Source organism: Kitasatospora sp. MAP12-44 (assembly GCF_029892095.1).
Lineage (GTDB): Bacteria > Actinomycetota > Actinomycetes > Streptomycetales > Streptomycetaceae > Kitasatospora.
The window spans coordinates 8,050,149-8,164,636 of the sequence record NZ_JARZAE010000004.1 but is presented as its reverse complement, the minus strand read 5'-3'; the positions used below and the strand labels follow the sequence as shown (position 1 = coordinate 8,164,636).

Annotated in this window: 103 protein-coding genes and 4 pseudogenes (2 of these 107 cut by a window edge); 51 read left to right on the top strand and 56 right to left on the bottom strand. The window is 72.1% G+C overall.

Going from position 1 to position 114,488, the window contains the following annotated elements:
• From P3T34_RS36730 to P3T34_RS36695, 8 genes are all read right to left on the bottom strand, one after another.
• Positions 1-1,179, bottom strand: partial view of a GAF domain-containing SpoIIE family protein phosphatase gene (locus tag P3T34_RS36730; protein ID WP_280670717.1) — the 5' portion only. The gene continues 1,023 nt to the left of window position 1, outside the view; only the first 1,179 of its 2,202 coding nucleotides appear in the window; its start codon is at positions 1,177-1,179; its stop codon lies off the left edge, out of view.
• 152 nt (positions 1,180-1,331) lie between these two features.
• Positions 1,332-2,201, bottom strand: coding sequence for a PIG-L family deacetylase (locus P3T34_RS36725; RefSeq protein ID WP_280670716.1), 870 nt, complete (start codon positions 2,199-2,201; stop codon positions 1,332-1,334).
• Between the two features lie 97 nt (positions 2,202-2,298).
• Positions 2,299-4,725, bottom strand: a complete 2,427-nt coding sequence (locus tag P3T34_RS36720) for an FtsX-like permease family protein (protein ID WP_280670715.1) — start codon at positions 4,723-4,725, stop codon at positions 2,299-2,301.
• The gene (locus P3T34_RS36715; RefSeq protein WP_280670714.1) at positions 4,722-5,462 is read right to left on the bottom strand and encodes an ABC transporter ATP-binding protein; all 741 of its coding nucleotides are present in this window, start codon (positions 5,460-5,462) and stop codon (positions 4,722-4,724) included. Before P3T34_RS36715 ends, P3T34_RS36720 begins: the two co-directional genes overlap by 4 nt.
• Positions 5,462-5,986, bottom strand: coding sequence for a PadR family transcriptional regulator (locus P3T34_RS36710; RefSeq protein WP_280670712.1), 525 nt, complete (start codon positions 5,984-5,986; stop codon positions 5,462-5,464). Before P3T34_RS36710 ends, P3T34_RS36715 begins: the two co-directional genes overlap by 1 nt.
• 102 nt (positions 5,987-6,088) lie before the next feature.
• Positions 6,089-6,592: a DinB family protein gene (locus P3T34_RS36705; protein WP_280670710.1), complete on the bottom strand. Its 504-nt coding sequence runs from the start codon at positions 6,590-6,592 to the stop codon at positions 6,089-6,091.
• A gap of 67 nt (positions 6,593-6,659) precedes the next feature.
• Positions 6,660-7,322: a response regulator transcription factor gene (locus tag P3T34_RS36700; protein WP_280670708.1), complete on the bottom strand. Its 663-nt coding sequence runs from the start codon at positions 7,320-7,322 to the stop codon at positions 6,660-6,662.
• Positions 7,319-8,440, bottom strand: coding sequence for a sensor histidine kinase (locus P3T34_RS36695; protein WP_280670706.1), 1,122 nt, complete (start codon positions 8,438-8,440; stop codon positions 7,319-7,321). Before P3T34_RS36695 ends, P3T34_RS36700 begins: the two co-directional genes overlap by 4 nt.
• 270 nt (positions 8,441-8,710) lie before the next feature.
• On the opposite strand from P3T34_RS36695, the gene P3T34_RS36690 reads away from it, so the two are divergent.
• Positions 8,711-9,631, top strand: a complete 921-nt coding sequence (locus tag P3T34_RS36690; RefSeq protein WP_280670704.1) for an ATP-binding cassette domain-containing protein — start codon at positions 8,711-8,713, stop codon at positions 9,629-9,631.
• Entirely contained in the window at positions 9,628-10,449 is an 822-nt protein-coding gene (locus P3T34_RS36685) for an ABC transporter permease (RefSeq protein ID WP_280670702.1), read from the top strand. Before P3T34_RS36690 ends, P3T34_RS36685 begins: the two co-directional genes overlap by 4 nt.
• 88 nt (positions 10,450-10,537) lie before the next feature.
• Here P3T34_RS36685 and P3T34_RS36680 read toward each other — a convergent pair whose 3' ends face one another.
• Positions 10,538-10,942 (bottom strand): transglycosylase family protein, encoded by a 405-nt coding sequence (locus P3T34_RS36680; protein WP_280670700.1) that lies wholly within the window; start codon positions 10,940-10,942, stop codon positions 10,538-10,540.
• Positions 10,943-11,467: 525 nt separating this feature from the next.
• Between P3T34_RS36680 and P3T34_RS36675 the strand changes: the two genes are divergently transcribed.
• Positions 11,468-11,998 (top strand): ferritin-like domain-containing protein, encoded by a 531-nt coding sequence (locus tag P3T34_RS36675; RefSeq protein ID WP_280670698.1) that lies wholly within the window; start codon positions 11,468-11,470, stop codon positions 11,996-11,998.
• A 42-nt stretch (positions 11,999-12,040) separates the two neighbouring features.
• Positions 12,041-12,691, top strand: coding sequence for a DUF1707 domain-containing protein (locus P3T34_RS36670; RefSeq protein ID WP_280670696.1), 651 nt, complete (start codon positions 12,041-12,043; stop codon positions 12,689-12,691).
• Between the two features lie 23 nt (positions 12,692-12,714).
• On the opposite strand, the gene P3T34_RS36665 is transcribed toward P3T34_RS36670, so the two are convergent.
• Positions 12,715-14,073 (bottom strand): chitinase, encoded by a 1,359-nt coding sequence (locus tag P3T34_RS36665; protein WP_280670694.1) that lies wholly within the window; start codon positions 14,071-14,073, stop codon positions 12,715-12,717.
• A 216-nt stretch (positions 14,074-14,289) separates the two neighbouring features.
• Positions 14,290-14,694: a transglycosylase family protein gene (locus tag P3T34_RS36660; RefSeq protein WP_280670692.1), complete on the bottom strand. Its 405-nt coding sequence runs from the start codon at positions 14,692-14,694 to the stop codon at positions 14,290-14,292.
• Positions 14,695-15,109: 415 nt separating this feature from the next.
• Between P3T34_RS36660 and P3T34_RS36655 the strand changes: the two genes are divergently transcribed.
• Positions 15,110-15,679 (top strand): hypothetical protein, encoded by a 570-nt coding sequence (locus tag P3T34_RS36655; protein ID WP_280670690.1) that lies wholly within the window; start codon positions 15,110-15,112, stop codon positions 15,677-15,679.
• Between the two features lie 69 nt (positions 15,680-15,748).
• Here the strand turns inward: P3T34_RS36655 and P3T34_RS36650 are convergent, their stop codons facing one another.
• Entirely contained in the window at positions 15,749-16,255 is a 507-nt protein-coding gene (locus P3T34_RS36650; RefSeq protein WP_280670688.1) for a universal stress protein, read from the bottom strand.
• Between the two features lie 285 nt (positions 16,256-16,540).
• Here P3T34_RS36650 and P3T34_RS36645 point away from each other — a divergent pair, with 285 nt between their 5' ends.
• Positions 16,541-17,260, top strand: a complete 720-nt coding sequence (locus P3T34_RS36645) for a hypothetical protein (RefSeq protein ID WP_280670686.1) — start codon at positions 16,541-16,543, stop codon at positions 17,258-17,260.
• A gap of 149 nt (positions 17,261-17,409) precedes the next feature.
• Entirely contained in the window at positions 17,410-18,498 is a 1,089-nt protein-coding gene (locus P3T34_RS36640) for an NAD(P)-dependent oxidoreductase (protein WP_280670684.1), read from the top strand.
• 300 nt (positions 18,499-18,798) lie between these two features.
• Here the strand turns inward: P3T34_RS36640 and P3T34_RS36635 are convergent, their stop codons facing one another.
• Together P3T34_RS36635 and P3T34_RS36630 are read right to left on the bottom strand one after the other, a co-directional pair.
• The gene (locus tag P3T34_RS36635; protein WP_280670683.1) at positions 18,799-19,617 is read right to left on the bottom strand and encodes a DUF5984 family protein; all 819 of its coding nucleotides are present in this window, start codon (positions 19,615-19,617) and stop codon (positions 18,799-18,801) included.
• Positions 19,618-19,680: 63 nt separating this feature from the next.
• The gene (locus P3T34_RS36630; protein ID WP_280670680.1) at positions 19,681-21,381 is read right to left on the bottom strand and encodes a Dyp-type peroxidase; all 1,701 of its coding nucleotides are present in this window, start codon (positions 21,379-21,381) and stop codon (positions 19,681-19,683) included.
• 925 nt (positions 21,382-22,306) lie between these two features.
• Between P3T34_RS36630 and P3T34_RS36625 the strand changes: the two genes are divergently transcribed.
• From P3T34_RS36625 to P3T34_RS36615, 3 genes are all read left to right on the top strand, one after another.
• Positions 22,307-24,313, top strand: a complete 2,007-nt coding sequence (locus P3T34_RS36625; protein ID WP_280670678.1) for a putative Ig domain-containing protein — start codon at positions 22,307-22,309, stop codon at positions 24,311-24,313.
• 162 nt (positions 24,314-24,475) lie between these two features.
• On the top strand, positions 24,476-24,733 hold the full coding sequence (locus tag P3T34_RS36620) for a DUF6400 family protein (protein ID WP_280670677.1): 258 nt from the start codon (positions 24,476-24,478) through the stop codon (positions 24,731-24,733).
• Positions 24,720-24,959 (top strand): hypothetical protein, encoded by a 240-nt coding sequence (locus tag P3T34_RS36615; RefSeq protein WP_280670675.1) that lies wholly within the window; start codon positions 24,720-24,722, stop codon positions 24,957-24,959. Before P3T34_RS36620 ends, P3T34_RS36615 begins: the two co-directional genes overlap by 14 nt.
• A gap of 3 nt (positions 24,960-24,962) precedes the next feature.
• Here P3T34_RS36615 and P3T34_RS36610 read toward each other — a convergent pair whose 3' ends face one another.
• Entirely contained in the window at positions 24,963-26,249 is a 1,287-nt protein-coding gene (locus P3T34_RS36610; protein ID WP_280672625.1) for a cytochrome P450, read from the bottom strand.
• Positions 26,250-26,606: 357 nt separating this feature from the next.
• On the opposite strand from P3T34_RS36610, the gene P3T34_RS36605 reads away from it, so the two are divergent.
• The gene (locus P3T34_RS36605; protein WP_280670673.1) at positions 26,607-27,566 is read left to right on the top strand and encodes an EamA family transporter; all 960 of its coding nucleotides are present in this window, start codon (positions 26,607-26,609) and stop codon (positions 27,564-27,566) included.
• A gap of 51 nt (positions 27,567-27,617) precedes the next feature.
• Here the strand turns inward: P3T34_RS36605 and P3T34_RS36600 are convergent, their stop codons facing one another.
• The 7 genes from P3T34_RS36600 to P3T34_RS36570 form a co-directional block, all read right to left on the bottom strand.
• A complete protein-coding gene (locus P3T34_RS36600) occupies positions 27,618-32,279 on the bottom strand; it encodes a caspase family protein (RefSeq protein ID WP_280670671.1) in 4,662 nt (1,553 codons plus the stop codon).
• Positions 32,276-33,181, bottom strand: a complete 906-nt coding sequence (locus tag P3T34_RS36595) for a hypothetical protein (protein ID WP_280670669.1) — start codon at positions 33,179-33,181, stop codon at positions 32,276-32,278. Before P3T34_RS36595 ends, P3T34_RS36600 begins: the two co-directional genes overlap by 4 nt.
• A gap of 105 nt (positions 33,182-33,286) precedes the next feature.
• On the bottom strand, positions 33,287-34,210 hold the full coding sequence (locus P3T34_RS36590) for a hypothetical protein (protein WP_280670667.1): 924 nt from the start codon (positions 34,208-34,210) through the stop codon (positions 33,287-33,289).
• A 104-nt stretch (positions 34,211-34,314) separates the two neighbouring features.
• A complete protein-coding gene (locus tag P3T34_RS36585; RefSeq protein WP_280670665.1) occupies positions 34,315-35,127 on the bottom strand; it encodes an ABC transporter permease in 813 nt (270 codons plus the stop codon).
• Between the two features lie 15 nt (positions 35,128-35,142).
• Entirely contained in the window at positions 35,143-35,988 is an 846-nt protein-coding gene (locus P3T34_RS36580) for an ABC transporter permease (RefSeq protein WP_280672623.1), read from the bottom strand.
• A gap of 89 nt (positions 35,989-36,077) precedes the next feature.
• Positions 36,078-37,274 (bottom strand): ABC transporter substrate-binding protein, encoded by a 1,197-nt coding sequence (locus tag P3T34_RS36575; protein WP_280670663.1) that lies wholly within the window; start codon positions 37,272-37,274, stop codon positions 36,078-36,080.
• A gap of 44 nt (positions 37,275-37,318) precedes the next feature.
• On the bottom strand, positions 37,319-38,362 hold the full coding sequence (locus P3T34_RS36570) for an ABC transporter ATP-binding protein (protein ID WP_280670662.1): 1,044 nt from the start codon (positions 38,360-38,362) through the stop codon (positions 37,319-37,321).
• Between the two features lie 180 nt (positions 38,363-38,542).
• Between P3T34_RS36570 and P3T34_RS36565 the strand changes: the two genes are divergently transcribed.
• Complete coding sequence (locus tag P3T34_RS36565; protein WP_280670660.1) at positions 38,543-40,348, top strand: PucR family transcriptional regulator; 1,806 nt, start codon at positions 38,543-38,545, stop codon at positions 40,346-40,348.
• Between the two features lie 22 nt (positions 40,349-40,370).
• Here P3T34_RS36565 and P3T34_RS36560 read toward each other — a convergent pair whose 3' ends face one another.
• From P3T34_RS36560 to P3T34_RS36550, 3 genes are all read right to left on the bottom strand, one after another.
• On the bottom strand, positions 40,371-41,081 hold the full coding sequence (locus P3T34_RS36560; protein ID WP_280670658.1) for an alpha/beta hydrolase: 711 nt from the start codon (positions 41,079-41,081) through the stop codon (positions 40,371-40,373).
• Between the two features lie 309 nt (positions 41,082-41,390).
• On the bottom strand, positions 41,391-41,765 hold the full coding sequence (locus P3T34_RS36555) for a transglycosylase SLT domain-containing protein (protein WP_280670656.1): 375 nt from the start codon (positions 41,763-41,765) through the stop codon (positions 41,391-41,393).
• A gap of 523 nt (positions 41,766-42,288) precedes the next feature.
• On the bottom strand, positions 42,289-43,260 hold the full coding sequence (locus P3T34_RS36550; RefSeq protein ID WP_280670654.1) for a class I SAM-dependent methyltransferase: 972 nt from the start codon (positions 43,258-43,260) through the stop codon (positions 42,289-42,291).
• 77 nt (positions 43,261-43,337) lie between these two features.
• On the opposite strand from P3T34_RS36550, the gene P3T34_RS36545 reads away from it, so the two are divergent.
• Positions 43,338-43,931: an XRE family transcriptional regulator gene (locus P3T34_RS36545; protein ID WP_280670652.1), complete on the top strand. Its 594-nt coding sequence runs from the start codon at positions 43,338-43,340 to the stop codon at positions 43,929-43,931.
• Positions 43,932-44,092: 161 nt separating this feature from the next.
• Here P3T34_RS36545 and P3T34_RS36540 read toward each other — a convergent pair whose 3' ends face one another.
• Complete coding sequence (locus P3T34_RS36540; RefSeq protein WP_280672621.1) at positions 44,093-45,109, bottom strand: transcriptional regulator; 1,017 nt, start codon at positions 45,107-45,109, stop codon at positions 44,093-44,095.
• An 88-nt stretch (positions 45,110-45,197) separates the two neighbouring features.
• Positions 45,198-46,838, bottom strand: a complete 1,641-nt coding sequence (locus P3T34_RS36535) for a transposase (protein WP_280670650.1) — start codon at positions 46,836-46,838, stop codon at positions 45,198-45,200.
• 257 nt (positions 46,839-47,095) lie between these two features.
• Between P3T34_RS36535 and P3T34_RS36530 the strand changes: the two genes are divergently transcribed.
• Positions 47,096-48,019, top strand: coding sequence for an aminoglycoside phosphotransferase family protein (locus P3T34_RS36530; protein WP_280670648.1), 924 nt, complete (start codon positions 47,096-47,098; stop codon positions 48,017-48,019).
• An 85-nt stretch (positions 48,020-48,104) separates the two neighbouring features.
• Here P3T34_RS36530 and P3T34_RS36525 read toward each other — a convergent pair whose 3' ends face one another.
• Positions 48,105-50,681 carry a hypothetical protein gene (locus tag P3T34_RS36525; RefSeq protein WP_280670646.1) on the bottom strand — a complete coding sequence of 859 codons (2,577 nt, stop codon included), beginning with the start codon at positions 50,679-50,681 and terminating at the stop codon, positions 48,105-48,107.
• Positions 50,682-50,920: 239 nt separating this feature from the next.
• Here P3T34_RS36525 and P3T34_RS36520 point away from each other — a divergent pair, with 239 nt between their 5' ends.
• Both P3T34_RS36520 and P3T34_RS36515 read left to right on the top strand, forming a co-directional pair.
• On the top strand, positions 50,921-52,036 hold the full coding sequence (locus P3T34_RS36520; RefSeq protein WP_280672619.1) for a glutamate--cysteine ligase: 1,116 nt from the start codon (positions 50,921-50,923) through the stop codon (positions 52,034-52,036).
• 92 nt (positions 52,037-52,128) lie between these two features.
• Entirely contained in the window at positions 52,129-53,274 is a 1,146-nt protein-coding gene (locus tag P3T34_RS36515) for a PP2C family protein-serine/threonine phosphatase (protein ID WP_280670644.1), read from the top strand.
• Here the strand turns inward: P3T34_RS36515 and P3T34_RS36510 are convergent.
• Both P3T34_RS36510 and P3T34_RS36505 read right to left on the bottom strand, forming a co-directional pair.
• Positions 53,252-53,992, bottom strand: a complete 741-nt coding sequence (locus P3T34_RS36510; protein ID WP_280670642.1) for a class I SAM-dependent methyltransferase — start codon at positions 53,990-53,992, stop codon at positions 53,252-53,254. The genes P3T34_RS36515 and P3T34_RS36510 overlap by 23 nt on opposite strands.
• Positions 53,993-54,052: 60 nt before the next feature.
• On the bottom strand, positions 54,053-54,862 hold the full coding sequence (locus tag P3T34_RS36505) for an SAM-dependent methyltransferase (RefSeq protein ID WP_280670640.1): 810 nt from the start codon (positions 54,860-54,862) through the stop codon (positions 54,053-54,055).
• A 298-nt stretch (positions 54,863-55,160) separates the two neighbouring features.
• On the opposite strand from P3T34_RS36505, the gene P3T34_RS36500 reads away from it, so the two are divergent.
• Together P3T34_RS36500 and P3T34_RS36495 are read left to right on the top strand one after the other, a co-directional pair.
• Positions 55,161-55,766, top strand: a complete 606-nt coding sequence (locus tag P3T34_RS36500; RefSeq protein WP_280670638.1) for a sigma-70 family RNA polymerase sigma factor — start codon at positions 55,161-55,163, stop codon at positions 55,764-55,766.
• 2 nt (positions 55,767-55,768) lie between these two features.
• Positions 55,769-56,533, top strand: a complete 765-nt coding sequence (locus tag P3T34_RS36495; protein WP_280670636.1) for a hypothetical protein — start codon at positions 55,769-55,771, stop codon at positions 56,531-56,533.
• Between the two features lie 35 nt (positions 56,534-56,568).
• On the opposite strand, the gene P3T34_RS36490 is transcribed toward P3T34_RS36495, so the two are convergent.
• Complete coding sequence (locus P3T34_RS36490; protein ID WP_280670634.1) at positions 56,569-56,796, bottom strand: hypothetical protein; 228 nt, start codon at positions 56,794-56,796, stop codon at positions 56,569-56,571.
• Between the two features lie 251 nt (positions 56,797-57,047).
• On the opposite strand from P3T34_RS36490, the gene P3T34_RS36485 reads away from it, so the two are divergent.
• Positions 57,048-57,449 carry a nitroreductase family deazaflavin-dependent oxidoreductase gene (locus P3T34_RS36485; RefSeq protein ID WP_280670632.1) on the top strand — a complete coding sequence of 134 codons (402 nt, stop codon included), beginning with the start codon at positions 57,048-57,050 and terminating at the stop codon, positions 57,447-57,449.
• Positions 57,450-57,511: 62 nt separating this feature from the next.
• Here P3T34_RS36485 and P3T34_RS36480 read toward each other — a convergent pair whose 3' ends face one another.
• From P3T34_RS36480 to P3T34_RS36460, 5 genes and pseudogenes are all read right to left on the bottom strand, one after another.
• Positions 57,512-58,192, bottom strand: coding sequence for an ABC transporter (locus P3T34_RS36480; RefSeq protein ID WP_280670630.1), 681 nt, complete (start codon positions 58,190-58,192; stop codon positions 57,512-57,514).
• Positions 58,189-59,019, bottom strand: a complete 831-nt coding sequence (locus tag P3T34_RS36475) for an ATP-binding cassette domain-containing protein (RefSeq protein WP_280670628.1) — start codon at positions 59,017-59,019, stop codon at positions 58,189-58,191. The genes P3T34_RS36480 and P3T34_RS36475 overlap by 4 nt, the downstream gene beginning before the upstream one ends.
• A 463-nt stretch (positions 59,020-59,482) precedes the next feature.
• Positions 59,483-59,602: pseudogene (locus tag P3T34_RS36470) on the bottom strand (hypothetical protein); the annotation flags it as partial.
• A 56-nt stretch (positions 59,603-59,658) separates the two neighbouring features.
• Positions 59,659-59,982, bottom strand: a complete 324-nt coding sequence (locus P3T34_RS36465) for a YciI family protein (RefSeq protein WP_280670626.1) — start codon at positions 59,980-59,982, stop codon at positions 59,659-59,661.
• A gap of 109 nt (positions 59,983-60,091) precedes the next feature.
• Positions 60,092-60,553 (bottom strand): subtilase-type protease inhibitor, encoded by a 462-nt coding sequence (locus tag P3T34_RS36460; protein WP_280670623.1) that lies wholly within the window; start codon positions 60,551-60,553, stop codon positions 60,092-60,094.
• Between the two features lie 854 nt (positions 60,554-61,407).
• Between P3T34_RS36460 and P3T34_RS36455 the strand changes: the two genes are divergently transcribed.
• From P3T34_RS36455 to P3T34_RS36425, 7 genes are all read left to right on the top strand, one after another.
• On the top strand, positions 61,408-63,270 hold the full coding sequence (locus P3T34_RS36455; RefSeq protein ID WP_280670621.1) for an ABC transporter substrate-binding protein: 1,863 nt from the start codon (positions 61,408-61,410) through the stop codon (positions 63,268-63,270).
• Between the two features lie 46 nt (positions 63,271-63,316).
• Positions 63,317-64,261: an ABC transporter permease gene (locus tag P3T34_RS36450; RefSeq protein ID WP_280670619.1), complete on the top strand. Its 945-nt coding sequence runs from the start codon at positions 63,317-63,319 to the stop codon at positions 64,259-64,261.
• Positions 64,261-65,178: an ABC transporter permease gene (locus P3T34_RS36445; protein WP_280670617.1), complete on the top strand. Its 918-nt coding sequence runs from the start codon at positions 64,261-64,263 to the stop codon at positions 65,176-65,178. The genes P3T34_RS36450 and P3T34_RS36445 overlap by 1 nt, the downstream gene beginning before the upstream one ends.
• Positions 65,179-65,224: 46 nt before the next feature.
• Entirely contained in the window at positions 65,225-67,288 is a 2,064-nt protein-coding gene (locus P3T34_RS36440) for an ABC transporter ATP-binding protein (RefSeq protein WP_280670615.1), read from the top strand.
• Between the two features lie 78 nt (positions 67,289-67,366).
• A complete protein-coding gene (locus P3T34_RS36435) occupies positions 67,367-68,263 on the top strand; it encodes a DMT family transporter (protein ID WP_280670613.1) in 897 nt (298 codons plus the stop codon).
• A gap of 55 nt (positions 68,264-68,318) precedes the next feature.
• Complete coding sequence (gene zwf / locus P3T34_RS36430) at positions 68,319-69,794, top strand: glucose-6-phosphate dehydrogenase (RefSeq protein WP_280670611.1); 1,476 nt, start codon at positions 68,319-68,321, stop codon at positions 69,792-69,794.
• A 46-nt stretch (positions 69,795-69,840) separates the two neighbouring features.
• Positions 69,841-70,491 carry a TMEM175 family protein gene (locus tag P3T34_RS36425; RefSeq protein ID WP_280670609.1) on the top strand — a complete coding sequence of 217 codons (651 nt, stop codon included), beginning with the start codon at positions 69,841-69,843 and terminating at the stop codon, positions 70,489-70,491.
• Between the two features lie 39 nt (positions 70,492-70,530).
• On the opposite strand, the gene P3T34_RS36420 is transcribed toward P3T34_RS36425, so the two are convergent.
• The gene (locus P3T34_RS36420) at positions 70,531-71,670 is read right to left on the bottom strand and encodes a beta-propeller fold lactonase family protein (RefSeq protein WP_280670607.1); all 1,140 of its coding nucleotides are present in this window, start codon (positions 71,668-71,670) and stop codon (positions 70,531-70,533) included.
• A 412-nt stretch (positions 71,671-72,082) separates the two neighbouring features.
• Positions 72,083-72,373, bottom strand: coding sequence for a hypothetical protein (locus tag P3T34_RS36415; RefSeq protein ID WP_280670605.1), 291 nt, complete (start codon positions 72,371-72,373; stop codon positions 72,083-72,085).
• On the opposite strand from P3T34_RS36415, the gene P3T34_RS36410 reads away from it, so the two are divergent.
• The gene (locus P3T34_RS36410) at positions 72,368-74,374 is read left to right on the top strand and encodes a DUF4157 domain-containing protein (RefSeq protein ID WP_280670603.1); all 2,007 of its coding nucleotides are present in this window, start codon (positions 72,368-72,370) and stop codon (positions 74,372-74,374) included. The two genes, P3T34_RS36415 and P3T34_RS36410, sit on opposite strands and share 6 nt — an antisense overlap.
• 50 nt (positions 74,375-74,424) lie before the next feature.
• On the opposite strand, the gene P3T34_RS36405 is transcribed toward P3T34_RS36410, so the two are convergent.
• Together P3T34_RS36405 and P3T34_RS36400 are read right to left on the bottom strand one after the other, a co-directional pair.
• The gene (locus tag P3T34_RS36405; protein WP_280670601.1) at positions 74,425-75,351 is read right to left on the bottom strand and encodes a diacylglycerol kinase; all 927 of its coding nucleotides are present in this window, start codon (positions 75,349-75,351) and stop codon (positions 74,425-74,427) included.
• Positions 75,348-76,928: an FAD-binding oxidoreductase gene (locus P3T34_RS36400; protein WP_280672617.1), complete on the bottom strand. Its 1,581-nt coding sequence runs from the start codon at positions 76,926-76,928 to the stop codon at positions 75,348-75,350. The genes P3T34_RS36405 and P3T34_RS36400 overlap by 4 nt, the downstream gene beginning before the upstream one ends.
• 80 nt (positions 76,929-77,008) lie before the next feature.
• Here P3T34_RS36400 and P3T34_RS36395 point away from each other — a divergent pair, with 80 nt between their 5' ends.
• Together P3T34_RS36395 and P3T34_RS36390 are read left to right on the top strand one after the other, a co-directional pair.
• On the top strand, positions 77,009-77,605 hold the full coding sequence (locus P3T34_RS36395; RefSeq protein WP_280670599.1) for a helix-turn-helix domain-containing protein: 597 nt from the start codon (positions 77,009-77,011) through the stop codon (positions 77,603-77,605).
• Positions 77,602-79,155, top strand: coding sequence for a glycerol-3-phosphate dehydrogenase/oxidase (locus P3T34_RS36390; RefSeq protein ID WP_280670597.1), 1,554 nt, complete (start codon positions 77,602-77,604; stop codon positions 79,153-79,155). The genes P3T34_RS36395 and P3T34_RS36390 overlap by 4 nt, the downstream gene beginning before the upstream one ends.
• An 11-nt stretch (positions 79,156-79,166) precedes the next feature.
• Here the strand turns inward: P3T34_RS36390 and P3T34_RS36385 are convergent, their stop codons facing one another.
• A complete protein-coding gene (locus P3T34_RS36385) occupies positions 79,167-80,327 on the bottom strand; it encodes a glycosyltransferase (RefSeq protein WP_280670595.1) in 1,161 nt (386 codons plus the stop codon).
• A 143-nt stretch (positions 80,328-80,470) separates the two neighbouring features.
• Here P3T34_RS36385 and P3T34_RS36380 point away from each other — a divergent pair, with 143 nt between their 5' ends.
• Entirely contained in the window at positions 80,471-81,577 is a 1,107-nt protein-coding gene (locus P3T34_RS36380) for a multicopper oxidase domain-containing protein (protein ID WP_280670593.1), read from the top strand.
• A 19-nt stretch (positions 81,578-81,596) separates the two neighbouring features.
• On the opposite strand, the gene P3T34_RS36375 is transcribed toward P3T34_RS36380, so the two are convergent.
• Positions 81,597-83,225, bottom strand: coding sequence for an FAD-dependent monooxygenase (locus tag P3T34_RS36375; protein WP_280670591.1), 1,629 nt, complete (start codon positions 83,223-83,225; stop codon positions 81,597-81,599).
• A 239-nt stretch (positions 83,226-83,464) separates the two neighbouring features.
• Here P3T34_RS36375 and P3T34_RS36370 point away from each other — a divergent pair, with 239 nt between their 5' ends.
• The 7 genes and pseudogenes from P3T34_RS36370 (at position 83,465) to P3T34_RS36340 (ending at position 88,760) form a co-directional block, all read left to right on the top strand.
• The gene (locus tag P3T34_RS36370; RefSeq protein ID WP_280670589.1) at positions 83,465-84,604 is read left to right on the top strand and encodes a SchA/CurD-like domain-containing protein; all 1,140 of its coding nucleotides are present in this window, start codon (positions 83,465-83,467) and stop codon (positions 84,602-84,604) included.
• A 49-nt stretch (positions 84,605-84,653) separates the two neighbouring features.
• Positions 84,654-85,070 (top strand): cupin domain-containing protein, encoded by a 417-nt coding sequence (locus P3T34_RS36365; protein ID WP_280670587.1) that lies wholly within the window; start codon positions 84,654-84,656, stop codon positions 85,068-85,070.
• Entirely contained in the window at positions 85,067-86,335 is a 1,269-nt protein-coding gene (locus P3T34_RS36360) for a beta-ketoacyl-[acyl-carrier-protein] synthase family protein (protein WP_280670585.1), read from the top strand. The genes P3T34_RS36365 and P3T34_RS36360 overlap by 4 nt, the downstream gene beginning before the upstream one ends.
• A pseudogene (locus P3T34_RS36355) lies at positions 86,332-87,586 on the top strand (beta-ketoacyl synthase N-terminal-like domain-containing protein). Before P3T34_RS36360 ends, P3T34_RS36355 begins: the two are co-directional and overlap by 4 nt.
• Positions 87,587-87,627: 41 nt before the next feature.
• Entirely contained in the window at positions 87,628-87,885 is a 258-nt protein-coding gene (locus tag P3T34_RS36350; protein WP_280670583.1) for an acyl carrier protein, read from the top strand.
• Position 87,886: 1 nt separating this feature from the next.
• Positions 87,887-88,360 (top strand): SRPBCC family protein, encoded by a 474-nt coding sequence (locus P3T34_RS36345; protein WP_280670581.1) that lies wholly within the window; start codon positions 87,887-87,889, stop codon positions 88,358-88,360.
• A 67-nt stretch (positions 88,361-88,427) separates the two neighbouring features.
• Entirely contained in the window at positions 88,428-88,760 is a 333-nt protein-coding gene (locus P3T34_RS36340; protein WP_280672615.1) for a TcmI family type II polyketide cyclase, read from the top strand.
• 75 nt (positions 88,761-88,835) lie between these two features.
• Here P3T34_RS36340 and P3T34_RS36335 read toward each other — a convergent pair whose 3' ends face one another.
• The 4 genes from P3T34_RS36335 to P3T34_RS36320 form a co-directional block, all read right to left on the bottom strand.
• Positions 88,836-89,918, bottom strand: a complete 1,083-nt coding sequence (locus P3T34_RS36335; RefSeq protein ID WP_280670579.1) for a methyltransferase — start codon at positions 89,916-89,918, stop codon at positions 88,836-88,838.
• 93 nt (positions 89,919-90,011) lie between these two features.
• Positions 90,012-91,088, bottom strand: a complete 1,077-nt coding sequence (locus P3T34_RS36330; protein ID WP_280670577.1) for a right-handed parallel beta-helix repeat-containing protein — start codon at positions 91,086-91,088, stop codon at positions 90,012-90,014.
• Positions 91,089-91,288: 200 nt separating this feature from the next.
• The gene (cynS, locus tag P3T34_RS36325) at positions 91,289-91,759 is read right to left on the bottom strand and encodes a cyanase (protein WP_280670575.1); all 471 of its coding nucleotides are present in this window, start codon (positions 91,757-91,759) and stop codon (positions 91,289-91,291) included.
• Positions 91,760-91,876: 117 nt separating this feature from the next.
• On the bottom strand, positions 91,877-92,470 hold the full coding sequence (locus tag P3T34_RS36320; protein WP_280670573.1) for a carbonic anhydrase: 594 nt from the start codon (positions 92,468-92,470) through the stop codon (positions 91,877-91,879).
• Positions 92,471-92,587: 117 nt separating this feature from the next.
• On the opposite strand from P3T34_RS36320, the gene cynR reads away from it, so the two are divergent.
• The gene (gene cynR / locus P3T34_RS36315; protein WP_280672614.1) at positions 92,588-93,484 is read left to right on the top strand and encodes a transcriptional regulator CynR; all 897 of its coding nucleotides are present in this window, start codon (positions 92,588-92,590) and stop codon (positions 93,482-93,484) included.
• Here the strand turns inward: cynR and P3T34_RS36310 are convergent.
• Positions 93,474-95,462 carry a heavy metal translocating P-type ATPase gene (locus P3T34_RS36310; protein ID WP_280670571.1) on the bottom strand — a complete coding sequence of 663 codons (1,989 nt, stop codon included), beginning with the start codon at positions 95,460-95,462 and terminating at the stop codon, positions 93,474-93,476. The genes cynR and P3T34_RS36310 overlap by 11 nt on opposite strands.
• A gap of 98 nt (positions 95,463-95,560) precedes the next feature.
• Here P3T34_RS36310 and P3T34_RS36305 point away from each other — a divergent pair, with 98 nt between their 5' ends.
• Positions 95,561-95,926: a metalloregulator ArsR/SmtB family transcription factor gene (locus P3T34_RS36305; RefSeq protein ID WP_280670569.1), complete on the top strand. Its 366-nt coding sequence runs from the start codon at positions 95,561-95,563 to the stop codon at positions 95,924-95,926.
• Positions 95,927-95,942: 16 nt separating this feature from the next.
• Here P3T34_RS36305 and P3T34_RS36300 read toward each other — a convergent pair whose 3' ends face one another.
• From P3T34_RS36300 to P3T34_RS36290, 3 genes are all read right to left on the bottom strand, one after another.
• Entirely contained in the window at positions 95,943-96,782 is an 840-nt protein-coding gene (locus P3T34_RS36300) for a maleylpyruvate isomerase N-terminal domain-containing protein (protein WP_280670567.1), read from the bottom strand.
• A gap of 145 nt (positions 96,783-96,927) precedes the next feature.
• Complete coding sequence (locus tag P3T34_RS36295) at positions 96,928-97,434, bottom strand: DUF664 domain-containing protein (protein WP_280670565.1); 507 nt, start codon at positions 97,432-97,434, stop codon at positions 96,928-96,930.
• Between the two features lie 171 nt (positions 97,435-97,605).
• On the bottom strand, positions 97,606-98,097 hold the full coding sequence (locus tag P3T34_RS36290) for a hypothetical protein (protein WP_280670563.1): 492 nt from the start codon (positions 98,095-98,097) through the stop codon (positions 97,606-97,608).
• 344 nt (positions 98,098-98,441) lie between these two features.
• On the opposite strand from P3T34_RS36290, the gene P3T34_RS36285 reads away from it, so the two are divergent.
• The 3 genes from P3T34_RS36285 to P3T34_RS36275 all read left to right on the top strand — a co-directional run bounded on the left by P3T34_RS36285 (position 98,442) and on the right by P3T34_RS36275 (position 100,430).
• Positions 98,442-98,810, top strand: a complete 369-nt coding sequence (locus P3T34_RS36285) for a hypothetical protein (RefSeq protein ID WP_280670561.1) — start codon at positions 98,442-98,444, stop codon at positions 98,808-98,810.
• A gap of 94 nt (positions 98,811-98,904) precedes the next feature.
• Positions 98,905-99,900 (top strand): pirin family protein, encoded by a 996-nt coding sequence (locus P3T34_RS36280; protein WP_280670559.1) that lies wholly within the window; start codon positions 98,905-98,907, stop codon positions 99,898-99,900.
• Between the two features lie 65 nt (positions 99,901-99,965).
• Positions 99,966-100,430 carry a DUF5990 family protein gene (locus P3T34_RS36275; RefSeq protein WP_280670557.1) on the top strand — a complete coding sequence of 155 codons (465 nt, stop codon included), beginning with the start codon at positions 99,966-99,968 and terminating at the stop codon, positions 100,428-100,430.
• A gap of 18 nt (positions 100,431-100,448) precedes the next feature.
• Here P3T34_RS36275 and P3T34_RS36270 read toward each other — a convergent pair whose 3' ends face one another.
• Entirely contained in the window at positions 100,449-101,264 is an 816-nt protein-coding gene (locus P3T34_RS36270; RefSeq protein ID WP_280670555.1) for an SDR family NAD(P)-dependent oxidoreductase, read from the bottom strand.
• A 422-nt stretch (positions 101,265-101,686) separates the two neighbouring features.
• Between P3T34_RS36270 and P3T34_RS36265 the strand changes: the two genes are divergently transcribed.
• Positions 101,687-102,331 (top strand): acetate uptake transporter, encoded by a 645-nt coding sequence (locus P3T34_RS36265; protein WP_280670553.1) that lies wholly within the window; start codon positions 101,687-101,689, stop codon positions 102,329-102,331.
• Between the two features lie 61 nt (positions 102,332-102,392).
• Entirely contained in the window at positions 102,393-104,351 is a 1,959-nt protein-coding gene (gene acs, locus P3T34_RS36260) for an acetate--CoA ligase (RefSeq protein ID WP_280670551.1), read from the top strand.
• 38 nt (positions 104,352-104,389) lie between these two features.
• On the opposite strand, the gene P3T34_RS36255 is transcribed toward acs, so the two are convergent.
• The 4 genes from P3T34_RS36255 to P3T34_RS36240 form a co-directional block, all read right to left on the bottom strand.
• Positions 104,390-104,623 carry a hypothetical protein gene (locus P3T34_RS36255; RefSeq protein WP_280670549.1) on the bottom strand — a complete coding sequence of 78 codons (234 nt, stop codon included), beginning with the start codon at positions 104,621-104,623 and terminating at the stop codon, positions 104,390-104,392.
• Between the two features lie 364 nt (positions 104,624-104,987).
• Complete coding sequence (locus P3T34_RS36250; protein ID WP_280670547.1) at positions 104,988-105,302, bottom strand: hypothetical protein; 315 nt, start codon at positions 105,300-105,302, stop codon at positions 104,988-104,990.
• 87 nt (positions 105,303-105,389) lie between these two features.
• The gene (locus P3T34_RS36245; RefSeq protein ID WP_280670545.1) at positions 105,390-106,304 is read right to left on the bottom strand and encodes a SigB/SigF/SigG family RNA polymerase sigma factor; all 915 of its coding nucleotides are present in this window, start codon (positions 106,302-106,304) and stop codon (positions 105,390-105,392) included.
• Positions 106,305-106,455: 151 nt separating this feature from the next.
• Positions 106,456-107,622, bottom strand: a complete 1,167-nt coding sequence (locus P3T34_RS36240; protein ID WP_280670543.1) for an IS630 family transposase — start codon at positions 107,620-107,622, stop codon at positions 106,456-106,458.
• A gap of 87 nt (positions 107,623-107,709) precedes the next feature.
• Between P3T34_RS36240 and P3T34_RS36235 the strand changes: the two genes are divergently transcribed.
• The 3 genes and pseudogenes from P3T34_RS36235 to P3T34_RS36225 form a co-directional block, all read left to right on the top strand.
• Positions 107,710-108,039 carry a hypothetical protein gene (locus P3T34_RS36235; protein WP_280670541.1) on the top strand — a complete coding sequence of 110 codons (330 nt, stop codon included), beginning with the start codon at positions 107,710-107,712 and terminating at the stop codon, positions 108,037-108,039.
• Between the two features lie 51 nt (positions 108,040-108,090).
• The gene (locus P3T34_RS36230; protein WP_280670539.1) at positions 108,091-108,567 is read left to right on the top strand and encodes a hypothetical protein; all 477 of its coding nucleotides are present in this window, start codon (positions 108,091-108,093) and stop codon (positions 108,565-108,567) included.
• Between the two features lie 208 nt (positions 108,568-108,775).
• Positions 108,776-109,057 (top strand): annotated as a pseudogene (locus P3T34_RS36225) (DUF6204 family protein); the annotation flags it as partial.
• A gap of 79 nt (positions 109,058-109,136) precedes the next feature.
• On the opposite strand, the gene P3T34_RS36220 reads toward P3T34_RS36225, so the two are convergent.
• Complete coding sequence (locus P3T34_RS36220) at positions 109,137-110,297, bottom strand: transposase (protein WP_280670537.1); 1,161 nt, start codon at positions 110,295-110,297, stop codon at positions 109,137-109,139.
• 23 nt (positions 110,298-110,320) lie between these two features.
• Here P3T34_RS36220 and tnpA point away from each other — a divergent pair, with 23 nt between their 5' ends.
• The 4 genes and pseudogenes from tnpA to P3T34_RS36200 form a co-directional block, all read left to right on the top strand.
• Positions 110,321-110,749, top strand: a complete 429-nt coding sequence (gene tnpA / locus P3T34_RS36215) for an IS200/IS605 family transposase (RefSeq protein WP_280670535.1) — start codon at positions 110,321-110,323, stop codon at positions 110,747-110,749.
• 139 nt (positions 110,750-110,888) lie between these two features.
• Positions 110,889-112,545 (top strand): annotated as a pseudogene (locus P3T34_RS36210) (IS1182 family transposase).
• Positions 112,546-112,845: 300 nt separating this feature from the next.
• Positions 112,846-113,241, top strand: coding sequence for a YciI family protein (locus P3T34_RS36205; RefSeq protein WP_280672612.1), 396 nt, complete (start codon positions 112,846-112,848; stop codon positions 113,239-113,241).
• Positions 113,242-113,244: 3 nt separating this feature from the next.
• On the top strand, positions 113,245-114,488 hold the 5' portion of the coding sequence (locus P3T34_RS36200) for a sigma-70 family RNA polymerase sigma factor (protein ID WP_280672610.1). It continues 10 nt past the right edge of the window; 1,244 of the gene's 1,254 nt are visible here — the first part of the coding sequence; its start codon is at positions 113,245-113,247; its stop codon lies off the right edge, out of view.

The window sequence follows — 114,488 nt, the reverse complement described above, 5'->3', positions numbered from 1 at the left end:
CACGTTGGGCGAGTAGCCGCGGTGCCCCACGATGCGCAGCCGGCCGCCCTCGACCATCAGCACCGCGACGGCCTGGCCGCCGAAGGCCGGCACGATCTGGTCGGAGACCATGTTCACCACGTCGTGCACACCGATCGCCTCGGTCAGCGCGCTGGCGAAATGCAGGATGTGGTAGAGCACCCCCGGGCGGGTGTGCGCGACCGGTTCGCCGGGTGACTCGGATGACTCGGGTGACTTGAGTGACTGGGGTGACTTGAGTGACTCGGCGGACCACTCGGCGGCGGCCCGGCTGTGCGGGGCGCTCCCGACGGCGGTGATGCTCACGGTGAGGCCGGTGGCGTCGGGGTGCAGCTGGAAGGAGAGCCAGTGGTCCGGCGGGCGCAGGGCGACGAACGAGGTCTCCTGCCCGCTGATCACCGCCGCCTGGTAGTGGTGCTCGTACACGGGATCCCGCAGCCACGGCAGCTCCACCCACGGCCGCTGGCCCAGCAGCCGCTGGACCGGCGCCCCCAGCAGGGCGGCGGCGGTCGGCGTGACCGCGGCCAGCCGTCCGTTCAGGTCGATACCGCACATGCCCTCCGGCAGCCGGGCCACCATCGCGGTGAACGGGTCCGCCGGCGCGCGGTCCTCCTCCGCCACCACCCGTCGCGGGCCGGCCCGGACCGGTCGGCCGGCGTCGGCCGCCGACGCCAGCACCTCGGCCAGCTGCTCGGCGAGCAGCACGAGGCGGTCACGCTCCCCCGACGACAGCTCGGCGGGGTGCGAGGCGGGCCAGAGCAGGAATACCACCCCGTACGTGCTCCCCCGCGCGACGAGCGGCGCGGCCGCCAGGCCGAACGTATACGGCATGGCGACGGCGACCCGCGGGTAGCGCCGCGCCAGCTCCTCCGCGCCGCCCACCCACACCACACGGCCCTCGCGCACCGCGTCGACCACCGGAATCGGTGCGGAGATCGCGATGTGCTGCCAGGGTCTGGAGAACTGCCGCGCGGCCCCCAGCGTCATCAGCAGATCGAGCACCTGCCCGTCCTGCGACAGCAGGTAGAGCCCGCCGAGGTGCGCGTCGAGCCGGTCGGGGACACCCCGCAGGACCTCTGCGATCGCTGCCAGCCCGTCCGGCCCCGCCGACTCGGCGCCAGCGCGTCCGGGCCGCGACGACGCAGGCCCAGACGTGCCCACCGCAACCACCTCATTCACGCCGCCGGGGTGCGCCCGCGCGGTCTTGTTCCATCCTCACCCTCCAGCCACCGCATGTCCCGGCGGCGGCTCAGCGCGGGCCAGACTCAGCGCGGGCCGGGCTCAGCACAGGCCGGGCTCAGCGCAGCCCGGGCTCAGCGCAGCCCGGCGAAGAGGTCGTTCTCGGGCAGGGCGGCTCCGGTGCTGTCCTGGACCCGGACAAAGGTCTCCACGCCCATCAGCTCGGTGAACCGTTCCTTGCCCATCCGCAGGAAGAAGATGTTCTCGCTCTGGCTGGCGTGCGCGGCCAGCGCGTCGAACTTCTGGCCGCCGAACTCGGTGGTGTCCACCCAGGTCGTGATCTCCTCGTCGGGCAGGCCGATTTCGAGTGCGGGCCCGTCCAGCGAGGCCTCGGACTGGTCGGGCTGGTCGGGCAGGTCGGACAGGTCCGGTGCCTCCCAGTCCGCGCCGAGTTCGCGCATGACCCTCCCGAACTCCTCCATCATCGAGCGCGGCGCCGTCGTCCAGTAGACCTTGGACGCCAGACCGGTCCGGGCCAGCGCCGCCGCGGTGATCCGGTTGGCCTGGATGTGGTCGGGGTGGCCGTAGAACCCGTTCTCGTCATAGGTGACGACCACGTCGGGCTGGTACTGCAGCATCAGCTCGGCCAGCTTGGCGGACGCCTCGTCCACCGGCGTGCCCCAGAAGGACCCGGGCGCGTCGTTGGCCGGCCAGCCCATCATCCCGGAGTCCGCGTAGTCGAGGAGTTCGAGGTGGGTGACCCCGAGGACCTTGCAGCTCGCCTCGAGTTCGGTGCGGCGCATCGCGGCGACGGCGGCCGGGTCGTGCCCGGGATCGCCGGGCTTGCTGCCGCCGGGACCGTCGCCGCAGCCGCCGTCGGTGCAGGTGACGAGCACCGTGCGGATGCCCTCCGCCGCGTAGCGCGCGAGGACGCCTCCGGTGCCCGTCGCCTCGTCGTCCGGGTGGGCGTGCACTGCCATCAGCGTCAAGGGGCGGTCGGCCATGAACTCATCCATCCTCAGGTCGGTCGGGTGATCGCCCCCAGTCTGCTGCACGCGGCCTGCGGCACGGCTGCGGGCTGGGGGCGCTCACCCACAGGTCTCACTCGTAACGCAGGCCGACCGCCCTGGTGTTCCGCCAGAGCATCGGCAGGCTGAGCGCCGTCACGGTCAGCACCGCGACCCCGCCGGCGGCGGCCATCCGCAGGATCTCCGCCCAGTCGAAGGCGATCGGCAGGTGGGCCAGCTTCAGCAGCAGTCCACCGAGCGCCAGGCCCGCCGCGACCGCCAGGACCAGCCCGACCAGCACGGGCAGCATGCTCTGCCAGAGCACCGCCCAGGCGAGCGTGCGGCGCCGCGTGCCGAAGGCCGTCAGCACCGCCAAGGTGCGCTTGCGGTCGCGCAGTTGCTCCAGCAGGCCGACCAGCATGCTGGCCCCGATCAGGGTCAGCATCGCCACCACCGCGGCGGTCAGGGCGCGCTCGATGCTGGAGAAGGTGGAATCCAGCTGCGCCGCGTACGGGTGGTAGGCCATCGCGTGGACGTCGATCCGGGCCGCCGTGTTGAGGATCTGCTCCTCGGCGTCCGGCTCCCGCGGCGCGGGAAGCAGGCGGACGGTCGGGTGCAGGCCGCCCAGCAGCGCGGCCGGGACGGCCGACGGCGTCACCAGCAGCGTGCCGACCAGGACCTGGGGGAGGATCGCGGGTTTCAGATGAACGGTGGCGCGGGCGGCGGGGATCCGCCACCGCGGTCCGCTGGTGGTCGGCGGAAACGTCCGCGGAATCACCGTCTCACCGACCTGCACGTCGGCCACCACACTGCCGCCGGCAGCCACCGCACTGGCGCCGCCGGCCATCGCGCTGCCGCCGGCGCCCGCCGGGGCGGTGGCGAAGGCGTCGCCGTCGGCGCAGTCCGCGACATCCGACAGCACCTGCAGCGTCCGGCAGTCGGCCACCTCGACCCGGGTCCCGGCGTCCGGGCGGGCGAGGGACTGGACGTCCAGTTCGGTGTAGCCCGCGACCGTGGCGACGGCGGCGGAGCCGCGGAAGGCATCGGCGTCGCGGGCCGCCTGGTCGGCGCCGGCGGTGAAGTCGACCTGCACCATCGCGGAGTCGCCCCGGTCGGACGCGCTGCCCCCGCCGAAGCTGTACTCGCCGGTCATGCCGCCGAGCAGCGCCTGCAGCGCGATCGCGCCGGCCACCGCGACGACGATCCCGGACGTCGGCCGGGCCGCCGTCTCGATGCTGAACTGGATGCGGCGGACCGCGAGTTGCCAGGAGGGCGGACCGTCGCCCAGGCCGCGGACGGCCAGCTCGAGCAGGCTGGGCAGCAGGGTCGTCGCGCCGATCAGCAGCAGCATCAGGCCGGCGATGACCACGGCGATCCCGGTCTGGTCGTCGAGGCCCTGGACGCTCGAACTGCGGCTGAGCAGCAGGGCCGTGCCGAGCAGCGACAGCGCGACCCGCCACCAGAGCCGGCGCTTGCGGGCGCGGCCCGCGCGCACCACCCCGAGCGGTTCGACGGAGATCCGCCGCATGGTCGCCAGCGTCACGACCACCGCCAGCACCAGCACCGCGAGCAGGGCGGGGACGGCGATCAGCGGGTCCGGCACCACGTCGACGGCGAAGACGCTGATCCCGGCGATGGTGATCAACTCGATCAGCCGGGCGCCGACCAGGAAGAAGACCGCTCCCAGGGCCAGGCCGACCAGCGCGCCGGCCAGCGACTCGCCGGCCGCGATCCGCGCGGTGGACGCCTGGTCGGCGCCGACCAGCCGCAGCGCCGCCAACCTGCGGTCGCGCGCCTCGCCGCCGAAGCGGACGCCCGCGGCGAGGAAGACAGCCACCGGGGTGAGCAGGATGACCACCCCGGCCACGCTCAGGAACACCAGCAGCGGAGGTATCGGGGTCTTCGGCAGGTCCCCGCCGAAGTGGTCCAGACGCAGCGCGGTGGGGTCGCCGGCGAGTTGGTCGCTGCCGAGGTAGAAGGCGTAGTCGCCCGGGCCCACCAGGCCCGCGTTCCCGATCCGCCCGGCGATCGGCCGGCCGATCCGCTCCTGGAGCAGTCTGCCGTCGGGCGAGCGCAGCAGGTCGGCCAGCGCGGGCGAGACGAGCAGCTGGCCCGGCGCCGGGTACGCGTTCAGACCCGGCGGAAGCGGGGCGGCGGGCCCCTCGGGCTGAACGGCCCGACCGCGGACCGCCCGGCCGTGGTAGGTCGTGCTGAGGTCCGTGATCAGCAGGCTGTGGTCCGAGCGCGGCGCGCCGTCGGCGAACAGCATGTCGGCGATGGCGTGGATCCGGTCGTCCCGGTGATGCTTCATAACGGGGAACGAGGAGGCCAGCAGCAGCATCGCCACGCCGAGGCCGACGCTGACGGCGGTCAGCAGCGTGCGGACCACGCCGTCCCACCCGCCGGTGACCGCGAGCCGCAGGCCGAGCAGCAGATCGCCGGCCCAGCGCGTCGGCGACGGTCGGCCGACGGGTGGCCGGCTGCCCGGGCGGCTGCCCGGCCGGTCGGGGTGCCCGGTCATCGGACGGCTCCCGGCTCGCAGGTCAGGCCGTCGCGGACCACGACCTCGCGGTCCGCGTACGCCGCCACCCGCACGTCATGGGTGACCAGCACGACTGCCGCGCCGCTGAGGCCCACGGCCGAGGTGAGCAGCGCCATCGCCCGCTCGCTCTGCAACGAGTCCAGGGCGCCGGTGGGTTCGTCGGCGAAGACCACCGCCGGATCGGTGACCAGGGCGCGGGCCAGGGCGACCCGCTGCCCCTGGCCGCCGGAGATCTCGCCGGGCCGCTTGGCAGCGAGGTCGAGCACCTCAAGACGCTCCAGCCACTGCGACGCGCGCTCCTGCGCGGCCCGCCTGCGCAGCCCGTTGAGCCGCAGCGGCAGCGCGACGTTCTCCAAACAGGACAGTTCGGGGACGAGTTGGCCGAACTGGAAGAGGAAGCCGAACTCACCGCGCCGCAGCGCGCTGCGCCGGGCATCCGACATCGCGGTCAGGTCCTCACCCCGGTAGGTCACGACGCCCGCGTCGGGGCGGGTGATGCCGGCCAGGCAGTGCAGCAGGGTGGACTTGCCGGAGCCGGAGGTGCCGGTCACCGCGACCATCTCGCCTGGCATGACGGCGAATTCGGCGCCGTTCAGCGCCGGGGTGGGGCCGAAGGCCTTGCACAGGCCGACCGCCGACAGCAGGGCGCCGTCCGGTATGGCGCGGCGGTCGGAGCCGCCGTGGGCGACGACGGGGGCGGGGGTCGGGGCGGGCATCAGGACTGCACCTTCCGCGCGAGTTCGTCCAGCCGCGCGGCGGTCAGTTCGAGCCAGCGCAGGTCCGCCTCCAGGTGGAACAGCGCGTAGTCGCAGACGAGTTGGTCGGCCAGGTCGCCGGCCAGCTTGCGACGGGTCAGCTCGCGCATGTGCCGCAGGTGCTCGGCCCGCTGGACGTCCAGCAGGTCGCGCGCCGAGCGGCCGGTGAGCAGCGCGAGGACGACCTTGGTGTACAGGGTGTTCTGCAGGTACGGCTCGGGGCTCTCCGGCCTGGCGAGCCACTGGCCGACGTCCGTGACGCCGGCATCGGTGATGACGTAGCGCTTGCGTTCGGGGCCCCCGTCCGACTCGACGCCGTCGACCTCGACCAGGCCGTTCTTCAGCAGCCGTGACAGCGTCGCGTAGACCTGTCCGTAGTGCAGCGAGCGGCTGTGGCCGAAGCGTTCGTCATAGGCACGCTTGATGTCGTAGCCGTGCCGGGGCTGGGACTCGAGGAGTCCGAGAATGGTGTGACCCAGTGACATGCCGTCAACTATACACATCGTGTATGCACATCATGCATAGTGGCCGAGAAGCAGGCCCGGGGAGCGCGCGCCGACGCCCCCCGGGCCCGAACTGCCGCTCGCTCAGCCCCGCTTGTGGTCGCCCGTCGCGCCGTCGGTCAGCTCGCGCAGCACGTCCAGATGACCCGCGTGCCGAGCGGTCTCGGCAATCATGTGGATCAGCACCCAGCGCAGCGACACCGCGTTGCCCGACCAGGACGTACCGAGGTCGTCGAGCGCCAGCTCGCCGATCGCCTGGTCGGCCGAGGCCCTGGCGCGACCGTAGAACGCCAGGATGTCCGCCGTGGACTCGCGCGGCTCCACCCGCATGTCGGAGCCCTCGTCGGCCTCGAAGTCAAAGGGCAGCGGCCCGGTCTCCCGGCCGAACGTCTCGCAGAACCAACCGAGTTCCGCTCCCCCCAGGTGCTTGACCAGCCCCAGCAGGTTCGTCCCCGACGGGGTCATCGGCCGCCGCAGCTGCTCGTCGTCCAGCCCCTCCAGCTTCCACAGCACCACATCGCGGTGCCGGTCCAGCGCGACATGCAGGCTTTCCTTCTCGCCACCCGTGAATGGCACACGTTTTCCCATGTGGGGACCCTAGCAAGCACCTCCGACAGCGCCTCAGACAGCGCCCCGACGGCGCCGCAGGTGACGCTCAGCCAGACGGCAGGACCAGCCGCAGCTCATAGGCGATGATCACCAGCTGCACCCGGTCCCGGGCGCCCAGTTTGCTGAACAGTCTCGCCACATGCGACTTGGCAGTGGCCACCGTGATGAAGAGGTCCTGCGCGATCTCGGCGTTCGACCGGCCGCGTCCGACCAGGGTCAGCACCTCCCGCTCCCGCTCGGTGATGCCCTCGACCGGCCGTGGCGAGGGCTCCGGGGCGGCCCCTGGGCGTCCGACGAAGTCCGCGATCAGACGGCGCGTCACACCCGGCGCGATCAGCGCGTCACCGGCGGCGACCACGCGGACCGCCGCGAGGATGTCGTCCACGTCCATGTCCTTGACCACGAATCCGCTCGCACCGGCCCGCAGCGCGCCGTAGACGTGCTCGTCCTCGTCGAAGGTGGTCAGCATGAGGACGCGGGTCGCCGTCGGACCGGCGGTGATCAGGCGGGTCGCCTCGATCCCGTCCATGCCGGGCATCCGGATGTCCATCACCACGACGTCGGGGCTGACCTCGCCGACCAGGCGGACCGCCTCGGCGCCGGTCGCGGCCTCCCCGACCACCTCCAGGTCGGGGTGGTCGGCCATGATCACGCGCAGCCCGGACCGCATCAGCGGCTGGTCGTCCGCGAGCACCACCCGGACGGTCATCGGGCCGCCGCCGCAACGCCTGCGGGTTCGGGCAGCGGCAGCCGGGCCACCACCCGGAAGCCGCCCTCGGGACTCGCCCCGACGCTGAGGTGGCCGTGCAGCAGACCGACCCGCTCCCGCATGCCGACGATGCCGAAGCCCTGGGCCGGGCCGGTCGCTGTGGGGCCGCGCCCGTCGTCGAGGACCTCCACGGACAGCTCCTCGTTCCCGAAGTCGATGGCCACCAGGCAGTGCCCGGTGCCCGCATGGCGGACCACGTTGGTCAGCGCCTCCTGCACGATACGGTAGGCGGACAGGTCGATGTCGGCCGGCAGCGGGCGCTGCTCCCCACTGCGCCGCACGTCGACGCGGACCCCCGCGTCCGCGGTCGCCGCCGCCAGCCGTTCGATGTCCGCCAGCCCCGGCGCGGGCCCGAGCGATGCCCGCCCCGAGGCCGCGTCCGGATCGGCCTGACGCAGTGCCACCAGCGTGCGCCGAAGGCCTGCCAGAGTCTCCCGGCTGGTGGTCTCGATGGCCCGCAGCGCCTCGCGGGCCTCTGCGGGCTGCGTCTGGATGACCCGGCGGCCCACCCCGGCCTGGATCGCGATGATGCCGATGCTGTGCGCGACCATGTCGTGCAACTCCCGGGCGATCCGCAGCCGTTCGGCGGTCACCGCCTCGGCCACCGCCTGGGAGCGCAGCGCCACCGCGTGCTCGCGACGCTCGCGGCTCAGCAGCCCGCCCGTCCAGGACGCGGCCAGCGCCAGGACGGCGATCACCGCGTTGGCCGTCAGGTTGTCCCCGTGCGCCCAGCCGCCGATCACCAGGAGCTGCACGGCGCAGCAGACGGCCACAGCCGCGATCGAAGCCCGCCGGGAGCAGGTGGCGACGATGAAGCCGAGGACAAGGTCCACCGCGAGGTACGACAGGAACTGGCCCTGATACGACAACGACAGGGTGGCACGGGCAGGGCTGCCGGGGACCATCACCACGACGGCGACGGACCCGAGGAGCGTCAGAGCCAGCGCCAGCAGCGGCAGCCGTCGCAGGACACCGACGAGCAGCACCAAGGCGAGCAGGGACCCGCCGGCATGCACGGTGCCGGAGGCACGCGGCGCACCGCACACCAGCAGAAGCACCACGACGGGGTACAGCAGACCCCCCACCCAGGCCGTGGCCGTCGTCCTCATCATCGGCAACGCGCGCTTCCCGGGCGGGGGTTGGGGTTGCGACGCGAAACGCGCGCAGGCAGCGGGGTGGTCGGTGTGGCATCCATGCCGCGACCCTAACCGGCCCCCGCCCCGCGAGGCATCCGCCCGGGGATGTACGCCCACGGGCCAACCCCGACCCCGCGATTGCCGCCCACGGCCCGATGCCCGCACGGGTGACCTCCCGGCAGGGTTGCTCCCGTGATCGAAGTCAATGAACTCACCAAGCGCTACGGCAGCACGACCGCCGTGGACCACCTCTCCTTCACCGTCCGCCCCGGGCAGGTCACCGGATTCCTCGGCCCCAACGGAGCCGGCAAGACCACCACCCTGCGGCTGCTCCTCGGCCTGGACGCGCCCAGCGGTGGCACCGCCACCGTCAGCGGCGTCCCCTTCCACACCCACCCGCGCGGCCTGCGGCACGTCGGCGCACTGCTCGACGCCACCCAGGTCCACGGCGGACGCAGCGCCGCCGCCCAGCTGTCCGCGCTGGCCCGCAGCAACGGCATCCCGCTGAGCCGAGTGGCCGAGGTGCTGCAGGAGGTGGGCCTGACCGAGGCGGCGAACCGCCGCATCAGCGGGTTCTCGCTCGGCATGAAGCAGCGGCTCGGCATCGCCACCGCGCTGCTCGGCGACCCTCCGGTGCTGATGTTCGACGAGCCGATCAACGGCATGGACCCGGACGGCGTGCTCTGGGCGCGCCACCTCTTCCGGCGGCTGGCCGCCGAGGGCCGCACGGTCTTCCTCTCCAGCCACCTGATGTCGGAGATGGAGAACACCGCCGACCAGCTCGTCGTCATCGGCCGCGGCCGACTCCTCGCCGCCGAGCCGGTACGGGACTTCGCGGCCCGCAGCACCCGCCGCACCGTCGTGGTGGGCACCGCGCAGGCCGCCGAGCTGGCGGCGGTCCTGACCGCCGCGGGCGCGTCGGTCGAGCCGGAGGGCTCGGCGGGCGCCGAGCGGCTCGTCGTGACCGGGCTGGCGGCCGAGCGGATCGGCGCACTCGCCTTCGAGCAGCGGATCGCACTGAGCGAACTGGCCACTCGCACCGCCTCCTTGGAGGAGGCCTTCATGGAACTCACCGCCGACAGCGTCGAATACCAGGCAGGACAGGCCCGATGACCACACCCACCACCGAACCGCGCGCCCGCTTCGCCGACTTGCTCGCCTCCGAGTGGATCAAGACGCGGTCACTGCGCTCCACCCCGTGGGCGCTGGCGTTCACCGCGCTCTTCATCATCGGGTCCGCGGCCGTGGCGGCACTGGCGGACTACGGCCACCAGTCGCATTCCGCCCCGCTCGGGCAGCGGCTGCACCTGTTCGCGCTGGGCGACGCATTCCCGCCGGCCGGATACCTGACCCTGATGCTCGTCGCCGGCAGCATCGGCGCGGTCACCATCGTCGGCGAGTACAGCAGCGGGCTGATCCGCACCACCACCGTAGCCGTCCCCGCCCGCGGCGCGGTGCTGCTGGCCAAGGCGATCGTGCTGGCCGCGGTCTGGACCGTGCTCGGTACGGTCATCTCCACCGTCTCCTTCGCGCTCTCCCAGAGCATCCTGGACGGCTGGCACGTCCGCTTCCCGATCACCCACCCCCACGCCTTGCAGGCCCTGGCGGCGTCCGCGCTGCTGGCCCCGGTCTGCGCGCTGGTCGGCCTGGGCCTGGGCGTGCTGATCCGGCACAGCGCCGCCACCATGGTCACCACCGCCTTCACCCTGCTGATGCTGCCGACGATCTTCTCCTCGAGCACGCACTGGTCCGCCGACGTGCGCCACGCGATGGTGCAGAGCGCGTGGGGCCGCCTGATCCAGGACTGGGACCCATCGCCGCACGACAGCTTCTACGTCCCCACCGTCGCCGGCTCCTGGGTCACCTACGCGGCCTGGCCACTGATCGCTGTCCTGCTCGCGCTGGTCGCCGTACGGCGCCGCGACGTCTGAACGTGCCGTAGACCGACCGGCACGGGCTCGCAGCGCGAAGGACCCCGACTGCGTGCAGTCGGGGTCCTTCGCGGGTGTAACTCGTCTATCAGGAGAGGCCGGCCTTGACCGAGCAGATCGGCCAGGCGCCGGGACCCTGGGCAGCCAGCACCTTCTCGCCCACGGAGATCTGCTGCGCCGCGGTCGCCTGGTTGGCCTGCGGCGCGAACTGCGTGCCACCGAAGGCCGCCCACGTCGAGGACGTGAACTGCAGGCCGCCATAGAAGCCGTTACCGCTGTTGATGCTCCAGTTCCCGGTGCTCTCGCACTGCGCGACCTTGTCCCACGTGCTCACCGGCGCGGCCGACGAAGCGGTGGCCGTGACGAGACCCGCAACCGGCAGCACAGCCAGCGCGCCACCCAGAACGGCGATCCGCACACGGTTGCGCTTGCGACCGGCGGCGGGGGTGGTGGCGGCAGAAGCGGCGGCGGCGTTCTCGTTACGGAAGGTCATGTGGATCCTCTCGGAAGTACCGGACGCGGGCAGACGGAACCAAGCCCGCAAAGCGGTGTCGTTCAGGGAAGTAACGGCGACTCGTGCTGCTCACCGCTGCAAACGAAGCTACGGAAACCCCCCACACGCCACAAGACTTCACCCCAGACACCCAGGTCAACGCCCGGTTACCGCCGGTACAGCAGGCTCCCCGCCCCGAAAACACCGGCCCGCCACCCACCCCCGACCCCCGAATGTGGCCGCGGTCACCGCCAACCACCCGTGAGGCCCACCACATTGTCGACCCAGCGTCAGCACCACCTGACATCACGCTCATATCCGGGCAACTCGGACACCCCTCGCGAGTGAAGCAGGCCACATCCTGGAGCCGCACTGCTCACCCGTCCGGATCCGCCGTCGCGCGGGGCCCGTTCGCGGATGGTCGGCTGGGTCGAGCGGGGACCCGACCCCCCTTCCCGCGCGCAGCCCACCCGCCGCCCCTGGCGCGCCCGGCGTGCCCCGGCGTTTCCGTCCCCGGAGGACCACATGGCCGACTTTCTGACCGATATCCATGCCCTGCGGACCAAGGCCCGCGAGCAGATCATGAAAGGGCCGGTCACCGAGGCCTACCGAGCGGACCTGCCGAAGGTGATCGAACTGCTCAACACCGCCCTGGCCACCGAGATCGTCTGCACGCTGCGCTACCGGCAGCACCACTTCATGGCGAAGGGGCTCAACTCGGAGCCGGTCGCCCAGGAGTTCCTGGTGCACTCGAACGAGGAGCAGGGGCACGCCGACCTGCTGGCGGCCCGGATCGCCCAGCTCGGCGGCACCCCGGAGCTGGATCCGGCCCGAGTGGTCGGGCGCGCCCACTCCGAGTACGTACCGGCGGTGGACCTGCGGCAGATGATCCACGAGAACCTGGTGGCGGAGCGGATCGCCATCGCCTCCTACACCGAGATGATCGGCTGGCTCGGCGATGGCGACCCGACCACCCGGCGGATCCTGGAGGAGATCCTGGCCCGCGAGGAGGAGCACGCCGACGACATGCTGACCTTCCTCGAATCAGACCTCTGACAAGGTCGCCACCGCTCGGGGCTTCCTCTAGGGTTTCGAGTCATGTCAGGGGAAATAGTGCCCAAGCCCGGCGACCTTCGAGCGTCGCACGAAGACCGAGACCAGGTCGTGGAGCAGTTGCGGGTTGCGGCGGGCGACGGCCGCCTCAGCTCCGAGGAGTTGGACGACCGACTGGAGGCCGCGCTCACGGCGCGGACGTACGCCGAGCTCGAACTGCTCCTGGTTGATCTGCCCGGCGCTCGCGGCGCGGCCGGCGCGGCCACAGCGGCCGCGCCGACCGTACCCGCGGCGGCGCCCGCCAAGGAGCTGGTCCGCATGACCAGCCGGGGCGGCAACATCAGCCGGACCGGGGCCTGGACCGTGCCGCGCCGGCTGGAGCTGGAGGCCACCGGCGGCAATATCGTCATCGACTTCACCCAGGCGGTGCTGAGCGCGCCCCTCCTGGACCTCGACGTCAAGGTCTACGGCGGGAACCTGCGGCTGATCGTGCCGCCGGAGGTCGCGGTGGACGTCGACGACATCGACATGCTCGGCGGCAACGTCCACCGCCGGGTGCGCGGCGGGACCGGGGCCCCGGTCCCGCCGCTCACGCTGCGGGTCTCCGTCACGGGCGCGGTCACGGGCGGCAACGTCGTCGTCCAGAGTCCCCGCAAGCCGGGCCGGTGGGCGAGGTTGTTCCGTCGTCGGCACTGACGTCATGTCAACTGGCCATCGCCTCAAGGGATGAAGACCGGCCAGGCTCGCGGCGCCCGGGCGGCCGCTCCCCCGGGCGGGTTCATCCTCAGCGGAACCGCCGGCCACGTCCCTGGACCCGCCATCGGCATCGGCATCGACATCGGACCTGGGCTCGGGCTCGGGCTTTGAGCCGGAGCCAGACTCGGGAGTGGGACCGGGAGTGGGAGCGGGAGCGGGTTCGCTTCGCGCTGCGGCTGATGCAGCGCGAAGGGGCCGAGGCGCGGCAGTCGCGGCACGCCGAAGGTCTCGGACGGGCTCACGGAAGCCGCCAGTGACGGTTCGGGCGGCGGCCCCTGACCCACCGGCGTCGCGCGTCGGGCGGGTGGGGCGGGGAGATTGAGGGCGCGGGTGAAATCGTAGGGCTGCTGGGCCGCCCCGCTGCAACCGTCGGAACGGTAGGAGGCCACGGCCGCACACGGCCGGTCCCGGCCGAGCGCCCAGAAGGCGAGCAGGCCCATGCCCTTCTCAGTGGCGAAGGCGGCCAGCCGCTTGGCGTCGTCGAGACCGAAGACCTCGTCACCGGTGTCGTCCACCCCGAGCATCGGGGTGCAACCCTCCATCGCCCAGAGCTGCTCGTCGCTCTTCTCCGGCCAGATCGAGGCGAGTTGGGCGTGCAGCCCCATTGCGGCCCTGATCGCTGCGTCGCCCATGTCGAGATCGTCGCGGTAGTAGTCCATCGCCATGATGTTGACCACGCTCACCCCGAGGCCGTGGTCGTGGGCGTTCTGCAACAGCTCGACGGCGTCGGGGGAAAGGCCCCACGGGTTGACCGGCAGCGTGTACTGGACGGCGAGCGGGCGGCCGGCCGCCGCGTACTCGCGTTGCAGCTCGGCGAGCGCCTGGTTGCGGCGGTCGTTCGCCGCGCCGTCGTCGATGGTGGAGCCCTCGATGTCGAAGTCGATCCTGGTCAGGCCGAGCGTGTCGATCACCCGCCGGTAGGCCGCCTTGAGCGAGTCCACCGATTCGCAGGCCAGGGCGAGTTCGCGTCCCCGCCCGCCGCCGAGGGAGGCCATCACGTCGCCCCCCGACCCCCGCAGGCTCTTGATCGCCGCCTGCCAGTCCTGGTCGTCGAGCGAGGTGGTGCCGTCCAGCGCCCCGGCGCAGCCGCCGTCGCTGAGCACGAACGCCAGCGTGAAGTAGCTCAGCCCCGTCGCCTCCCGAGCCCGGGCCAGCGCTTCGGGCTCGCCCCAGCTCTCGACGTATGGAGCGGTGAAGCGGGCCGGGAATCCCGGGCCTGCGTCGGCCACCGCGCTTGCCTGGCCGACCACCGATAACAGCGCCCCCGAGGCCAGCACGATCGCCGCGAGGGCGGCGACCCGACGATGCGAGGGTTCAGGCAAGGTCTTCTCCTGTCCGGGCCGGGCATGGGGTCGGTCTTCAGACATCTACCACCGCCCCCGGCGCGTTCCCCGGAGCACACGTCCAGCACGGCGGCATCTGGAGCAGCGTCGGACCCCCGACCACCCGTCCGGCGGGACGGCGCTCCCGCTGCTGCGGCAGCACGAAGGACCCCGACTGCGCGCAGTCGGGGTCCTTCGCGGGGTGTGGCTCGTCTATTAGGAGAGGCCGGCCTTGACCGAGCAGATCGGCCAGGCGCCGGGGCCCTGGGCGGCCAGCACCTTCTCGCCGACGGAGATCTGCTGGGCCGCGGTGGCCTGGTTGGCCTGCGGCGCGAACTGGGTGCCACCGAAGGCCGCCCAGGTGGAGGAGGTGAACTGCAGGCCGCCGTAGAAGCCGTTGCCGCTGTTGATGCTCCAGTTCCCGGTGCTCTCGCACTGCGCGACCTTGTCCCACGTGCTCACCGGCGCGGCCGACGAAGCGGTGGCCGTGACGAGACCCGCGACCGGCAGCACAGCCAGCGCGCCACCCAGAACGGCGATCCGCACACGGTTGCGCTTGCGACCGGCGGCGGGGGTGGCGGCGGCAGAAGCGGCGGCGGCGTTCTCGTTACGGAAGGTCATGTGGATCCTCTCGGAAGTACCGGACGCGGGCAGACGGAACCAAGCCCGCAAAGCGGTGTCGTTCAGGGAAGTAACGGCGACTCGTGCTGCTCACCGCTGCAAACGAAGCTACGGAAACCCCCCACACGCCACAAGACTTCGACCCAAACACCCAGGTCAACACCCGGTTACCGCCGGTACAGCAGGCTCCCCGCCCCCGAAAACACCGGCCCGCGACCCGCCCCCGGCCCCCGAATGTGGCCGCGGTCACCGCCAACCACGGGTGAGGCCCACCACATTGTCGACCCAGCGTCAGCACCACCTGACATCACGCTCATATCAGGACAACCCGGACACTCCCCGCGAGTGAAGCAGGCCACATCCTGGCGCCGCACTGCTCACCCGTCCGGCTCCGCCGGGTCGATAGGGTGCGGGGGTGGATACCGCCGAGCCGTTCGTGGATGACGACAGCGATCACGACGTGTGCTGGTTCTGCCCGTCGCTGCGGTTTCCGGCCGGTGGGTTCGATGTCTTCGAGCAGCCGAGCAGGGAGTGCCCGTTCGATCCGGCCGACGGGTTCCGCTACACCGCCGCGCGGGTGCCGGTGTGCGTGCACCCCTACAAGGTCGGCCTGCCGCCGGGACGGTACGGCAGCGACGGCGAGCCGGTGCCCGCACGTGCACTGCGGCCGACGCCGCCTGGCGTGACGGGCATGCCGCTGAGCGCGCCGGGGGACGCCGAGCCGGGCGCGGCGCGCACCTACCAGGCACCGCGCTCCGAGCCGCGCAGGCGGCGGCGTACCCCCGCGCCGTACGCGGGGGCGCTGCCGCCCGGGCTGCCGCAAGAGCTCGCGGACCTGGCGGCGTGGGTCGGCCGGCTGGCGAATCGCGCGGCGCCGACGGAGCTGGCCGAGGTGCTGGCCGCCGCCGAGGCTGCCGCGCTGACCCGGTTTCCCGAGGTCGAGGTGCTCGCCGTGATGCGCCGCGTCCTGTCCGGCAGCCCTTAGCAACCCGGGGACCGGGCGCCGGTCGGGGTCAGAGTCAGGCCAGGGCCAGGGTCGGGGTCGGGGTCGGGGTCAGGCCGCCACGAGGAACGAGCGGTCCGAGCGGCGCGGCGCGGCGTGGGCGGCGGACGGAAGGTCGGCCGGCGGCACCGCGACCACGTCGCAGGCGGCGTGCGCCAGGCAGTAGCGGCTCACCGAGCCGCGCAGGAGCCGCGGCAGGCGGCCACGCCGGCCCGCGCCGACCACGAGCAGGTCGCTCGGGCGGTCCGCGATCTCCACCAGCGCCGCGCCGGCGTCCCCGCGGATCACCATCGGCTCGACGCGGACGCCCTGCGGGTAGCCACCGAAGGCCTGCTCGAAGGCGGCCTCCAGCCGGTCGAGCGCCGCCTGCTCCCAGACCTTCGCCAGCGGCGGGCACGGGTGGGCGCGGTAGGCGGGCTCGCCGCCGACCGGCGTCCAGGCGATCACCGGGACGAGGACGGCGTCGCGGCGGGCCGCCTCCTCCGCCGCGCGACGCAGGACGGCCGGGCTGCTCTGCGCTCCGCTGACTCCGACGATGATCCGGGTGCCCTCGGCCATGATGCTTCGCTTCCTTCGGTCTATAACGGTGTTTCGGCTGGTATGCCTTTGATTCTATGGCTAGAGTCGACTAGATGTCCACCAAGTAGCTGGTCACCTCTTGTTTCTCCCTGGGATCAGTAGACAACAGTCGCAGCGAGAACACCGCATCCCTTGACGGATCCCTGACGCGCGCCAGGGGCCGTCGGCGACGGTCAGGCGGCGCTCAAAGGAGGTCGCGCATCCCCACTGTGAGCTGCAACACTCCTACGAGCCGACCGCTCCGCAGAACCGCAGGGGGACCAGATGCACGCGACCAACGGCGACACACCACCCCAGCCCCATGGGCTCCACTCCTGCCCGAGCTGCGACCTGCCGGACCAGGTCAAGGGCGTCCCAGCCGTCTACCTGGCCGGGCGGGACAGCATCACCATGCCCGGCGGCAAGGACGAGGACGGCCGGGAGACTACGGTCACGCGCACCGTGACCACAGCGCTCTCGGCAGCCCTCGCACCCGCGCCACCGAGCCCGGCCCCGACATTCACGGGACTCCGAGGGCTCGGCGTGCTCGCCCTGCTCGTCGCCGTCGGCACGTTCATCGGCGGTGCGGTCGGCGGGCATTGGTTCTCCGGCAGCACCGCCACCGCGCCACCATCGGACGCGTACGGGTCCACGCTGACGATCAACGGCATACCCACCTACATCACCGCCCCGACTGCCACGGCCCCCGCGCCCCACTCCGACCTCGCCTTCCTCGGGTGGGTCTCCGGGCTCGCCCTCCTCGCGGCGGTACTGCTGTTCATCATCGCCGCGCGGCGCGGCTCAGCGTTCCGCACCGCACTGGCCGGCCGCCCCGCCGCCGAGCAGGTCTGGTCCCGTGCCTGGTACTGCGCCCGCTGTGGCTCGGTCCATTTCCCACCCACCCCGGGCGAGCGCCCGCAGGCACTCAGCCTGCAGGAGTTCCGCGCCCTCGTCTGGCAGGCCGGCGGATACGGTCACCTGGTCGCGAAGCACCCGGTCGTGTAGCAGACCCAGAGCACCCGCGACGAAGCAGCGCACAGCTGACCACATGCTGTGCTGACCACCTGCCCCCTGACCATCTGCTGCTGACCAACTGCCGCTGCGGGGCGCCGATAGGGTCTCCCGCACAGCGAACGGGGAATGGTGGATCTCAGATGAAGCAATCGCGCATCCTGCTGCTCGACGCGGCTCCCGGCGAGTTGCTCGACCGGGAGCTGCGGCGACTGCTCGACCACGGGGTGGCGCTCACGCTGAACCTGCGGCGCGTGACCGACCCGGCCCGGGTGCGGGACTCCTGGGCCGGGTCGGTCGACTTCGCCGACTTCGATGCCTTCGACGAGGCGGCGCTGATCGGCGAGACCGTCCGGGACGGGGTCGGCTACCACGCCGTCAAGTCCCGCGCGGGCGTTCCGCTGCGGGCCGGATATCTCGCGGCGGCGACGGCAACCGGGCTGGCCAACCGGCTCCAGGTGGTCGGCCGGGCGGGAGTGGGCACCGACCACGTCGACCTGGCCGCCGCCGCCCGCCACGAGGTCGCCGTCACGCACACTCCCGGCTCCAACGCCAACGCGGTCGCGGAGTTCGCGCTGGCCCAGCTGCTCGCCCTGACCCGTCGGCTCACGGCATACAACGAGGCGGCGCAGCAAGGCCTTTGGAGTTCACCGAGCGCACCCAGCGCATCCGACGCTCCCGCCGCAGAGCTGGCTGAGCTGCGGTTGGGCATCGTCGGCCTTGGCCGGATCGGACTGGCACTCGCCCGCCGGGCCGACGCCCTGGGCATGTCCGTCCAGGCGCTCTCGCGCCACCCGCCGACCGCCGGCCCTACCTCCCCGGTGGCGCGGGCCGACTCCCTCACCGCTCTGCTGAGCACCAGCGACGTGGTCTCCCTGCACCTTCCGCTGACCCCGCAGACCCGGGGGCTGATCGGCCGCGCGGAACTGGCGCAGCTGCGCCCGGGAGCGATCCTGCTGAACACCGCCCGAGGCGGGATCGTGGACGAGCAAGCCCTGGCCGACGCCCTGGCCGACCCCGCACACCCGCTCGCCGCAGCCGCCGTCGACACCTTCGAGCACGAGCACGCCGCGTTCGCCTCACCGCTCTTCGGCCTGCCGAACGCCCTGCTCACCCCACACGTCGCCGGAGTGACGCGCAGCGCCATGGCCACAGCGGCCATTCAGTGCGCGGACCACATCGCCGCACTGCTCACCGGCCACCCGAACGGCGTGCCGGTGGTGACCGCCTGACACCTGGTCGACTCCGACTCAGGAGAATGGCGCTCCACTTGGAGAGCAGCGATCTCATTTGAGGACACCGCTCTCAGTTGCGAGCGCCGCTCTTATTAAGGATCGGCGCTCCTCAATGCCCTCCGCACTCCAAATGAAGAGCAGTGCTCTCGTTGGCGAGCACTGCTCTGAATAGATATCAGACGCTCGCAACAAAGATCGACGCTCCAGAAAGAGAGCGCCGCTCTGTCTACCCGGAGACTGGCTCCCCCAAGGCGGCCTGTGACGGAAATCCCGACCTGGGACCTCCGCGCACTGCTCTCATCGGTCACCGTGCGACTGCGCCGCCCCGCGCGCCTGGAGCGTCAGGGCTCCCGCTCGGACGGCGGCCCAGTCGGTGGTGGGCTCGCGGGCCCACGCGCGCTGCAGCCACGTTGCGCGGTCCTGCTGCTCGCGCCGCAGGTGTCGCAGGTCGATGTGGACGCCGGCCGGAATTCCACCGGCTTCCAGTTCCGCGACGCGCTGCTCCATTGCGGCAAGCAGCGCGCGGTCGAACTCGGTCACGGCAGCGACGAACTCGCTGGTCGGGACGGTCACACGGCCCGTTTCCGGAGCCGCGAACTCGATGTCGGCATCGGGGCGGTGCCGCCACGTCACGGTGATGACGTCCTCACCCTCACCCAGCGTCCGCCACCAGCAGAGCTCCGGCGGATTGCGCAAGTGCCCCATCGAGAACCAATGGTCACCGCGCCAGACCGCAGCGGCCTCAACCTCGCTCTCGGCGTCGACGTCCATCTCGGCTGCCGCCTCCAGCCCGTCTGAGGGGGGCCAGTCCGCGTGGTCCTCGGAGACGAAACCGACCAGGTCCGCCGGCACCGGTTCCATGACCGCTGCCAGCACATCGAGCACGTCTTCCCATAGCCGGACCACGAAGTAGTCGACGTACGGGCTCGGTTGGGCGCCACTCTGCCGCCCCCTCAACCGTTCGAGCGTGCGATCCGAGTAGCGCAGCAGCTCGTGGCCGGCCAGGTCGATGCAGTACCAACCGTCCGTCAGCCCGAACCAGCTCAGCTCGGGACGCTCGCCACCCCACGGATGGATGTCGTGCACGGGCAGCAGGCCGAACCGGAACTGGATCACCGGCCCAGTGTGCCAGGCTCGGCCCCGGACGGACGGACGCATCCGCACACCATCGCAGACCGCTCAACCCGCGTGTGTCAGCGGGCTGGTGTCGAGGCGCCCGTCGGCGAGCTCACGCAGGGCGGTGAGGGATGGGCTGAACGCGTAGACGGTGCCTTCGGTGCGTACGCAGCGGGTGAAGTCGAGCGGGGTGACCCGACTACTGGACGCGCCGGTCGGTGTCTCAAAGGCGACGTGTGTGTCGGGGCCGATGACCGTGTCGCCGCCGGGCTTGGGGGTGCGGTTCGGGGGGAAGTCCTGCTCATCGAACCAGAGCCGCTGGAGGAACTCGAACTGGTCGACCAGGTCGGCCTGGTGGCAGATGAAGATCAGACCGCGCGGAGTGGCCGAGCCGTCCGGAGCGGCCTCCGCGGCGGGGCCGAAGGCAGGGTCGAAGGCGGGGCCGAACGGCACGCCGCGGCGGATGATCCGGTGGACGTCGATGGCGCTCTGCGCCAGCGGTCGCGCGCCCGGCTGGACGACCAGGCCGTCGCGGGGATTGCCCTTGCGCACGTGGGAGAAGAGCGGGGTGGCCCAACCCTGCGGGTCGTCGGCGTAGTTGAGGTCGTTGTCGGCGGGCTTGCCGGGGTCGGGCAGGGGGTCGGCGAAGGGGCATGCGCCGACTGGCGCGCCGGACGGCCAGCGGCCGACCAGCCGGGCACCGAGCCATTCGGGCGGCGCGTCGGCCGGGGCCACTCCGGCGGCGACCAGGGTCGCGAGCCGGGTCTGCAGCTGGGTCCGCCAGGCGGGGACGTCCTGGGCGAGGCGGCGTACGACCTGAAAGGAGCCGTTCAGCATCCAAGCGGGCAGGTCGACCGCACCCGGGTGTCCGACCGCACGCGGCCGGCCGACGACGAACTCGCCGGCGGGGACGACCCGGGTGCCGGGACTGCCCTGGACCTGGTCGGGGCAGTCAGGGTCGAGCGGGTCGAAGCCGCGTACGCCGGGCTGGCTGATGCCGTCCCGGTAGCCAAAGTGCTCATGGCCGGCCAGGCTGCCGGGCAGCGCGGCACCCTCCTGCTGGAAGGTGATGGCGATGTCGGCCTGCGCAGCGGCAAGGCGCTGGGCTTCCAGGGCGGCGGCGAGCTCGCCTGGGTGGTCGGCGGCCAGGGTGAGGACGGCGTGCACGGGCGCTGCGCCGGGCGCGCCGAAGAGCCAGTTGTCCGGCGCGCTGTCGCCCGTATCGCCGAGCAGCGCCGCGCGCGCGGCCGGACCCTGGCGGAACGCCTCGGCCGTGCCGCCCGTCGCGGCGCCGGGCAGCGGTTCCCGACCGGCGAGCACGGCCAACCCCGCGTGGGTGAGGCTCAGACCGGTCCACTGGGCACTCATCGCGGCCGGGTCGGCGCCGCCCCGGGTACGGCGCTGTTGGCTGAACGCCTGGTTGAAGGAAGCGACTTGGCGCGTGGTGGCGAGCTGCGGCAGCAACGTGCGCAGCCAGTCGCGGGCGGCCTGGGGGGCCGTGAAGGTGAGCAGGAGCAGCTGGACGTGGTCTTTGCGGAACCCGGCGAGGATGTCGCCCTGGATCTCCTCGCTCTCACGCAGCGGCAGTTCGCCAGCAGCGAAGGTAACGGCAGTGACCGGGGACGGCGAGGGCGAGGGCGCTGAGGCCGCGTCGGCGTCGGTCGCCGCCAGCGCGGGGGCCAGAACGGCGCCGCCGGCGACCGCGCCGGCGGCCAGCAGAGTGCGGCGGGGCAGCACGGCGGCGGCGGTGGATTCGAGGGACAAACTCAGCTCCTGGGTTACTTGTTGACGATCCCGTCGAAGGTGGCGGTGTTGTCGAGTGGGACCCACTGACCGAGGCTGAGCTGGGCGAGGGCTGGGCCGGGCAACGCCGGGCACCCCGCTCGCAGGTGGCAAAGGCGGCAGCGGACACTTCGGTCGGCGCCGCCGGGACAGGGTGAGGGCACCTGGAACGTCAGTCTTCGCATGGGCGGCGAAGTTGTCGCGCCGGAGCGGGCGCACGAGTGACCATCGGCGACAGGCCGGCGGCCGGGTGGCAACGGATCGAACGGACGCCGAGGTAGCGGCAGAGGCCAGGGCCGGGGCCGGGGCCGGGGCCGGGGCCGACGCCAAGGACGCGTGTCGTCGGCGTCGGCTTCCACACGGCATAAGGCACACCGCATAAGGCACACGGCACCCGAGGTGGCGCCGGCGCCCGGCGGCCGGTGTCAGGCGCGGCGGCGGCGCCTGATCGCTCTGACGATGCGGATGATGATGCCGATCAACATGGCGAACTCCCTTCCGTTCCACGGTTTCTAAGAAAACTCCGCTTCCCCTGCGCGACTTCGAAAGCTACTCGGACCAGGAGCTCGCGCCATCGGCCCAGGAGTGGACGACGGGTGGAGACCGGGTGGAGAGTCACCCGCCGACTGGGAGCGATCACGCACGCCCCGTTCGCTTTCTCATTGCGGAGCGGCCGCCGCGCGGGGTGCCCACGACGCCCGCAAATGGTCCGTTGAGACGCCTGTGCACCGATGGACAGGTACCCATGGGCCGGCTGGACAGGATGCAAAGTTCTTGACGGGACACCGCCATGTTGTTCAACGAATCGTCACCCCCAGGCCCTTCACGGCCCGTCAGCCCCAGTGTCTTACTAGTGGACGCTACGCGCGTTGCACGCTTGTCAGACCATCTGTCAGGAAGGCCCCACATGACCGCCACCCGTCGTCTGAGCCTCACTCTCGCCGCGGGCGTCACAGCCGCTGCCACCATCCTCGCGCCGGCCGCCGCCCACGCCGTCACGCCGTCGTACTCCCTGGTGGTCCTGCCGGACCAGGGCGAAAGCGCGATCTACAACTTCGTCAACTCCGCGACGAAGTCGATCGACGTGACGATCTACGAGCTGCGCGACACCACCTTGGTCAACGACCTGGTGGCCAAGGAGAAAGCGGGCCTGCAGGTCCGCGTGATCATGGATGCCCAGCACACCTCCGTGGACGGCGCCGCCTACACCGCGCTGTCCGCGGGCGGCGTCGGGGTCACCTACTCGTCCTCGGCCTTCGTCTACACCCACCAGAAGACGATCACCGTCGACGGCGCCGAGTCGTACATAAGCACCGGCAACTTCGACACCACCTACTACGCCACCTCGCGCGACTACGGGGTCTTCGACAACGACGCCAACGACGTCAGCGCGATCGAGCAGGTCTTCAACGCCGACTACGCGAAGACCTCGATCACCCCGTCCGACGGTGACAACCTCGTCTGGTCCCCCACCGACTCGCAGAGCCACCTGCTCGCGCTGGTCAACGGGGCGCAGCACAGCCTCGACGTCGAGGAGGAGGAGTTCGGCGACACCGCGCTCGTCAACGCGATCGTCGCGGACGCGCAGCGCGGCGTGACCGTCCGGGTCGTCGCGGAGAACGAGGCGAGCGCCTACACCACCCAGCTCAACCAGGTCACCGCCGCGGGCGGCAAGGTGACCACCTACACCAGCTCCACCGGCTACTACATCCATGCCAAGGCCATCGTCGCCGACTACGGCACGTCGAGCGCCAAGGTGTTCGCCGGGTCGGAGAACTTCTCCGACAACTCGCTCAACCACAACCGTGAACTGGGCCTGATCATCAGCGACTCCGGCGTGGTGAGCGGCATCGAGGCGGCGTTCAACGCCGACTTCGGCCAGACCACCAGCGGCAGCGTGAGCGTGACCAACCCGGGCAGCCAGACCGGTACCGTCGGCACCGCCGCCAGCCTGCAGGTCCCGGCCACCGACACCGCCGGCGGCACCCTCTCCTACACCGCCACCGGACTGCCCGCCGGCCTCTCGATCAACGCCTCCACCGGCCAGATCACCGGCACCCCCACCACCGCCGGCACCTCCAGCGTCACGGTGACGGCCACCGACTCCACGGGACCGTCCGGGAACGCCTCCTTCGCCTGGACGATCAACCCCGTCGCCGGCAACTCGGTGACCGTGACCAACCCGGGCAGCCAGACCGGTACGGTCGGCACCGCCGCGACCGTGCAGATCAAGGCGAGCGACTCCGCCTCCGGCCAGACCCTCAGCTACACCGCCACCGGACTGCCCGCCGGCCTCTCGATCAACGCCTCCACCGGCCAGATCACCGGCACCCCCAGCACCGCCGGCACCTCCACCGTCTCTGTGACGGCCAAGGACACCACCAACGCCAGCGGCAGCACCACCTTCACCTGGACCGTCAACCCCGCCTCCGGCACCTGCGCCGCGGCTCAGCTGCTGGGCAACCCCGGGTTCGAGACCGGCACCGCGTCGCCGTGGTCCGCGTCGTCCGGTGTGATCAACAACAGCAGCAGTGAGCCGGCGCACAGCGGCTCCTGGGATGCCTGGCTCGACGGCTACGGCACCGCGCACACCGACACCCTGTCCCAGGCGGTCACCCTCCCGGCTGGCTGCACCAACTACCAGCTGAGCTTCTGGCTGCACATCGACACGGCCGAGACCACCACCACCGGCGCCTACGACACACTCTCCGTGCAGGTCCTGAACGGCGCGGGCACGGTGCTCGGCACGCTGGGCAGCTACTCGAACCTCAACCACAACACCGGCTACGCCCAGCACACGTTCAACCTGGCGGCCTACGCCGGGCAGAACGTCACGCTGAAGTTCACCGGCACCGAGGACAACCAGCTGCAGACCTCGTTCGTCATCGACGACACGGCGATCAACGTCAGCTGAGCAGCTGATCGGCCGGAACGGCCGGAACGGCCGTGAGTGTCGGCTCTCCCGCATCCTGCGGGAGAGCCGACACTTCGTTTGCGGAGCGTCCGGATGTGAGCTTTCAGAAGCTTTCAGACAGAGCCTTGACATAAAAGTAAGCCTTGCCTAACCATGGCTGGCATGTCTGCGAACCACACCCCCTCCTCACCCGACCTCATAGCCTTCGACCTCGACCTGAGCGTCGACGAGGCCCGGCGGCGCGCCGAGGTGGTGGCCGCGCTCGGGCCGGACTGGGACCCGGTCGCCGTGCTGCAGGGCGAGGACGAGGCGTACGCGCTGCTGTACTCCGGGCTCGACGCGGAGCAGCAGCGGATCCACGCGGAGCTCGTCGCCGCCGGCGTGCTGCCCGGACCGGAGCCGCGTGATGCTGCCCATTGACCCGCAGGCGGACATCGGCCGCCGCGCCTGGGTGGCCTGCCCGAGCTGCGACGACGGCCGGGACTGCACCGGCTGCCACGAGCGGCGCAACTGCGGCGACCACTGGCGCTACCTGCTCGCCAACACCGGCAGCCTGCTGCACCTCCAGTGCCCCGGCTGCGCGCACTTGTGGGACCACGAGACGGGCTTCGGTGCCACCCGCGGTTTCGGGCTCAGGGCGATGTGAGGGTCACGGAGTGAGAGCGGCGGGAGTCAGAGCGGCGGGGGTCAGAGTGGCAGGGGTCGGGCCGTCGGGGCGGACGGTGATGCTGTAGGCGGCCCCGGTGGGGGTGGAGCGGAAGACCGGGGTGTGGGCGGGCAGCAGGTGTTCGAGCAGCACGGTGGACTCGCGCAGCGCGAACTGGAGCCCCAGGCAGGCGCGCGGGCCGATACCGAAGGGCAGGTAGGCGCCCTGCTGGGAGGGACGCGCGCCCGGTGTGGTGAAGCGCCGGGGGTCGAAGCGCTCGGGGTCCGGCCACAACTGCGGGTCGCGGTGGGTGAGATAGGGGCAGACCAGGACATCGGCGCCCGCTTCGACGGCGTAGCCGGCCAAGATGTCGTCCGCGGCGGCGTGGCGGGGCAGCAGCCAGGCGGACGGGTAGAGCCGGAGCGTCTCGCTGACCAGTGCCTGGACGGCCTCGCGCCGTTCCGCTGAGCCCGCGCCACCGGCGGCCAGGGCTGCCGTTCGGGCCTCGGGGTGGCGGTCGAGGAGCAGATAGAGCCAGGTCAGCGTGGTGGCGGTGGTCTCGTGGCCGGCGAGCAGCAGGGTGACCAGTTCGTCGCGGATCAGCCGGTCGGTGTACTCGGGGCGCTCGGTGGCGGCGTCCAGCAGGACGTGCAGCAGGCCCGGGCCGTCGGGACCGGCTGCTCCGCCACGGGCGGCCGCGATGGCGCAGCGGGCGACGGCGTCGATCCTGGCCAGGTCGGCGGCGACCGCCTCCTGGGCGTCCGCCGCGTCGGCGGGCAGCGTCGGCAGGGCGGCCACCACGGTTCCCACGGCGGCCAGTTCGTGCTCGGTGGCGGCGTCGAGGGGGTGCCCGGTGAGGGAGCGCCAGATGGTGTCCAGGGCGAAGCGGCGCATCTCCTCGCCCAGGTCGAAGGTCTCCCCGGTACGGGCGTACCCGGCCCAGCGCTCGGCGGCAGTCGTGGCGGCGGCGGTGATCCGTTGCTCGTAGCGGCGCATCCCGGTGCCGGTGAACTGGGACTGCAGCAGGCGCCGTTGACGCTTCCAGGCCTCGCCGGTGGCGGCGAGCACGCCGTCGCCGATCAGCACGCGGGCACGGTGGGAGCGCTTGACGTACGTGTCCGGGTGCTGGGCGAGCACGTGCTGGACCGCCTGCGGCCCGGTGACCAGGACGGTGGGCTGCGCGCCGAGTCGGAACCCGGCGACGGGGCCGAGTTCGGCACACGCCTGGGCCAGCAGGTCGACCAACTCCCCTCCCCCGGAGCGCCACCGCTCCACCACGGCGGCGTCCAACTCGGGGACCGGCCGCCCCGACGCGGAGGCGTTCGCCGGGGTCGGGACGGGTCCGGAGTCGGGGGCGGGCACGGGGCCGGGGCCGGGGCCGGGGCCGGGGCCGGGGCTGGTTTCGGTGGCCACGGGTCTGCTCCTGTCCGACCGCTGGGCTTGCCCCCTGATGGGGCATCGGCATCTCGGACTGTACGGGAGCCGGCGCGACGGCGGGGCGCGATCAGGTGGCTGGTCCTACAGCGGCTGGTCCTACGGCGGCTGGTCCGCGACCCGATACCCACTGGCGGACGAAACATCGGATGCGGTCTGATGATCAGCGGCTCGCACAAGAGCTCGCACAGTACTTAATGAGAGCAGACACCCATGACGACTACCGGCCCGCATAACTCCTCCGAGTCAACAGCAGCGCCGGACGGAACGGTGGCCCTGGAACGGGGCCGGCTCTCCGGCACGGTGTGGGCAGCGCTGGCGGTCGTCTACGTGGTGTGGGGCTCGACCTACCTCGCGATCCGGATCGTGGTGGAGAGCATGCCCCCGCTGCTCTCGGGCGCCATCCGCTTCCTGACCGCCGGCCTGCTCCTGCTGGGACTGACGGCCTGGCGCCAGGGGACCGGCGCGCTGCGGGTGACCTGGCGCCAGCTGGCCTCGGCGGCGCTGGTGGGGGTGCTGCTGCTGGTGGGCGGCAACGGTCTGGTGGTACTGGCCGAGGGCCGCATCCCGTCCGGGATGGCGGCGCTGCTGATCGCCGTGGTGCCGCTCTGGGTGGTACTGCTGCGCATGGCCTCCGGCGAACGGCCCCGCGCCGGCGCGCTGCTGGGCGTCCTGCTCGGCCTGGTCGGCCTCGCGGTGCTGTCGGCACCGGGCATCACCGGCAAGGTCTCGCTGGTCGGCGTGCTGATGCTGATGGGGTCCTCGATCGCGTGGTCGATCGGGTCGTTCGGCTCGTCCCGCCTGCCGATGCCCGCCAATCCCTTGACCGCCAGCGCGTACGAGATGCTGGTGGGCGGATCGGGCTGCCTGCTGGTGTCGCTGGCGCGCGGCGAGGAACACGGGCTGGACCTGGCGGCGATCTCCACCCGGTCCTGGGTGGCGCTGGCCTACCTGGTGGTCTTCGGTTCGCTGCTGGCCTTCACGGCGTACGCCTGGCTGCTGCAGTCCGCGCCGCTGGGGCTGGTCGCCACGTACGCGTACGTGAACCCGGTGGTGGCGGTCTTCCTGGGGTGGCTGGTGCTGGCCGAGCAGCTGACGCTCCCCGAGGTGCTGGGCGGCGCGATCGTGGTGGTGGCGGTCGGCGTGGTGGTCAGCACCTCGCGCCGGAGCTGACCGGTGAGCCGGAGCCGGAGCTGGAGCTGGAGCTGGAGCTGACCAGTGCTATCAGCCGACCCCGAGCCGCCGGCGCCAGGCTGCGGACAACTGCGGGCGCAGCAGCACCACGCCCTGCTGGGTACCGACGGCGAGGTCGAGGTGCGGGCTCCCGGGAACGGCTGTGAGCGAGGTGACCAGAGCCGGCAACGGGGTGGACCACACCTTCTCGCAGCCGGGCAGCTCGCACAGGGCCACGCCGTGCTCGTCGCTCACCGCCACGAGCGTCACACCGCTGGGGGCGAAGCCCGTCCACAGGATCCGGGTCGCCAACACGGGTAGCCGTCGCGGGCTGTCGGGGGCCGCGGGGTTCCAGACAACGACGGGAGTAGGCCGTGCGGGGCGATGCGAGTCGGGCGCCAGGCAGAGCAGCACGGGCGCATCGCCGCGCGGCTCGGCCCACCGGAGAAATCGCGCCGGCTCGGCGTAGGAGTGGTCGACCCGTGCTCCCCAGGTCGTGACAGAGCGTCCTGGAACAACCCCGTACTGGCGGTTCGTCGACAGCTCGATCACCGAGGTCGCGCCGTTCTGTCCGCGCTGCGCGACCCAACGGGATCCGGCCTGGCCGTGGTCCGGCACCAGGCACTGGAGGTCGTGGGCGAGTTCGATCACATCGACGCGGCGCGCGGCTCCCCCGAAGAGATTCCACACCCCGCCGACCACTGCGGAGTCGGCACCGGGTTCGGGCAGGAGCGCGACTCGGAGGGTACGCACGCCGCCCTTCACCTCGCGATTCTCTCCGGCACCCGCCATCAGCAGCGTCTCCCCGGAGCAGGCGGTGAACGCCGTCGAGGTGAAGAAGGCCTTGCCGGGGTCGACGGCCCAGGGCAGCGAGAGGTGCATCCAGTCCGCGGTGTCCTCGGGAGTGTCCAGCAGCCTGACCCGGCCGCCCACCCCGTCGAACCCGACGAGGCGGGTGTGGGGGTTGAAGTGGGACGGTGGCAGGAAGTGCCCGTTCATACGGCCCTCGTTGCCCTGCAGCCAGGCGAGGCGGGCGGCTTCGGTGCGGGCGCCTGGTCGCAGGCGGCACCAGACGTAGTGGGGCACTGGCTTTGGACGCGGCGGTTCGGCGTCGTCCGGGTACTGCCAGCGGAGGAGGTTGAGAGTGCCGTCGTGATCGTCGACGTGGTCGCCGGCCTCGCCGAACCCCCCGAGCTCCATGTTCTGAACGGAGAGATCGGCTTCGATCCGTCGGACGCGCCCAGGTGACACGGAGACGACCGCGCCTGGCTCCCGACTCCACGGGATCAACTGGTTGATCTCGGGGATGCGCTCCAGGTGACGGCGGTCGGAGTGCCGGCCGCCGATGAAGGGCTCCTCATGGATGCCCCGCCGCCAGAGCCGCGCGGTCCCGTCGTTGCCGACCGTCAGGATGTCGAGCCCGCCGCCTGCCGATGCGGTGAGTACATGCACGGCACTGACGGCGCCTTCATGCCCGACGAGCGGTGAGCCGACGGCATCCCCGGTGGTGCAGTCCACCACTTCCAGTGGGCTCCCCAGGCCGGACAGCACGGCATGGACCTGCCCACCATGAGAGACCGGCACCATCAGGTGCGCGGAGCTGACCGCCTTGCCCTGCATCGCGATCCGCACGGGCTGGGCGTCGAGGCGGGCGATCAGCAGATCGTCGCTATCCCGTGCCACGAGCACGGGATCCGCGGCGCTGCCATGGGCGAATCCCATCCCCCACCAGAGGCCGCTGAGCGGTACGACGGTGATCGTCATCGAAGCCGTATCGAGCAGGGTCACCCTGCATCGCGGCTCATAGATCGCGGCAACGGTTCCCCCCGGGCCGTGGATACGGTCAGCCAAGGTAGGTCTGGCCAAGCCGTCCTGCACCACGGCCGCCTCGCCCGCCCCTTCGAGCGGGTGCAGCGTGACACGTCCCAGCACATCGTCACAGACGAGCAGTTGGGCGCGCCCATCCCCGTCGTGGCCCAGACAGGCGGTCGCCCCAGGGCTGGGGAACCAGCGATGGTTCCGGGCCGCGGCGCAGCGCGCCTCGGCCAGCAGGTCTCCGCCGGGCAGCGACAGGGCGGCCACCCGCTGCTCGTCGCCGCACACCAGCACGGGAGTGGTGTCGGACAGCCGTCCGGCGTCGAAGAGACAGGTGTAGCCGGTGCCGAGGACGGCGCTGGAGAGCGTCTGGTCCGTCACGTCCCAGATCCGCAGCCCACCCTCGGCGTCGAGGGTGACGGCCTGCGCGCGCCCCGCCCAGTCGACCAGTAGTTCGAGTCCCGCCACAGGCGCCGGGTGCGGCAGGACGGTCGACTGCGACGGACTGTCGATCAGCCAGACATGCACCTGGGATCCCCCGGGCGGAGCCGCCAGCACCGCCCGACTGCCGTCAGCGAGCCGCGTGTCCCGGATCAGCCAGCCCATGCCCACCGAGCTGACCGCGTACGAGTCCCCCTCGTGGCGCCCGACGACCCGGTGCGGGGTGATCGCGCGCGGCTCCACGCGCACCCGCTGCAGGGACGTCGAGATCCGCTCTGCCTGCCCGGCGAGCCGGTGCTCCCCGTACGTCCGCGCCACAAAGGCCAACAGCGCGGCCCGGTCGACGACGGCGGGCTCCACGTCCAGCAGGAGGTAGGTGTAGCGCTCGACGGCCATCGACAGCGGCGGGTGGCGCAGCGCGTGCCGCACGGCCGGGAGCAGCGTCGAGGGCTCGGCGGCGACCACGAACGAGGCGTCCTCGATCAGGTCGTCCAGATCCCCGGACGCCGCCGCATGGGTCGCCAGGTGGGCCCGCACGTAGGGGTGGACGCGCGACCAGTCGCGGTCCGGCACACGGTCGGGCGCAGGGTTCGGCCCGAGATTCGGCACGAGATCCAACAGGGTGTCGACGAAGCACTCCTGGACGTCCGCGAGATCCCGGTGCCTGAGTACGCGATTCTTGATGTGGTCCGTCAACTCCTGGTGGTACAGCCGGAAGTACTTGGTCCCGTCCACCGAGGCATGGGCCAGATAGGAACCGTCCTCCGCCAGCAGCACATCGATGTGCGCCTCCGCGAGGGTGATACCGGACAGCCGCGTCGCCGCCCGAACCCAGATCTTGCGCGGCAGGCCGTTGCCCTCCCCGAAGGCGAGGGCGGTGAGCAGCGCCGTGGTGGAGGCCAGGCGCTCGGCCGGCAGCCGCCGGAAGTAGGCCTCGAAGGCTCCGCCGACATCGGAGGGGAGCAGTTCGGCCCAGCCGGGCACGGCGGTGTCGACGGCGGGGCCGCGCAGCAGTGCGCTCGCGGTCATCCGGGCGACCAGGAAGCAGCGGCCGGCCCGGCGGGCGACCTCGGCGGCGACCTGGCGGGCGGTCTCGGGGCGGTGCTCGTACGGGGTGCCCGCGTCAGAGATGATCTTCAGCACGTACTCGGTGGTGTCGGTGTCGTCGGCGTACGCGCGGTCGTCGAGGTCGATGACCGGAACGCCGTCCCCGGTGTGCGGCAGCAGCTCCCGGCGCGAGCCAACCACGAGGCGGACGCAGGCGGCCCCCGCGAGTGGACGCAGCAGCTCCCAGGCGATGCGGCGGGCCTCCGCCTTGTCGCCGCCGGCGCCCGCCTCGTCGAGCGAGTCGACGATGACGCGAAACGGCTGCTGACGGTCGACCAGCGCCGCGAAGAGCGCCGCCGCGGTGTCGGCCCGCACATCCGCCGCGGCTGCGAGCCGCCCGACCAGCGCCTCCAGGGTCTGATGGCGGGCGTTGACGGAGGCGTCCGCGTGGCCCTCCAGCACCAGCCGCCCCAGCACCGCCGACTTCCCCGAACCCGGATCGGCGGTCACCACGAGGATGCCCTCGGTGCCCTCCCCCGCGAGATGGGCGCGCGCCGAGCGCAGGGCGCGCTCGCGGCCGGTGAAGTACGAACCAGGATCGTGGAGTTGCTCGACGCCGCGCCCTCGTGGTTCGAAGTGCGAGGACAGGTCCGAGGCGTCCGCGCCGGCGCGTCCGTCCGGCGCGACCTCGGCACGCGGATCGAACGACGGGTTCAGGAAGAACGGCGGGGGCTCGGACTGGTCGACGCTTGAACAGGCGGCCCGCTGGCGGAGCCCGGCGGCCACGAATGACCGGTTGACGCGTTCGGCGACCGTGCCGGGCGCGAGGTAGCGCTGCGAGGGGCCGTCACCCTGTCGGCAGGCCGCCGCAAGCTCCGTGACGAAGGCCCCGTCCGCCGCCAGGTCGCGATGGCGGGCGGAGGCCAGCAGCCAGGTGCCGGCGCCGAACACGTCTGCGCGCGCCCGGCTCGCCACGATGGTGTCGGTCACCGTGCCGATCTCGCTGCCGGCGGCCGCCGCATGGCAGGCGTCGACCACGAACAGCACACTGCGTACGGGCGAAGTGGCCAGGACCTCGGCGAGGTTGGGCAGGGACAGCCAGGAGCGGGGCCGACCGTGCGTGCTGTCCGCGCAGGCGAGCCGGTACTGGCCTGCCGGCGATCGGTTGCCATGCCCGGCGTAGTACAGCACGACCACATCGTCCGCGCCCAGCAGGGGACTTCGGCACCAGTCCGACAGGGCGTTCTCGAAGTCGGCCGAGTCGGGATCGCGGGAGACGCGGGCCAGCACCCGCTGGTAGTCCATCGACTCGAAGAGCTTGACCGCTCGGTCGACGTCCTCGTGCACCAGCGGCAGCTCCGGCTCCTCAAGGTAGCGGCCGGTGCCCGCGGCGATGAGATAGCGCGTCACCGGTCCCCGGGCTCCCGCACCAGCCCGGCCGCGATGGCCCGGCCCGTCTCGGCGGCCGTCAGATAGCGGGTCGCGTCGTGCATCCGGCTGCCGTTGTGCACGACCGTGTCGACCACCGCGTCCCCGTAGAGCGGACGCAGCTCGCGGACGACGGACACGATGTCGGTGGCGTCCGAGATGTTGGTCCAGGCCCGTAGCGGCTTCGGCCACACCGCCGGCCGGCCCTCGGGCCTGGGGTCGAGGCGATCCATGACGAGCGCGCGCATGCCCAGCGGGGAGCCGAGGGTGACCAGCCCGCGGATGTCCCAACTGCCGTTCAGCGTCTCGTCGCAGAGGGTTTCGTAGGCGAGCACCGAACCGAGCGAGTGGGCCACCACGACCCTGGTCCGCGGGGTGATGCGCGCGGCCAGCCTGGCCCGGGCCGCGCGCCGGACGGCGTCGTCCGCGAAGTAGCCGGTGACCTGCTTCAGGCTCCCGATCAGCGCGCGGTCGAGCACACCGCGCAGGCACGCGGCGCCGGTGAGGGCGTCCAGCGCCGCCCGCACCGAGGCCGACCGCAGCGCCTGCGAGGCCGCCCAGCCCCCCGCACCGCGGGTGCCGCGCTCGTCGGGGGCCGGGACGGCCGGGTCGGTCCGGGCGGCCTCGGCCCACCAGGCCATCAGGAGCCGGTACTCGTCCTCGGTTTCGACATCGTTCGCGTCGTACGGCGGCTGCTGACCGCCGCGGGTGCCGGGCGGGCGGAACAGATCGCCGTAGAAGGCGATCCCGACGTCCCCGGGAGCGGGTACCGGGCCGCCGGCCAACCGGAGGCCGCCCAGCAGTTCCGGCACGACGTCCCGAGCCAGCGAGTCCTCACTCAGATACTGCTTGCCCACGCCGTGCACGAAGACGATCTCGCTCATGTTCCCTCCCGTGTGCGGAGGACAGCCTACGGTGACCGGCGCGGGCCCGGGTCCGGGTCGGGCCGGCACCTCCCGAAGCAGCGGGGACGGGCCGGCCGGAGCGGGTCAGCTGCAGTGGCTCCAGGGGCTGGTCCACGTGGTGCCCTGGTAGGAGCCGCCGAACTCGATGCAGGTCTTCGGGGCGTGCTCGGTGACCGGGCCCGCGTAGTACGTGAAGTTGCCCGGGTTGCTCGACGAGCCGCCGCCCTTGACGCTCAGGGTCGCGTTCATCGCGACCGCGCCGCCGGTGTGGGCCGCGAGTGTGACGACGCAGTTGTTCCCGGTGGCGTTGCTGTAGAGCAGGTAGATGGTGGCGGCGCCGAGGTTGTGCGAGTCGATGACGGCGTATCCGCTGCCGCACACCTGGCCGGCGCTGTACGGGTTGACGCCGGTCGGGGCCGGTGGCGGCGGGGCCTTGGTCGGGGTCGGGGCGGGCTGCGGAGCGGCGGTCGGGACGGCCGCCGGCGCAGCCGGGGTGTTGCCCGCAACCGGCGCACCCGGTGCGGCCGGTGCGCCCGGCAGCGGAGCGGCGGGATTCGCCGGACCGGCCGCCGCGCCACCACCGCCCGTCGCCGGCGCTGCGCCTGACGCGCCGGCGGAGGGCGTGGCGGCCGTGGCAGCGGAGCTCGGGCCGGCGCTGGACGCCGGGTCGGTGGCCGAGGCGGAGGACGCACCGGCCGTGGGATCGTCGCCGGTCACGACCGTGACGGTACTCGGATCGCCGGTGGCGCCACGGCTGCCGAGGCTGGTGATCGCCGTCGAGTTGGTGTGGCCGGGCTTGTGCGTCGCACCGGACACCTGGGCTGCGGTGACGACGATCCCGCCGACGGCGGCAGCGGCCACCACGCCGCTCACCACCACCCGGATCTGCCTGCGTCGATGGACCTGCTGATGGTGACGCTCCGCCAGGGCCGCCCAGTCGGGCTGCACCCCCTCGCTCACCAGCGGCACGTCACTCCCGGCCTGCCCTGTCCCCCGTGTATCCGTCATGGGCCGACATCCTAGAACACCTGTGTCTGCGGATGGCCACCGCAGTCGGCGCCCGAGCCTCCCACCCCGGGCCTCCCCTCCCTCCTCCCTCCCCACGACAGCAGCTAGAAGCGGCTGCCCGTGGTGTCGTTGGAGAGGCGCTGGGCCAGGTAGACGGGGACGACGGAGAGCAGCACCAGCATCGCGGCGACCACGTTGACCACCGGGGCCTGGTTGGGGCGCGCCAGATTGGCGTAGATCCAGATCGGCAGGGTCTGGACGCCGGGGCCGGCGGTGAAGGTCGTGACGACGATCTCGTCGAAGGACAGGGCGAACGCCAGTAGGGCGCCGGCCAGCAGCGCCGACCGGACGGCCGGGAAGGTGACGTACCGGAAGGTCTGGAAGGTGTGCGCGCCGAGGTCCGCCGACGCCTCCTCGGCCGACGGTGCCAGGCGGCGCAGTCGAGCGATGACGTTGTTGAAGACCACCACGATGCAGAACGTGGCATGCCCGATGACGACGGTGAGCAGGCCGAAGCCGATGCCGACCGGGCCGAGCAGGGTGCGGAACGCCGCGTTGAGTGCGATACCGGTGACGATGCCGGGCAGCGCGATCGGGAGGATCACCAGGAACGAGACCGCCTGCCGGCCGAAGAACCGGTAGCGCTGGACGGCGAAGGCGGTCATCGTTCCGAGCACCAGCGCCACCGCGGTGGCTCCCAGGCCCGCCTTCAGCGAGGTGGCCAGCGCGCTGCGGGCTCCCTCGGAATGCCAGGCCCGGAGCCACCACTCGGTGGTCAGGCCGGTGGGCGGCCAGGCGAACGAGCGGTCCCGGTTGAGCGAGTTGACCAGGACCAGCACCAGCGGCAGGTAGATGACGCCCAGCCCGAGGGCGAGCGCGACGCGCAGCGCCAGCCGGGCGGCTCGGGAGAAGACCACGGGACAGAGCCTCCGCTACAGCGAGTCCAGGGCGCCGGTCCGGCGCACGGCGAGCAGGTAACCCACGATGATCGCCACCGGCACGCAGGACAGCGCGGCGGCCAGCGGCAGGTTGAGCGTGACGTTGTCGGCGATCGCCGTACCGAGCATCTGGGTCTTGCCGCCGACGATCCGCACCGCGATGTAGTCACCGAGGCTGAGCGAGAAGGTGAAGACGGACCCGGCGAAGACCGACGGCAGCACCAGTGGCAGCACGACCGAGCGCAGCGTCCGGCCCGCCGAGGCCCCGAGGTCCGCGGAGGCGTCCAGCAGGTTGGCCGGCAGCTGCTCAAGGCCCGCGTAGATGGGCAGGATCATGTACGGCAGCCACAGGTAGGCCAGCACGACGATGACCGCCGGCGTCCCGTATCCGGGGCTGGAGACGCCGAACGGCCTTCCCAACCAGTCGATGACGCCGCCCTCGCTGAACATCACCCGCCAGGCGTAGGCCTTGACCAGGTAGCTGGCCCAGAGCGGCGTCAGCACGGCGACCACGAGCAGTCTGCGTGTTCTGGGTCCGGCGATCCTGGCCATGCAGAAGGCCATCGGGAACGCGAGCACGGCGTCCACGACGGTGACCGCGACCGCGATCCCCAGCGTGCGGAGGGCGACGGCCCGGTAGACCGGCGTGGTCAGGATGGTGGCGAAGTTCGCCGTGTTCCATACCCGTTGGATGTTGTAGGTGAAGTCGTCGACGCTCCAGAAGGCCGAGAGGAACAGCACGGCCAGCGATCCGAGGTAGGCGACCACCAGCCAGGCCATCGGCGCCGTCAGCAGCAGCGCCAGCCGCAGCCGGGCATGCCGGTCCAGCAGCGAGGCCAGCGGCCGTAACCCGTAACGCCGTTGAGCTCGGGAGGCGATGACTTGAGGCGGGTCGAGCGGGTCGGACGGGTCGAGGCGCAGCACCCCGGTCAACCCTTGATCTCGGTCCAGGCGGCCGTCCAGGCGGCGTAGTCGGTGCAGATCGGCCCGCGGCCGTCCAGGCAGTCCTTGATCGGCGTGGTCCAGTAGTAGATGTTCTTCCAGTACGCGTCGTCACTGGCGTGGAAGGTGCCGCAGAAGTTCGGGTCCGTGGTCTGCGCACAGGCCTTGGCATTGGCCGGCGCCTCGCCGAACCACTGCGCGACCTGGGCGTTCACCTTCGGCGAGACGATCCAGTTCATCCACTGGTACGCGCAGTTGGGGTGGGCCGCGTGTGCCGAGATCATCCAGGTGTCCGACCAGCCGGTCGCGCCCTCCTTGGGCAGTACCGCCTGCACCGGCGCCTTGTCGGCCTGCGCCATGTTGGCGATCACCTGCCAGGTGGTACCGACGACGGTGTCGCCGGTCTTGAAGGAGTTCTCCGCCTTCTGGTAGTCGCTCCAGTACTCGCCGATCGACTTGTGCTGGACCTTCAACAGGTCGACGGCCGCCTGCAGTTGCTTGGCGTCCAGCGCGTAGGGGTCCTTGATGCCGAGGTCGGGCTGGGTCTTCATCAGGTACAGCGCCGCATCGGCGATGTAGATCGGCGAGTCGTAGGCGGTGACGTGACCCGCGTGGGCCGTGGCGCCGTCGAAGACCGCGCTCCAGGAGTCGGGCGCGGGTGAGACCTTGTCGGTGCGGTACATCAGCAGGTTGGCGCCGCGGCCGTGCGGGATGCCGTACATCTGGCCGCCCACCGAGTTCCAGGGCTGGTTCTTCAACCCGTCGAAGATATCGGCGTAGTTCGGGACCAGCCCGGTGTTGACCGGGGCCGCGTCGCCGCCGGCGATCAGCCGCAGCGTGGCGTCGCCGGAGGCGGACACCGCGTCGTACTGACCGGTCTTCATCAGCGAGACCATCTCGTCCGAGGTGCCGGCGATCTTCGTGTTCACCTGGCAACCGGTCTGCTGCTCGAACGGGTGCACCCAGTCGACGGTCTTGTCGTCCGAGCCGTCCTCGGCGTAGCCGGCCCAGGCGATCAGGTTCAACGTGCCCTCCCCCGGGCCCAGGCTCTGCTTCATCGCCAGCTTCGGCGGGGTGAAGCCGTGGGCCGTGGTCGCAGTGCCGGTGCTGGTGCTGGTGCACCCGGCGGCCAGGAGGACGGCGCCGGTGGCCGCCGCCACTCGAACGAGCCAGCTGGTGAGCATCTGTTTGAACTCCGATCCTGGGGTGGGTAGATGGTGCTGTGCTCTCACGAGCCGACGCGGACGGTGTGCTTGCGCTGCCAGGCGAGGACCACTTCGGCGCCGCGGTGGCGCAGTACGTCGGCCGAGCCCTCGTCGAGGTTCTGCCGGACGGCGGTCAGCCGCCCGCCGGCCTCCAGGTCCACCAGGAAGCGGGTGTGGCCGCCGGCGTAGACGACCTCGGCGACCCGTCCGGGCGCCGACAGTTCGTCAGGACCCGCCGGGTCGTCGGGGTGCGCGATCCTGATCTTCTCTGGCCGGACACTGAACAACCCTGTCTCGCCCACCACTTGCATCGCGCTGTCGCCGTCCAGCAGGTTGGAGGTGCCGACGAACCCGGCGACGAACGCGGTCGCCGGGTGCTCGTACACCTGAGCGGGCGTGCCGACCTGCTCGATCCGGCCGCCGCTGAGCACGGCCACCCGATCGCTCATGGTCAGGGCTTCGTCCTGGTCGTGGGTGACCAGGACGAAGGTGATGCCCACCTCGCGCTGGATCTGCTTCAGCTCGACCTGCATCTCGTGGCGCAGCTTGAGATCCAGCGCGCCGAGCGGTTCGTCGAGCAGCAGCACCTTCGGCCGGTTCACCAACGCCCGGGCCAGCGCGACACGCTGGCGCTGGCCGCCAGAGAGCTGGGCGGGCCGGCGCGGGCCGAAGCCGTCGAGTCGGACCATCGCGAGTGCCTCGCGCACCCGCACCGCCCGTTCGGCCTTCGGCACCCGCTTGACCATCAGCCCGTAGCCGACGTTCTGATCGACCGTCATATGGGGGAAGAGCGCGTAGTCCTGGAAGACCGTGTTGACGTCCCGGTCGAACGGCGGACGGTCGGTGACGTCCACGCCACCGAGCAGGACCCGGCCGGCCGTCGGCAGCTCGAAGCCGGCGATCATCCGCAGCACCGTCGTCTTCCCCGACCCCGACGGCCCGAGCATCGCGAAGAACTCGCCCTCGCCGATGGTCAGATCTACGCCGTCGACCGCTCGGACGCCGCCGTTGAAGGTCTTGGCGAGGCCGACCAGACGGACCGCGCCGGGCGCCGGGAGATCGTTCATCAGATCGGGTGGCCTTCCAGTTGTGCCTTCGGGAGGTCCGCCGCACCACAGGGGTGGCCACGGGCCCGATGCGGGCCGCGTCGAGCGGTCGGTCCGAACTCTAGGGAGGCACTGCCGAGTCGGCCATGGACGGCCGCACGGTCTTTTCGCACCGCGTTGTGCGGCGCTACAGTCCGGCGCATGCCGGTGGCACTGCGCGATCTTCTGCTGGACCCGAGTCTCCGTCTGCGGTTGCGCGCCGGCGCGAGCGCACTGGAGCGTGTCGTCCGCTGTGTCGCGGTGACCGAACTCGCCGACCCCACGCCGTGGATGACCGGCGGCGAACTGGTCCTCACCACCGGCCTGCGGCAGCGGACCGCGGGTGCGCAGAGCGCGTTCGTCGAGCGGATGGCCACCGCCGGGGCGTCCGGGATCGGCTTCGGCATCGGGCTCAGTCACCCCGCCGTCCCCCGGGCGACCGTGGTCGAGGCCGAGCGGCTGGGCGTCGCGGTGCTGGAAGTCCCGTACGAGACACCGTTCATCGCGATCAACCAGCTGGTCGTCGAGCGGGTCTCGGCCGAGGACCACAGCCGTCAACGGCGGTTGGTCGAGCAGCACGACCTGCTCGCGGAGGCGCTGCTGTCGGGCGACGGTCTGGTCGGGCTGCTCCGGGCGCTGCGCCGGACCACGGGTTGCGAGGTCGCCGTGGTGGACCGGCACGGTGTGCTGCTGGCCGGGGTGCCGCAGCGCGCCGCCAGGCTGGCGGCGGCAGTCGGCGCGGGTGCCGGCGGGGCCGGTGCTGGCGGCGCGGGTGCCGGCGGGGCCGGTGCTGGCTGGGCGGGTGCTGGCGGGGCGGGTGCTGGCGGGGCGGCGGGCCCTGGGTTGGCAGCCTCCGGGTTGGCAGCGCCTGGGTTGGCAGCCTCCGGGTTGGCAGCGCCTGGGTTGGCAGGGTCTGGGTTGGCGGCCCCCGACAGCGCCGCCATCGGGCTCGTCGATCGGGACAGCCCGATCTGCTTGCCGGTCCCGGTCGACGGGATCGTCGTGGCACACCTCTGCCTGCGCTCGATCGGTGACGCGGCCGACGTGCTGCCCTTCGCGGTGCGCCTGGTCGGCCTGGAGCTGGCGCGCCGTCAGTCCCTGCTGGCCGGGCGGCGGGAGCTGGTCGGCCAGGTGCTCCAGGACATCGTCCGGGACGTGATCGAACCGGCGACCGCCGAACGCCGACTGGAGGCCTTCGGGCTCGACCCCAAGCGCGCCCATCGCGTCATCCTCGGCTGCCTGGCACCGGGGGACGCGGGACGGCCCCCCGACGCCGGAGCGCAGGACGGAGGACTGGGCGGAGCACCGGGCGGAAAGATGGACGGCCAGCAGGACGATCAGCGGCTGGCGCGGCTCCCGTGGAGCACCGGCAGCCGTCCCGGCGGTGCGGAGCCGGTGCTCACCGCGGTGGTCGGCCGCTACCTCGTCGCCGTGCTGCCGCAGGCCAAACCGGCCCAGGAGGTGGCACCGCAGCTGGCGGGCTTGCTGTCAGCGGTGGACCGCCGGGCCGCGGTCGGGATCGGTGGCAGCTACCGCGGCGTGGACGGCCTGCGCTGGAGCTACCTGGAGGCGCAGGCCGCGCTCGGCCGGGGCCCGGGCGTCCACCAGGGCGATCCGCTCAACCTGCCCCGGCTGCTGCTCTCCAATCCCGACCTGCCACTACGGCAACTGGGCGCCGAAGTGCTGCGCCCGCTCACCGAGTTCGACGCCGCACACCGCGGCGAGCTGGTCGCCACCCTGCACGGCTACCTGACCGCGGACTGCTCGGTCCAGGCGGTCGCCGACCAGCTGTGCGTGCACCGCAACACCGTCCGCTACCGCCTGGACCAGATCGAACGGCTCACCGGGCGCTCGCTGGGATCGATGCAGGACCGCGTCCAGCTATGGCTCGCGCTGCTCGCGTGCGGCGAGCAGCACGAGCAGGGCCAGCAAGGCCAGCAGCGCGGGCAGCGCGAGCACGGACGCTGACCAGCCGTACCGAAAGGAGAGTTCAGCCGGATCGCAGCAGGTGATCCACGAGTTCGCGCGGCCGGCTGAGCGCAGCCAGGTGTCCCCCGGGGATCTCCTCCACGGCCAGGCCGAGGCGCTCGCGCACCACGCGCCGCTGGAACTCCAGCGGGAGGAAGCGGTCGTCCCGACCCTGCAGGAAGCGGGTCGGCACCTCGGGCCACTTCGACAACGGCCAGGGCTGGGCGAACAGGGCGGACGGCGGAGCCGAAGCACCCTGCGCCATGGCCTGCTCGGTCACCTCGGCCGGCACGTCGTGGAAGAAGTCGGCCAGCAGGTCGAACTCCCCGCCCGAATCCAGCCCCAGAGCCGCCGCATGCGCGACCTTGGCCTGTGGCTGACCGGTGTCCTCCCACCACTGCCCGGCGGTCTCACCGGGCAGTGGGACCATGGCGTTCACCAGCACCAACTCGTCGACGGGCAGCCGCCCGCAGACCAGCGGCGCCGAGAAGCCGGCGAGCGACTGTGCCACCAGCACCAGCCGCTCCCCCGCGGCGCGATCGCCGACCGATGCATTGACCGATGCGCCTACCGCAGCGATGATCGCGGCCGCGAAGTCGTCCAGATCGGCTGCGTCGTCCGAGGGCAGGTCCATCGTGACCACCTCGTGCCCCCGCGCCCGGAGTTCGGGAACAACGCGGTACCAGTACGAGGCTCGGCCGTCGGCACCCGGCACGAGTACATGGATCGCCACACCACCACCTCCTGTGATCACGGCCACCGTACTCGGAGCCACTGACAACGGCGACGCCACAACGGCGAGTGGTGGACAGGGCGGTCGGCATGGGCGGTGGGCATGGGGCTGGACAGGGCGGTGGGCCGGGCCATCCGGTTGCCGGTGACGACGGCAGGGCAGGCACCGGTCTCCTGGCTGATCGCGCGGAGCGTCTCCGCTCCGCGGTCGCCAGGACCTGTACCTGCCCTGCCATGTCCTACTGCGCACTGCTGGTCAGTGCTGCTTCCTGCTACCAGGGGCGAACCGGCGCGTCTCCGCGCGGGATTCCTAGTACCAGTGGTGGTTCTGCCAGAAGGTCCACGCGGCGTCCGGGCTGCCGTAGCGGGAGTCCATGTAGCCCAGCGCCCACTTGATCTGGGTGGTGGGGTTGGTCTGCCAGTCGGAGCCGGCGGAGGCCATCTTGGAGCCCGGCAGGGCCTGGCCCAGGCCGTAGGCGCCGGAGGAGGCGTTGGTCGCCTGGACGTTCCAGCTGGACTCGTGCGAGATGATCTCGCTGAACGAGGCGAGCTGCGAAGCGGGCACGATCTGGGCGGCGATGGCCTCCGGCGACGGGGTCGCGGCGGACGCGGTGGCGGGCATCAGGCCCGCTCCCATCGCGGTCAGGGCGGCGGCGCCGGCGAGAACGGCAGCAGAAGTGCGCATGCGAAGCTTGAAATTGGGCATGAAGAGCTACGACCTCAATCGGGTTGGGCCGCGTCCCGCCCGCCTTCGACCATGGGCCGGACAGGGCCCGCAGGGTCACTGGCGGGACGCGGCAATAAGCTGCGCCCGGCGGACAGACCGGGTGCGGCTAACGACTCGGCAAGTGTTAACGCGCTGTGCGCCCCTCGCCAAGACCCCCTTGCTACGACGCACCGTCGTAGCTGGCTGGCCGGACTGCGCGCCGAGGCCGCTTCCCGACCAGGCTGCGCGGGCCGTGTCGTCCTCCTACGCAGCGTCGTAGTGGGCCCGGCCGTGTGAGTACCCTCACCGAGCCACCCCTGCCCGGTAGCACGGAACACGACCACTTCGCTCACAGGGAGTAGCCGGTGGATGCCCGGCACTGTGGCCGCGGTCACCATCGACAGCACACGACCGGCGGCACGCGACCGGCGACCTCCCGCAGGAGACCGCCGGTCGTTGAGGTGCCCCGGGCCGGGCCGGGCCGGACCGGCCGGGGTCAGGGTCAGGGCGTTGGACGCATGCCCGTGAAGACCGTGGTGGCGGAGAGGAGGAAGGCGTCGGGCCGGCGCAAGATGCCCTCCGGTGCCACGGGGTCGATCAGCACATCGAGTGTCGCGCGGTCCTCCGCGTCCAGGGACTCGCCCATCACCTCCCGCAGCCGGGTCAGATGGTCATGCAGGAAGGCCCGGCCCGACTCGCCCAGCGGCGCGGGCAGGTCGAGGAGCGAGGTGAAGCTGCCGACCGGGGTGAGCCCGGCGCGGCTGAGCATGGCGGGCCAGTCCTCAACGATGGCGGTACTGCCGGGCAGCTCCGCCCGCATGAGCTCGAACCAGGACTCCTGCGCGGCGTCGAGCCGGGCCTGGAGGCCTGGCCTGCCGATGCCGATGTCGCGCGGGAGGAAGCGCATCGGCAGTCCGCCCTCCGCTACGGCGAGCACCCCGCCGGGCCTCAGTACGGCGGCGAGTGCGTTGAGTGCGCCCTGCTGGTCGCCGAGGTGGTGCACGGCCTTGCTGCTCCAGACCAGGTCCGCCCTGCCGAGGCCGTCCTCCCCCTCTTCCCCGCCGGCCAGGCCCGCGGGCAGCTCCGCGTGCCGGACGGCCACCCTGCCGCCGAGGCCGAGCCGCTTGGCGCGGGCCAGGGTGTGGTCCAGCAGCTCAGGCGTGCCGTCCACGGCGACCGCTTGGGCGTCCTCGAACGCCTCGGCGAACACGCAGGTCATCACGCCCGGCCCGCTGCCGATGTCGAGGACCCGCCGGACCTTCGTCGCCGGGTCGAGCAGCCCCCGCAGGTGGGCCGCAATCCGGCGCAGGGACGGGAGCTGCAGTTCGCCGCTGGTCTCCAGGCGGGCGGCCATGGCTCCCCAGTCGATGTCGGTACTGCCGTGGCTGTGCCCATGGCCGTTGCCTTTGCCGTGGCCGTTGCCGTGCTCGGTGCGATGTCCGTGGCCATGTCCGGAGTCGTTGTGTGCGCTCATGCCGAGAGCGTGCCCCTGCCGAGATGGCACTGGCAAACCTTGTTGCTGTTTCCGGGACAGCGGAGTGGAATGGCCTCATGGACAGTCCCCCACCGCCCTACCAAACGGTCCTCGACGAGGTCGGCCCCCGACTCCGACGGCTGCGCGCCAAGCGCGGCCTGACCTTGGCCGCACTCTCCGAAGCAACCGGCATCTCCAAGAGCACCCTGTCCAGGCTGGAGTCCGGCCAGCGCCGCCCCAGCCTGGAACTGCTGCTGCCGCTGGCCGGCGCCTACCACGTGCCCCTGGACGACCTGGTCGGCGCGCCCGAGGTGGGAGATCCCCGGGTACGGCTGACGCCGCGCACCCTGCCGAGCGGCGGCACGGTCGTCCCCCTGTCCCGGAGCCCCAGTCCCGGCCCGCTCCAGGCGTACAAGATGATCATCCCCGACCGGGGTACCGAGCCGGAGCTCCGTACCCACGAGGGCTACGAGTGGCTGTACGTCCTGGACGGCCGCCTGCGGCTCGTCCTCGCCGAGCACGACCTGGTCCTCGGCCCCGGCGAGGTCGCCGAGTTCGACACCCGGCTGCCGCACTGGTTCAGCAGTGCGGACGGGCGACCCGTCGAGATCCTCAGCCTCTTCGGCCGGCAGGGAGAACGCATGCACGTCCGCACCAAGCCCCGCGCCTGACGGGGTGGGTAAACCGACGAGCGCCTCGTACTCCGTGCGGTTTCGCACGTAATCGGCCGACGCCCACGACTGCTTGTCCCGCTTGTACAGCCACAACGTGTACGCGCCGTTGTCGCTGCGCCAGAGCGCAGGCAGCACATCGGAAACCGGCGCCCCTACGATCACGGGGACGCACGAACCCGCCTGCGTCCAGGGGCTGTTCCGGAGAGGCGATCGGCTGCCCCGGCACTCCCTGCTGCGGCCAACTGCTCGCCGAGCTCGGTGCGGCGGTAGACCACGCGGCGGCCGACCCGGGTGCCCGTCACCAGACCGGCCTCCCGCAGCACGGCCAGATGGCCGCCGATCGTCCCGAGCGACTGGCCCAGCTGGGCGGCGAGTTCACTGCTGGTCGCCGGGCGTTCGAGTTCGCGCAGGATCGTGGCGCGGCCCGGGCCGAGCAGGCGGGCGAGCGCGTGGACGGGTCGGGCCGGGTCGGCGGTCGCACCGGTGCCGCGCGCCGGATAGACGAGCGCGTACGGGTTCGACGGCCACTCGCACAGCCAGCTGCCGCGCTGCTTGGTGACCGGAACGAAGAGCATGCCGTCGACGCCGACGATACGGTCCGGGCCCGGGCTGTCGCTGAAGCGGATCGCGTCCGTGCCGACCCAGGCGCTGCGACGGCCCATCTGCTCCAGCGCCCGCGGCCAACCGTAGGCGGCGAGCAGGCCGGCGCGGTAGGTGACGTCGCGTTCGAGCAGCGCCCGGCGCCGCGGCCAGTCGGCGGCGAGGTGGACGCGCCAGAAGTCGCTGAACAGCTCGGCCGTCCGAGCGGACCAGTCGCGCCCGGAGAGCCAGCGCAGGTTGTGGTCCTCCCAACTGTGGGCCACCGCCTGCTCCAAGCCCTCCCGCACCACCTCGTCCGACACCCCCACGACCTCGGCGAGTTCGGAGTCGAGCGTGGTGCCCATGCCACCCGTCGGCGGCAGCGTGACGTGGTCGGGCAGGTACTTCGTCGAGCCGCTGAGCATCACCAGCCCCTTGGCGAAGGGGTCCGCGTCCAACCTGGCCCGGAACGCGGCCTGGTGGCGACCGTGCCAGGCCGCCAGCCACGGAGCCGTACAGGGCCGGCTGAGGACGATCATCGAGCCCAGCGTCTCCGCGAGCGGCGACAGCGCGAAGCGAGACCGGGACAAGGCCATCGAATCCAGCCGCAGCAGCACCATCGACCCGTCGTCCCCTCCCCCGCTGTCCTGCTCTCGGCAGTCTTCGAGCAGCTCACCGTTCCAATTAAGCGAGCAGGAGTGAGTCTTGGACCCAGTGCTGGTCACTGCGTGCATCCCGAACGGTGGTGGATGCCCGACTGGTCGCCCGCGTTCTCTGGGTCCCTGCTCGGGGGCGTGCATCGTGTGCACGGTCCGTGGCGGGGTGGCGGGTTTCCTCACGCCCCCGGATGCCCGGTTCGGCCTGGACGCTCCGATGCCCGGCACCATCGCTCTGGTGCTGCCGGGGCGGTTGCGTCCGTCGCCGAATGGGGTGTCCGAGGGCGCGCCTGCCGATCGCGATGCTCGCGGCATCGTGTCGGGTGGTCCTGCGGTGCGGGGCGGCCATCGGCCTCTGCCAGTGCTGCGCACCCCACACGCTGGTGTGGGCCGGGTCCACGGCAACGATGGCCAGGTCCATCTCGGCGGCCATCGACACCAGGCGTGCCTTGAGCCTGCCGGTGGGGATGCCGGAGATGAGCCGGCGGAAGCGCTTGTTGCGGCCGTGCTTCTCGCGGGTCTTCTCGGCGGCGAAGTCGAGGTCCTCGATGCCGATGGCGGTGACGCCGCAGTGCTTGGCCCAGTGCAGCAGGCGGGTGATGGCGTGCCTGATCTGCGCGTCGCGGTGCCCGGCCGACCCGGTCAGGTCGTAGGGGAAGCGGTGGGGCTCACCGACCGGGTTGCCGTGCGGGTCGAGGCGCCAGGCGGCGAAGTGGTCGGCGTTCGTGTCGACGCCGACCATGCCGTTGGCGCGGGCCCTCTCCAACGGGAGGGTGCGGACGGCCGGCCGGGTCCAGGAGGCGTCGAGATACCAGCGCCCGCGTGCCACGTCGTAGTGGATCCGGTACGCCACCGCCCGATCACCCGCGATGCGGTCGGCCCACTCGGCGCCCCGGTGCGCGAACCGCACCGTCGCCGCCGGGACGTACCGGCCGCCGGGGGCATTGGCCAGACGGGCCAGGGGGGCGGGCAGCTTGAGGCTGATCCCGCCGTCGGGGGCGACGCGGATCGTCTCGTTGCCCAATCGCTTGCCCGACTCGCCGTCGGCGGACAGGAACCAGCGCGCCACCTGCCAGCGCTCCCGCCACTGCGGCTCGGTGAGATTCGCGGCGGCCAGGTGGTGCCGGGTGTTCAGTAGCTTGCGGCCCCCGCGCACCACCCGCACCCGCCCCGCCTCCCGGTCCCCACTGACCACGGCGCGGCGCTCCTGCAGGGCGTGCAGGCGGCGGGACTTGACGAACCACTCGCGCTTGGAGCGGTAGCCGCCCGGGGCACGCTTGGCGCCCTTCTCCCCGATCGGCAGCGCCAGGCGATGGCGCAGCGTGCGGATCCCGGCGTCCAGGCCCTCCAGGTGCGCGGCCTGCCCGCGCCGGGACAGCGCCCACTGGTCATGGGTCGCCTTCGTGATCGACCCGGCCCACCGGGACGACGACTGCGGGGTCAGGCCCCGCTTGCGGGCCGCCCAGGTGTCGGCGCAGTGCCCCAGGCCCTGCGCGCACCGGGCGGCCAGATCGCGGGAGGCCAGCGAACCGAGATGCTCGCCGACCAGCCGCAGGACCCTCTCGTCCTCCGCCGTCAGTCCCTTGAGGCGATCACGTACCGTCACCCCGCTCGGGCCGACCACCACGAACGGCGAGCCGACCGGACGCGGCTTCCTCTTCTCCGTCACGCCCGATCACCTCCCTCGTCCACCCGGCAGACCGAGCATAGGCACAACCACCGACAAATCGTCAAACCATGTCAAATATCATTGAATTGGACGTCCGAGAAACGTCCCCGGAGAGAACTCCCGCACACTCAAGCCCACTTATGCACACTCCATGACCAGCAGTCAGCAACCCCAGTTTGACCGACTACGACCACTGGCTGCATGCATCGCGGGAAAGTCCGGTGCGTCGATGAACTGCCAGCCCCTAGCATGCGCAGGTGAACCTTTCCCATCTCGGCGCGCCGATCGGGCCGATGATTCGCGTCCACGGCGGGTTCGCCAACCGGATGTACCGGCTCGACACCGACCAAGGGTCGTTCGCGGTGAAGGAGTTGAACCTCGTCGACCGCCGCTGGACCTATCGTGTCGAGGACGTGTTCAGGTTTGAGCGGGCGGCCTTCGCCGCCGGCATCCCGATGCCGGAGCCGATCTCGGCCGGCGACCACACGCTCGTTCATCGATGGATCGAGGGAGAAAAGGTGCCAGAAGCACCGGTGTCGGCGGCGTACGCGTTTGAGATCGGTGAGATCCTCGCGCGCATCCACGCGCTCGACGTCGCGTGGACCCATGTGCCGATCGAGGAACCGACGTCACGGGACTGGCCCGAGCTCGCCGCGCGGGCGGCGGCAACCGGACAGCCGTGGGCCGGCGAACTCGCCTCTCACGTCGAGACGTTCCTCGCGATCGCCCACTTCGTCGACACCTGCGAACGGCCAGGCCCCGTCGTGCTGACCCATCGGGACATCCAACCGTGGAACCTGCTCGCTCGAGAGGGTCGGCCGGTGGTGCTCGACTGGGAGCTCTCGGGGATGCTCGACCTGTCCGGTGAGCTCGGCTCGACCGCGCTGAGCCTCGCGAAGGGACCGGGCTTCGACGGCATCAAGCCCGCCATCTTCCGCTCGGTCCTCGACGGCTATGTCGCGGGGGGCGGAGCACTGCCGCCGTCAGGTCCAAGCTGGTTCGTGTTCATGATCGGCGGCTGGCTGGGGCACACGAGGTGGAACATCCTCCGGTGCCTCGCCGGTGTCGAGGCGAGCACCGGCCCTGACCTCGCGCTGTCACACGAGTCCGTGCGCAACGGCGTGCGCGGCCTCCCCGACCTGTTCGGCCGACTTCCGGAGCTCGAGGCGCTGCTCGTGTGACAGTGACCCGCGTCTGTGTTTGGTACGCGGCGTAAGGCGTGCTCCCGGTTCCGGCGGCGGCGGCTTCCAGCGCTGGGCTTCGGACTCAGCCGAGCACGGCTGCCGTGGTGGTGAGCAGTTCGGGCAGCGATCCGGTGAAGTCCGGGAGCAGCTGCAGGGCGGTCGCCCAGGCCTCCGGGTCGGTGCCCAGCCAATCCCGCACCAGCTCCGCCGCCTCGCGCCGGGGTGCTCGCCAACGGGGCACGGCCGGCAGGCGGTTGAAGTCCGTCGCGGTGAGGAAGGCCAGCACGGCGGGGGCCGGGTGGGCATGCCGCAGGACGTCCGCGGTGGTCAGTCGGCCGCCGTTCAGCGCGCGCGGCAGCCACTCCGCGCCCTGGGCGCGGGGTGGCAGGGGCTGCGCGCGCAGCGCCTCCAGCAGCAGTTCGCGCGGGCAGTCCGGCACCGCGGCCAGGGCGGTCAGCAGACTCTCCGACAGCGGTTCGCTCCGGTGCGCGCGGATCAGCTGCGGCCAGGGCAGCGCGGCGCCCTCCGCCGCCAAGTGGCGCACCCGGTCGTCGGTCGTCCGGTCGCCCACCTTGCGCAGCAGCAGGGCCGCCAGCCGCTCCGGATCCTCTTCGGCGGCCAGCCGCGCGCGGAGGACGGCGAGCCCGTCCGGCGCCCCCAGCGCCTGCCGTACGGTGCGGTGCGTCCGCGCGGGCAGCGGGTGCCGGGTGCTGCGGCCGGGGAACTCCTGCTCGTCCAGCAAGGCCTCGACCGCCTGCGGCCCCTGGCGTTCCCACAGGCGGATCAGCACCCGCAGCCGGCCGATGTCGGTGTTCAGCCGGCAGCTGCCGAGCGTCGCCCGCAGCACCTGGAGGTCCCCCGAGAGGTGACCGGCCGTCAGCCAGCCCCGGCGGCGGGGCGTTTTGACCTTCGCCAGCGCGTCGAGCAGCGCCGGGGAGACCGGGATCGGGGCTTCGCCGCCGCGCCGCCCACGCCCGGCGAGGATCCGCCCGCGCTCCTCCTCGGCGATCGGGCTGTAGAGGTAGAGCTTGGCGTTGACCTCCGGGTCGTCAAGGTCCAGCAACTCCTCGACCACCTCGACCGGCAGCCTGCGGTGGGCGGCGCGCCCGAGCTGCGCGGACGGGCCGTGCACGGTCGCGATCAGGTCGCGGATCCGCTGCGCGGGGTGCCCGTAGACCAGCAGGTGCTGGACCGCCCGGGCATCCAGGTACGGCACCAATGCCTCCTGGACCTCCAACTCGGCGTACTCGAACAGTAGTTGGAAGATCCGGCGAGCATCCTCCGGCTCCCGGGCCGGGAACGCGGCACCGAGCGGTCGGGGCCAGCGAGCAGCGTTGCGCCTCCCGGCCTTGCTGTTCCCGGCCGCTGTGGCTGCCACAGTCGCGGCAGCCACCAGCGCGGTGGCCGGCTCCGTGAACCGGTTGACCAGGCGGTAGAGCGAGAGCCACGCCGCCGGATCGGCGCCCAGCGGCGCGATCAGCTCCCGCACCGCCGTACGCACGCCTTCGCCGGCGTCCACCGCCGCCGGCAGGCAGCCCAGCGTGACGGCGGCCGGGCGCACCCGGTCGAGCATCCACTCGACGGGCAACCAGCCTGCCGCCAGGCCGCCTTCGAGCGCCTGGGCCAGCCGGCGCTCAGGCAGCGCGTGAACGAGGCCGAGAACGACGTCGACATCGAGGTCCTGGCCGAGGTCAAGGTCAAGGTCGAGGTCAGGACCACTCAGCACCGACGGTGGCAGCGGCCCCTTGCCGTCGGCCATGGTGGCGACCGGATCGGCGCGGAAGCCCTGCACCGCCAGCTCCTGCGGACAACCGGGCAGCCGGTTGAGCGTCATGATCGCCTCGGCGGACAGCGGCAGCCGGCGGTGCTCGGCGCAGACCCGCGCCCAGTCCATCGCGGCGCCGCCGACCGCCGGGAGCCGGGCGGGGTACCTGCGCACCAGGTGCACCACCCGGTCGGTGCTTGACGGATCGGCGGCCAGCACAGCCGCCGGATCGGGGTCGGCCAGCGCCCGGCGCAGCAGCGTGGCAAGCCCCGGGTGCCCCAACTCCTCTTCTCTCTCGATGAGTTCGGCAAGCGCACAGAGCGAATCCCGGCCACCGTGGGCCAGCACCACCCGGCAGGAGAGAAGCACCAGCGGCAGCGTCAGCGTGGCGCCGAGCGTCCCCAGCGCGTGGGTGACCAGCTCGGGGAACGGCGCTCGCAGGGCCGGCAGCAGTACCTCGCCGCCGGACGCGCCGAGCAGCTCGGCGACCAGCCCGCCCGGCACGCGCCAGGCCGGATCGGTCGGATCCGCGCCCGCCAGCACGGCGGCCCGGATCGTGGACAGGCTGTCCTCGGACCGCTCCGCCTTGTACAGCGCGCGCCCCAGCTCGGGGCCGCCCAGCCCGGAGCCGCCCAGCTCGGAGCCGCCCAGCCGGGCGAGCCGCAGCTGCGCCGCCCGGATCGCCGGCGTACGCGACTCGTTGCTCGCCAGCGCGAGCAGCAACTCGCGGTCACCGGAGGCGATCACCGCGTCCGTGACCCGGCGCGGCAGCGCATAGGCGCTGCGCAGCATCTGCGCTGTCGCGCCGCGCAACCGCCCGTTCAGCACGCCGATCATCGACGGCTGCGCCACCGCGTATGCCGTCACCATCGCCGTGCGCTCGATGTCCGCCACCTGTCGATTCCTCCCCTTCACCACTGCTCTTGACCCAACAGTCCCGAGCAGTTCCCCGACCTGCACCGAAGCCGAAGCTAGCCCCCGGGTACGACAGTCCGCCGCCGCGATGGCGATTCGACCCCGGCAGCGCGGGTAGCCGACCACCATGACCCGCGCACCCGCAAGCCACGCAAGCCGCGCCAGCCACCACCGCCCCGTACCCGGCCACCCCGCGCGCCGTGCCTGAGCAGGCCGCCCTGCTGACGCTCGGCGTCGAGGAGGAGTACCTGCTGCTGGACCCGCTGACCGGCCTGCCGGTCCCGCTCACCGAGAAGGTCCGGGCCGCCGCCGGCCTGCAACCGGCGCTGAGCGAGGGGGAGGTCCAGCCGGAGCTGCTCCAGGCGCAGCTGGAGATCGCCACCCCGGTCTGCCGGGAGCTGGCGGAGGTCGGCGGCCATCTGCTGCGGCTGCGGCTCGCGCTCGGCGAGGCCGCCCAGGAGGTGGGCTGCTGCCTGGCCGCCTGCGGGGCCGCCCCGTTCGCGGGGCTGGAGCCGCAGCCGGTCACGGAATCCGCCCGCTATCGGGCGCTGCACTCGGACGCGCCGCAGCTGATCGACGAGCAGCTGATCAACGGGATGCACGTGCATGTGGGCGTGCCGAACCGGGCCGCCGGCGTGCTGGTGCTCAACCGGCTGCGGCCCTGGCTGCCACTGCTGGTGGCGCTCTCCGCCAACTCCCCGTTCTGGCAAGGCCACGACACGGGTTTCGCCAGTTGGCGCACCCTGGTCTTCGGCCGCTGGCCGATCACCGGTGTGCCGCCGCTCTTCGCCGACGCGCGGGACTACGACTGCCGGATCCGCGCGCTCCAGGAGGCGCGGATGATCCGCGACACCGGCCAGCTGTACTGGCAGGCCCGGCTCTCCGAGCGCTACCCCACCGTGGAGGTCCGCGCGATGGACGTCCAACTACGGGCCGACGACGCGGTGATGCTGGCGGGGATGGTCCGCGCGCTGGCGGTCACGGCGCTGCGCGACGAGGAGTGCGGACGGCCGGTCGCCGTCCACCAGCCCGAGCGCCTGGCCGCCGCCGGCTGGCACGCCGCCCGCTACGGGATCACCGACGGGCTGCACGACCCGGTCACCGGTCGGCTCCGCAAGGCCGGTGACGTCCTCACCGACCTGGTGGACCACCTGCTCCCGGCTCTGCGGGCGGCCGACGACGCCCGGCAGGTGATCTCCGTCCTGCATCGCATGCTGCGCGACGGCAACGGCGCCGAACAGCAGCGCCGAACCGCGCGCGACAGCGGCCGCGAGGGCCTGCTCACCATGATCACCGAGCAGACCGCCGCAGCCTGCGAGCCCTACGGCCGGTAGGCCCCCCGCACCGCACCACAGGCCCACCCGCCCCGCGCCGACTAGGCTTGATCCGCCGAACCATGGCCGGGGCGCCGCGATCGGGGACACGCATGGCATCCAGCTCCACCCGATCCAGCTCCACGCAGTGGCCGCCCGCCCTGCGCTTCGTGCCGGGCGCACTGGTCGCCGCCGGGCTGGCCTGGGACGCGCTGGCGCCCGCCGACTACTGGGGCGACCCGATGATCGCGGCCGCCTGCGTGGTGGCGGGCGCCCTCTTCTCGCTGCGGCACGTGCTGCTGGTCGGAGCGGCGCTCACCGTCGGGATCATCATCCTGTCCGTCCGGGACGGGCTGACCGGCCACACCGCGGGCTACCTGGAGCTGGCCAACACCCTCTTCGCCGTGGCCATCGGGATTGGCGTGAACCGGGTGATCGCCCGCTACGGACACCGCCTGGCCGTGGTGCGCTCGGTCGCCGAGGCGGCGCAGCGCGCGGTGCTGCCCGCCCCGCCGGAGCGGATCGGGCCGCTGGTCTTCGCCGCCTGCTACCGGGCGGCCCAGACCGAGGCCCTGATCGGCGGCGACGCGTACGCGGTGCAGCAGACGCCGCACGGCACGCGGCTGCTGATCGCGGACGTCCGCGGCAAGGGGCTGGGCGCGGTGCGGGCGGTCTCGGTGCTGCTCGGCGCCTTCCGCGAGGCCGCCGAGCAGGCTCCTGACCTCGGCGCGCTGGCCGACCGGCTGGAGCACTCGCTGCAGCGCGAGCTCGCCGACGCTGAGGAGGAGCTCCGCCTGGAGGGGTTCATCACGGCGCTGCTCGGCGAGATCACGCCGGACGCCGGCCTGCTGCGGCTGCTCAACTGCGGCCACCCCGCCGCCTACCTCTTCGACGGCGCCGCCGTCCGGACACTGGAGGCCGGCGAGCCCGGCCTCCCGCTGGGCATGGGAGGCCTCGGCCTGACCCGCCCCGCCGCCGACAGCTGGCCGTTCGCACCCGGCGAGACCCTGCTGCTGCTCACCGACGGCGTGACGGAGGCCCGCAACGGCGCCGGGACCTTCTACGACCCCGCGACCCGGCTGCGCGACCGCGGGCCCTTCGGCCGCCCGCAGCAGGTGATCGACACCCTGGTCGGCGACGTCGAGGAGTGGACCGGCGGCCCCCGGGACGACGACATGGCGGTGCTGGCCGTCACCCGTTCGGCGGAACGCGCGCATCGCGGCGGGTCCCGCGCAACTACGCCCGGCGGGCGACCGTGATGATCTCCCGGCTGGCGTCGGTCACCGGCGCCCGGTCCCAGTCGCCGTACTGCGCCTCGATCTCGAAGCCCGCCTCGGCCAGGAAGGCGTTGAGCTCCGCGACGCCGAGAAAGCGCAGGCTCTCGGAGTCCACCCGGAGCACGGTGCCGTCCGCCCCGGCCAGCGTCCCGTGGAAGGTGACCACGTCGCCGACGACGGAATCGACCTGGTGCCAGACCCGCAGCACCCGCCCGGCCTCGTCGACGAGTTCGGCGACGTCGTCCGGGTTCGACTGGTCCCACCCCTCCCAGGCCCGCGCCAGCGGATGGCGCGTCTCGAACACGAAGCGGCCGCCGGGGCGCAGCGCCGCGTGGATCGCGGCCAGCGAGGAGCTCACCTCGTGGTCGGTGAGCAGGAACTGGAAGGCGTGGCCGGTCATCGTCGCGAGCTCGAAGCCGGCGCCGCGCTCGGCGTCCGCCGCACGGCCCTCGACCCACTCGACGTCCTCCCGGCGCCGGGCCCGGTCCAACGCGGCGCGGTCGGGGTCAAGGCCGACCAGCCGGCCGCGATGGCCCCGCTCCCGTACGAGCCGCAGCATCGCGCCGGTGCCGCAGCCGACGTCCAGGACCGAGTCCGCCGACGTCAGCAGCGGGTAGTAGAAGCGGTCTCCGGGATGCCGGTCGGGATCCCAGGGGTTCAGCAGGTCGTACAGCGCGGCCGCGTCGGCGTCAGAGTACATTGCGGCAGTCTCGGTCAACTCCGGCCCGTACACAACCAGTTATCGGACGAGACGCACGCCCTACGGCTTGCGGGCAATCCCGGCGTAGCAGGCCGCCTCGATATCGGTGACCTCGTCCGGCGCGTCCTGCGGGTCGGGCCGCCAGCGGTGGGAGGGGGTGATGCCCGGCGCCAGCAGCTCCCAGCCGTCGAAGAAGCGCGCGACCTCCGCCCGGGTGCGGGCCTGGCCCGGGGTGCCGGCGGCGCGGTAGGCCTCGGTGAGGCGGGCGATGCCCTCGGGGTCGAAGTCGGGGGTGACGTGGCTGATGGCCAGGGTGCTGCCGGAGGGCAGGGCCGCCTTGAGCCGGTCGACGATCGCGTGCGCGCCGCGGTCGTCGGTGATGAAGTGCAGCAGCGCGTTCAGGCTCAGCGCGACCGGGCGGCTCAGGTCGAGGGCGTCCAGCAGGTCGGGCGCGGCGAGCAGGGCCGCGGGGTCGGTGACGTCGGCCTGGACGTAGGCGGTGCGACCGGCGGGGTGGCTCTGCAGCAGGGCCCGGGCATGGGCGAGCACGATCGGGTCGTTGTCGGTGTAGACGACCCGGGCCTCGGGCGCCTGGCCCTGGGCGATCTCGTGCAGGTTGGGCGAGGTGGGGATGCCGGTGCCGATGTCCAGGAACTGGCGCATGCCGGACCGGGCCAGGAACCGGGTGGAGCGGTGCATGAAGCGGCGGTTGATCCTGGCGGTGGAGAGGATCAGCGGGAAGGCGGCCATCGCGCGCACGGCGGCCTCGCGGTCGGCGGGGAAGTTGGTGCTCCCGCCGAGGAAGTAGTCGTACATCCGGGCCGAGTGCGCCCGGTCCAGCTCCAGGTCAACCACGCCGTCGCCCGTCATCGCGCCCCGCCTCCACAGCCCCGCCGCCACCAGCTCGCCCGCCGCCGCCCCACAGAGTAATCATAATATTCCGCTGGGTGATATTTTCTGGAACTCGGGCTGCACAACGAGGCCGTTCATCCGGTTTGCTGCTCAGTAGAGAACCACACAGCAACAGCACAGTGACAGCACTACCCAGCACCGAGCCCACCAGCACCACGCACCGACGCCCGCTCCACCGTGGAGCGGTGCGGTGCCCCATGAACGGGACGCCCGTGACCGTCGATCCGGAAGCGAACCGTCCCGAAAGGAGCGTCTGATGGGGCATCGGCCCAGCGCCCCGCGCATCGACGCAGGCAGCGGCCCGTACCACCAACCGCTCGGCCAGCTGCTCCGGCGGCCGGGCGTGACCTTCAGTGCCTTCCACGAATACCACCACAAACTCTGGCTGCGGTACGCCCACACCCAGGTCGGCCATCGTGCGGCCGCCCTCACGGTGGTGGAGGACGCCTGCTCCTACCTGCTGGAGCACTGGGAGCACGCCCTGGAGCAGGAGTCGGTGCCCGAGTACGCCTGGACGGTCCTGAAGGAGCACGTGCAGGGCTGGCTGGACGAGCGCGGGCTGCACCCGGTCCTGGTGGGGACGGCGGCCTTCCGCTCGGCGATCGGCAAGCTGCTGATCCACGAGCTGCGCGACCAGTTCACGCTCCTGGAGAGCGAGTTGGGCCTCTACAACGCCATCGCCGCGCTGCCCGACCGGCAGTACGACGTGATCGTGGTGCGCTATGTGCTGGGCTACCCGGACGAGGAGGTGGCCCAGTACCTGGGGATCGGCGCCGCCACCGTCCGCTCGCATGTGCGACACGCCAAGCGCCGCCTGTCCAAGGACCTGAACCTGCCGGAAGCACCCGACCGGGAAGAGTAGTTGTGCACCGCATCCACGAACACCTCTCCATCGACGCACTGTTGGACGGAGCCGAGGTGCTCGGCGACGAGTACGAGGGCTACGACTCCGAGGCCGCCCGCCGACGCATCGCGCACACCGTGCACGCCCGCCGGCGCGCGGCGGCTCACATCGGCGCGCAAACCCCGCCGCGCGCCGACGCCCCGCCGCACGCCGAGACCCCGCCGCGCGCGTTCCCGGCCGCCAGCGACCAGGCGGCGCACGACCTCGACCTCGCGGTCGCGCTGATCGTGGACGCACCCGAAGCCGCCGGCAGCCTCGGCCGGCTGGTCAACGACCAGTGCATCGAACCCTCCGGCGCGCTGGTGTTCGCCGCGCTGCTGCACCTCGCCGGCTACCGGGAGGCGGCCGGCTTCTGGTGGCGCTTCGCCGCCGGCGGTGGCAACCGGACCGCCGCCTTCTGCCTCTTCCTCGCCCACCAGCAGCGCGCCGAGTACCGCGACGCCGCCTACTGGCGCGCGCAGAGCCGGCGCCCACCCGCGAGCGCCCCGGGCCCCGCGGTTCGCGCGGCCCGCCCGCTGCTGCCCGAGCAGGTCCGCAACGACCTGCTCGCCCAGTGCCACCGCGGCCGCCACCCCGCCCTCCCGGCCCGACTGGAGGCCGTCATCAACGGCCTCCCCATCGACTGCGCCGACAGCGACTTCGGCGAGATCCCGCAACCCTCCCCCACCCTCCTCGCCGACCTGGGGGCCAGCCGGTCGCCGGGCCCTCCCGCAGGGCCGTGCTGAGGGGTCGGCCCAAGTGCCCCGCGCCGCTCGGGTGTTCAGCGCCTGAGGTAGGCCTGCTCGTACAGCGCCCACTGGTCGTACTCGGCGTTCCAGCGCTCCACCCGGATGGCCGTGCTGCTGGACCGGCCGTCCGCGATGGCCTCGCGTTCGGCCACGACCCGGTTGTAAGCGCCTTGGCTGGTACGGTGGTTGGTCTCGATGAGGGTGCCATCGGCGGTGGTGATGACGACGCGCCACGGCTGGGTCGACGGGAGGGCGGCCATGGATGCTCCTGGTGGGGACGGCGGGTGGCCAGGCGTCGCGGGTCTGCTCGGCGGCCCTGCCGGCGCCGTCGGACGAATCCTCGTCGAGGTCGGGGTACCTATGCCCGGTCACCAGGAGTTCGAACCCGGCGGTGACCGATGACGGCGCCCGGGCGTTGAACCGGTCAGCAGGCAGCGGCGCCGGGCCCGCGAGTACCGCGGGGCCGCCGACGACTGCAACGAACCATCGGTATCCACAGAGGAGTTGGCAGATGCTGTTCGGCAGCGAGCACGTCAAGCGCTATATCGAGACCGACGGCGCGGAGGGCCACGACTGGGAGGGCACCACCGCGCTGATCCTCACCACCACCGGCCGCAAGAGCGGGCAGCAGCACGCCACCCCGCTGATCTACCAGCCCTACGGGGACGTCCTGCTGGTCGTCGCCTCCAAGGGCGGCGCGGACCAGCCGCCGGCCTGGTACCTCAATCTCCAGGCCGATCCCACCGTGCAGGTCCAGGTGAAGGGCGATCGCTTCACCGCCCACGCCCGCACCGCCGGACCCGAGGAGAAGCCGGGGATGTGGCGGACGATGGTCGCGGCCTGGCCCGCATACGACCAGTACCAGACCAAGACCGACCGCGAGATCCCGGTCGTGGTGCTCGAACGGGCCTGAGCACACGTCACCGGGCCGACCCCACCAGCGGGATCGGCCCGGCGACGAGCCGGCTCCGGACCTCAGTCGTCCCCCTCCGTACGGCGCCCGGCGAACACCGCCGCACCCGCCATCACCAGGGCGGCCAGCACGGCGGATTCGGCGAGGGCCACCACCGGGAAGGTCACCCGCGCCGTACGCGAAGCGGTGATCAGCGCCCGGACGACGGCGTTCGCCGGCGACCCGGCCACCACCAGCACCAGCACAGCCGCCCCCAGGCTCGCCGGGATGCCGTACTGCGCGCGCGGCAGCACCGGGCGGGTGCAGAGCGCCCCCACCACCACGCCCAGCAGGACGCACACCACCGTGCCGAGCAGGCCCGCCAGCAGCACCCGCGGAAGCGGCGCCTCCGCCTGCGGCGCCAGGGTGGTCCGCCCGCTGACCGCCCAGACCCCGAGCAGCCCGGCCAGCCCGAGGAGCAGCCCGGTGACCAGCGCGGCCAGCAGCGCGGCGAGGTGCGTGCGCGGCCGGCCCGCCGCCGCACCGAGGCAGGCCCGCGAGGCGGCCGGCTCGCCGGTCACCGTGCAGCGGACGTACCAGGCGGTGACCGGCAGCAGCATCGCCGTCCCGAAGCCGTACGCGCCGAGCAGCGACTCCCCCGCCGAGATCCCGATCACCATCAGCAGCGCGTATGCCAGGAACGGCGGCAGCCAGCGCTGCGACCGGAACAGCAGCTCCAGCTGATAGCGGATCAGGGCGGTCACGGCCGCCTCCCCTGAGGCTGGACCGAACGGATGTGGGCGGCGGGCTGCCCGGTGAGCAGCCGGCGCAGCAGCGCATCGCAGTGCCCGGCCGGTACGTCGAGGGCCGTCCCGCCGTCCTCCAGCGGCGTGCGGGCCGGGTCGCCCGGCAGCCGGTCCGGCAGCGGCCCGTCCACCTCGATCCGCATCATCAACTGGCCTGGCCCAGCCTCCGATGACGGTTCGACGGCTCGTAGTCCGCCGTCGTGGACCGCGTACGCGGCGGTGGCCACGCCCGCCAGCCGGTTGGGGTCGTGGTCGACGAAGAGCACCCGGCCGCCCTGCGCCGCGCGCTCGGCGGCCGCCTCGTCGAGCAGAGTGCGGGCTGCCTGGTCGAGCCCCGTCCAGGCCTCGTCCAGCAGCAGCACCTCAGCTTCGGCGAGCAGGGCCTGCGCGACGGCGACCTTCTGGCAGGTGCCCTTGGAGAGCCGGCTCAGCGGGGTGCCGGACCGGTCCGCGATGCCGAAGCGGTCCAGCCAGTGCCCGGCCCGGCGGGCGGACTCCGCGGTGGACAGCCCGTGGATGCGGCCGAGGTGGCACAGGTACGTCCGCGCGTCGAAGGGCAGCGCGGGCGGGAACCGCTCGGGGACGTACGCCCGGCGGCCGGGCACCGCGACCGTCCCCGTACTCGGCGGTTCGACGCCGCCGATCAGCTTGAGCAGCGTCGACTTGCCGCTGCCGTTCGCCCCTTCGATCCGGACCAGTTCCCCCGGCCGCACGGCGAGCTCCACCCCGCGCAGTATCCACGGCGCACCCCGCCCGTACCGCTTGCCCACCCCGCTGAGCCTCACCCGATGCCCCCTTCCGGCTTGCCTCGCAGCATAGTTCGCTCCGAAGCCCCGAAAGGGTGACCGGTCGCCGGGCCACGCCAAAAGGGGGCCGCCACCCCAGCTGGTCGCGACGGCGCGTCAGGGAGGCGATCTCGGCGGTGTTGCCCGCCAGCTCGATGGCTCTGTCGTAGGCCGCGCGCGACTGCTGCCCGCAGCCCAGCCGGCGCAGCAGGAAGGCCCGGGCGATCTCGGTCACGGTCAGACCTCCGACCAGGCGCAGTGTCAGCGCCACCCGGGCCTCCATCGCCAGCGCCGGGTGACAGCAGGTGAAGATCAGCCGGAGCCGTTCGTCCTCGATGGCGCCGAGAGGCTCGGGCGGTTCGTCGTCGTACAACAGCTGAGCCTTCCTCTGCTTGTCGCCGCGCTTGTGCTCGCGCCGGACCCGGTCGATGGCCTTGCGGTTGGCGGTGGTGGTCAGCCAGCCGCCGGCGTTCGGTGGTACGCCGTCGGCCGGCCACCGCTCGACGGCGGTCGCGAACGCCTCGGCCGCGGCCTCCTCGGCGATGTCGAGGTCACCGAAGTACCTGGTCAGGGTGGCGACCACCCGCGCCCACTCCTCGTGGTAGGCCCGGGTGATCGCCTCCTGGGGGTCGGTCACGCTCACAGGAACGGCCGCACCTCGATCTTCCGGTTGCAGGCCTTCGAACCCTCGGCTGCCAGCTTGAGCGCCACGTCGAGGTCGGGAGCCTCAAGGATCCAGAAGCCGATGAGGTACTCCTTCGACTCCACGAAGGGCCCGTCGGTGAACAGCGCCTGCGCACCGCGGTTGTCGATCACGGTGGCCGTGTCGGGCCCGCCGAGGCCGCCGGCGAAGACCCAGTGGCCCTCGGCCTGGAGCCGGTCGTTGAACACGTCGATCGCCGCCTGCTCCTGCGGGGTGGCGAGCTCGGTCGCGTCGGTGATCACGGAAACCAGGTACTGCATCTCGCACCATCTCCTGTGTTTCGGGAACGCCCCTCGCGGGCGCCCGCTCACCTCTACTACGAACACCTTCGCCCCGATCCGACACCGCCGCCCGCATTATTTCCAGCGGCTAGAAGTCGAAGACCTGGCCGGTCGCGCGCAGCAGCGAGCACTCGTTGGTGAAGCTCTGCTGGTAATCGACCTGCGCGCCGTCCCAGACGCCCTCGGCGGTGGCGACCACCGGCAGGTACAGCTCGGGGCAGAAGATGTGCTCGACCGGCAGCGCGTCGAAGTCGCCTTGGACTCCGAGCAGGCTGTCGCAGGCCGCCGCCGCGTCCGGGTGGTCCCCGGTGGGCTGCGGGCGGCAGCTGAGCGTGACCGCGCGCTCGGTGTCGGAGGCGTTCGGGGCGGCGCCGCTCACCGTGAGGACCAGCGCGTTGGGCACCCCGAGCATCCCGAGCGCTCCGGGCACCCCGGGCACCCCCGGGCCCGCAGGGGCGTCGGCGGCCGCGGACACCGTGCCCACCCCGAGCGCCAGGGCGGCGGCCAGCGCGGTCGTCAGCACGGCCGCGAACCTGTTCTGCGTACGCATATCGAACTCCTTTGGTCGACTGAACGGACGTTCACCGCAGTATTGCCACCCGCAGTTGACATGTCCTCATCGGACCTGAGCCGATCGGCCACCCCGCACCCCGGCCGACTGGCCGAAAACGACGCCTCACCCACCCCAACCACCCCACCCCAGCCGCCCCACCGCCCCGCGACCACCGTCCGCCGATCGCCCACCCACCGCCGACCCACCACCCGTCGGCCGAGCCGGAACGGCCGGTACCGCCCGCGCCCGGCCCACCGGCGCACGTCGTGCACACGAACTCCCGGCGACCCGCCGCGAAAGCCGGAACCCGTCGCCCCGGGAATTCCGGCACCGGACGGCCTGATTCCGGTGAATGCGCAGGTCGGCGCGCGAATCCCGGTGAATACCAGCATTCACCAGCCGCCCGGCAGCGACCCCGACAACGACCCGGCAGCCACCTGCCGGCGAATACAAAAGAGGCCATCGGGACACCGGATGCACCAAGAGATCCCCGATTCCAAACGCATTCACTGAGACCCCTGTGACTAGTGGGACACCTGTGGCGTTCAATCGCCCGGCGGATCGCCACACACAGCCCCAACAGCCCGGATCGTACTTATCAGGCAAATCGGTGCCTTGATGGAAACGTGACTAACTGGAGTCCTGCACGACTCTTCTCTCCGCCTAGGAAATGCGTCTCACTGGTACCCAACACTCGGACTGTTGCCCCCGTAGGCAAATGAACGGGAGGACCGAGTGCGACTCCGGAGTTCCATCGGAATCCGGGAAATCGCTGGTGCTCATGCGTGTGGGAGAGAGGCGTTCAGAGAATGATGAAACCCGCAGGATCGCGGAGGCTCAAGAAAGCGGCGGTGCTCATCGCAGCACTGACCGCTACTGCTGCGTGCAGCAGCAGTAGCACCGGCGGCGGCCCGATCGGCAGCGGCCCGACCGGCGCGCCGACGCAGGGGGGCGTGGTGCGGGTCGCCGAGCTGCCCTCCACCTTCCCGGACGCCATCTGGCCGTTCGACACGGCCGCCCAGGTCAGTACGGTGAACACCAGTGAGTTCCAGCAGGAGTTCTACCGCCCGCTGTACTACTGGGGGTTGAACGACAAGGTCAGCCTCGACCAGGACGTCTCGCTGGCCCAGCAGCCCACCTGGAGCAGCGACGGCAAGACCGTCACCATCCAGCTCAAGCCGTGGAAGTGGTCCAACGGCGAGAGCGTCAGCGCGCAGGACGTGCTGTTCTGGATCAACATGGCCAAGGCCGAGAGCGCCAACAGCGCCTACTACACCCCGCCGAACCCGGCGATCGGCGCCAAGTACTTCCCTGACAACGTGGATTCGGCCACCGCCTCCGGCCAGACCCTGACGATGACGCTGAACACCCAGGTCAGCCAGACCTGGTTCCTGGACGACGAGCTCAGCCAGATCACCCCGATGCCGCTGGCCTGGGACCTCACCGGTCCGAGCGCCAAGGGCAGTTGCGCGAGCGACGCGTTCGGCTCGGACGCCGCCACCAAGGACTGCACCGCCGACTACACCTACCTCAGCAAGGAGTCGACCAACGGCGCCGGCTACGTCGGCAGCCCGATCTGGTCGGTGGTCGACGGCCCGTGGAAGCTCAAGAGCTACAACGGCACCTCCGGCGCGTACGGCATGGTGCCCAACAGCTCCTACTCGGGCCCGCAGAAGCCGTACCTGAGCGAGGTCGACTTCGTCCCGTACACCTCGGACACCACCGAGTACGCGGACCTGAAGGCCGGCGGCAGCAGCTCCAACGCGATCAACTACGGCTACCTGCCGGCCGAGGACGCCCCACCGTTCAACGCCAAGAACCCCGACTCCGGCAACCCGCTGAGCACCAGCGGCTACTACATCGCGCCCCCGGAGTACCTGGACGGGATCTCGTACTACCAGATCAACTTCGCCAACTCCAGTGTGGGCCCGCTCTTCAAGCAGAGCTACTTCACCAAGGCGCTCCAGGACACCGTGGACCAGCAGGGCATCATCAACGGCATCTGGAAGGGCTGGGGCTACCCGACCACCGGCGCCATCCCCGGCATCCCGGCCGGTAACCCGCTCTCCCCCAAGGCCAAGTCCGAGCAGGCCGTCTTCGACACCTCGGCCGCCAAGCAACTACTGAGCAGCCACGGTTGGAACACCGACAGCACCCCGGCGGTCTGCACCAGCCCGGGCACCGGTGCCAACCAGTGCGGCGCCGGCATCGCCGCGGGCACCAAGGCCGCGTTCACCCTGGACTACCCGTCGGGCCAGGCCGCGCTGGACACCATGGCCGCCGACATGCGCTCGGACGCTGCCAAGGCCGGCTTCGCCATCAACACCGTCAGCCAGACCCAGAACACCATCGGCAACGAGGGCATCGCCTGCACGGCGGCCCAGCCGGCCGGCTGCCAGTGGCAGGGCCTGCTCTACGGCGGTTGGGTCTACTCGCCCGACTACTACCCGACCGGCGACGCGCTGTTCGCCACCGGCGCCGGCCCGAACGTCTGGGGCTTCAGCGACCCCAAGCTGGACCAGCTGATCGTCAAGACCACGACCACCAGCGACATCAACGACATGTACGCCTACGAGGACTACATCGCCGGTGAGCAGCCGGTGGCGTACATCCCCAACCAGCTCGCGGTCTCCGAGATCAGCAAGAACCTGCACATCGACGCGGGCGACCCCTTCCAGGGGTACGAGCCGGAGTACTGGTACTACACCAAGTGATGAACTCCCGCACGCGGGTCACCGCGGTCCCCTCCGGGGGGCCGCGGTGACGGCCTACCTCATCCGTCGGCTCTTCCAGTCCGTGGTGACGGTGTTCATGGTGACCGTCATCTCCTTCGGCCTGATGAAGCTCATGCCGGGCGGCCCGGTCCGAGCGATCCTCGGTTCCCGCGCCACCCCGGCCAACATCGCCCACCTGACCCAGCAGATGGGCCTCGACAAACCCCTCTACAGCCAGTACTGGACCTGGCTGGACGACCTGCTGCACGGCAACCTGGGCTTCGACTACGCCCAGCAGCGCCCGGTCTCCGACTTGCTCTTCAACGCGCTCGGCGCCTCGGCGTACATCGTCGGCAGCTCGCTGCTGCTGGCCATGCTGATCGCGGTGCCGATGGGCATGATCCAGGCGACCCGGCGCAACAGCGCGCTCGACCACGCCTTCACGGTGTTCTCCTTCGTCGCCTACGGGGTGCCGACCTTCTTCCTCGGCTTCCTGATCCAGCAGTGGTTCGAGGACGACCTGCGGTGGGTCTCGGTGCAGAACCAGATCTCCACCTTCGGCGGGGCGCTGACCCATCCGGAGGCGGTCTGCCTGCCCGTGCTGACCCTGACCGTCACCACCGTGGCCGGCTACAGCCGCTATATGCGCTCCGGCGTCCTGGACCAGATCACCCAGGAGTACGTGCGCACCGCCCAGGCCAAGGGCGCCTCGATGCGCCGCACCCTGTACGCCCACGTGCTGCGCAACGCGCTGATCCCGATGGTCACCCTGATCGGCCTCTCGCTGCCCGCCCTGGTCGGCGGTGCGCTGATCGTCGAGTACGTGTTCAACATCCAGGGCATCGGCCTGCTGACCACTCGGGCCGCGCTGCAGAACGACTACAGCATCACCCTCGCGGCCACCCTGCTGACGGCGGTGGTCACCGTGATCGGCTCGCTGCTGGCCGACATCGGCTACGCCGTCCTGGACCCCCGAGTGAGGCTGACCTGATGACGACCGCACCCGAAACGACGGCCGAGCCGCCCGCGGCGGCGCCCGGCAGCGAACCGGTCGAGGCCCCCCGCTCGATGCTGCGGCGCGGCTGGGAGGTCTTCGCCGAGAACAGGCTGGCCCTGGTCGCGGTCGGCCTGCTGGTCGCGGTGGTGGGCCTGTGCTTCCTCGGCCCGCTCTTCTACCACTCCGACACCTCGGTGGTGAACCTCACCGAGGTCACCCTGCCACCCGGCGCCGGGCATCCGCTGGGCACCGACAACGACGGCGTCGACGAGCTCGGCAAGCTGCTGGCCGGCGGCCAGACCAGCCTGGAGATCGGCCTGGCGGCGGGCCTGATCGCCGCGGTGGTCGGCGCGCTGTACGGCGCGATCGCGGGCTATCTCGGCGGCTGGGTCGACGCGCTGATGATGAGGGTGATCGACTCCCTGATGTCCTTCCCGCTGATCTTCCTGCTGATCTACCTGAGCAGCGTCTACGGGAAGAGCAAGGAGATGCTGATCCTGGAGGTGGGCCTGACCTTCTGGTTCGGCATCACCCGCCTGGTGCGCGGCGAGGCGCTGGCCATCAAGGTCCGCGACTACGTGGCGGCGTCCCGGATGATGGGCGCCGGCGCCCGGCGGATCATCTTCCGGCACATCCTGCCCAACACCGTCGGCACCACGATCGTGAACACCACCTTCTCGATCGCCGACGCGGTCTTCGCGATGTCCACGCTCAGCTACATCGGCCTGGGCCTGCAGGCACCCAACGACGACCTGGGCGGCATGCTCAACATCGGCACCAACTACGCCAGTCAGGGCTACTGGTGGATGATCTACCCGCCCGCCGTGCTGATCATCCTGATCATCCTGTGCTTCAACATCATCGGCGACGCCCTGCGCGACGCCTTCGAATCCCGACTGCAGAAGCGGTGAGCCGGATGACCCGTCCAGTCACGCGACCCACCGGGGAGGTCCGGCCGTGCCACTGCTCGAACTGATCGGCCTGCGCACCGAGATCCGCTTGAAGCGCTCGGTGGTGCACGCCCTCGACGGCATCGACCTGAGCGTCGAGGCCGGCGAGACCCTGGGCATCGTCGGCGAGTCGGGCTGCGGCAAGACCATGACCGCGATGTCGATCATGCAGCTGCTGCCCAACGGCGGCAGTGTGACCGGCGGTCAGGTCCTGCTCGAGGGCCGCGACCTGCTGACGCTCGCCCCGGACGAGATGAGTACCGTCCGCGGCAACGACATCGGCATGATCTTCCAGGACCCGACCACCTCGCTCAACCCGACCATGACGATCGGCAAGCAGATCTCCGAGTCGGTACGCATCCACCGCCACGTCTCCCGCAAGGAGGCGCACGAGCGCGCCGTCGAGGCGCTCTCCCTGGTCGGCATGCCCAGCCCGGCGCAGCGCGCGCTGGTCTACCCGCACGAACTGTCCGGCGGCATGCGCCAGCGCGCCATGATCGCCATGGCGCTGGCCAACGAGCCCAAGCTGCTGATCGCCGACGAGCCGACCACCGCGCTGGACGTCACCATCCAGAAGCAGATCCTCGAACTCATCGACGACCTCAAGCACCAGCTCGGCATGGCCGTCATCCTGGTCACCCACGACCTGGGGGTGATCGCCGGACGCGCCGACAAGATCGCCGTGATGTACGCCGGGAAGGTGGTGGAGACCACCAGCACCCAGGCGCTCTTCGCCAACCCCCGGCACCCGTACACCGAGGCGCTGTTCGCCTCACTGCCGGAGCGCGGCGCCGAATCCGGGGAGCGGCTCTACTCGATCCCGGGCCTGCCGCCGGACCTGACGGCGCCGCCGGCCGGCTGCCGGTTCGCGATGCGCTGCCGGTACGCCGTCGACGCGTGCCGCTCCGCCGAGCCGCCGCTGACCGGGAACGTCCCCGGGCACCGGTACGCCTGCATCCTGCCGGTCGGTCGGCCCGGCCTGCACACCGAGGCCCTGCCGGTGGCCGCCGCCACGACCGGCACACCAGCGGCGGCCTCACGCGACAGCACGCTGACCGAGCCGCTGCTGCGGATCGACGGCCTGGTCAAGGAGTACGCGGTGACCTCCGGCCTGGTGCTGCGGCGCACCGTGGGCACGGTCAGCGCGGTGGCGGGCGTCTCGCTGACGGTCCACCAGGGCGAGACGCTCGGCCTGGTCGGCGAGTCGGGCTGCGGCAAGACCACCGTCGGCAAGCTGATCGTCGGTCTGGAGACGCCCACCAGCGGCAGCCTGGTCTTCGACGGCCAGGACCTGGCCGCGCTGCCGCGGACCGCCCGGCGCCGGGTGCGCCGGGACGTCCAGCTGATGTTCCAGGACTCCTACGCGGCGATGAACCCGCGGATGCTGGTGAGCTCGATCATGCGCGAGCCACTGGACATCCACCGGGTCGACAGCCAGGCCGAGCGCGACCGGCGGATCAGGGAGATCTTCGAACTGGTCGGCCTGCCGCTCAGCGCCCTGGAGCGCTACCCGCACGAGTTCTCCGGCGGCCAGCGCCAACGCGTGGGGCTGGCCCGCGCGTTGGCGCTGCGGCCCAGGCTGATCGTCGCGGACGAGCCGGTCTCGGCGCTGGACGTCTCGATCCAGTCGCAGGTGCTGAACCTGATGAAGGACCTGCAGGGCGAGCTCGGCCTCTCCTACCTGTTCATCTCGCACGACCTGTCGGTGATCCGCTACCTGTCCGACCGGATCGGGGTGATGTACCTGGGCAAGCTGGTGGAGATCGGCCCGGCGGAGTCGGTGTACTCGCGGCCGGTGCACCACTACACCCGCGGCCTGCTGGACACCATCCCGGTGGCCGACCCCGCGGTGGAGAAGGCCAAGAGCAGCCATGGGATCGCCGGCGAACTGCCGTCCGCGATCGACCCGCCGTCCGGCTGCCGCTTCCGTACCCGCTGCGCGGCCGCCCAGGAGATCTGCGCGACCACCGAGCCGGCGCTGACGGCCTACGGCCCGGACAACCACCTGGCCGCCTGCCACTTCCCGCTCCGGGCGGCGCTCGGCGCGGAGGTCTCGACGGCCGCCGGCTGACACCGCGCGGGCGCGCTCGGTGACAGGATCAGGAGGCCCCGCCGCTACCGGCGGGGCCTCTGGGACTGGAGGCGGCCCGTGCACACCCCTGCGGCAGTGCTGTTCGCGCTACTGACCACCGCGAGCAACGCGCTGGCGACCGTGCTGCAGCGCAAGGCGGCCCGGCGGGTGCCGGCCGCGGACGGGCTGCGCTGGAGCCTGATCACCCGCCTGGTGCACCAGCGGGTCTGGCTGGCGGGCATCGCGGCGACCGGCGCGGCGGCCTGCTTCCAGGCGCTGGCGCTGGCGAACGGGGCGCTGTCGGTGGTCCAGCCGGTCTTCGTCCTCGAGCTGCCCATCGCGCTGCTGCTGGCCGGCGTGATCCTGCGCCGGCGGCTGTCGGCCGAGGTGTGGCGGGCGACGGGCTGCATCACCGTCGGGCTCGGGGTCGCGCTGTGGGCGGCCTCGCCGACCGCCGGGCACGGCTCGGCGGTGCCGGCCGGGCGCTGGGTGCTGGTGCTGGTCTGCTGCCTGGGCGCGGCCGCCTTCCTCACCGCCACCGCCGCGGCGCGCCCGCCGGGGGCGGTGAGGGCAGCCTGCCTCGCGCTGGCTGCGGCGATCGGATACGCGTTGACCGCGGCCCTGCTGAAGACCTCGGCGCTGCGCTGGGAGGCGGACGGGATCCGCGGCTTCTTCACCGCCTGGCAGACGTACGGCTTCGCCGCGGTGGGTGTGGCCTCGCTGTTCCTGCTGCAGAACGCGCTGCAGTCCGGGTCACTGGTCTTCTCCCAGCCTGCACTGACCCTCGGGGACGCCGGCACCAGCGTGGCGCTGGGCGCCGTGCTCTACGGCGAGCGGATCCGGGGCGGCTGGTGGGCGGCGGTGGAGCTGGCGGGCAGCGCGCTGATCCTGCTCGGCCTGGTGCTGCTCAGCCGCTCGCCGCTGGCCCATGAGCTCACCGCGCCGGAGCCCGAGCCGGAGCCGGCCCGCCACTGACTCGCAGGGCCCGGGGACGTCCCGCACGATGGAGGGACGGGGGTCAGGAGGTGCCATGTCCAAGCAAGCCGCGTCCACCCAGCAGGCCGCCGACCCCCGCCCGGACGACCCCCGCCCGGACGACCACGTCATCGTGCTGTTCGGCGCCACCGGGGACCTCGCCCGGCGCAAGCTGCTGCCCGGCCTCTTCCACCTCGCCCGGGCCGACCTGCTGCCCGCGCGCTACCGGATCGTGGGCTCGGCGCCGGCCGAATTCGCGCTGACCGACCAGGAGTTCCGCGCCCACGCCCGCCAGGCCGTACAGGAGTTCGGCCTGAGCGCCCCCGAGGGCGCGCCGTGGGACGCGTTCGAGGCCACGCTGTCCTTCGGCGCCGCCGACCCCGAGGACCCGGGGCCACTGCTGCGCGCCGTCCAGGCCGCCGAGCAGGCCATCGGCGGCGAGCCCCGGCGGATCTGCCACCTGGCGGTGCCGCCGGCCGCCTTCCAGTCCGTCATCGCGATGCTGGGCGACAGCGGGCTCGCCGAGGGCGCCCGGGTGATCGTCGAGAAGCCGTTCGGCACCGACCTCGCCTCGGCCCGCGAGCTGAACGCGGCGGTGCACGCCGTCTTCGCGGAGGACCGGGTCTTTCGGATCGACCACTTCCTCGGCAAGGAGTCGGTCGACAACATCCTGGCGCTGCGCTTCGCCAACGGGCTCTTCGAGCCGATCTGGAACCGCAACCACATCAGCCATGTGCAGATCGACGTCCCCGAAGCGATCGGGATCGAGGGGCGCTCGCAGTTCTTCGAACAGACCGGCACCTACCGCGACATGATCGTCACCCACCTGCTCCAGCTGCTCGGAATCGTGGCGATGGAGCCGCCGACCTCACTGGACGCGGAACCGCTGCGCGACGAGAAGTGCAAGGTCTTCCAGGCCCTGCGACCGATCGACCCCGGCGCCGTGGTCCGCGGCCAGTACGACGGCTACCGCGAGGAGCCCGGCGTCGACCCGGCCTCGCGGACCGAGACCTTCGTCGCGCTGCGCGCCGAGATCGACAACTGGCGCTGGGCCGGGGTGCCCTTCTACCTGCGGTCGGGCAAGTCGATGGGCCAGCGCCGCCAGCTGATCACCCTGCACTTCAAGAAGCCGCCGCAGCGGATGTTCCCCGGCGCCCCGCACTCCCGGCGCGGCAACTGCCTGGCCATCGACTTCGACGATCCCGGCTGGATCACCCTCGGCTTCCTGGTCAAGGAGCCCGGTCCCGCAATGCACCTGAGCCCCGCCGAGATGACCTTCCGCTACGCCGACTCCTTCCGCAGCCAATACGGCCTGGAGGGCTACGAGCGGCTGCTGCTGGACGCGATGCTCGGCGACCAGTCGCTGTTCACCCGCTCCGACGGCATCGAACGCCTCTGGGAGATCTCCACCGACCTGCTCGCCGACCCACCCCCCGTCCAGCCCTACGCCCCCGGTTCCTGGGGCCCGGACGCGATCCGCGAGCTGATCGCCCCACACCACTGGTACCTCCCCGACAGCCACCAGGGCTAGCGCGTCGCTACCCGTTGCGCGCTGCGGCGGCTGGGATCCTCGCCGGATGGCGACTGAGCAGGCGACGACGACGCGGATGACCGACTCGGGGCGGGTCGAGGCGTTCAGCGACGGGGTGTTCGCCATCGCGATCACCCTGCTGATCCTGGAGATCAGCGTCCCCAAGGCCCGCACCGCGCACCAGTTGTGGCACGCGCTCGGCGCCGAGTGGCCCTCGTACTGCGCCTATCTGGTGAGCTTCCTGGTGATCGGCGTGATGTGGGTGAACCACCACACCGTCTTCAGCTACATCGCCCGGGTCGACCGCACCCTGGTCTTCCTCAACCTGCTGCTGCTCATGGTGGTCGCCGCCCTCCCGTTCCCCACCGCGCTGGTCGCCGAGAACCTGCGCACTCCGCAGTCGGCCCATCTCGCCGTCGCCGTCTACGGCGCGACGATGGTCGCGCACGCCGTCACCTTTGTGCTGTTCTGGTTCCACGTCACCCGCACCGGCCAGTGCTTCGACGACCGGGTCGACCCGCGGGCGGCCCGGGCGACCCGCGCCCGCTTCAGCCTGGGGCTGGTGATCTATCCGCTGACCGTGCTGCTGGCCTTCATCTCGGCGCCACTGGCCCTGGCCGTACACGGGCTGCTGGCGGTCTACTACGCCTTCAACCAGACCCCGGTCCCGACAGTGGACGAAGCCGCCGCCGGCTGACCGCCGCCGGGCCCAGGTCAGGGCCCGGCGGCCGCGTCATCAGGCCGCGACGATCCCCTCACCGCCGACCGCGCCGGGGACGGTCACCGAGCCGACCTCGGTCAGCGAGCCGTCGTCGTTGACCCGGAACTCGTCGACGATCCCGTTCGCGCCGGTCTGGACGTAGAGGTAGCGGCCGTCCGGGGTGACCGCCGAGTCGACGGTGCCCGGGTCGGTCGGCGTGGTGCCCAGCGCGCTCAGCACGCCCCCGTCGCCGATCCGGTAGCCGCTCAGCGTCGCGCTGCCCGCGTTGGAGGCGTAGGCGAAGCGGCCCGCCCGGCTGATCCAGCAGGTGGCCGCCTGACCGGTGTCGACGACGGACGACTGGGTGGCGGTGCCGTCCGGGGCGACCATCTGCGTCGACACCGCGTTCGGGCCGGCCTGGGCGACCAGCAGGTGCGGACCGTGCTGGACGAACCCGAAGGGCACCGTGCCGGGCTGGACGTTGACCACCGGGGTGTCCGCCGGAGCGCCGTGGTCGAGCGCGAAGACGTCGAGGGCGTTGCCGTTGGCCTTGGTCGTCACGAGCAGCTGCGAGCCGTCCGCGATGAACCCGACCTGGCCGGGGGTGTTGGTGAACTGCGGTGTGGCACTGGGGTCCAGGCCGAGGCAGCGGTTCCAGTCCCGCTTGAGGTGGAGCCGCCCGTCGGCCACCCGGTAGCCCTGGATCGAGCCGCCGTCCAGCGCGTTGAGCACATAGACCACGTCGTCGTGCACGGCGACGCTGACCGGGAACGTCCCACCGGAGGAGATGATCTGACGCTGCGTCAGTCGATCACCGTCCACCGAGAAGACGGTGACGGTGTTGCTGCCGGCGTTCACGGCGTAGAGCAGCGCGTGCTGCTCGTCGTAGGTCAGCGAGCCCTGCGAGGCCAGGTGGTCGACCGCCGAACCCGCCAGCATGCCGCCGAGGCCGCCGGTGTCATAGGTGTCGGCCATGCTGAGGTGCCCGTCATCCTCGCGGTGGTAGGCGACGATCTGATTGCCCGCCAGGTTGTCGGTCTGGACGAACACGGCATGCCGGGCGCCGGGGCGGTCCTGGTCGGCGCGGGACTCGGTGGCGGAGACGGACGGGGCGAAGACGGCGGTCGTGGCGAGCGCGGTCGCGACGACGACGCCGAGCCGGGTGATGGTGTGCACGGGGTGCGGCCTCCTGGGAGATCCGGGGTTCATGGTGCCGAAACGCACGAATCGCAATGTATCTAACGATTTGTCCGAATTGGTGCACCTGATGCCCCAACCAGAAGGCGGCGCCGGACGGGCGCGCCAAGTTGGCCGGCAGCCCCGATCGCGGGGGGACCAGGGCCGCCGTGACCGGAATGCTAGCCGGGCTCCGCACCGGTGAACAGGCCTATGACCAGCACGTTTCCAGTCCCGGACATGCCAGCCACCCGGCGCAGCGACAGCACCACGGCGCGTCACGGGAGCGCCCGGGTTGAGTGTGCCCCCGCGCCGCGCCGAACACGGGGACCCGCTGCAACCCTATGAGGCAGCGAACGCTGCCCCCGCGCACCTGGCTTCCCCGGCCGCGCTCCGGATATCCAGAGAGAGTTCAGTTCCTGTAGGAAAGAAGCACATGCGCGCACGAGACAATGCCAGTCAGCCCGAAGCCCGAGCCGCGAACGCCCGGACACCACCTCTCACCGCAGCGGCGGGCCGACCCGGTCTCAGCACGGGGAAACCGTCTCCGCAGGGTCTCCTCGCCCTGCATCGCGCCGCCGGCAATGCGGCCGTCGTCCAGCTGCTCAAGCAGTCCGGTCACGTCCAGGAGCAGCACCAGCACGACGCCGGCTGCGGCCACCAGCAGACCGAACAACCGCAGGTGCAGCGCTCGGCCGTGCACGACGTCCTGCGCAGCGGCGGTCGACCGCTCGACAGCGCCACCCGCACCGACATGGAGTCCCGCCTCGGCGCCGACTTCGCCGACGTACGGCTCCACACCGACACCGCCGCCCGCGCCTCCGCCGCCGAAGTCGGTGCCCGGGCCTACACGTCCGGCAGCCATGTCGTGATCGGCGAGGGCGGCGGCGACTCGCACACCCTCGCCCACGAGCTCACCCATGTCATCCAGCAGCGCGCCGGGAGCGTCGCCGGCACCGACAACGGGGCCGGGCTGCGGGTGTCCGACCCCTCCGACAGGTTCGAGCGGGAGGCGGAGAGCAACGCCAGGCGGGTGATGGGATCCTCCCCCGGCGGGCTTGCGACGCACGGCGGCGGTGAGGTCGCGGCTGCCCGCTCCGAGGCCGGCCAGGCGCCGGCCGTGCAGCGTGCGATCGGGCTGGAGATCGAGGTCGACCGACCCGTGGTGAAAGCGGACGGCACGCCCGTGCGTGAAGAGGACAGTACGGGCCACGAGTTGATGAAGCACAAGCGTCAGGGCATCAAACTGGTTTCGGACCTGCGCAATCTCCCTGGCGGGGGCACCTACACCAACGCGGAATTCGTGGCCAACCCGAGTGCGGCGCTGCCGGGCGAGGAGAGCAGGTACCCGTCGCTCGCCACGACGCTGGACAACCTTGAGCAGGCCCACGCGCGGCTCTACCAGCCCCAGGTAGCCTCGTCGACGAGCGACAAGGAGATGCAGAGCATCTTCCCGACCAGCGCCGGCTACACGCCACAGCCCGGGTACGAGCAGGCCCGAGTGGCACCGGAGAACCCGCACAACGAGCGGAGCGGCCAACGGGACAAGGGGGACGGTCTGTTCGCCCACCAGACCGTCGGTGTCCCACTGCACGGCATGGCCGGTTTCTTCGCCCACGCACTCAATGAGCCGGAGCCCCTGAACCCCGGCGGGAGGAAGATCCGGATCAGCCCGAGACACGACTCCCACCTGCACCTCGCCCAGTCGATCCAGTTCGGCACTCAGCTGGCGCAGAGGTTCGTCCAATCCAATGTCAATGACGCGACGCCGAGGGACCCGGAGGAACTGCGGGGCTTCGGCGCCTTGCTGTACACCCAGCTGGCCGCACTGACCGACGGCCTGCGCACCGATGGGCAGTTCGCGCAGGGGCAGATGAAGAACAAGACGGCCGCACTGTCCAGAGTCAGCCTCGACAAAGTCGGCCGCACCCTCTCGACTGCCTCCCGGAGATATCTCACAGCGAATGCCACCCTCGTCATCGGGCTCTTCCGGACGCAGTACGGTCAGGTGCACCCGTTCCCCGAGAACCAGCCCCCGCCCTTCCCGCAACAACAGGCCCGCTACCTCGACCGCTACGCCAGGTCGGCGCTCGGGACAGGCGATGAATCGCAGAGCGACGCATTCGGAGGCATGACAGAGCTGGACGGACTCGACATGGTCGGTGGCGTACCGATCGTTCCGCTCGAAATGCGGTCCTTCGGCCCCAGCCTGACCGGCTTCGCCAACCTGCGCCGGGACGCGGGACTGCTGAGCGACTGGTCGAACGAAGCATTCCACGGTGCACAGCAGGCGCGTGCACAGCAGGCGCGTGCGGGGCAGCAGGCCCCCCTCACGCCGATCGAGGCCACTGCGCCCGTGCCGGAGATCTTTCGCAACGTCGTCAACCAGGCGTACCAGGAAGGCCTCGCACTCGCCGGCAATACCACCGTCCCGTTCATCAGGAATGCCTTCAGCATCCTGCAGAGCGCGCAGACGATGGCCCTGCAGGGTCAGCCGCCCCAGGGGCACGAGGTGGCCTGGGGGAACGGCCTCATGCAAGCCGCCCGTACCGTGTTGCAGGAAATCAGGAGCGAGGCCGCGATCCCCGAGCGGCTGGCTCGCGTGCGAGCCGTCGCCGAAGCCCTCAAGGCCGAGGCAACCGAAGCGGGGGTGCCCAACGTGGCCGCGCAGCTGACGTTCGCGCTCAACCGTTCGCTACGTTAGACCGTGCTTGTGGTGCGCCGTCAGCGACGGCGCACCACAAGCAGCGCAGCCTAGACGGCCGACGGGACCAGGATGCCCAGTGCTCCCGGCAGGACGGTCACGTCGATCGGCAGCGGGCCCGCGTAGTCGCCGTCGGCGTAGGCGTTGATGCCGGGCGACTCGATGCGCAGGGCGGCCGTGCGGTAGGTGGCGACCTCGGAGCGGCGCACGTGGGTGCCCTTGAAGACCGTCGGGAAGAACCGGACCAGTGTTCGCCGGGGCATCGCGCGCACCAGGGTGACGTCCAGCAGGCCGTCCGCGGGGTCGGCGCCGGGGCAGACCGCCATGCCGCCGCCGTAGCTGCGGGTGTTACCGACGGCGGCGAGGGTGAGCTGCTCCTCGACGACCGTTCCGTCGCCCAGTACCAGGCGGAACGCCAGCGGGCGCAGGCCCGCCAACTCGACGAGCATGGCCAGGTTGTAGCGCATCCGGCCGCGTGGCCAGGTCAGCCGGTTGGCGCGGTCGCTGACCAGCGAGTCGAAGCCGGTGGCGAGCACCGAGCCGAAGTAGCGGGTGCTGCCGTCGGCGGCGTCGATCCGGCCGACGTCCACCGTCAGCACCTGGCCCTCGGCGATCACGTCGGCGGCGGCCTCGGGGTTCTTCAGCGGCAGGCCGTACTCGCGGGCGTGGTCGTTGCCGGTGCCGGCCGGGATCACGCCGAGCGGCACCGTACTGCCCGCCAGCGCCTGCAGGGCGAGGGCGATCATGCCGTCGCCGCCGACCACCACCAGGACGTCCGCCTCGCCGAGCACCGCCTCGCGCGCCAGCCGAAGGGCGTCCGCCGGGTCGGTGCCGGTGACCGGCCGCACCTGCACCCCGCGCTCGCGCAGCCGGGCGATCGCCCGCTCGGCGGCCCGGGCCGCGTGGCCGCCGCCGGCGGCAGGGTTGGTCAGCACCACGGCGGACGCGATCGCCCGCCGGACCGGCGCCGTGGTCACGGGATCAGCTTGCCGGGGTTGAGGATGCCGGTCGGGTCGACGGTGTTCTTGACGGCGCGCAGGATCGCCACGCCGAGCTCACCGACCTCCTGGCGCATCCACGGGCGGTGGTCGGAGCCGACCGCGTGGTGGTGCGTGATGGTGCCGCCGCCCGCCATGATGGCGTCGCAGGCGGCGGTCTTCGCGGCCGCCCACTGCGCGATCGGATCGCCCAACTGGGCGCCCAGCACGGTGAAGTAGAGCGAGGCGCCGGTCGGGTAGACGTGCGAGATGTGGCACATCACCAGCGAGGTGCTGCCGCTCTCCTGCAGGGCGCTCTGCAGCGCGGCGGTCACCGCCGTCTTGAGCTCGGCCAGTTTCGACCAGTCGGTGGCGGTCTCCAGCGTCTCGCAGAGCGCGCCGCAGGCAAGCAGCGAGTCGCGCAGGTACGGCGCGTTGAACCGGCCGTGCTCCCAGGCCTTGGCCGGCGCCTCGCCGAGCGAGGTGCCACCAGCCGCCAGCAGCACCGAGCGGGTCGACTCATGGCGGGCGGCGGTGAGTTCGGCGCTGCCCTCGAAGACGGTGACGGCCAGGCAGCCGGCCGTGACCTGGTCGCCGCCGATCTTGTCCGTCATCGCCAGGTTGACGGCGGTCTCGGTCTCGTCGGAGAGCCGCAGCACGGTGGGGCCGGTGCCCTGCTGCTCGACGGCGCGCAGCGCGGCGGCGCCGGTGGCGAAGTCGGGGAAGCTCCAGGCCTCGTGGACCTTGACGGCCGGCACGGGGTGCACCCGCAGCCGGACCGCGGTGATCACGCCGAGGGTGCCCTCGGAGCCGATGAACAGCTCGCGCAGGTCGGGCCCCGCGGCCGAGGCGGGGGCCCGGCCGAGGTCGAGCACGCCGGCGGGGGTGACCACCCGCAGGCCGCGGACCATGTCGTCGAAGCGGCCGTGCCCGGCGGAGTTCTGGCCCGAGGAGCGGGTGGCCGCGAAGCCGCCGATGGTCGCGTAGCGGAAGCTCTGCGGGTAGTGGCCGAGCTCGAAGCCGTGCCCGGCGAGCAGCTCCTCGGCCTGCGGACCGGTCAGGCCCGCGCCCAGGACGGCCTCGCCGGAGACCTCGTCCAGCGCGAGCAGCGCGTCGAAGCGGCGCAGGTCCAGCGAGATGACGGCGCCGAAGACGCCGCGCAGCGGGTCGACACCGCCGACCACGCTGGTGCCGCCGCCGAACGGGACGACCGCGATCCGCCGACGCGCGCAGAGCGCGAGGACGGCCTCGATCTCCTCCTCGGTACCCGGGAGCACCACCGCGTCGGGCGCGTCCTGCGGCTCGCGGCTCTTGCGGCGCAGCAGGTCGGGGGTGGACTTGCCGCCCGCGCGGGGCAGCCGGTCGGCGTCCGCGGCGCTGACGTTCCACTCGCCGACGATCCGGGCCAGCGCGGCAAGGTCCTCGGCGGGCAGGGCGCAGGGGCGCAGCACGACCTCGTCGGCGGTCGGGGCGGCGGTGTCCTGCGGCGTGACGCCGAGCAGTTGGCCCAGCAGGCCCTTGATGTCGTCGGACAGCGGCTTGGCCAGGGCCGGGTCACCCCAGGCGTCCCAGCTCATCGGCGGGAGCGGCAGCTTGGCCGCCGCCGGGGCGGGTGTGGGGTGCGTGTCAGAGGGCATGCGTTACAGTGTTCCACATCATGTCAAGTAGTCACGCAGAGCCCGAAGAGGCCCAGCCCGCCCGCAGCGTCGACGACGCGATCCTCGACGCGGCCGCCGAGCTGGTCGTCCACCTCGGCCTGCGCCGCACCCAGCTGGCCGAGATCGCCCGCCGCGCCGGGGTCAGCCGGCCCACGGTCTACCGCCGCTGGCCGGACGTCCGCGCGGTGATCGGCGCGCTGCTGACCCGGGAGATCCAGAGCACCCAGCAGCGCGTCACCCGGGCCGGGGACGACCGCGAGTCGGTGGTCGCCTGGGTCGTCGAGACCGCCGTCCAGGTCCGCGACCACCCGGTGCTCGGCGCGCTGCTGCGCTCGGACTCCGACGTCCTGCTCGAATACGTGGTCGAACGACTCGGCACCAGCCAGCAGGGCCTGCTCGACGCCCTGCGCGAGGCGCTCGAACTCGGCCAGCGGCACGGCTCGATCCGCCCCGGAGAGCCCACCGAGCTGGCCGCGATGGTGCTGCTGATCACCCAGTCCACCGTCCAGTCGCACCGCATGATCGCCCAGCTGCTGCCGGAGCCGGCCTGGCGCCGCGAACTGGCCACCGCCCTGAACGGATACCTGCGCCCATGACCTCGCACGCCGGCACCACCGTCCTCAACGCCCGCCGCCGCGCCGAGGAGTTCGACGCGCTCGCCGACGCCGCCGGCGCCATCGACGTGCTCGTGATCGGCGGCGGCGTCACCGGCGCGGGCGTCGCGCTGGACGCGGCCTCGCGCGGGCTGCGCACCGTCCTGGTGGAGGCCCGCGACCTGGCGTTCGGGACCAGCCGGTGGAGCTCCAAGCTGGTGCACGGCGGCCTGCGCTACCTGGCCTCCGGCCGGGTCGGGGTGGCCCGGGAGAGCGCGGTGGAGCGCGGCATCCTGATGACCCGCACCGCCCCGCACCTGATCCGCCCGCTGCCCCAACTCGTGCCGCTGCTCCCGACGATGAGCCGTGCTCAGGCCGCGCTGGTGCACACCGGCTTCCTGGCCGGCGACGCGCTGCGGGCCACCGCCCGCACGCCCGCCTCGGTGCTGCCGCGGGCCCGCCGGGTGGACGCGGCCGAGACCACCGCGCTGGTGCCGGCCGTCCGCACCGCGGGCCTGCGCGGCTCGCTGGTCGCCCATGACGGCCAACTGATCGACGACGCCCGCCTGGTGGTGGCGATCGCCCGGACGGCCGCGCAGTACGGCGCCTCGATCCTGACCCGGGTCCGCGCCGAGCAGGTCACCGGTGACTCGGCGCGGCTGGTGGACACGCTCACCGGCCGCTCACTGACCGTCGCGGCCCGGGCCGTGATCAACGCCACCGGCGTCTGGGCCGACCAGGTGGACGACTCCATCAAGCTGCGCCCCAGCCGCGGCACCCACCTGGTCTTCGACGCCGCCGCGCTCGGCCACCCCGCCGCCGCACTCACCGTCCCGGTGCCCGGCTCGACCAGCCGCTTCGTCTTCGCGCTGCCGCAGCAGCTGGGCCGGGTGGTGCTCGGCCTGACCGACGAGGACGCCCCCGGCCCGGTCCCGGACGAGCCGGAGCCCACCGTCGGCGAGATCGACTTCCTGCTCGCGACGATCAACACCGCGCTGCGCCGCGAGCTGACCCGCGACGACGTCCGGGGCTCCTTCGCGGGCCTGCGGCCGCTGATCGACGCGGGCGGCGGCGACACCGCCGACCTCTCGCGCCGGCACGCCGTCCGCGAGTCGCCCTCGGGCGTGATCACCGTGGTCGGCGGCAAGTTGACCACCTATCGGGCGATGGCCGAGGACGCCGTCGACGCCGCCCTGCGCGCCCGCGGCCTGAAGGCCGGGCCGTGCCGGACCCGCCGGCTGCCGCTGGTCGGCGCGCCGGAGCACAGCGGCAGCCGGCCGCCGACCGACGCCGCGCTGCCCGCCTCGTTGATCGCCCGGCACGGCGGCGCCTCGGCCGCCGTGCGCGAGGGTTCCCGCTCGGCCCGCCCGCTGGAGCAGATCGCCCCGGGCATCGACGTCACCCGGGCCGAGGTCGAGTACGCGCTGACCCACGAGGGCGCGCTGGACACCGACGACATCCTGGCCCGCCGCACCCGCCTCTCCCTGGTGCCGGCGGACGCCGAACGGGCCCGCGCGGCGGTCGAGGAGATCGCGGCCGAGCACCTCCCCTAACGAGCCGGCAGCTAACGCGCCAGCAGCCCGTCCAGCAGCTCGTCGACGCTCGGGGTGGCCCGCATCTCCTGCGCCAGGCGCTGCGCCGCCTCGCGGTAGCCGGGGTCGGCGAGCACCGCCTGCACCGACTCGCGGATCCGCGGGACGTCCTCGGGCCCCGGCACGCCCATCGCGCCGGGCTCCCCGCCGGTGGGCGTGACGACCAGGCCGGCCCCCGCCGCCTGCACCAGCCGGCCGTTCGCCGGCTGGTCGGCGAAGAGCGGCACGACGACCAGCGGCACCCCGGCCGCCAGCGCGCCGAAGGTCGTCCCCGAGCCGCCGTGGCAGAGCACCAGGGCCGCCTCGGACAGCACCTCGGCCTGCGGGATCCAGCCCTCCACCTGGACGTTGGCGGGAATCGGCCCGAGCTCGGCCGCCTCCGCCGCGTGCCCGAGCGTCAGCAGCACCCGCACCGGCAGGCCGTCCACCGCCGCCAGCGCGGCCCGGCAGGCCGCGGCGCCCACCGGCAGCCCGCCCGCGACGGTGCCAAAGCTCAGGTAGACCAGCGGCAACCGGCCGTCGCCGCCCCAGCGCGCCGGGCGCTCACGGGGAGCCGCGACCTCGGCGGCCTCCCGGAAGCGGTGGGTCAGCGGGTACGGGGAGGGGTCGAGCGAGGCCGGAAAGCGCGTCAGATACGGGGTCTCGCGCAGCCGTTCCACGATCCGGCCGCCGTACGGCTCCAACGCGGGCGCCGCGATCCGCAGCGAGCCCGACTCGGCCTCGGCCTGCGAGATCGCGACCTGGGCGTGCGCGATGCCCAGCCGCTCGGCCGCCACCACCGAGGCGTACTCGCACGGGTCGTGCAGGACCAGGTCGGGCCGCCACTCCTGACAGGCCTGCTCGACGGCCGGCAGCAGCGCGGCGGTGAACAGCCGCCCGAAGAGCTCGCGATTGGCGATCACACTGGCCTCCGCGCGCGACACCTTCGGGAAGCGCTCCCAGAGCGCCGCGGTCTCGGCGGCCGGCGGCGCGCCCCCGATCCGGTAGGGCTGCGGACGGGCCGCGACGGTCGCCTCCAGCTTCGGCGGGACCAGCACGAGGACGTCGTCCCCGCGGCGCGTGCAGGCATCGATGAACGGGACCAGCGGGTGGAAGTGGCCGGAGCCCTCGGTCGAGGTGAAGAGGATACGCATGCCGTGAGCCTAGGAGGCGTCACGGCCGACTGGGCGACACTCCAGAGTGGTGGCCCCAATAGTGCGCTAAGTCCGATTAGTCTCCCGCCGAGCGAGTCGGCCGTGGACGGCCAACCGCCTCCCCACCACCCCGAGAGGACGCCATGCCAGTCGACCGCGCGCACCAGAAGACCCACGACGACCGCCGCCGGACCGTGCTGCGCACCCTGCTGGGCGGCGGCGCGCTGGCCGGGTTCGCGGCCACCGCGCAGCTGGGCGCCACGGCGCAGGCAGAGGCCGATCCCTTCGCGGCCGAGGAGGTCCGGCCCGGCGGCCGGGTCCGCGAGTACTGGCTGCAGGCCGACTCCTTCCAGCACAACGCGGTGCCCAACGGCCAGGACGGCATGACGGGCATGCGCTTCACGGCCGATCAGACCACCTTCTGGGCGGTCGGCTTCCGCGCCTACACCGCCGACTGGGGCCGCCCGCTGGACGCCGATGCCAGCCCGCAGGGCATCGGCGACAACAGCGGCATCCCGGGGCCGGTGCTGCGCGCCGAGGTCGGCGACACCCTGCGGGTGCACTTCCGCAACAACGACGAGCACTACCGCTGGCCGCACAGCCTGCACCCGCACGGGGTCTGGTACGACCAGGACAACGACGGCGGCTGGCTCGCCGACGACACCGAACGCCCGGGCACCGCTGTCCCGTTCGGCGCCGACTACACCTACACCTGGATCTGCCGCCCGAGTTCGGTGGGCACCTGGCCCTACCACGACCACTCGGTGCCGCAGGCCATCCAAGTCCCCGGCGCCAAGCCGAAGATGCCGGTGATGGAGATCGGCGCGGAGCTCGGCCTGTTCGGCGTCATCGCCGTCACCGACCGCCACACGCCCGCCGTGGACCGGGAGTTCGTCCTCTTCTGCCACGACGCCACACCGGGCGACATCCCCTCGCTCGCGCAGGGCCTCAACCTCTTCAACGGCGGCGCGTTCGTCGACAACACCCCGACCTTCACCGCCAAGGCCGGCGAGCGGGTGCGCTGGCGGATCGCGGCGCTGGGCAACGAGACCCATGTCTTCCATCTGCACGGCCACCGCTGGCGCAGCCCGCAGGGCTACCAGGGCTGGGTGGACTCGCAGATCATCGCGCCGTCCACCACCGTGACCATCGAGTACACCGAGGACAACCCGGGCGACTGGATCTACCACTGCCATGTCGTGCACCACATGATGGGCGGCATGGTGGGCCGCTACCGGGTCAGCCCCTGACCCGGTAGCGGCCCCCGCGTCACTGGCGGCTGAAGACGCTGCGCAGCACGTGGGCCAGCACCTGCTCCGGGTCGCCGGCCCCCGCCGTGGAGCGCCAGGCCACGAACCCGTCCGGGCGCACCAGCACCGCGCCGTCCGCCTCGATGCCGTGCAGCCCGGCCCAGTCGGGGCCGGGCTCGGGCGACAACTCGTGCTCGGCGCCGTGGCCCACCCGGTAGCAGTCCAGCGGCGTGCCGGTGCGCTCGGCGACGCGCAGGCCGGCGGCGTGCCAGGCCGCACCGCCGGGGCCGCTGAGCAGCACCGGCGCCCGCTCGTACAGGTCGAGGGTGGAGATCCGGACCCCGGCGCGGTGCACCCACAGGTGCGGCGCGCGGCCGCCGGGCTCGGCGACCGGGCTGAAGTCCTCGGGGACGGCCGGGCCGTCGGGCACGGTGCCGAGCACCGCGCCGGCGGGGTAGCGGTAGCCGAGCACCACGGCGAGCATGCCGGCCTGCCGGCCGGTGCCGGGGCTGACGTCGTAGCCGGGGTGGCGGTGCTCGGCGGAGCGCACCGAGGCCCGCGCGCTGGTCGCCAGCGCCACCGGGCGCCGCTCGGCGTCGTAGCTCTCCAGCAGGCCCGGGCCGGCCCAGCCGGCGAGCACCGCGGCGAGTTTCCAGGCCAGGTTGTGGGCGTCCTGGATGCCGGTGTTGGAGCCGAACGCGCCGGTCGGGGACATCTCGTGCGCCGAGTCGCCGGCCAGGAAGACCCGGCCGCTGCCGTAGCTCTCGGCCACCCGCTCGGCGGCGTGCCAGGGCGCCTTGCCGGTGATCTCCAGCTCCAGGTCGGGCACGCCGGTCGCGGTGCGGATCAGCTCGATGCAGCGCTCCTCGGTGAAGTCCTCCAGCGTCTCGCCGTCGTCGGGGCGCCACGGCGCGTGGAAGACCCAGTCGCGCTCGTTGTCGACCGGCAGCAGCGCTCCGGGACTCTGCGGGTTCGTCAGGTAGCAGACGATGAACCGGCGGTCGCCCACCGCCTCGGCCAGCCGCTTGGCCCGGAAGGTGATGCTGACGTTGTGGAACAAGTCGCCCTGCCCGGTCAGGCCGATCCCCAGCCGGTCCCGGACGGGGCTGCGCGGACCGTCCGCGGCGATCAGGTAGTCGGCCCGCACGGTACGGGTCTCGCCGGTCTCCCGGGTCAGCAGCTGCGCCGTGACCCCGCGGTCGTCCTGCTCGAAGGAGACCAGCTCGGTGCCGAAGCGCAGCTCGCCGCCCAGCTCGCGGGCGCTGCGCAGGAGCACCGGCTCCAGGTCGTTCTGGCTGCACAGGCACCAGCCCGAGGGGCTCAGCCGGGACAGCGCGCCGCCCGGGTCGATCTTCTTGAACAGCCACTCCTGGTCCGCGCCGGTCAGCGTGTCGGCCTGCAGGATGCCGTGGTTCTCGGCCAGCACGGAGGCGGCCTCGCGGATCAGCGGCTCCACCCCGGCGGTGCGGAACAGCTCCATGGTGCGCACGTTGTTGCCGCGCCCGCGCGGGTGGTGCGAGGTCCGCGCGTGCCGTTCCACCAGCAGGTGCGGCACACCGAGCCGGCCCAGGAACAGCGAGGCGGACAGCCCCACCAGCGAACCACCGGCGATCAGGACGGGCACGCGATCGTCGACCTTCGACGTCATGAACTCTCTCCAGACGGGTCAAGCGGGTACCGCGCGGACTCACGACGGTCGTCCCCGGCTGCGCATCTCTATTCCCCGCCGCGACCTGCTTGACCGGATCTTCACTCGCACGACTCACGCATCGCGCGGGTTACGTCGCGGTGCGTAAGCATCGAACGCATGCGATCCACAGCGTCGGCGCCGCAGCGGGACAGCGTTCGAGTGCGCCGACCCTCGCCGCACTCGAGAGGAACGAGCACGTGACCACCCTGTACGACCGACAATCCCCGATCCCCGCCGTCGAGACGCCCCGGCTACGGGTGGTGCTGCTGCTGGACGTCCTGGACGGCCACCAGGAGCGGTTCCTGGCCGCCTACGAGCAGATCCGCCACCAGGTGGCGGACGTCCCCGGCCATGTCAGCGACCAGCTCTGCCAGTCGCTGGGCAACTCCTCGCAGTGGCTGATCACCAGCGAGTGGGAGAGCGCCGAACCGTTCCTGGACTGGGTGGAGAGCCCCGCCCACATCAAGATGGTCGAGCCGCTGCACGGCTGTGTGCGCGACACCCACTCGCTGCGCTTCGTCATCGCCCGCGAGACGCCCGAGCCCGGCACTCGCAAGCCGGCCGCCGAGCGCACCGGCCGGGCGCAGGGAGCGAGCGCCGACCCCATCCCGCACCCCCCGCTGGCCAGCGCCGGGGTGGTGCGGCACGCGCTGACCTTCACCGTGAAGCCCGGCAGCGAGCCGGAGGTGGCCAGGATCCTGGCCGGCTACCGCTCGCCCAAGGCGCGCGTGGACGGCACCACCCAGCTGCTGCGCACCTCGCTCTTCATGCACGGCAACCGAGTGGTGCGGGCCGTCGAGGTGGCCGGCGACCTGGGCAACGCGCTGCGGCACGTGGCCTCCCAGCCGGAGGTGCGGGCCGTCGAGGAGGCGGTCAACCCGTACCTGGAGGAGGCCCGCGACCTCACCGACCCGTCCTCCGCGCGGGCCTTCTTCGCCCGCGCCGCGCTGCCCGCCGCGCATCGCGTCGACCCCGAGCCCGGCCTGAGCGGCGAGCTCACCCGCCGGGCCTTCCTGCACACCGTCCGCCCGGGCTGCGGCGCGGCGGCGGCGCGGTTGCTGGCCGAGCTGGACGTACGGGCGGCCGAGGACCCGGCGCAGCCGCTGGCCGCCTCGACGCTGTTCCTCAGCCAGGACCTGCTGGTGCGGATCGTCGACCTGCGCGGGCCGCACCGGGAGACGGCCGCCGGTCCTGGCCTGCGCGAGGCGGCCGGCGAGCTGGCCCGGCTGCTGGACCTCGGCCCGGACGGGGACCTGAGCACCGAGGAGGGCGTCCGGCGCTTCCTCGCCGCCTGCGCGATGGAACCGGTCACCGACCGCCAGGCGCAGGACTCCTGACCCACCGACCGCCCGCCTGCGACTTCCCCGATCACCAGAGAGAGCGACCATGACCACTCAGCCCGCACGCATCGTGCACCTCGACGAGACGCAACCCAACCGCCGGCGCGGCGGAGACCTGCGCGCCCTGCTCACCCCGACGTCGGTGGGAGCCACCAGCGGTTTCATGGGCCTGGCGATCATCCAGCCCGGCGAGCGGATCGGCGAGCACTACCACCCGTACTCCGAGGAGTTCGTCTTCGTCGTCAGCGGATCTCTGGAGGTGGACCTCGACGGTGAGAGCCACCCGCTGCGGCCCGACCAGGGGCTGATGATCCCCCGCGAGGTCCGCCACCGCTTCCGCAACGTGGGCGCCACCGAGGCGCGGATGGTCTTCCACCTGGGGCCGCTGGCACCGCGCCCCGAGCTCGGCCACGTGGACACCGAGGAGACCATGGACGCCGACCAGCTGGGGGCGAGGGCGTGACCCGCCGGGTGGCGGTCACCGGGCTGGGCGTGGTCGCTCCCGGCGGCATAGGCGTGCGCGCCTTCTGGGATCTGCTCACCGCTGGGCAGACCGCGACCCGGGGCATCACTCTCTTCGACCCCGAGGGGTTCCGCTCGCGGATCGCCGCGGAGTGCGACTTCGACGCGGTGGCCTGCGGCCTGGACCCGGTGCGGGCCCAACGCGCCGACCGCTACGTGCAGTTCGCGCTGGCGGCGGCCGCCGAGGCGGTCCGCGACTCGGGGCTCGACCTCGCGTTGCAGGACCCGTGGCGGGTCGGCGTGTCGCTGGGCTCGGCCGTCGGCGGGACCACCCGCCTGGAGCACGACTATGTGGCGGTCAGCGCGGCGGGCGACCGCTGGGACGTGGACGCGCGCGGCGCCGGGCCGCATCTGCACCGGGCCTTCTCGCCCAGCGCGCTGGCCTCCGAGGTGGCCGAGGCGGTCGGCGCGCACGGACCGGTGCAGACCGTCTCCACCGGCTGCACCTCCGGACTCGACGCGGTCGGCCACGCCTTCCACGCCATCGAGGACGGCAAGGCGGACATCATCGTCGCCGGGGCCGCGGACTCGCCGATCTCGCCGATCACGGTGGCCTGCTTCGACGCGATCAAGGCGACCTCGACGCGCAACGACGACCCGGCGCACGCCTCGCGCCCCTTCGACGCCGAGCGCGACGGCTTTGTGCTCGGCGAGGGCGCGGCCGTGCTGGTGCTGGAGGAGTTGGAGCACGCGCGCGCCCGCGGCGCCCGGATCTACTGCGAGATCCGCGGCTTCGCGACCTTCGGCAACGCCTACCACATGACCGGCCTGACCACCGAGGGCCGGGAGATGTCGGAGGCGATCGACCGGGCCCTCGAGCAGGCCAGGCTCGATCCCAGCGCGGTGGACTACGTCAACGCGCACGGCTCGGGCACCAAGCAGAACGACCGGCACGAGACGGCGGCCGTCAAACGCTCGCTCGGCGCCCATGCGTTCGAGGTGCCGATGAGCTCGATCAAGTCCATGGTCGGCCACTCGCTCGGCGCCATCGGGGCGATCGAACTGGTGGCCTGCGCACTGGCGTTGGCCAACGGCGTGGTGCCGCCGACGGCGAACTACGACACCCCCGATCCGGACTGCGACCTCGACTACGTGCCGCGCACCGCGCGCAGCGCGAAGCTGCGGACCGTGCTCTCGGTCGGCAGCGGCTTCGGCGGTTTCCAGTCCGCGGTGGTACTGGCGCTAGAGGACGGGAGAACAACATGAAGCCGAAACAGCAGCCGGCGCACCGGCGGGCGGTGGTCACCGGTCTGGGGGTGGTCGCCCCGAACGGCGTGGGGACCGACGCCTTCTGGAAGGCCGTGCAGCAGGGCCGGACGGTGCTTGGCCCGGTCTCCCGCGAGGGCTGCACCGAGCTGCCGCTGCGGGTAGCCGGCGAGGTGGACGAGTTCGATCCGGCCGGGCTGATCGAGAGCCGGTTCCTGGTGCAGACCGACCGCTTCACGCACTTCGCGATGGCCGCGGCCGATCTGGCCCTGGCCGACGCCCAGTTGGCCGCCGACCCGAAGGCGCCGTTCGCGATCGGCGTGGTGACCGCGGCCGGCTCCGGCGGCGGCGAGTTCGGCCAGACCGAGCTGCAGCAACTCTGGGGCCAGGGGCCGCACTTCGTGGGCCCGTACCAGTCGATCGCCTGGTTCTACGCGGCCAGCACCGGTCAGATCTCGATCCGCGGCGGCTTCCAGGGACCGTGCGGGGTGCTGGCCAACGACGAGGCGGGCGGGCTCGACGTCTTCGCGCAGGCCTGCCGCACGATCCGGCGCGGCACCGACGCGATGGTGGCCGGCGCCACCGAGGCACCGCTGGCGCCGTACTCGGTGGTCTGCCAGCTCGGCTACCCGCGAGCTCAGCCTGGCCGCGGACCCGACGCGGGCCTACCTGCCGTTCACCGAGGACGCCTGCGGCTTCTCCCCCGCCGAGGGCGGCGCGATGTTCGTCCTGGAGGAGCAGGAGGCGGCGCGCCGGCGCGGGGCCAAGGCGCGGGCGGTGGTGGCCGGCCACGCCGCCACCTTCACCGGCACCGGGGACTGGCAGCGCTCCCGGCAGGGGCTGGCGCGGGCGATCCACGAGGCACTGGCGGAGGCCGGCTGCTCGGCCCAGGACGTCGACGTGGTCTTCGCCGACGCGCTGGGCGTGCCGGCGGCGGACCAGGCCGAGGCGCTGGCGATCGCCGACGCGCTGGGCCAGCACGCCGCCGACGTCCCGGTGACCGCGCCCAAGACCGGGTACGGCCGGGCCTACTCCGCGGCCTCGTCGCTGGACGTGGCCACGGCGGTGCTCGCCCTGGAGCACGGCGTGGTGCCCCCCACCCCCAATGTCACCGAGGTGCGCCACGACCTCGACCTCGTCACCGGGCACCCCCGCCAGATCCCGCTGCGCACCGCGCTGGTGCTCAGCCGGGGCCTGATGGGCTGCAACTCGGCGCTGGTGCTGCGGCGCGCCCCGGACGAACGGGCGTGACCCGCGCGGTCCGCGCCCCCATCCACAAAGGAGACACCCAGATGAACGGCCCTGTGACCTTCGAAGACCTCGCCTCCCTGATGAAGGCTCGGGCGGGCCTTTCGGTGGACCCGTGGGAGATGGAGAGCCACCCCGAGTCGGCCTTCGTCGACTACGGCCTCGACTCGCTCGGCCTGCTCGGCATCGTGTCCGAGCTGGAGAACCGGTTCGGTCTGTCGATCGGCAACGACCCGGAGACCTGCAAGACCCCGCACGAGTTCCTCGACCTCGTCAACCCGCAACTCACCTCTGGAGCCTGACATGACCGGACACACCGACAACCAGATCACCATCTCGGCGCCCGTGGACCTCACCTGGGAGCTCACCAACGACCTCGAACGCTGGCCGCAGCTGTTCAGCGAGTACGCCTCGGTCGAGGTGCTGGAGCGCGACGGGGACCGGGTCACCTTCCGGCTGACCATGCACCCGGACGAGCAGGGCAAGGTCTGGAGCTGGGTGTCCGAACGGGAGGCCGACCGGCAGTCGCTGACGGTCGAGGCGCGCCGCGTGGAGACCGGCCCGTTCGAGCACATGAGCATCCGCTGGGAGTACCACGAGGTCCCGGGCGGCACGTCGATGCGCTGGATCCAGGACTTCCGGATGAAGCCCACCGCGCCGGTCGACGACGCCGGGATGACCGAGCACATCAACCGCAACTCGCGGATCCAGATGGAGCTGATCCGCGACAAGGTGGAGCAGCACGCCAAGGAGACCCCCGCGACCATGCCGCGCTGAGCCGGCCGCCGTGCGGGCCCGCCCGGGCCCGCACGTTCTCCTCTGTATGCACGAAGGGATGTCAGATATGCACCGCGCGCTCATCGTCGCCCGGATGCGGCCCGACACCGCCTCGGAGATCGCCGACACCTTCGCGGCCTCCGACAGCGGGGAGCTGCCCCACCTGATCGGGGTCACCGGCCGCAGCCTCTTCCAGTTCGGCGACCTCTACCTGCACCTGATCGAAGCCGAGCGCCCGCCGGGCCCCGCGGTCGCCAAGCTGGCCGGCCATCCGGAGTTCCGCGACGTCAGCGAGCGCCTGGCCGCGTTCGTGCAGGCCTACGACCCGGCCACCTGGCGCGAGCCGAAGGACGCGATGGCCCGCGAGTTCTACCGCTGGGAGCGCGGCAGCGCCAACTGACCGCCGCCACCGACGCCGTATGGCCCGCCACCGACTCCCCGGTGGCGGGCCATACGGCGTTGGCGGCTCCCCGCCCTACCCGACGACGGCCTCGAAGGCGTGCAGGTAGGCGTTGACCGGGCGGACCTCACCGACCGTCAGACCGGCCTCGGTCATCAGGGCGATCAGGCTGTCCTTGGAGTGCTTGGCGCCGCCGACGTTGAGCAGCAGCAGCAGGTCCATGGCGGTGGTGAAGCGCATCGAGGGACTGTCGTCGATGAGGTTCTCCACCACCATCACCCGGGCGCCGGGCCGCGCGGACTCCACGATGTTGCGCAGGGTCTTGCGGGTGCTGGCGTCGTCCCATTCCAGGATGTTCTTGATGACGTAGAGGTCGGCCCGGACCGGGACGGCCGTTCGGCAGTCGCCCGGGACGAGCTGGACGCGCGGGGCCAGCGGGCCGCCCTCGCGCAGCCGCGGGTCGGCGTTGGCGACCACCTTGGGGAGGTCGAGCAGGGTGCCGAGCAGGGCTTCGTCCTTCTCCAGCAGGCTGGCCAGCACATGCCCCTGGCCGCCGCCGATGTCCACCACACTGGAGACGCCGGCCAGGTCGACGTAGTCGGCGAGGTCCTGGGCGGACTGCCGGCTGGAGTGCGTCATGGCCTGGTCGAAGACCCGGGCCGAGTCCCCCGCGTCGGAGTGCAGGTAGTCGAAGAAGCCCTTGCCGTAGAGGCCGGCGAAGACGTCCTTGCCCGAGCGGACCGCCTCGTCCAGCAGTGGCCAGGCCTCCCAGGTCCACGGCTCGGTGCACCACAGGGAGATGTAGCGCAGGCTGTCGGGCGAATCCTCGCGCAGCAGCCGGGACATCTCGGTGTGGGTGTAGCGGCCGTCGCCGGTCTCGGCGAAGACGCCGTAGCAGGACAGCGCCCGCAGCAGCCGGTGCAGCGGCTGCGGGGCGATGTCCAGCTCGGCGGCCAGCTCCTCGGCGCTGGCCGGGCTGTCGCCCAGGGTGTCGGCGATCCGCAGCCGCGCGGCCGCGCGGACGGCGGCCGCCACAGCGGCGCCGAAGACGAGTTCGCGCAGCCGCATGGCGGGGGGCGGTGCACCGACGGGGGTGGGCGCGGTAGTGGAGGGAGTGGTGGAGGGGGTGGTGGTGGTGGTGGAGGGTGCGGTGATCATGAAGGCCGTCTTTCTCCTGGGAAGGGGGGAATGCGGACGGTGAAGACCGCCCGGCCGCCCGGGCGGGCGACCGGGCGGCCGGCGAGCGGACGCTCAGCAGTGGCCCGCCGGTTCGGAGACCCGGCAGTCGTTGGCGGCGAAGGCCTCGCCGAGCACGGTGTCCCGGTCGGCCAGGTCGGCCGGTCCGTTGTCGAGGGCGGTGTTGTCCCGGACGGTGACGCCGGTGCTGGCGCCGCCCACGAAGCTGCGGAAGAGCACGATCCCGCCGGACATCGGCGAGGCGCCGACGTTGTCCCGGACCTCGTTGCCCGTCACCAGGGTGTCCTCCACGCCGGTCAGCACGACGCCGACGCCCTGCACGTACGGCAGGGTGGAGGTGGCCGGGCAGTACTTGTTGTTGCCCTCCACCTGGTTGTCGCGCACGCTCAGGGCGCCGGCCCGCGGCCGCCCGTCGTCGCCCACCACGAACACCCCGCCGCAGTTGCCGCTGATGGTGTTGCGCTCGACGGTGAGGTCGCGCACCCGCCGGACCACCACGCCCATCCGGTTGTCGGAGAGGTCGTTGCCGGCGATCACGGCGCCCTGGGTGTCGAGCGCCCCGCCCTTGCCGTAGGCGATGTTGGCCAGGAAGACGCCGGCCTGACCGTTGCGCCGGGCGGTGTTGTCCACCAGTCGGCCGCGGGTGGACTTCTCCTGGGCGATGCCCTCCTCGCCGTTGTCCTGCGCCAGCACGTCGCGCACGGTCATCCGGTCGGTCTCCGAGCCCGAGATGCCGTTCTTGGGGAAGCCGGAGACGGTGAGCGACTCGATCCGGACGTCCGTCACCGGGTGGCCCGCCGTTCCGGTGACGCAGATCCCGTGGCCGGCGGCGGCGCAGGCGTTGGCGGGCGCGTTGGCGGGCGCGTTGGCGGGCGCGTTGGCGGAGGGCTGCGCGGCCGGCGAGACCACGCTGTGGCGGCCGACCCCGCGCAGGGTCAGTCCGGAGACGGTGATGTCGACGCTTCCGTCGAAGGTGCCCGGGCCCAGCAGGATCGTGTCCCCCGGGCTCGCACTGTCGACGGCCGCCTGGATCGACTCGCCCGGACTGACCAGATGCCACCTCCCCGCCGCGTGGGCGGTGGCGTGCGCGGGCGGTGCCACCCCCAGTGCCAGAACGATTCCGCCGGCCATGCTCGCCAGGTGAAGAGCCCGTGCTCTGGGCATACGTGCCAACCTGCTTTCCAGGATCCGCGGCACCGCGGTCAACGCGCCGATCGCGTACGCGTCCGCCGAATCGACGCTATGGGCCGTCAGCACCGCCCGCCACTCGTGGTCCGCCGCCCGGGTGGCCGGCGGGCCGGGGTGGATCCGCTCCCGGCCCGCCCGGTGTGTCAGAACGGCTTGGTGGGAAGGTACTTGCCGTCCAGGGTGATCACGGCGCGGTGGCCGCCGTCCGGGTCCTCGACCTTCTTCACGTCCAGCTTGAAGTTGATCGCACTGATGATGCCGTCACCGAACTCCTCGTGCACCAGGGCCTTCAGGGTGGTCCCGTAGACCTGGAGCATCTCGTAGAAGCGGTAGATGGTCGGGTCGGTGGGGATGCCGCCGGGGATGCTGCCGCGCACCGGGATGGTCTGCAGCAGCAGGGCGGCGTCCTCGTCCAGGCCGAGCAGCTCGGCCACGGCCTTGGCCGCGTCGGCGGGCAGCGGGTGCTGCCCGAGCACGGCGGCGGTGACGAAGGCCGGCGAGAGTCCGGCGGCGGCGGCCAGCTCCTTCCAGCTGAGGTCCTTGCGGGTCTTGGCCTCGATGGCCTGGATGGCGAGCTGCTGACGGGCCTGCGGGTCGGTCTGTGCGTGGATCACGGGGTGGGTCCTTTCGTGGAACGGGAGTTGGCGGGTTCGAGAGTACGAGGTGGTCAGTTGGCGGCACGGTCGGTTGGCGGCGCGGCCGGTTGGCGGCGCGGCCGGTTGGCGGCTTGGTCAGTCGGCGGCGACGAGTTCGGCGAAACGTCCGCTGGCCGCGTCGAGTTCGGCGACGGCGCCGGAGCCGATGTCGTAGACCCAGCCGTGCAGGGTGAGTCGGCGGGTGGCCAGCGCCCGGGCGACCGACGGGTGGGTCCGCAGGTTCGCCAGCTGGTCGAGGACGTTCTCGCGGACCAGCGCGGCGACCGTGCCGGTTGCCGAGGGCGCAACGGTCGCGTGGCGCAACCAACCGGCGACGGCAGGCAGTTCGGACAGGTCGCCGCCGCCGGCCAGCGCCGTCATCGCACCGCAGGCGGAGTGCCCGCAGACGATCACATCGGCGACTTCGAGGACGCTCACCGCGTACTCGATGCTCGCCGCGACACCGTCCGCGCCCGGCCCGTACGGCGGCACCAGATTGCCCGCCGTCCGGATGACGAACAGCTCACCCGGCTCGCGCTGGGTGATCAGCTCCGGCACCACCCTGGCATCCGAGCAGCCGATGAACAGCGCGTTCGGCCGATGGGTGGTGGCGAGCCGCTCGAAGAGCGCCGCGCGGGCCGGGTACACGTCGCGCCTGAAGCGTTGGATTCCTGCTGCGAGCTCCTGCATGGGGTCACTCCCTGCCGTTCGGGTCGGCCGTTCGGTCGATGGCTCCACTGTGCATGAGCTGGGGCTATAGCGTCCAAGTCGTGGTGTGGATGGAAATCATTGGTGCTGCCTATAGTGGTGGGCATGGAACTGCGCCACCTCCGGTATCTGCTCGCCGTGGCCGAGCACGCCAACTTCACCCGCGCCGCGCAGGCACTGCACGTCTCGCAGCCGACGCTGTCGCAGCAGATCAAGCAGTTGGAGCAGGCCCTGCGGGTGCAGCTGCTGGACCGCTCGGGCCGCGCCGTGCGGCTGACCGACGCCGGCGAGGCCTTCGCCCGGTACGCCCGGCGCGCCCTGCAGGAGCTGGCGGCGGCCGAGCGCGCGGTGCTGGACGTCCGGGACCTCTCGCAGGGCACCCTGCGGCTGGCCATGACGCCGACCTTCACCGCCTACCTGATCGGCCCGCTGGCCGCCGAGTTCCATCAACAGCACCCGGGAATCTCCCTGGAGATCCGTGAGTTGACGCAGGATCAGATCGAGTCGGCGCTGCTGGGCGACGAGCTCGACCTGGGCATCGCCTTCGACGGGGCGCACCGGCCGGGTATCGCGGCCAGGGCGCTGTTCACCGAGACCCTCGGCCTGGTCGTCGGCCGCGCCCACCCCTGCGCGGGCCGCCGCGAGCCGCTCCCGGTCGACGACCTGGGCGGTCACCGACTCGCGCTGCTCAGCAGCGACTTCGCCACCCGCCGGCATATCGACGACTACTTCGCCGAGCACGGGGTGCGACCGCGCGTCGCCGTCGAGGCCAACTCGATCAGCGCGCTGGTGGAGATCGTCGGGCGCGGCGCGCTGGCCACCGTGCTGCCCGAAGCGATCGCCCGCGAGCAGCCAGGACTGCACCTCGTGGCCGTCCAACCCCCGCTCCCCGCACGGACGGTGGCGCTGCTGCGGCGGGAGGCCGGCTACCGCAGCGCCGCCGCGCAGGCCTTCACCGCGCTGGCGACGCGGACGGCCGGGGAGGCTACCGGGTAGTCGCCGCCGCCCGCTGCCACGCCGCCTCGCGCAGCAGCCGCAGGCCGTTGAGGCCGACGATGACGGTGGAGCCCTCGTGGCCGAGGACGCCCAGCGGCAGCGGCAGCCGGCCGGCCAGGTCCCAGACGATCAGCCCGCAGATGAACACCGAGGCGATGGCCAGGTTCTGCACCACCAGTCGGCGGGCGCTCCGGGAGAGCGCCACCACCGTGGGCACGGTGGCGAGTTCGTCGCGCACGATGACGGCGTCGGCGGTCTCCAAGGCGAGGTCGGAGCCGGCCCGGCCCATCGCGATACCGGTGTGGGCGGCGGCCAGCGCCGGGGCGTCGTTGACCCCGTCGCCGATCAGCAGAACCCGGCGCCCGGCGCGCTCCTGCTCCTGGACGGCGGCGACCTTGTCCTGCGGCAGCAGCCCGGCGCGAACGTCGGACAGGCCGACTTCCGCCGCCAGGCAGGTGGCGGCGCGAGCGTTGTCCCCGGTGAGCAGCATCGGCGCGGAGCCGGTGAGGGCGGCCAGGGCGGCGACGGTGGCGGCGGCGCCGGGGCGCAGGCGGTCGGCGATGCCGAGGACGCCGACCGGTCGGCCGTCCAGCTCGACGACGACGGCGGTGCGCCCGCCCTCCTCCAACTCCCGGACCAGGTCGTGGGGCTGGTCGTGCGGCTCGTCGTGGGGCTGGTCCAGCAGGCGGGTCGGGGCTCCGACCGCGACGACCCGGCCGCCGACGGTGGCGGTGACGCCGACGCCGGGGGTGGAGCCGAAGTCCTCGGCCGCGGCCAGTACCAGGCCGCGGGTGCGGGCCGCGTCCACAATCGCGCGGGCCAGCGGGTGCTCGCTGGGATGCTCGACAGCGGCCGCGAGAGCAAGGAGGGCGTCCTCGCTCAGCCCGCCGCCCGGCAGCGGACGGACTTCGGTGACCCGCGGGGTGCCCTCGGTGAGCGTGCCGGTCTTGTCCAGCGCGACGGCGTCGACCTGCCCGAGCCGCTCCATCACCACGGCGGACTTCACCAGCACACCGTGCCGACCGGCGTTGGCGATCGCGGACAGCAGCGGCGGCATGGTGGCCAGCACCACGGCGCACGGCGAGGCGACGATCATGAACGTCATCGCCCGCAGCAGCGCGGTGGTCACGTCGGCGCCGAAGGCGAGCGGGATCGCGAACACCGCCAGGGTCGCCGCCACCATGCCGAGCGAGTAGCGCTGCTCGACCTTCTCGATGAACAGCTGCGTGGGCGCCTTGGTCTCGGACGCCTCCTCCACCATGGCCACGATCCGGGCGATCACCGAGTCGGCGGCGTCCCGCTCGACCACGATCCGCAGCGCGCCGGTGCCGTTCAGCGTTCCGGCGAAGACCTCGTCGCCGACCCCCTTGGCCACCGGCAGCGGCTCGCCGGTGATGGTGGCCTGGTCCACCTCGCTGGCGCCGTCCAGCACCCGGCCGTCGGCGCCGACCCGCTCGCCGGGGCGGATCAGCACGGTGTCGCCGACCGCGAGGTCCTCGGTGGCCACCGTCTCCTCGCTCCCGTCGGCTGCCAGGCGGGTCGCGGTGGTGGGCGCCAGGTCCAGCAGGCCGCGCACCGAGTCGGCGGTGCGGGCGGTGGCCAGCGCCTCCAGCGCTCCCGAGGTGGCGAAGATGACGATCAGCAGCGCTCCGTCCATCACCTGCCCGATCGCGGCGGCCCCGATCGCGGCGACGATCATCAGCAGGTCGACGTCGAGCGTCCGCTCGCGCAGCGCCCGCACCCCCGCGAGGGCCGGCTCCCAGCCGCCCGCGAGATAGGCGAGCGCGTACAGCGGCCCCCAGCTCCAGCTCGGCGCGCCGGTCAGCTGCAGCGGCAGCGCGAGCAGGAACAGCACCAGCGCGGCGGCGGCCCAGCGGGCCTCCACCAGCGCGAACACCCGGGTGCGGCGGCGCGGCGCGGCGGGCACGGGGCCGGGTGCGGCAACGGCCTCGGGGCGCTGGACGACGACAGAAGGCATGGCGGGACGACCCTTCACGGGCATGGGGACAAGCGGCACCCACTACCGTACAGGAACATCTGAACAGGTCTTCATATGTGATCGGTAAGATGGTCGCCATGGGCCACGGAGTCGAAGCCAAGAACAGCGCCACCACCCGCGAACGGCTGGACACCGTGGGGGCCGCCGACGTCGCCGCCACCCTGCAGGCCCTGGCCACACCCTCCCGGCTGCGCATCCTGGCCCGGCTCAACGAAGGCCCGTGCTCGGTCGGCGACCTCGCACTGGCCGTCGACATGGAGCCGTCCGCCTGCTCGCACCAACTGCGGCTGCTACGCAACCTGGGCCTGGTGAGCGGCGAGCGGCGCGGACGCTCGATCGTCTACGCGCTGTACGACCACCACGTCGCCGAGCTGCTCGACCAGGCGCTCTTCCACGTCGAGCACCTGCGACTCGGCCTGCACGACGCGCCCGTGGGCCGCTGACTCACCCACCCGGCGCTCAGGGGCGGCAGAACAGCTCCGGCAGGCGGGTGGCGATCCACGGGCGGCGGCCCCAGGCGAGGATCCGGCCGGCCGCGACCTCGCGCCACGTTCCGGAGCGGCCGTAGCCGACCAGCAGGAAGGCCGCCGGATCCGCCCAGAGCCGGCAGTCCACCGACTCGCGCCGCCCGGCCCGCGCGACGGTCGCCGCACCGCGGCTGAGCCGGACCACCAGGCCCGGCGAGCGCGTGCCGCGCCAGTGGATCCGGTACGACAGCTCGGCCTGCCGCCCGGCGTCGGTGAGCATCAGCGGGAGCATCTGCACGAAGACCTCGTCCGCGACCACGGCGGCCTCCGCGCGCTCGATCCGCCACGGCTCCCCCGTCGCGCGGGCGATGTCCAGGCCGTGCACCAGCACCTCGCCGAGCGCCAGCGCGGTGAGCGTGTCCGGTGTGCGGGTCACGCCGAGCCCGTACCAAGGGGTCTCCAGCGCAGCGGCGGGGTCGAGTCGGGCGGTCGCGGCCAGGAAGGCTCCGATGCCGGACTCGACCATCTCGATCGCTTCCGACAGCGACCGCCCGGCGCCGTCGAACTCGGCTATCAGCGTGCCGTTCACGCCGGCCAGCCGGGTGTGGAAGTCCGGCTCGTCCGACACATAGCGGGCGAACTGCCCGCTGGTGCCGCCCGCGGCCTCGCCGAAGCCGAGGAAGACATGCGCCAGGTGCACCACGACATCGGCCACCCGCCAGTCCGAGTCGCCCACCTGCGCGTCCGGGTCAGCGGCACGTACCAGCCGGACCAACCTGCCCCCCACGGCCGCCAGTGCCCGACGAGCCGCCTCACGGTCCTGCCGATCCATCGCACGCCTCCGGCCACCAGCACCCACAGGCAGCGGAGCCCCCGCCACCCGACCACGCTCGGAGCCCACCGGCCAGCCGGAGCGTCGCCAGATCCTAGAAGCGCGCAGCCGCCCCGTCCACCCTTTCCGCTCCTCCGCGTCGGGGCTAGCGGCCCAGGGCGCCGCGGATGTAGGCCGCCTGGCCGGCGTGCTGCAGGTCGTCGGTGAGGACGCTGACCAGGCGGACGCCCAGGGTTACGGGCGGGCTCCAGCTCTCGTCGACGATGCGGTTGAGGGCCGTGCCGTTGAGACCGCTCAGGTAGTCGACGGTGTGGGCGTGGACCGCGTCGTAGTAGCCGGTGAGCAGGGACGGCGGGTCGACGCGGAAAGCGCCGACCTGGCGGCTGGTGTGGCCGTAGCCGGTGGCGCCGGGCGGGAAGGGGAGCTGGAACCGGTCGGCCCAGCGCTGCGCCGTCCAGATCTGCTCGGTGCCCGCGACCTCGGCGACATGGTCGTCCTGAACCCGCGTCAGGTGCCAGACCAGCCAGCCGATCGAGTTGGCCCGGCTGTCCAGCCGGGTGGCCGCTTCATCGGCGGTCAGGCCGTCCACCACCTCGTGGACGACCTCCTGGACCCGGCCGAACGCGTCCAGCAGCAGGTCGGCGATGTTCATTGGCTCAGGCTAGTCCGGGAGGGCCGGGTACGGCATCCGCTGGGGCCGCCGCCCACCGTCCCGCGCGCGCGGGTGAAGGGGGGCGTGAGCAGGCCTGTTCGCGCCCCGGGGGGCCTGGTGGGCTCGCATCCCGGTGGCCCGCACGCTCGTTGAACGGGGCATGGACGAGCTTCACGAGCCGTGGGACCCGGCCGGCGCCGCGGGCACCGGCTGGCCACCGATGCCCGGACCGACGACCGGACCGACGACCGGCCCGACGCCGGCGCCCTGGCCCATCGCCATGCCGATCACGCCGCTGCCGCGAACGCTGACCCATCCGGCGCCGATCGTGAGCCCGCTGCGCCGGCGCGCGAAGCGCTGGGGTGTGCCCGCGGTGCTGGGCGTGGCGGCACTGGCGGCGCTGCTGTCGACCTGCGGGCCGGGCGGGCCCGATCCGCAGGGGGCCACGTTGGTGCGGGCCACGCCCTCGCCGGGCGGACCGGCGTCCGCGTCGCCGTCGGCTTCGGGTTCGGCTTCGGCTTCGGGTTCGGTCAGCGCGGTCCAGCACCTCAGGACGCTGGGCGGCAGCCCGTCACCGGGTCCGGACGCGAGCGCGGTGGCCTCGGAGGCGGCGACCTCGGCGCGGCGCGGCGGCTCCAGGTCACCGGCAGCTCGGCGACACACCGACCCACCGAGCCCCAGGAGCAACGGCGGCGGGTCGGCGCCGGGGAACGGGAGTCAGGACACGGCCGGCGGCGGGTCGGCGCCGAGCGCGGACCAGCCGCTGGCGCCGGAGCTCGCCGGGGCGGGGATGTGCGGGGCCGCCGAACGCTACGGCCAGTGGGCGGCGGGCTCAGGGCAGGGAAGCCTGTGCCGGGAGGTCTACGGGGGCTGACCGTGACCCGGCGGTTTGGCCCGGTCACTGGGGGCCGGGAGGGCGGCCGCCGCCGCGTGGGAAGATCGTCACCCCGACACCGCCCGGACCGCGCGGTCGTCGTAGCCATCCGCCTTGTCACCCAGGAGCAGCTGTGACCAAGCAGCCCGGCCTGCAGCAGCGCATCGCCGACACCATCCGCCCGGCGATGCTCGCCGGCCTCCAGGACATCGCGCTGCACGGAGCCGCCGGCCACCAACGCATCAACGAGTGGGCGGACTGGATCGCGGGGGCGGTGGCCTTCCAGGTGGCGGACCCGCTCGCTGCCGAGCGGGACGCCTTCGCGGACCGGGTGGACACGCTGTCGGCCGTCGCCAAGCGCCACAAGGAGGCGTACCGGGAGGCGGCCGCGGACGTCCAGCGGTTGGAGGCCCGAGTCGCCGAGCTGGAGGCCGAGTTGAAGAGCTCCCAGCCGGCGGGCGCGGCAGACGAAGCGGTAGAGGCGGACGGGGCGGACGAGTAGCGCTGGTTCGGAAGATCGGAATATTGAAGGATCAACATCTGTTCTTCCGTACCATCGAGAAGAGTCCCGGGAACGGCTTCCTAAGGAGAGTCCGATGCCCGCAGTCACCGTCCAGAACATCCTCGCCCTCCCCCGCATCGCCCTCCCCGAAGGCGTCCCGCTGACCCAGCGCCCGGTCCGGTCGGTGACCACCGCGCCCAGCGGCTTCGAGGGTGAGGGCTTCCCCGTCCGGCGGGCCTTCGCCGGTGTCAGTACGCGCGACCTCGACCCCTTCGTCCACCTGGACCAGATGGGCGAGGTCGAATACGCGCCCGGTGAGGCCAAAGGCACCCCGTGGCACCCGCACCGCGGTTTCGAGACCGTCACCTACATGATCGACGGCATCTTCGAGCACGCCGACTCCAACGGTGGCGGCGGTGTCATCACCAACGGCGACACCCAGTGGATGACCGCCGGCAGCGGGATCCTGCACATCGAGGCGCCGCCGGAGCACCTGGTGGTCTCCGGCGGCCTCTTCCACGGCATCCAGCTCTGGGTGAACCTGCCCAGTGCCAACAAGTGGAACCCGCCGCGCTACCAGAGCATCGAGGGCCGCGAGGCCGTCCTGCTCGCCTCCGCGGACGGCGGCGCGCTGATCCGCCTGATCGCCGGGGAGGTCGCCGGCCACACCGGGCCGGGGTCCACCTTCACCCCGATCACGATGATCCACGCCACCGTCAGCGCCGGAGCGGAACTGACCCTGCCGTGGCGGACGGACTTCAACGCGCTGGTCTACGTGCTCGCGGGCCGGGGCACGGTGGGCGCCGAGGCACGGCCCGTCCGCAGCGGGCAGCTGGCCCTGTTCGGACCGGGCGACCTGCTGACCGCGGCCGCCGCTCCGCAGCAGGACGGCCACTCCCCGGAGCTGGAGCTGCTGGTGCTCGGCGGGCGGCCGATCGGCGAACCGGTCGCGCACTACGGTCCGTTCGTGATGAACACCGAGGCCGAACTCCGGCAGGCGGTCGAGGACTACCAGGCCGGCCGGCTCGGCGTCATCCCCGCCGTGCAGCTGCCGCACGCGGCGCCGGGGGACGCGCCCGACCGGCCCTGAGTCCGACCGGCCCTGAGCCTCCCGGACGGCTACCGGACGGGAGCGGTCCGGGAGAGGATGGCAGCATGCAGATCAGGATCGAGGCGTCCGACCTGCCGGGCCGCAGCTGCGCCGGCGGCCCGGACTTCCCCGGCTACGACAACATCCATGTCGCGGTCCAGCGCCGTGAGAAGCCCGCAGAGCTGCTGGGCCTGCAGCCCGGTGACGCCGCGTCAGCGAGCTGGACGCTGGACTGCACCGTGCTGCCCAGCCCGTCCGGGGTCGACCTGCGGGGCCCGTACGTCCAGGGGCGCCCGGGCGGGCGGTTCATCTATCTCTCGTGGGGCACGGTCGACGCCGACGGCGGCTTCAGGATGTTCCGGCGCGCCAAACTGCTGCTGAACGCCATCGACCCCGCTGTCCTGACAGCCGCGCTGCGCACCGGCGTGCTGGTCGCCGCACTCGGCCTCACCGACGGCAAGGGGCACCCGCTCTGCGCGAGCATCCGACCGCCGCTCGTCCGGTGGAGCGCCGAAGCCCCGGCGCAGTAGCGGCTGCGGGACGGTTGCTCAGCCCTGGGTGACCAACTGGTCGGCGAGCTTGGCCAGTCGGCGCAGCGAGCGCTCCTCGTGGACCGGCTGGGCACTCGGGGCGATGTCGCCGCCGTCGTAGTACTCGCCGTTGGTCAGCCGGAAGCCGGGGTCGCAGAGCCGCACGACGGCGGCCGCGCCCTCGGCGGCCGGCGCGCCCACGCGTCCGTACAGCGGCAGCAGCGCGGTGTCGCACAGGCCCGGGTTGACGCTGACGGCGGTGATGCCGCTGTCGGCCGGGGCCATGTCGCGGGTGGCCATGGTGAGTGCCAGCTGCGACTGCGCATAGGCGGCTACCCGGGAGTACTTCTTGACCCGGTGCGGGTCGTTCCAGTTCATCGCGGCGGTGCGGTGCAGGGCGGAGGAGACGTTGATGATCCGGGCCGCGCCGGCGGCCGAGAGCGGGGCCCGCAGCAGCTTGGCGAGCAGGTGCGCGGCCAGGAAGTTGACCTGGAGCGAGACCTCGTTGCCGTCCTTGGTGAGCGTGCAGCGCTCCGGTGCCATGATCGCGGCGTTGTTGACCAGCAGGTCCAGGGTCGGGAACGCCGCGGTGACGGTGCCCGCCAGCACCGCGACCTCGGCGAAGTCGGTGAAGTCGGCGGCGATCATCCGGAGTTGGTCGCGGGAGGCGCCGGCGGCGACCAGCCGGTCGACGGCTTCCTCGCCCTCGGAGCCGGTCCGGGCGTGCACGATGACGGTGGCGCCGCCTTCGGCGAGCAACCGGGCGGTCTCCCAGCCGATGCCGGAAGAGGCACCGGTGACCAGGGCGACGGGGGACGGCAGAACTGCGGACATGACGTATCCAGGGTTGCCAGGCACCCCGGTGTGCCGGGGCGCGGACGTGCGCGCACCGGGGGGACCGGGAATGCGGGAGTGACGTGCGGGAGTGACCTGCGGTAGTGACCTGTGGGAGGTGCTACCGGGAGAACCGGGCGGCGGCGAGGACCGCGACAACGCCCAGCGCCCGCGGATGCGGGGGGCGGTCGTGGTGGCGCTCGGAGCGGTTCATACGGTCCATCCAAGTCCACCCGGATCGCGGCCGCAAGGCGCCTCGGACCGCTCTGACGAATCCTTGATACCGCGTCAACAGCCATCGCTTCCGATCCCTCGAACGAGGTCCCGAGGCACAGCACACGGAGACCGGAAGATCAGGTGTATCGCCGCCGAGGCCGGGCAGGCGACTCTCGCGGTGTCGGCCTTCACCGAAAGGACCTGTCATGGCCGACCTCGAACAACCGGAATCGCAGCCTCCCTCCAGACTCACCCCGACCCGGCCGGCCGCGGCGGCGTCGCCGGCCACCGCCGACCCGGGTGCCCTGGGCCTGGCGGCCTTCGCGATGACCACCTTCGTGCTGAGCTGCTTCAACGCCGGGTTGATCAACGTCTCCGTCGAGCGCGTCGTGCTTCCGTTGGCCCTGTTCTACGGCGGCCTCGTGCAGCTGCTCGCCGGTATGTGGGAGTTCCGCCGCGGCAACACCTTCGCCGCCACCGCCTTCTCCTCCTTCGGAGCGTTCTGGCTCTCCTTCGCGGCCTACGTCGGAGTGGTCGCGCCCAGGCTGGGCGCAGCCCACGCGTACCAGGCCACCGGGGTCTACCTGCTCGCCTGGACCGTCTTCACCGCCTATATGACGCTGGCGGCGCTGCGGACCAGCGTCTCGGTGCTGAGCGTCTTCGTGGTGCTGACCCTCACCTTCCTCTTCCTCACCATCGGCTCCTTCGCGCAGTCGACCAATATGACCAAGGTCGGCGGGTGGGCCGGGCTGGTGACGGCGGTGGTCGCCTGGTACGCCTCGTTGGCGATCGTCACCAACGGAACCTGGAAGAGAAAGGTGCTGCCCACCGGACCGCTGACCCCGCGCTGACCCGAACCGGGCCGGACACCCCACGGACACCCCACGGACACCCCATGGAGGAGGACTTGGCATGAGTGAGCAGACCTTGTCCAACCTGCTGCACGAGAGCCGGCGCTTTCCGCCGCCGCCCGGGATGGCGGCGACGGCGAACGCCACCGCGGAGACCGTCCGGGCGGCCGCGGCGGACCGGCTGGCCTTCTGGGAGCAGCAGGCCGGGCGGCTGAGCTGGGAGCAGCCCTGGACGCAGGTGCTGGACTGGAGTGCGGCGCCGTTCGCCCGCTGGTTCGTGGGCGGGCGGCTGAACGTGGCGTACAACTGCGTGGACCGGCACGTGGCGGCCGGGCACGGCGACCGGGTCGCCTTCCACTGGGAGGGCGAGCCCGGCGACCGGCGCTCGCTGACGTACGCGGAGCTGAAGGACGAGGTCTGCCGGGCCGCCAACGCGCTGGAGGAGCTCGGCGTGGAGGCCGGCGACCGGGTCGCGCTGTACATGCCGATGATCCCGGAGACCGCCGTCGCGATGCTCGCCTGCGCCCGCCTGGGCGCCCCGCACACGGTGGTCTTCGGCGGATTCTCGGCCGAGGCACTGCGCGACCGGATCCTCGACTGCGACGCCCGGGTCGTGATCACGGCCGACGGCGGCTTCCGCAAGGGCGCCGCGGCCCCGCTGAAGCCGGCGGTGGACGAGGCGGTGGCGCAGTGCCCGGACGTGCGCACCGTGCTGGTGGTGCGGCGCACCGGCAGCGCCGTCCCGTTCACCGAGGGCCGGGACGTGTGGTGGCACGAGCTGGTGGGGCGTCAGTCCACCGAGCACGTGCCGCGCGCGTTCGACGCCGAGCACCCGCTGTACATCATGTACACCTCGGGCACCACCGCCCGGCCCAAGGGCATCCTGCACACCACCGGCGGCTATCTGACCCAGGTGGCCTGGTCGCACTGGGCGGTCTTCGACATCAAGCCCGACCGGGACGTGTTCTGGACGGCCGCCGACATCGGCTGGGTCACCGGCCACTCGTACATCGTGTACGGTCCGCTGGCGAACGGGACCACCTCGGTGATGTACGAGGGCACGCCCGACACCCCGCACCAGGGCCGCTGGTGGGAGATCGTCGAGCGCTACGGCGTCACCGTGCTGTACTGCGCGCCGACCGCGATCCGCACCTTCATGAAGTGGGGCGAGCAGTTCCCCGCCCGCTTCGACCTCTCCAGCCTGCGGATCCTCGGCTCGGTCGGCGAGCCGATCAATCCCGAGGCCTGGGTCTGGTACCGGCACACCATCGGCGGCGACCGCTGCCCGGTGGTGGACACCTGGTGGCAGACCGAGACCGGCGCCCAGATGCTCAGCCCGCTGCCCGCCCTGAGCACCTGCAAACCGGGCTCGGCGCTCGGGCCGCTGCCCGGCGTCAGCGCCGAGGTGGTGGACGACGAGGGCCGCCCGGTACCGGCCGGCTCCGGCGGCTACCTGGTGCTCACCGAACCATGGCCGGCGATGCTGCGGACCATCTGGGGCGACGAGCAGCGCTACCGCGACACCTACTGGTCACGCTTCCCGGGCGTCTACTTCGCCGGGGACGGTGCCAAGAAGGACGAGGACGGCGACATCTGGCTGCTCGGCCGCGTCGACGATGTGATGAACGTGTCCGGGCACCGGATCTCCACCACCGAGGTGGAGTCCGCGCTGGTCTCCCACCCGAGCGTGGCCGAGGCAGCCGTGGTGGGCGCCTCCGATCCCACCACCGGGCAGGGCATCGTCGCATTCGTGATCCTGCGGACCGCCGGTGCCGAGGCCGCGGACTCCCCCGAGGAGACGGTGGCGGCCCTGCGCGCCCACGTCACCCACGTGATCGGCCCGATCGCCCGGCCGCGGCAGATCCTGATCGTGCCCGAGCTGCCGAAGACCCGCTCGGGCAAGATCATGCGGCGCCTGCTCAAGGACATCGCGGAGCACCGCGAGCTCGGCGATGTCACCACCCTGACGGACAGTTCGGTGATGGAGCTGATCAAGGGGCTACTACCTGAGGGGAGTTGAGCCGGGCGCAGACCGCACGGGTGCCAACCGCCGGCGTGTCAACCGCCGACGCGGGTGACGCCCGTGCAGGCCTTGCCCAGCACCGCGGAGTGCAGCCGCGCGTCGAGCTGGTGGCTGACGAACGTCGCACAGTGGTTGGCGATCGGCCCGGGGCGCGGACGCGCGGCGGCAGCAGCGGCGGCTGCGGGCGCAGCCGGGGCCAGCAGCGCCGCGGCACCGGTGAGCAGGATCAACGCCAGTGCCAGAGTGGGGAGTCGAAGCAGATGACGCATGGGAGGTTCCCTTCAGAGGCGCGGATGCCGACCCCATTCGACCCACCGGCGAACAGCCTTCACGGCAGACGCGCCGACACCCCGCAATAGTCGTACAGGCGGCCGAGGTGATGGCGCCGAGTTGATTGCCCCGGCGGCGGCCGGGTAGGCGCGCAACGAGCAACGAGCAACCAGGAGCGAAGAGTCATGGCTTCCATCCCCGTGCCACTGGATCCCGACATCGGGCCGGTGCCTCCCGATCCCACGCCGTTCCGGCCCGTCCCGCCGAAGCCGACCCCGCCGCTGCCCGATCCGGACCCGGCTCCGACTCCGGGCCCTGAGCCCGACCACCCTGACCCCGATCCCGACTCCCCTGCTACCGCTGCTACCGCACGTCGATGCCCGTGACCACCGGCTCGCCCATGAACACGGCGTCCTCCTGGTAGCCCGCCGCCGCCAGCGCGGTCAGCGCGACCGTCATGGCCAGCCGCTCGGCGGAACCGCTGTCCTCCGCCGCCACCTCCAGCCGCAGCACGAAGTGGACGCCCCCTTCCTCGGCCGTCAGCACGTCCAGGTCGGGCGTCACGGTGCCGACCTCCTCGGGGTCGACCCCGTGCAGCGCCGCCAGCAGCCGCTGCTTCGCGTCCGCGGTGAGAGGGCGCTTGAAGGTTCCTGGGATGGTCAGCACGTAGTTGCTCATACGAGGCACCTAACCGCACCCGGCCTGGGTAAACGGGCAATCGGACCACACGCTCGTCCGCTCACTGTCCCCGCTCACCGTCCCCGCTCACTCCTCGGCGAGCAGGGCCGTCCGGAGGTCGTTCAGCAGGTGGCTCAGGATGCGCGAGACGTGCATCTGGGAGACGCCCAGCCGCTCGCCGATCTGGGCCTGGGTCATCTCGGCGCCGAATCGCATCGACAGGATCGCCCGCTCACGCTCGGGCAGGGCGGCGATCAGCGGCTTGAGCGACTCCAGCTCCAGCGTCGTCTCGAAGGCCTTCTCCTCGACGGCGAAGCGGTCGACCAGGCTGCTCTCGCCGTCGCTGCCGTCCGACCCGGCGTCCAGCGAGCGCGCGGTCTGGGCGTTGCTCGCCCGCAGCCCCTCGGCGACCTCCTCCTCGGGCAGCGCGAGGTGCTCGGCCAGCTCCGCGACGGTGGGCACCCGGTCGAGCCGCTGCTCCAGGACGTCGGAGGCCTTGGCCAGCGCCAGCCGCAGCTCCTGCAGTCGCCTGGGCACGTGCACCATCCAGCCGGTGTCCCGGAAGAACCGCTTGATCTCACCGCTGATGGTGGGCAGCGCGAAGGTGGCGAACTCGACGTCGAAGGCCGGGTCGAACCGGTCGATCGCCTTGATCAGCCCGATCGTGCCGACCTGGACGATGTCGTCCAGCGGCTCGCTGCGGTGGTGGTACCGCCCGGCGGCGAACCGCACCAGCGCCATGTTGAGCTCGACCAGGGTGCCGCGGACGTACGAGTAGTCGCTGGTGCCCTCCTCCAGCGCGCGCAGGCGCACGAAGAGCTCCTTCGACAGGGCCCGCGCGTCGGCCGGGCCCACCGCGCGAGGGTTCTCGATCGCCACCGGGCCGCGTGACACCGATCCGTACGGTACGTCCCGCGCTGCCTGCGCGGTCTGCGCGGTAGCGGTGGCGGTAGCGGTGGCGGTGGCGCTGGTCGACAAGGTCATGTCCTGAAGAGCCGGCATGAGGATCTCCCCTGACGCGGTTCACCCTGTTCATCCGTTCCCTCCATCATCGCGGCTTTTCGCTCCCCCGGCCCGGGCGGGGCCGAAAACGGGTGGAAACGGGCCGCCCGGAGTGCTTAGTGGTTGGGTTCGTAAGTCCTTCGGAGGTTGATCATGCGCCGAGGCGGAGCGAGGATTCTTCCTGGTGATCGGCGGTGTGCCGGTCGAGCCTGGCCAGCAGACCGTCCAGGTCGGAGGTGGTGAACTTCCACTGGAACGGCTGTGCCGTGGCGTTGTAGCGGTCTTCGAAGGCTCGGAGCCGGTCCCCGACCTGGGCGAGGTCGGTGAAGTCGTTGGGCGAGACAACCTTGCGCTGCACGACGGAGAAGTAGATCTCCACCCGGTTCAGCCAGGAGGCGTGGACCGGTGTGTGCACCAGCACCGCGTTCGGGAAGGCGGCGGTCAAGCGGTCGGCGGCCTTCTGGCCGGCGTGGGAGGAGCCGTTGTCGACGACCCAGAACACGCGTTTCGCGCCGGCGTAGGGCTCCTGGCTTATGACCTGGGCGACCAGGTTCATGAACGGGTCGATGCCGGTGCGTGCCTCAGTGCGGCCGAACACTTTCGCCCGGTGGACGTCGTAGGCCGCCAGGTAGGCCAACGCGCCGCCGCGTCCGTAGGTGTGGTTCACCCGCATCGCCCGGGCCCGTCCCGGTGCGAGGGTGGGGTGGCAGCGGCAGCGGGCCTGGATGGAGGTCTTCTCGTCCGCGCTGATGACGTACTCGTCCGCGCCGAGCGGGACGCCCTGCCAGGTGCAGGCGTACAGGTCCAGCACCCGCTCGGCCTTGACCTGGAAGTCGGGGTCGGTGATGAAGATCCAGGAGCGGTGCTGCCAGGGCTTGATCGCGTCCGCGCGCAGCCAGCGGCGCACGGTGGAGGCCGAGATCGGGCCGGTGATGCCGCGCGAGGCGAGTTCGATGGCCAGTTCCGGGCACGACCAGCGCGCCAGCGGCACCTCGGTCTCGGTGGGCAACCGACAGGCCAGCGCCTTGGCCTGGGCCACCTGCAACGGCGTGTAGGACGGCGGCCGCCCCGACCGGTCCCGGTCGCTCAGACCGGCGAGCCCATGGTCGGCGAACCGGCCCCGCCAGCACCGCACCGTGTCCAGGTGCAGGCCGGTCTCACGAGCGATGCGCGCGTTGGAGCGCCCGCGCGCCGCGCGCAGCACGATCTGTGCGCGCATCCGCAGCCGGTACTCGGTCTTGTGGCCGTAGGCCATCAGTTTCAGCCGCTCGCGCTCGGCGGAGCGCGGGACTATCGGACGGGCGGTGGCAACGGGCAAGGCAGGCAGGCCGATCGGACGAAGTGGATCAAGGACAAGTCGTAGCCTGCCGCATCCCCGGGCCCCGCCTCGGGCAGGATGAGCGCCATGCCCACGCCCTCGGAACACGCTCGCCTGTCCGTGGAGGCGCGCCTCGGCGAGCGCGTCCGCACCGCCTGGCCGCAGATCAGGCAACTGCACGTCCGTCACCGCGGCGCCTTCGCCTACGTAGAGGCGGAACTGGCCCACGGCGAACGGGCCAAGCTGATGCGGCTGCGCTATGCAGGCACCGTCGGCAAGAGGTGGGACTTCGCCCTCTACCTGGTCGGCAGCGACCGCTACGAGGACACCATCCTGCCCACCGGCAGCCCCTCGGGCACCCCCGCCAAGGCCCTCGACTGCGCCTGCCGACCCCACCTCGCCGCCCTTGACGTCTGACCAGCGGAACCGTTTCCCGCCGACTGCCGTCCTTCCCGGGCGGGAGGGACAGTGAGCGAAGAACAGACACCAGGCTCGCGTGGGCGGTGGGGATGCCTGCTGCCAGTCGCCGGAGTGGTGCTCGGCCTTCTGGCCTGGGCCGAAGCTGATTCCTTCATCAGCGACAGCTGGTCCTACTGCATGAACATGGCGTGGCCGGCGGCGTACGACATCGCGGACAGCCCCCGTTTCTACCTCCTTTTCGACCTCCCTCTCATCGCTGCGTACTGCTGTGCGTTCCCACTGGGCTTCCTCCTGGCCAGACGCTTCCTCGTCCCGTCACGGCGCCGCTTCGTCCGAGCGTTGACCGGAATCCTGGCCGGGCTGCTGATGCTCTCGGCCGTCCTTGCCAGTGACCTGGCGTACAACGCCGCGCCGCCGCATGGGGATTACTTGAGCGCCCGCTGCCCGCACGGCCGACCGCCCTGGTGGCCGAAGCCCCTTCCACTGCGCGACTCTCCATTCGCAGACTTCGAGCACCACGGCTGACCACCCGAGCCGACGTGAGAAGTCCACCCAGTCCCCACCATGCCAAGTGACCCGCATCGGTGCGGTGGCGGCTCCCAGACCAGCGGCTACGTCAAGCTCCCTGCTACACCACATGGCGGGACACCATGCCGACCAGACTCCGTCCGCCACACCGCCCCCGCAGTCAACCCCCGAAGGACTTACGGCGCGAACCACTTAGGGTCCGGGCATGACCACTCGTACCTTCCGCATCACCGTCCGTGGCGCCTTCGACGCGCTCGGCACGGACCAGCGCGCCGAGCTGCTGGCCCGCGCGTCGGAGCACGACGTGCTGCAGGCGGCCTTCACCGAGCAGGGCCACCTCAGCTACGACCTCGCTGCCCGCCCCTTCTTCACCTTCCGCTTCCTGGAGGCGGGCGAGGCCGAGGAGGATATCCTGGCGGCCACCGAGCGCGCCGAGACCGCCGCCCGGGCCTGGCTGGCCGAGCGCGGCTACGGGTACAAGAACGTCAACTTGACCCGGCCGTAATCGACCGGGCTTGGAGGTAGGGCGCGGCTGGCTGCGGCGTGGCCTCCTCCGTCTGAGCCACCTAGGGGGTGGCTGGGACGCGTGACTCACGCCCCGCTATCCACACGGCCTCGCCCTCGCGGGCGATGTTGCGGGATGCATTGTGGTCCGCGTGCATCGTGACGCCGCAGGCGCGGCACGCGAAACTCGCTTGATCGACGCGGTTTCTGCGGTCGACGTGATGGCACTCGGAGCAGCGCTGGCTGGTGTACGCCGGGTCGACGTGCACCAGTGGTACTCCGGCCCGGCGCGCCTTGTACTCCACGTAGGAGGCGAGCTGGTGGAAGCCCCACGAGTGCAGTGGTTGCCGCTGGTCCTTGCGGAGCCGTACCCGGTCGCGGATGCCCGTGAGGTCTTCCAGGGCGATACCGCAGCCGGTGCGTTCAGCGGTCGTGACGATGGTCTTTGAGATGATGTGGTTCTGGTTGGCGGCGTGCCGGGTCTCCGTGCGGGAGCGCTTCTTCAGCAGGCGTTTGGCGGACTTGGTTCCCTTGGCCTGCAGCTTCCTGCGCAGGTCGAGCTGCCGCCTGCGATGCCGGTTCACGCCGCGCCCGGCAGCCCGATAGCCAGTCGAGGTGGTGGCGATGTTGACGATCCCGAGGTCCACGCCGATGAAACCCGCCGGGTCCTGGTTCAGCGGAGCCTCGGGCACCTCGCACGTGGCGACCAGGTAGAACACGCCGTCGCGTTCGATGAGATCGGACTCACCCTGCCGGTGCCCGCGAAGGGCCTTGAGGGCGTCCGGGGAGCACGCAAAGCGCACGCCCTTGAGGCGGCCGGCGATGGTCCATACCGACACCGTTTGCTGGTCGTACCGCCAGGACAGACACCTGTCGTCGTACGTCTGGGCAGCGGCAGGCCGAAATGCGATGGGCTTGGACTCGGCCTTGATCCTGCGCTTGGAGCCTGGCTTTCCGAGGTTCCCGGCCCGGATGTTCGCCTTCAACGCGGTGTAGGCGTCCCGAACCTTCTTGATCACATGCTGGGCGGCCTGTGCCCCCAGCCCACGGGCCCTCAACTCGGCGTACGTGTGCTTGCGCAGCTCGTACTCGCGCGGCACGCCTCGATCGAAAGCGATCCCGGACACCCAGTTCGCCGCTTCGTTGGCCGTGCGCAAGGTGCCCTCCAGTGCCGACACCTGTTCGGGCGTCGGCAGGAGCTTCACCTGCACCACGATCTTCACGCGCGAGATTCTATCATTGATCTATGTCGCCACGATGGGAACCAAATCCCGGTATTCGCAGGGGCCGTACGGTCGTCCACACTCTCCACGCCCACTTGGTCTTCACACCCAAATACCGACGCGGACCGTTCACCGATGAGATCCTCAAGCGCTGCGAAGAGGTCATGCGGGCCGTCTGCGCCGACTTCGAGACCGAGCTGGTCGAGTTCAACGGCGAACGCGACCACGTCCACCTGCTCGTGCACTACCCGCCGAAGGTCGCCCTGTCCCGCCTGGTCGGATCACTCAAAGGCGTCTCTGCCCGCCGTCTGCGCCAGGAATTCCCCGACCACATCCGCAAGTATCTGTGGGGCGCGCACTTCTGGTCCCCGTCCTACTTCGCCGCATCCTGCGGCGGCGCACCCCTGTCGACCATCAAGGAGTACATCGAGAACCAGCAACGCCCCCAGTGACACGGCGGTGCTCCGCACCACCGGGACTCAGGAAGCGAATCCTCCCGGGCGTTCACGACTCCGTTGGGAAATCCGTAAACCGGTGACAGTGGATGGTCTGGGCTGTCAGGATCGGCTCGTTGTCGATCAAGGGGGTCGGATGTCGCTGGAGCCACGGGGTGACCTGGGAGTGCCGGAGCTGACCGTGCGGGTGGTGCGGGCTTCGTTCCCGAAGGGGACGCTGGCGATTCGCGTTCGGGAGGCGCTTGGGCCGCTGTTCGAGGACGAGTCATTTGCCGTGGCGTTCCCTACTCGCGGTCGGCCTGCGGTCTCGCCCGGGGCCCTGGCGCTGGTGTCGGTACTGCAGTACGCGGAGGGGCTCAGCGACCGGCAGGCCGCCGATCAGGTCCGGGCCCGGATGGACTGGAAGTTTCTGCTCGGCCTTGAACTGGACGATCCAGGCTTCGACTTCACCGTCCTTGGCGACTTCCGTTCCCGGCTGATCGAGCACGGCTTGGAGGAGAGGCTCCTGGAGCTGATCCTGGGACGGATCCGCGAGCTCGGACTGCTGCGCGCGGGTGGCCGTCAACGTACCGATTCCACCCATGTACTGGCGGCGGTAAGGACGTTGAACCGGATGGAGTTCGTCGGCGAGACCTTGCGAGCGGCTCTGGAGGTCCTGGCTGCAGCGGCCCCGCAGTGGCTGGCCGGGCTCGTGACGGCCGAGTGGGTCGAGCGCTACGGAGCTCGGATCGACTCCTACCGCTTCCCCAAAGGCGACAACATCCGGCAGGAGTGGGCCGAGCAGGTCGGCCGGGACGGTTTCACTTTCTTGGAGGCCGTCTTCGCACCCGGTGCGCCAGGCTGGCTGCGGGAGATCCCCGCCGTCCAGGTCCTGCGCCGGGCCTGGGTGGAGCAGTACCACCGCGACGGTGAGGGGGTGCGCTGGCGGGAGGCGAAGGACCTCCCGCCAGCCAGAGCCCGGCTGTCCTCGCCCTACGACCTCGACGCCCGCTTCGGGATGAAGCGGGGCTCGGGCTGGTGCGGCTACAAGACCCATCTGAGTGAGACCTGCGAGAGCGACGCTCCGCACGTGATCACCCATGTGGTCACCACGGACGCGACCATTGGCGACACCGAGGTCACCGAGACCGTCCACGAGGGCCTGGCCGCGAGGGAGTTACCTCCCAGCGAGCACGCCGTGGATGCCGGCTACGTCACTGCCGCCCACATCGTCGCCCGCCCGCGACACACACCGGATCGACCTGCTCGGACCCGTCGCAGCGGACACGATGCACGAACGCCACGAGGGCGAGCACATCCCCCAGAGTGCCTTCATCGTCGACTGGGACGCCAGGAAGGTCACCTGCCCGCAAGGAGCGGTCAGCGTCAGCTGGTCCGACCAGCGCAAACCCAGCGGAACCCCGATCACCCGGGTGCACTTCGCGCTCCGGGACTGCGATCCATGCCCGGCACGAACGCGGTGCACCAAGGCCGCGAACGGCCGATACGGCCGCACCCTCACACTCCTACCCCAAGAGCAGCAGCAGGTCCTGGAGCAACGCCGCGTCGAGCAACAGACCGAGGAATGGAAGGCCCGCTACGACGTCCGGGCAGGCGTAGAAGGAACGATCTCGCAGGCCGTGCGCCGCACGGGCATCCGCAGGACCCGCTACACCGGGCTGGCCAAGACCCACCTCGGCAACGTGCTCGCCGCCACCGCAATCAACCTCATCCGGCTCGACGCCTGGCTCACCGACACACCACTCGGCGATACAAGAACCTCACACCTGGCCGCACTCGACCTGGCAGCCTGATCAGCCCGGTTTACGGATTTCCCAACGGAGTCGTGAACGCCCGGGGTTCCTCGCTAGATCACGCTGAAGTCGCAGGCCGAGGACCTCTCCCAAGCGGCCCTGGGCAAGCGCCAGCGCCGCGCCGCCGCCCAGCAGACCGCCTGATCGCCTGATCGCCTGAACCCGGCTGAGTCCGTCAGCCCGGAAAATCTCTCGATCCGGTCGCGTCCAGGACGTCGAAATCGCGGAGCCTGCTTCTACTGAGGGGTGAGAGCGCCCGTCGGGGGCGCGCGTGAGGATGAGGAGCAGGCCGTGAAGTACATGCTGCTGATGCAGTTCAGCGGGAACATGTCCGATGAGCTGCCGCCGATCGGGACGTGGTCGGAGTCCGAGCTCCAGGCCCACATCGCCTTCATGGTGGGGGCCAACCAGAAGCTCGCCGCGTCCGGCGAGCTGGTCGATGCCCAGGGTCTGGCGATGCCCGCGACCGCCCGGATCGTCCGGGCCGGCCGCGACGGCGCCCCGCTGGTCACCGAGGGCCCGTTCGCCGAGACCAAGGAGTTCCTGGCCGGCTACTGGATCGTCGACTGCGAGGGCCTTGAGCGGGCGGTGGAGATCGCCGCATTCGTCTCGACGGCCCCCGGCCCCGGCGGCAGGCCGCTGAACATGCCGATCGAGGTCCGCCAGGTGATGTCGGCGCCCTCCGAGGAGATGTGAGCGCTGTCCGAGACCGCTGAAACCACCGACCACCTGCTGCGCCGCCTGGCGCCGCAGGTCGTCGGCGTGCTCACCCGCCGTTTCGGGGACTTCGACGGCGCCGAGGACGCCGTGCAGGAGGCGCTGCTGGCGGCGGCGACGCAGTGGCCGCAGGAGGGCGTGCCCGGCAGTCCGCGGGGCTGGCTGATCCAGGTGGCGTCCCGGCGCATGATCGAGCAGGTCCGCAATGAGCAGGCGCGCCGGCGCCGCGAGCAGCTGGTCGCCCGGCAGGTGCCCGACGACCGGCAGACGGCGCCGGCCTCCGACAGCGAGGACGCGAGCGGCCGCGACGACACGCTGCTGCTGCTCTTCCTCTGCTGCCACCCCGCGCTCTCGCCCGCCTCCGCGATCGCGCTGACGCTGCGCTCGGTGGCGGGGCTGAGCACGGCGGAGATCGCGCACGCCTTCCTGGTCCCCGAGGCGACCATGGGCCAGCGGATCAGCCGGGCCAAGCAGCGCATCAAGGCCTCCGGGATCCCCTTCCGGATGCCGGCGCAGGACGAGCGGGCCGATCGGCTCGCCGCGGTCCTGCAGGTGCTCTATCTGATCTTCAACGAGGGCTACACCAGCACCGCCGGGCCCGACCTGCAGCGCGTCGAGCTGTCCCGCGAGGCGATCCGGCTGGCCCGGGCCGTGCACGCGACGCTCCCGGACGACAGCGAGGTCGCCGGGCTGCTGGCGCTGATGCTGCTGGACCACGCCCGCAGCGCGGCGCGCACCGGCCCGGACGGCGAGCTGATCCCGCTGGACCGCCAGGACCGCAGCCGGTGGGACGGCGAGGCCGTCGCCGAGGGCATCGCGCTGATCACCCGCGCCCTGCCCCGGGGGCCGCTCGGCCCGTACCAGGTCCAGGCGGCGATTGCCGCCGTCCATGACGAGGCGCGGACGGCCGAGGCGACCGACTGGCCGCAGATCCTGGCGCTCTACGGAGTGCTGGAGCGCGTCGCGCCCGGGCCGGTGGTCACCCTCAACCGGGCCGTCGCCGCCGCGATGGTGCACGGCCCGGACGCCGGGCTCGCGCTGCTGGCGACCGTGGAGTCCGATCCGCGCCTGGCGGGCGACCACCGGCTGTACGTGGCCCGGGCGCACCTGCTGGAGATGGCCGGCGACCGGGCGGGCGCCGCCGCGAACTACCGCGAGGCGGCGAGCCGGACGGCCAGCCTGCCGGAGCGGCACTACCTGACGCTGCGCGCCGCACGGGCCGCCGG

Bases quoted from the DNA above. Each gene is read 5' to 3' on its own strand.
- P3T34_RS36555 (WP_280670656.1), bottom strand. From the start codon at position 41,765: ATGCGCACTTCTGCTGCCGTTCTCGCCGGCGCCGCCGCCCTGACCGCG.
- P3T34_RS36545 (WP_280670652.1), top strand. From the start codon at position 43,338: ATGGACAGTCCCCCACCGCCCTACCAAACGGTCCTCGACGAGGTCGGC.
- P3T34_RS36505 (WP_280670640.1), bottom strand. From the start codon at position 54,862: ATGACGGGCGACGGCGTGGTTGACCTGGAGCTGGACCGGGCGCACTCG.
- P3T34_RS36270 (WP_280670555.1), bottom strand. From the start codon at position 101,264: ATGTCCGCAGTTCTGCCGTCCCCCGTCGCCCTGGTCACCGGTGCCTCT.
- P3T34_RS36465 (WP_280670626.1), bottom strand. From the start codon at position 59,982: ATGCAGTACCTGGTTTCCGTGATCACCGACGCGACCGAGCTCGCCACC.
- P3T34_RS36330 (WP_280670577.1), bottom strand. From the start codon at position 91,088: ATGGCCGGCGGAATCGTTCTGGCACTGGGGGTGGCACCGCCCGCGCAC.
- P3T34_RS36670 (WP_280670696.1), top strand. From the start codon at position 12,041: ATGTCAGGGGAAATAGTGCCCAAGCCCGGCGACCTTCGAGCGTCGCAC.
- P3T34_RS36390 (WP_280670597.1), top strand. From the start codon at position 77,602: ATGACCTCGCACGCCGGCACCACCGTCCTCAACGCCCGCCGCCGCGCC.
- P3T34_RS36680 (WP_280670700.1), bottom strand. From the start codon at position 10,942: ATGACCTTCCGTAACGAGAACGCCGCCGCCGCTTCTGCCGCCACCACC.
- P3T34_RS36345 (WP_280670581.1), top strand. From the start codon at position 87,887: ATGACCGGACACACCGACAACCAGATCACCATCTCGGCGCCCGTGGAC.
- P3T34_RS36650 (WP_280670688.1), bottom strand. From the start codon at position 16,255: ATGGCCGAGGGCACCCGGATCATCGTCGGAGTCAGCGGAGCGCAGAGC.
- P3T34_RS36300 (WP_280670567.1), bottom strand. From the start codon at position 96,782: ATGGATCGGCAGGACCGTGAGGCGGCTCGTCGGGCACTGGCGGCCGTG.
- P3T34_RS36565 (WP_280670660.1), top strand. From the start codon at position 38,543: ATGCCGGTGGCACTGCGCGATCTTCTGCTGGACCCGAGTCTCCGTCTG.
- P3T34_RS36275 (WP_280670557.1), top strand. From the start codon at position 99,966: ATGCAGATCAGGATCGAGGCGTCCGACCTGCCGGGCCGCAGCTGCGCC.
- P3T34_RS36685 (WP_280670702.1), top strand. From the start codon at position 9,628: ATGACCACACCCACCACCGAACCGCGCGCCCGCTTCGCCGACTTGCTC.
- P3T34_RS36575 (WP_280670663.1), bottom strand. From the start codon at position 37,274: ATGCTCACCAGCTGGCTCGTTCGAGTGGCGGCGGCCACCGGCGCCGTC.
- P3T34_RS36640 (WP_280670684.1), top strand. From the start codon at position 17,410: ATGAAGCAATCGCGCATCCTGCTGCTCGACGCGGCTCCCGGCGAGTTG.
- P3T34_RS36490 (WP_280670634.1), bottom strand. From the start codon at position 56,796: ATGGCCGCCCTCCCGTCGACCCAGCCGTGGCGCGTCGTCATCACCACC.
- P3T34_RS36205 (WP_280672612.1), top strand. From the start codon at position 112,846: ATGCTGCTGATGCAGTTCAGCGGGAACATGTCCGATGAGCTGCCGCCG.
- P3T34_RS36720 (WP_280670715.1), bottom strand. From the start codon at position 4,725: ATGACCGGGCACCCCGACCGGCCGGGCAGCCGCCCGGGCAGCCGGCCA.
- P3T34_RS36615 (WP_280670675.1), top strand. From the start codon at position 24,720: ATGCTGCCCATTGACCCGCAGGCGGACATCGGCCGCCGCGCCTGGGTG.
- P3T34_RS36570 (WP_280670662.1), bottom strand. From the start codon at position 38,362: ATGAACGATCTCCCGGCGCCCGGCGCGGTCCGTCTGGTCGGCCTCGCC.
- P3T34_RS36320 (WP_280670573.1), bottom strand. From the start codon at position 92,470: ATGCAGGAGCTCGCAGCAGGAATCCAACGCTTCAGGCGCGACGTGTAC.
- P3T34_RS36400 (WP_280672617.1), bottom strand. From the start codon at position 76,928: ATGAGCTGGGACGCCTGGGGTGACCCGGCCCTGGCCAAGCCGCTGTCC.
- P3T34_RS36265 (WP_280670553.1), top strand. From the start codon at position 101,687: ATGGCCGACCTCGAACAACCGGAATCGCAGCCTCCCTCCAGACTCACC.
- P3T34_RS36340 (WP_280672615.1), top strand. From the start codon at position 88,428: ATGCACCGCGCGCTCATCGTCGCCCGGATGCGGCCCGACACCGCCTCG.
- P3T34_RS36375 (WP_280670591.1), bottom strand. From the start codon at position 83,225: ATGACGTCGAAGGTCGACGATCGCGTGCCCGTCCTGATCGCCGGTGGT.
- P3T34_RS36310 (WP_280670571.1), bottom strand. From the start codon at position 95,462: ATGCCTTCTGTCGTCGTCCAGCGCCCCGAGGCCGTTGCCGCACCCGGC.
- P3T34_RS36255 (WP_280670549.1), bottom strand. From the start codon at position 104,623: ATGCGTCATCTGCTTCGACTCCCCACTCTGGCACTGGCGTTGATCCTG.
- P3T34_RS36710 (WP_280670712.1), bottom strand. From the start codon at position 5,986: ATGTCACTGGGTCACACCATTCTCGGACTCCTCGAGTCCCAGCCCCGG.
- P3T34_RS36715 (WP_280670714.1), bottom strand. From the start codon at position 5,462: ATGCCCGCCCCGACCCCCGCCCCCGTCGTCGCCCACGGCGGCTCCGAC.
- P3T34_RS36590 (WP_280670667.1), bottom strand. From the start codon at position 34,210: ATGACGGATACACGGGGGACAGGGCAGGCCGGGAGTGACGTGCCGCTG.
- P3T34_RS36335 (WP_280670579.1), bottom strand. From the start codon at position 89,918: ATGATCACCGCACCCTCCACCACCACCACCACCCCCTCCACCACTCCC.
- P3T34_RS36485 (WP_280670632.1), top strand. From the start codon at position 57,048: ATGCTGTTCGGCAGCGAGCACGTCAAGCGCTATATCGAGACCGACGGC.
- P3T34_RS36250 (WP_280670547.1), bottom strand. From the start codon at position 105,302: ATGAGCAACTACGTGCTGACCATCCCAGGAACCTTCAAGCGCCCTCTC.
- P3T34_RS36460 (WP_280670623.1), bottom strand. From the start codon at position 60,553: ATGCGTACGCAGAACAGGTTCGCGGCCGTGCTGACGACCGCGCTGGCC.
- P3T34_RS36660 (WP_280670692.1), bottom strand. From the start codon at position 14,694: ATGACCTTCCGTAACGAGAACGCCGCCGCCGCTTCTGCCGCCGCCACC.
- P3T34_RS36645 (WP_280670686.1), top strand. From the start codon at position 16,541: ATGCACGCGACCAACGGCGACACACCACCCCAGCCCCATGGGCTCCAC.
- P3T34_RS36675 (WP_280670698.1), top strand. From the start codon at position 11,468: ATGGCCGACTTTCTGACCGATATCCATGCCCTGCGGACCAAGGCCCGC.
- P3T34_RS36510 (WP_280670642.1), bottom strand. From the start codon at position 53,992: ATGTACTCTGACGCCGACGCGGCCGCGCTGTACGACCTGCTGAACCCC.
- P3T34_RS36425 (WP_280670609.1), top strand. From the start codon at position 69,841: ATGGCGACTGAGCAGGCGACGACGACGCGGATGACCGACTCGGGGCGG.
- tnpA (WP_280670535.1), top strand. From the start codon at position 110,321: ATGTCGCCACGATGGGAACCAAATCCCGGTATTCGCAGGGGCCGTACG.
- P3T34_RS36305 (WP_280670569.1), top strand. From the start codon at position 95,561: ATGGGCCACGGAGTCGAAGCCAAGAACAGCGCCACCACCCGCGAACGG.
- acs (WP_280670551.1), top strand. From the start codon at position 102,393: ATGAGTGAGCAGACCTTGTCCAACCTGCTGCACGAGAGCCGGCGCTTT.
- P3T34_RS36605 (WP_280670673.1), top strand. From the start codon at position 26,607: ATGACGACTACCGGCCCGCATAACTCCTCCGAGTCAACAGCAGCGCCG.
- P3T34_RS36700 (WP_280670708.1), bottom strand. From the start codon at position 7,322: ATGACCGTCCGGGTGGTGCTCGCGGACGACCAGCCGCTGATGCGGTCC.
- P3T34_RS36365 (WP_280670587.1), top strand. From the start codon at position 84,654: ATGACCACTCAGCCCGCACGCATCGTGCACCTCGACGAGACGCAACCC.
- P3T34_RS36235 (WP_280670541.1), top strand. From the start codon at position 107,710: ATGCCCACGCCCTCGGAACACGCTCGCCTGTCCGTGGAGGCGCGCCTC.
- P3T34_RS36395 (WP_280670599.1), top strand. From the start codon at position 77,009: ATGTCAAGTAGTCACGCAGAGCCCGAAGAGGCCCAGCCCGCCCGCAGC.
- P3T34_RS36540 (WP_280672621.1), bottom strand. From the start codon at position 45,109: ATGGCCTTGTCCCGGTCTCGCTTCGCGCTGTCGCCGCTCGCGGAGACG.
- P3T34_RS36295 (WP_280670565.1), bottom strand. From the start codon at position 97,434: ATGAACATCGCCGACCTGCTGCTGGACGCGTTCGGCCGGGTCCAGGAG.
- P3T34_RS36515 (WP_280670644.1), top strand. From the start codon at position 52,129: ATGGCATCCAGCTCCACCCGATCCAGCTCCACGCAGTGGCCGCCCGCC.
- P3T34_RS36445 (WP_280670617.1), top strand. From the start codon at position 64,261: ATGACGACCGCACCCGAAACGACGGCCGAGCCGCCCGCGGCGGCGCCC.
- P3T34_RS36245 (WP_280670545.1), bottom strand. From the start codon at position 106,304: ATGCCGGCTCTTCAGGACATGACCTTGTCGACCAGCGCCACCGCCACC.
- P3T34_RS36380 (WP_280670593.1), top strand. From the start codon at position 80,471: ATGCCAGTCGACCGCGCGCACCAGAAGACCCACGACGACCGCCGCCGG.
- zwf (WP_280670611.1), top strand. From the start codon at position 68,319: ATGTCCAAGCAAGCCGCGTCCACCCAGCAGGCCGCCGACCCCCGCCCG.
- P3T34_RS36705 (WP_280670710.1), bottom strand. From the start codon at position 6,592: ATGGGAAAACGTGTGCCATTCACGGGTGGCGAGAAGGAAAGCCTGCAT.
- P3T34_RS36280 (WP_280670559.1), top strand. From the start codon at position 98,905: ATGCCCGCAGTCACCGTCCAGAACATCCTCGCCCTCCCCCGCATCGCC.
- P3T34_RS36550 (WP_280670654.1), bottom strand. From the start codon at position 43,260: ATGAGCGCACACAACGACTCCGGACATGGCCACGGACATCGCACCGAG.
- P3T34_RS36625 (WP_280670678.1), top strand. From the start codon at position 22,307: ATGACCGCCACCCGTCGTCTGAGCCTCACTCTCGCCGCGGGCGTCACA.
- P3T34_RS36725 (WP_280670716.1), bottom strand. From the start codon at position 2,201: ATGGCCGACCGCCCCTTGACGCTGATGGCAGTGCACGCCCACCCGGAC.
- P3T34_RS36385 (WP_280670595.1), bottom strand. From the start codon at position 80,327: ATGCGTATCCTCTTCACCTCGACCGAGGGCTCCGGCCACTTCCACCCG.
- P3T34_RS36595 (WP_280670669.1), bottom strand. From the start codon at position 33,181: ATGAGCGAGATCGTCTTCGTGCACGGCGTGGGCAAGCAGTATCTGAGT.
- P3T34_RS36350 (WP_280670583.1), top strand. From the start codon at position 87,628: ATGAACGGCCCTGTGACCTTCGAAGACCTCGCCTCCCTGATGAAGGCT.
- P3T34_RS36620 (WP_280670677.1), top strand. From the start codon at position 24,476: ATGTCTGCGAACCACACCCCCTCCTCACCCGACCTCATAGCCTTCGAC.
- P3T34_RS36500 (WP_280670638.1), top strand. From the start codon at position 55,161: ATGGGGCATCGGCCCAGCGCCCCGCGCATCGACGCAGGCAGCGGCCCG.